The sequence below is a fragment of the Mycolicibacterium komossense genome, assembly GCF_025822605.1.
In the GTDB taxonomy this organism is placed as follows: domain Bacteria; phylum Actinomycetota; class Actinomycetes; order Mycobacteriales; family Mycobacteriaceae; genus Mycobacterium; species Mycobacterium komossense.
Map to the genome: position 1 here is coordinate 1 of NZ_JACKTY010000041.1, position 115,343 is coordinate 115,343.

General features: G+C 66.2%; 109 protein-coding genes, 1 pseudogene and 2 riboswitches (1 of these 112 running past the window's edge). Of the genes and pseudogenes, 43 read left to right on the plus strand and 67 right to left on the minus strand.

Annotation, left to right across the window (positions count from 1 at the left end; all coding sequences use genetic code 11):
• A partial coding sequence (locus tag H7J73_RS25325; protein ID WP_435405580.1) for an LLM class flavin-dependent oxidoreductase occupies positions 1 to 432 on the plus strand: 432 nt, incomplete at its 5' end.
• A gap of 129 nt (positions 433 to 561) precedes the next feature.
• Positions 562 to 1,947 carry a type II NADH:quinone oxidoreductase Ndh gene (locus H7J73_RS25330; protein WP_264070506.1) on the plus strand — a complete coding sequence of 462 codons (1,386 nt, stop codon included), beginning with the start codon at positions 562 to 564 and terminating at the stop codon, positions 1,945 to 1,947.
• A 3-nt stretch (positions 1,948 to 1,950) separates the two neighbouring features.
• Here the strand turns inward: H7J73_RS25330 and H7J73_RS25335 are convergent, their stop codons facing one another.
• The 8 genes from H7J73_RS25335 to H7J73_RS25370 all read right to left on the minus strand — a co-directional run bounded on the left by H7J73_RS25335 (position 1,951) and on the right by H7J73_RS25370 (position 7,729).
• Entirely contained in the window at positions 1,951 to 2,598 is a 648-nt protein-coding gene (locus tag H7J73_RS25335; RefSeq protein WP_264070507.1) for an urease accessory protein UreD, read from the minus strand.
• A complete protein-coding gene (gene ureG / locus H7J73_RS25340; RefSeq protein WP_264070508.1) occupies positions 2,598 to 3,290 on the minus strand; it encodes an urease accessory protein UreG in 693 nt (230 codons plus the stop codon). Before ureG ends, H7J73_RS25335 begins: the two co-directional genes overlap by 1 nt.
• A 23-nt stretch (positions 3,291 to 3,313) precedes the next feature.
• The gene (locus H7J73_RS25345; RefSeq protein ID WP_264070665.1) at positions 3,314 to 3,952 is read right to left on the minus strand and encodes an urease accessory protein UreF; all 639 of its coding nucleotides are present in this window, start codon (positions 3,950 to 3,952) and stop codon (positions 3,314 to 3,316) included.
• Positions 3,953 to 3,975: 23 nt separating this feature from the next.
• Positions 3,976 to 5,697, minus strand: a complete 1,722-nt coding sequence (locus H7J73_RS25350; RefSeq protein WP_264070510.1) for an urease subunit alpha — start codon at positions 5,695 to 5,697, stop codon at positions 3,976 to 3,978.
• On the minus strand, positions 5,697 to 6,008 hold the full coding sequence (locus H7J73_RS25355; protein WP_264070511.1) for an urease subunit beta: 312 nt from the start codon (positions 6,006 to 6,008) through the stop codon (positions 5,697 to 5,699). The genes H7J73_RS25350 and H7J73_RS25355 overlap by 1 nt, the downstream gene beginning before the upstream one ends.
• An 11-nt stretch (positions 6,009 to 6,019) precedes the next feature.
• Positions 6,020 to 6,322, minus strand: a complete 303-nt coding sequence (locus tag H7J73_RS25360; RefSeq protein WP_264070666.1) for an urease subunit gamma — start codon at positions 6,320 to 6,322, stop codon at positions 6,020 to 6,022.
• Between the two features lie 41 nt (positions 6,323 to 6,363).
• On the minus strand, positions 6,364 to 6,780 hold the full coding sequence (locus tag H7J73_RS25365; RefSeq protein ID WP_264070512.1) for a PaaI family thioesterase: 417 nt from the start codon (positions 6,778 to 6,780) through the stop codon (positions 6,364 to 6,366).
• 139 nt (positions 6,781 to 6,919) lie between these two features.
• Positions 6,920 to 7,729: an iron reductase gene (locus H7J73_RS25370; RefSeq protein WP_264070513.1), complete on the minus strand. Its 810-nt coding sequence runs from the start codon at positions 7,727 to 7,729 to the stop codon at positions 6,920 to 6,922.
• Between the two features lie 227 nt (positions 7,730 to 7,956).
• On the opposite strand from H7J73_RS25370, the gene H7J73_RS25375 reads away from it, so the two are divergent.
• The 4 genes from H7J73_RS25375 to H7J73_RS25390 are packed head-to-tail and all read left to right on the plus strand — an operon-like array spanning position 7,957 to position 12,304.
• Positions 7,957 to 8,373: a BlaI/MecI/CopY family transcriptional regulator gene (locus H7J73_RS25375; RefSeq protein WP_264070514.1), complete on the plus strand. Its 417-nt coding sequence runs from the start codon at positions 7,957 to 7,959 to the stop codon at positions 8,371 to 8,373.
• Positions 8,374 to 8,387: 14 nt separating this feature from the next.
• The gene (locus tag H7J73_RS25380) at positions 8,388 to 9,338 is read left to right on the plus strand and encodes a M56 family metallopeptidase (protein WP_264070515.1); all 951 of its coding nucleotides are present in this window, start codon (positions 8,388 to 8,390) and stop codon (positions 9,336 to 9,338) included.
• 45 nt (positions 9,339 to 9,383) lie between these two features.
• The gene (gene gnd, locus H7J73_RS25385; RefSeq protein WP_264070516.1) at positions 9,384 to 10,847 is read left to right on the plus strand and encodes an NADP-dependent phosphogluconate dehydrogenase; all 1,464 of its coding nucleotides are present in this window, start codon (positions 9,384 to 9,386) and stop codon (positions 10,845 to 10,847) included.
• A gap of 11 nt (positions 10,848 to 10,858) precedes the next feature.
• On the plus strand, positions 10,859 to 12,304 hold the full coding sequence (locus H7J73_RS25390) for a GuaB1 family IMP dehydrogenase-related protein (protein ID WP_264070517.1): 1,446 nt from the start codon (positions 10,859 to 10,861) through the stop codon (positions 12,302 to 12,304).
• Between the two features lie 349 nt (positions 12,305 to 12,653).
• On the opposite strand, the gene H7J73_RS25395 is transcribed toward H7J73_RS25390, so the two are convergent.
• Positions 12,654 to 12,989, minus strand: a complete 336-nt coding sequence (locus tag H7J73_RS25395; RefSeq protein WP_264070519.1) for a hypothetical protein — start codon at positions 12,987 to 12,989, stop codon at positions 12,654 to 12,656.
• On the opposite strand from H7J73_RS25395, the gene H7J73_RS25400 reads away from it, so the two are divergent.
• The 6 genes from H7J73_RS25400 (at position 12,973) to H7J73_RS25425 (ending at position 21,623) form a co-directional block, all read left to right on the plus strand.
• Positions 12,973 to 13,683, plus strand: coding sequence for a hypothetical protein (locus tag H7J73_RS25400; RefSeq protein WP_264070520.1), 711 nt, complete (start codon positions 12,973 to 12,975; stop codon positions 13,681 to 13,683). The genes H7J73_RS25395 and H7J73_RS25400 overlap by 17 nt on opposite strands.
• A gap of 202 nt (positions 13,684 to 13,885) precedes the next feature.
• On the plus strand, positions 13,886 to 15,280 hold the full coding sequence (locus H7J73_RS25405; RefSeq protein WP_264070522.1) for a hemolysin family protein: 1,395 nt from the start codon (positions 13,886 to 13,888) through the stop codon (positions 15,278 to 15,280).
• Complete coding sequence (locus tag H7J73_RS25410; protein WP_264070523.1) at positions 15,280 to 16,356, plus strand: hemolysin family protein; 1,077 nt, start codon at positions 15,280 to 15,282, stop codon at positions 16,354 to 16,356. Before H7J73_RS25405 ends, H7J73_RS25410 begins: the two co-directional genes overlap by 1 nt.
• Positions 16,349 to 17,236 carry a 3-methyladenine DNA glycosylase gene (locus H7J73_RS25415; RefSeq protein ID WP_435405581.1) on the plus strand — a complete coding sequence of 296 codons (888 nt, stop codon included), beginning with the start codon at positions 16,349 to 16,351 and terminating at the stop codon, positions 17,234 to 17,236. Before H7J73_RS25410 ends, H7J73_RS25415 begins: the two co-directional genes overlap by 8 nt.
• A gap of 55 nt (positions 17,237 to 17,291) precedes the next feature.
• The gene (locus H7J73_RS25420) at positions 17,292 to 19,493 is read left to right on the plus strand and encodes a malate synthase G (protein WP_264070526.1); all 2,202 of its coding nucleotides are present in this window, start codon (positions 17,292 to 17,294) and stop codon (positions 19,491 to 19,493) included.
• A gap of 78 nt (positions 19,494 to 19,571) precedes the next feature.
• The gene (locus H7J73_RS25425; RefSeq protein WP_264070527.1) at positions 19,572 to 21,623 is read left to right on the plus strand and encodes a substrate-binding domain-containing protein; all 2,052 of its coding nucleotides are present in this window, start codon (positions 19,572 to 19,574) and stop codon (positions 21,621 to 21,623) included.
• 145 nt (positions 21,624 to 21,768) lie between these two features.
• Here the strand turns inward: H7J73_RS25425 and gcvP are convergent, their stop codons facing one another.
• From gcvP to secA2, 11 genes are all read right to left on the minus strand, one after another.
• Entirely contained in the window at positions 21,769 to 24,618 is a 2,850-nt protein-coding gene (gcvP, locus tag H7J73_RS25430; protein WP_264070528.1) for an aminomethyl-transferring glycine dehydrogenase, read from the minus strand.
• Positions 24,619 to 24,657: 39 nt separating this feature from the next.
• Positions 24,658 to 24,799, minus strand: a riboswitch (glycine riboswitch).
• Positions 24,800 to 24,897, minus strand: a riboswitch (glycine riboswitch).
• A 27-nt stretch (positions 24,898 to 24,924) separates the two neighbouring features.
• Complete coding sequence (locus tag H7J73_RS25435; RefSeq protein WP_435405582.1) at positions 24,925 to 25,560, minus strand: MerR family transcriptional regulator; 636 nt, start codon at positions 25,558 to 25,560, stop codon at positions 24,925 to 24,927.
• 231 nt (positions 25,561 to 25,791) lie between these two features.
• Positions 25,792 to 26,286, minus strand: a complete 495-nt coding sequence (locus H7J73_RS25440; RefSeq protein ID WP_264070529.1) for a bifunctional nuclease family protein — start codon at positions 26,284 to 26,286, stop codon at positions 25,792 to 25,794.
• 144 nt (positions 26,287 to 26,430) lie between these two features.
• Positions 26,431 to 27,174: a transcriptional regulator FtsR gene (gene ftsR, locus H7J73_RS25445; protein ID WP_264070530.1), complete on the minus strand. Its 744-nt coding sequence runs from the start codon at positions 27,172 to 27,174 to the stop codon at positions 26,431 to 26,433.
• Entirely contained in the window at positions 27,174 to 27,653 is a 480-nt protein-coding gene (garA, locus tag H7J73_RS25450; protein WP_264070531.1) for a glycogen accumulation regulator GarA, read from the minus strand. The genes ftsR and garA overlap by 1 nt, the downstream gene beginning before the upstream one ends.
• Positions 27,654 to 27,797: 144 nt before the next feature.
• Positions 27,798 to 28,193: a glycine cleavage system protein GcvH gene (gene gcvH / locus H7J73_RS25455; RefSeq protein ID WP_264070532.1), complete on the minus strand. Its 396-nt coding sequence runs from the start codon at positions 28,191 to 28,193 to the stop codon at positions 27,798 to 27,800.
• A gap of 64 nt (positions 28,194 to 28,257) precedes the next feature.
• Positions 28,258 to 28,983: a DUF881 domain-containing protein gene (locus tag H7J73_RS25460; RefSeq protein ID WP_264070533.1), complete on the minus strand. Its 726-nt coding sequence runs from the start codon at positions 28,981 to 28,983 to the stop codon at positions 28,258 to 28,260.
• A 10-nt stretch (positions 28,984 to 28,993) separates the two neighbouring features.
• Complete coding sequence (locus tag H7J73_RS25465; RefSeq protein ID WP_264070534.1) at positions 28,994 to 29,326, minus strand: small basic family protein; 333 nt, start codon at positions 29,324 to 29,326, stop codon at positions 28,994 to 28,996.
• A 16-nt stretch (positions 29,327 to 29,342) separates the two neighbouring features.
• Positions 29,343 to 30,266: a DUF881 domain-containing protein gene (locus H7J73_RS25470; protein WP_264070535.1), complete on the minus strand. Its 924-nt coding sequence runs from the start codon at positions 30,264 to 30,266 to the stop codon at positions 29,343 to 29,345.
• Position 30,267: 1 nt separating this feature from the next.
• Positions 30,268 to 30,870 carry a CDP-alcohol phosphatidyltransferase family protein gene (locus H7J73_RS25475; RefSeq protein WP_264070536.1) on the minus strand — a complete coding sequence of 201 codons (603 nt, stop codon included), beginning with the start codon at positions 30,868 to 30,870 and terminating at the stop codon, positions 30,268 to 30,270.
• A 21-nt stretch (positions 30,871 to 30,891) separates the two neighbouring features.
• The gene (secA2, locus tag H7J73_RS25480; RefSeq protein ID WP_264070537.1) at positions 30,892 to 33,264 is read right to left on the minus strand and encodes an accessory Sec system translocase SecA2; all 2,373 of its coding nucleotides are present in this window, start codon (positions 33,262 to 33,264) and stop codon (positions 30,892 to 30,894) included.
• A 135-nt stretch (positions 33,265 to 33,399) separates the two neighbouring features.
• Here secA2 and H7J73_RS25485 point away from each other — a divergent pair, with 135 nt between their 5' ends.
• The 3 genes from H7J73_RS25485 to H7J73_RS25495 all read left to right on the plus strand — a co-directional run bounded on the left by H7J73_RS25485 (position 33,400) and on the right by H7J73_RS25495 (position 39,210).
• Positions 33,400 to 35,316 (plus strand): ABC transporter ATP-binding protein/permease, encoded by a 1,917-nt coding sequence (locus H7J73_RS25485; protein ID WP_264070538.1) that lies wholly within the window; start codon positions 33,400 to 33,402, stop codon positions 35,314 to 35,316.
• A gap of 71 nt (positions 35,317 to 35,387) precedes the next feature.
• On the plus strand, positions 35,388 to 37,292 hold the full coding sequence (locus tag H7J73_RS25490) for an ABC transporter ATP-binding protein/permease (RefSeq protein WP_264070539.1): 1,905 nt from the start codon (positions 35,388 to 35,390) through the stop codon (positions 37,290 to 37,292).
• Positions 37,293 to 37,323: 31 nt separating this feature from the next.
• Positions 37,324 to 39,210, plus strand: coding sequence for an ABC transporter ATP-binding protein/permease (locus tag H7J73_RS25495; RefSeq protein WP_264070540.1), 1,887 nt, complete (start codon positions 37,324 to 37,326; stop codon positions 39,208 to 39,210).
• On the opposite strand, the gene H7J73_RS25500 is transcribed toward H7J73_RS25495, so the two are convergent.
• From H7J73_RS25500 to H7J73_RS25510, 3 genes are read right to left on the minus strand one after another with little or no spacing between them, the layout of a single operon-like run.
• Positions 39,203 to 40,687, minus strand: a complete 1,485-nt coding sequence (locus H7J73_RS25500) for an FAD-binding protein (RefSeq protein ID WP_264070541.1) — start codon at positions 40,685 to 40,687, stop codon at positions 39,203 to 39,205. The genes H7J73_RS25495 and H7J73_RS25500 overlap by 8 nt on opposite strands.
• Positions 40,684 to 41,187 (minus strand): VOC family protein, encoded by a 504-nt coding sequence (locus H7J73_RS25505; protein WP_264070542.1) that lies wholly within the window; start codon positions 41,185 to 41,187, stop codon positions 40,684 to 40,686. Before H7J73_RS25505 ends, H7J73_RS25500 begins: the two co-directional genes overlap by 4 nt.
• Before the next feature lie 44 nt (positions 41,188 to 41,231).
• On the minus strand, positions 41,232 to 41,909 hold the full coding sequence (locus H7J73_RS25510; RefSeq protein WP_264070543.1) for a TetR/AcrR family transcriptional regulator: 678 nt from the start codon (positions 41,907 to 41,909) through the stop codon (positions 41,232 to 41,234).
• 131 nt (positions 41,910 to 42,040) lie between these two features.
• Here H7J73_RS25510 and H7J73_RS25515 point away from each other — a divergent pair, with 131 nt between their 5' ends.
• Complete coding sequence (locus H7J73_RS25515; protein ID WP_264070544.1) at positions 42,041 to 42,481, plus strand: nitroreductase/quinone reductase family protein; 441 nt, start codon at positions 42,041 to 42,043, stop codon at positions 42,479 to 42,481.
• 9 nt (positions 42,482 to 42,490) lie between these two features.
• Here the strand turns inward: H7J73_RS25515 and H7J73_RS25520 are convergent, their stop codons facing one another.
• The 5 genes from H7J73_RS25520 to H7J73_RS25540 form a co-directional block, all read right to left on the minus strand.
• Complete coding sequence (locus H7J73_RS25520) at positions 42,491 to 43,171, minus strand: Rv1815 family serine proteinase (protein WP_435405584.1); 681 nt, start codon at positions 43,169 to 43,171, stop codon at positions 42,491 to 42,493.
• A 253-nt stretch (positions 43,172 to 43,424) separates the two neighbouring features.
• The gene (locus H7J73_RS25525) at positions 43,425 to 44,039 is read right to left on the minus strand and encodes a LysM peptidoglycan-binding domain-containing protein (protein WP_264070546.1); all 615 of its coding nucleotides are present in this window, start codon (positions 44,037 to 44,039) and stop codon (positions 43,425 to 43,427) included.
• Positions 44,040 to 44,155: 116 nt separating this feature from the next.
• Positions 44,156 to 45,562 (minus strand): NAD(P)/FAD-dependent oxidoreductase, encoded by a 1,407-nt coding sequence (locus H7J73_RS25530; protein ID WP_264070547.1) that lies wholly within the window; start codon positions 45,560 to 45,562, stop codon positions 44,156 to 44,158.
• Positions 45,563 to 45,564: 2 nt separating this feature from the next.
• Complete coding sequence (locus tag H7J73_RS25535) at positions 45,565 to 46,434, minus strand: sterol desaturase family protein (RefSeq protein WP_264070668.1); 870 nt, start codon at positions 46,432 to 46,434, stop codon at positions 45,565 to 45,567.
• Positions 46,435 to 46,512: 78 nt separating this feature from the next.
• Positions 46,513 to 48,057: a carboxylesterase/lipase family protein gene (locus H7J73_RS25540; protein WP_264070548.1), complete on the minus strand. Its 1,545-nt coding sequence runs from the start codon at positions 48,055 to 48,057 to the stop codon at positions 46,513 to 46,515.
• Between the two features lie 92 nt (positions 48,058 to 48,149).
• On the opposite strand from H7J73_RS25540, the gene H7J73_RS25545 reads away from it, so the two are divergent.
• Positions 48,150 to 48,779 carry a TetR/AcrR family transcriptional regulator gene (locus H7J73_RS25545; protein ID WP_264070549.1) on the plus strand — a complete coding sequence of 210 codons (630 nt, stop codon included), beginning with the start codon at positions 48,150 to 48,152 and terminating at the stop codon, positions 48,777 to 48,779.
• Here H7J73_RS25545 and H7J73_RS25550 read toward each other — a convergent pair.
• Positions 48,766 to 49,392, minus strand: coding sequence for a GIY-YIG nuclease family protein (locus H7J73_RS25550; protein ID WP_264070550.1), 627 nt, complete (start codon positions 49,390 to 49,392; stop codon positions 48,766 to 48,768). The genes H7J73_RS25545 and H7J73_RS25550 overlap by 14 nt on opposite strands.
• Before the next feature lie 100 nt (positions 49,393 to 49,492).
• Here H7J73_RS25550 and H7J73_RS25555 point away from each other — a divergent pair, with 100 nt between their 5' ends.
• Together H7J73_RS25555 and H7J73_RS25560 are read left to right on the plus strand one after the other, a co-directional pair.
• Positions 49,493 to 49,846: a DMT family transporter gene (locus H7J73_RS25555; protein ID WP_264070551.1), complete on the plus strand. Its 354-nt coding sequence runs from the start codon at positions 49,493 to 49,495 to the stop codon at positions 49,844 to 49,846.
• Positions 49,846 to 50,169, plus strand: coding sequence for a DMT family transporter (locus H7J73_RS25560; protein WP_264070669.1), 324 nt, complete (start codon positions 49,846 to 49,848; stop codon positions 50,167 to 50,169). Before H7J73_RS25555 ends, H7J73_RS25560 begins: the two co-directional genes overlap by 1 nt.
• Here H7J73_RS25560 and H7J73_RS25565 read toward each other — a convergent pair.
• Positions 50,123 to 51,313 carry an MFS transporter gene (locus tag H7J73_RS25565; RefSeq protein ID WP_264070670.1) on the minus strand — a complete coding sequence of 397 codons (1,191 nt, stop codon included), beginning with the start codon at positions 51,311 to 51,313 and terminating at the stop codon, positions 50,123 to 50,125. The two genes, H7J73_RS25560 and H7J73_RS25565, sit on opposite strands and share 47 nt — an antisense overlap.
• Positions 51,314 to 51,456: 143 nt before the next feature.
• Between H7J73_RS25565 and malQ the strand changes: the two genes are divergently transcribed.
• Complete coding sequence (malQ, locus tag H7J73_RS25570) at positions 51,457 to 53,610, plus strand: 4-alpha-glucanotransferase (RefSeq protein ID WP_264070552.1); 2,154 nt, start codon at positions 51,457 to 51,459, stop codon at positions 53,608 to 53,610.
• On the opposite strand, the pseudogene H7J73_RS25575 reads toward malQ, so the two are convergent.
• The 11 genes and pseudogenes from H7J73_RS25575 to H7J73_RS25625 form a co-directional block, all read right to left on the minus strand.
• Positions 53,607 to 54,847 (minus strand): annotated as a pseudogene (locus H7J73_RS25575) (DUF222 domain-containing protein). The gene malQ and the pseudogene H7J73_RS25575 overlap by 4 nt on opposite strands.
• 72 nt (positions 54,848 to 54,919) lie before the next feature.
• Positions 54,920 to 55,570 carry a nitroreductase gene (locus H7J73_RS25580; protein WP_264070553.1) on the minus strand — a complete coding sequence of 217 codons (651 nt, stop codon included), beginning with the start codon at positions 55,568 to 55,570 and terminating at the stop codon, positions 54,920 to 54,922.
• A 98-nt stretch (positions 55,571 to 55,668) separates the two neighbouring features.
• Positions 55,669 to 56,706 (minus strand): isopenicillin N synthase family dioxygenase, encoded by a 1,038-nt coding sequence (locus H7J73_RS25585; protein WP_264070555.1) that lies wholly within the window; start codon positions 56,704 to 56,706, stop codon positions 55,669 to 55,671.
• Positions 56,707 to 56,770: 64 nt separating this feature from the next.
• The gene (gene alc, locus H7J73_RS25590; RefSeq protein ID WP_264070556.1) at positions 56,771 to 57,805 is read right to left on the minus strand and encodes an allantoicase; all 1,035 of its coding nucleotides are present in this window, start codon (positions 57,803 to 57,805) and stop codon (positions 56,771 to 56,773) included.
• A complete protein-coding gene (allB, locus tag H7J73_RS25595; protein ID WP_264070557.1) occupies positions 57,802 to 59,154 on the minus strand; it encodes an allantoinase AllB in 1,353 nt (450 codons plus the stop codon). The genes alc and allB overlap by 4 nt, the downstream gene beginning before the upstream one ends.
• Positions 59,155 to 59,156: 2 nt before the next feature.
• Entirely contained in the window at positions 59,157 to 59,999 is an 843-nt protein-coding gene (locus H7J73_RS25600) for an N-acyl homoserine lactonase family protein (RefSeq protein WP_264070558.1), read from the minus strand.
• An 11-nt stretch (positions 60,000 to 60,010) separates the two neighbouring features.
• On the minus strand, positions 60,011 to 61,600 hold the full coding sequence (locus tag H7J73_RS25605) for an ABC transporter substrate-binding protein (protein ID WP_264070559.1): 1,590 nt from the start codon (positions 61,598 to 61,600) through the stop codon (positions 60,011 to 60,013).
• Positions 61,597 to 62,235 carry a cysteine hydrolase family protein gene (locus H7J73_RS25610; protein ID WP_264070560.1) on the minus strand — a complete coding sequence of 213 codons (639 nt, stop codon included), beginning with the start codon at positions 62,233 to 62,235 and terminating at the stop codon, positions 61,597 to 61,599. Before H7J73_RS25610 ends, H7J73_RS25605 begins: the two co-directional genes overlap by 4 nt.
• A gap of 47 nt (positions 62,236 to 62,282) precedes the next feature.
• Complete coding sequence (locus H7J73_RS25615) at positions 62,283 to 63,281, minus strand: ABC transporter permease (protein WP_264070561.1); 999 nt, start codon at positions 63,279 to 63,281, stop codon at positions 62,283 to 62,285.
• Positions 63,282 to 63,290: 9 nt separating this feature from the next.
• Positions 63,291 to 64,160: an ABC transporter permease gene (locus H7J73_RS25620; RefSeq protein ID WP_264070563.1), complete on the minus strand. Its 870-nt coding sequence runs from the start codon at positions 64,158 to 64,160 to the stop codon at positions 63,291 to 63,293.
• Positions 64,160 to 66,133 (minus strand): dipeptide ABC transporter ATP-binding protein, encoded by a 1,974-nt coding sequence (locus H7J73_RS25625; protein ID WP_264070564.1) that lies wholly within the window; start codon positions 66,131 to 66,133, stop codon positions 64,160 to 64,162. The genes H7J73_RS25620 and H7J73_RS25625 overlap by 1 nt, the downstream gene beginning before the upstream one ends.
• 216 nt (positions 66,134 to 66,349) lie before the next feature.
• On the opposite strand from H7J73_RS25625, the gene H7J73_RS25630 reads away from it, so the two are divergent.
• From H7J73_RS25630 to H7J73_RS25640, 3 genes are all read left to right on the plus strand, one after another.
• Positions 66,350 to 67,033, plus strand: a complete 684-nt coding sequence (locus H7J73_RS25630; RefSeq protein ID WP_264070566.1) for a TetR/AcrR family transcriptional regulator — start codon at positions 66,350 to 66,352, stop codon at positions 67,031 to 67,033.
• A gap of 57 nt (positions 67,034 to 67,090) precedes the next feature.
• The gene (locus H7J73_RS25635) at positions 67,091 to 68,572 is read left to right on the plus strand and encodes a serine/threonine-protein kinase (protein ID WP_264070568.1); all 1,482 of its coding nucleotides are present in this window, start codon (positions 67,091 to 67,093) and stop codon (positions 68,570 to 68,572) included.
• A gap of 99 nt (positions 68,573 to 68,671) precedes the next feature.
• The gene (locus H7J73_RS25640; protein ID WP_264070571.1) at positions 68,672 to 69,127 is read left to right on the plus strand and encodes a hypothetical protein; all 456 of its coding nucleotides are present in this window, start codon (positions 68,672 to 68,674) and stop codon (positions 69,125 to 69,127) included.
• Here H7J73_RS25640 and H7J73_RS25645 read toward each other — a convergent pair.
• Positions 69,099 to 69,989: an SDR family NAD(P)-dependent oxidoreductase gene (locus H7J73_RS25645; protein WP_264070572.1), complete on the minus strand. Its 891-nt coding sequence runs from the start codon at positions 69,987 to 69,989 to the stop codon at positions 69,099 to 69,101. The genes H7J73_RS25640 and H7J73_RS25645 overlap by 29 nt on opposite strands.
• 92 nt (positions 69,990 to 70,081) lie before the next feature.
• Here H7J73_RS25645 and H7J73_RS25650 point away from each other — a divergent pair, with 92 nt between their 5' ends.
• Positions 70,082 to 71,059: an ankyrin repeat domain-containing protein gene (locus H7J73_RS25650; protein ID WP_264070573.1), complete on the plus strand. Its 978-nt coding sequence runs from the start codon at positions 70,082 to 70,084 to the stop codon at positions 71,057 to 71,059.
• On the opposite strand, the gene H7J73_RS25655 is transcribed toward H7J73_RS25650, so the two are convergent.
• From H7J73_RS25655 to H7J73_RS25665, 3 genes are all read right to left on the minus strand, one after another.
• Positions 71,060 to 71,761, minus strand: a complete 702-nt coding sequence (locus tag H7J73_RS25655) for a dienelactone hydrolase family protein (RefSeq protein WP_264070574.1) — start codon at positions 71,759 to 71,761, stop codon at positions 71,060 to 71,062. It abuts the gene before it with no gap.
• Positions 71,762 to 71,953: 192 nt separating this feature from the next.
• On the minus strand, positions 71,954 to 72,418 hold the full coding sequence (locus H7J73_RS25660) for an ATP-binding protein (RefSeq protein WP_264070575.1): 465 nt from the start codon (positions 72,416 to 72,418) through the stop codon (positions 71,954 to 71,956).
• Between the two features lie 33 nt (positions 72,419 to 72,451).
• Entirely contained in the window at positions 72,452 to 72,835 is a 384-nt protein-coding gene (locus tag H7J73_RS25665; RefSeq protein ID WP_276031759.1) for an STAS domain-containing protein, read from the minus strand.
• Between the two features lie 256 nt (positions 72,836 to 73,091).
• Here H7J73_RS25665 and H7J73_RS25670 point away from each other — a divergent pair, with 256 nt between their 5' ends.
• The gene (locus tag H7J73_RS25670) at positions 73,092 to 73,625 is read left to right on the plus strand and encodes a TetR/AcrR family transcriptional regulator (RefSeq protein WP_264070576.1); all 534 of its coding nucleotides are present in this window, start codon (positions 73,092 to 73,094) and stop codon (positions 73,623 to 73,625) included.
• Positions 73,626 to 73,629: 4 nt separating this feature from the next.
• Here the strand turns inward: H7J73_RS25670 and H7J73_RS25675 are convergent, their stop codons facing one another.
• A complete protein-coding gene (locus tag H7J73_RS25675; RefSeq protein WP_264070577.1) occupies positions 73,630 to 74,085 on the minus strand; it encodes an SRPBCC family protein in 456 nt (151 codons plus the stop codon).
• 110 nt (positions 74,086 to 74,195) lie between these two features.
• Here H7J73_RS25675 and H7J73_RS25680 point away from each other — a divergent pair, with 110 nt between their 5' ends.
• Positions 74,196 to 75,143: a CorA family divalent cation transporter gene (locus H7J73_RS25680; protein ID WP_264070578.1), complete on the plus strand. Its 948-nt coding sequence runs from the start codon at positions 74,196 to 74,198 to the stop codon at positions 75,141 to 75,143.
• Here the strand turns inward: H7J73_RS25680 and H7J73_RS25685 are convergent.
• A complete protein-coding gene (locus H7J73_RS25685; RefSeq protein ID WP_264070579.1) occupies positions 75,108 to 75,512 on the minus strand; it encodes a DUF4267 domain-containing protein in 405 nt (134 codons plus the stop codon). The genes H7J73_RS25680 and H7J73_RS25685 overlap by 36 nt on opposite strands.
• A gap of 148 nt (positions 75,513 to 75,660) precedes the next feature.
• On the opposite strand from H7J73_RS25685, the gene H7J73_RS25690 reads away from it, so the two are divergent.
• On the plus strand, positions 75,661 to 76,509 hold the full coding sequence (locus H7J73_RS25690; protein WP_264070580.1) for a PP2C family protein-serine/threonine phosphatase: 849 nt from the start codon (positions 75,661 to 75,663) through the stop codon (positions 76,507 to 76,509).
• Between the two features lie 65 nt (positions 76,510 to 76,574).
• Positions 76,575 to 77,039, plus strand: coding sequence for an FHA domain-containing protein (locus H7J73_RS25695; protein ID WP_264070581.1), 465 nt, complete (start codon positions 76,575 to 76,577; stop codon positions 77,037 to 77,039).
• 313 nt (positions 77,040 to 77,352) lie between these two features.
• On the opposite strand, the gene H7J73_RS25700 is transcribed toward H7J73_RS25695, so the two are convergent.
• From H7J73_RS25700 to H7J73_RS25715, 4 genes are read right to left on the minus strand one after another with little or no spacing between them, the layout of a single operon-like run.
• Positions 77,353 to 78,687 carry a flavin monoamine oxidase family protein gene (locus tag H7J73_RS25700; RefSeq protein ID WP_264070582.1) on the minus strand — a complete coding sequence of 445 codons (1,335 nt, stop codon included), beginning with the start codon at positions 78,685 to 78,687 and terminating at the stop codon, positions 77,353 to 77,355.
• Positions 78,684 to 80,207, minus strand: coding sequence for a purine-cytosine permease family protein (locus tag H7J73_RS25705; RefSeq protein WP_264070584.1), 1,524 nt, complete (start codon positions 80,205 to 80,207; stop codon positions 78,684 to 78,686). The genes H7J73_RS25700 and H7J73_RS25705 overlap by 4 nt, the downstream gene beginning before the upstream one ends.
• Positions 80,208 to 80,256: 49 nt before the next feature.
• Positions 80,257 to 81,612, minus strand: a complete 1,356-nt coding sequence (locus tag H7J73_RS25710) for an NtaA/DmoA family FMN-dependent monooxygenase (protein ID WP_264070586.1) — start codon at positions 81,610 to 81,612, stop codon at positions 80,257 to 80,259.
• Positions 81,609 to 82,592, minus strand: coding sequence for an adenosine deaminase family protein (locus H7J73_RS25715; RefSeq protein WP_264070587.1), 984 nt, complete (start codon positions 82,590 to 82,592; stop codon positions 81,609 to 81,611). The genes H7J73_RS25710 and H7J73_RS25715 overlap by 4 nt, the downstream gene beginning before the upstream one ends.
• A gap of 159 nt (positions 82,593 to 82,751) precedes the next feature.
• On the opposite strand from H7J73_RS25715, the gene H7J73_RS25720 reads away from it, so the two are divergent.
• Both H7J73_RS25720 and H7J73_RS25725 read left to right on the plus strand, forming a co-directional pair.
• Entirely contained in the window at positions 82,752 to 83,642 is an 891-nt protein-coding gene (locus H7J73_RS25720) for a LysR family transcriptional regulator (RefSeq protein ID WP_264070588.1), read from the plus strand.
• A gap of 3 nt (positions 83,643 to 83,645) precedes the next feature.
• Entirely contained in the window at positions 83,646 to 85,082 is a 1,437-nt protein-coding gene (locus tag H7J73_RS25725; protein ID WP_264070589.1) for an FAD-binding oxidoreductase, read from the plus strand.
• Here H7J73_RS25725 and H7J73_RS25730 read toward each other — a convergent pair.
• Positions 85,060 to 85,464 (minus strand): TA system VapC family ribonuclease toxin, encoded by a 405-nt coding sequence (locus H7J73_RS25730; protein ID WP_264070590.1) that lies wholly within the window; start codon positions 85,462 to 85,464, stop codon positions 85,060 to 85,062. The two genes, H7J73_RS25725 and H7J73_RS25730, sit on opposite strands and share 23 nt — an antisense overlap.
• A complete protein-coding gene (locus H7J73_RS25735; protein WP_264070672.1) occupies positions 85,461 to 85,688 on the minus strand; it encodes an antitoxin in 228 nt (75 codons plus the stop codon). Before H7J73_RS25735 ends, H7J73_RS25730 begins: the two co-directional genes overlap by 4 nt.
• 198 nt (positions 85,689 to 85,886) lie before the next feature.
• On the opposite strand from H7J73_RS25735, the gene H7J73_RS25740 reads away from it, so the two are divergent.
• Positions 85,887 to 87,755 (plus strand): fatty acyl-AMP ligase, encoded by a 1,869-nt coding sequence (locus H7J73_RS25740; RefSeq protein WP_264070591.1) that lies wholly within the window; start codon positions 85,887 to 85,889, stop codon positions 87,753 to 87,755.
• A gap of 220 nt (positions 87,756 to 87,975) precedes the next feature.
• The gene (locus H7J73_RS25745; RefSeq protein ID WP_264070673.1) at positions 87,976 to 90,783 is read left to right on the plus strand and encodes an MMPL/RND family transporter; all 2,808 of its coding nucleotides are present in this window, start codon (positions 87,976 to 87,978) and stop codon (positions 90,781 to 90,783) included.
• Between the two features lie 10 nt (positions 90,784 to 90,793).
• On the opposite strand, the gene bla is transcribed toward H7J73_RS25745, so the two are convergent.
• The 7 genes from bla to H7J73_RS25780 all read right to left on the minus strand — a co-directional run bounded on the left by bla (position 90,794) and on the right by H7J73_RS25780 (position 96,918).
• Positions 90,794 to 91,705 carry a class A beta-lactamase gene (gene bla / locus H7J73_RS25750; RefSeq protein WP_264070592.1) on the minus strand — a complete coding sequence of 304 codons (912 nt, stop codon included), beginning with the start codon at positions 91,703 to 91,705 and terminating at the stop codon, positions 90,794 to 90,796.
• Between the two features lie 6 nt (positions 91,706 to 91,711).
• Complete coding sequence (locus H7J73_RS25755; protein WP_264070594.1) at positions 91,712 to 93,580, minus strand: potassium transporter Kup; 1,869 nt, start codon at positions 93,578 to 93,580, stop codon at positions 91,712 to 91,714.
• A gap of 252 nt (positions 93,581 to 93,832) precedes the next feature.
• Positions 93,833 to 94,204, minus strand: coding sequence for a hypothetical protein (locus tag H7J73_RS25760; RefSeq protein WP_264070596.1), 372 nt, complete (start codon positions 94,202 to 94,204; stop codon positions 93,833 to 93,835).
• A complete protein-coding gene (locus H7J73_RS25765) occupies positions 94,201 to 95,136 on the minus strand; it encodes a metallophosphoesterase family protein (protein WP_264070597.1) in 936 nt (311 codons plus the stop codon). Before H7J73_RS25765 ends, H7J73_RS25760 begins: the two co-directional genes overlap by 4 nt.
• Positions 95,133 to 95,579, minus strand: a complete 447-nt coding sequence (locus H7J73_RS25770) for a cupredoxin domain-containing protein (RefSeq protein WP_435405583.1) — start codon at positions 95,577 to 95,579, stop codon at positions 95,133 to 95,135. The genes H7J73_RS25765 and H7J73_RS25770 overlap by 4 nt, the downstream gene beginning before the upstream one ends.
• Positions 95,580 to 95,671: 92 nt before the next feature.
• Entirely contained in the window at positions 95,672 to 96,382 is a 711-nt protein-coding gene (locus H7J73_RS25775) for a Rieske (2Fe-2S) protein (RefSeq protein WP_264070598.1), read from the minus strand.
• Complete coding sequence (locus H7J73_RS25780; RefSeq protein ID WP_264070675.1) at positions 96,379 to 96,918, minus strand: RNA polymerase sigma factor; 540 nt, start codon at positions 96,916 to 96,918, stop codon at positions 96,379 to 96,381. Before H7J73_RS25780 ends, H7J73_RS25775 begins: the two co-directional genes overlap by 4 nt.
• A 189-nt stretch (positions 96,919 to 97,107) precedes the next feature.
• Here H7J73_RS25780 and H7J73_RS25785 point away from each other — a divergent pair, with 189 nt between their 5' ends.
• The 6 genes from H7J73_RS25785 to H7J73_RS25810 all read left to right on the plus strand — a co-directional run bounded on the left by H7J73_RS25785 (position 97,108) and on the right by H7J73_RS25810 (position 102,957).
• A complete protein-coding gene (locus H7J73_RS25785; protein ID WP_264070599.1) occupies positions 97,108 to 98,037 on the plus strand; it encodes a hypothetical protein in 930 nt (309 codons plus the stop codon).
• A 62-nt stretch (positions 98,038 to 98,099) separates the two neighbouring features.
• Positions 98,100 to 98,597, plus strand: a complete 498-nt coding sequence (locus H7J73_RS25790) for a COG4315 family predicted lipoprotein (protein WP_264070600.1) — start codon at positions 98,100 to 98,102, stop codon at positions 98,595 to 98,597.
• Positions 98,597 to 100,264: a thiamine pyrophosphate-binding protein gene (locus H7J73_RS25795; RefSeq protein WP_264070601.1), complete on the plus strand. Its 1,668-nt coding sequence runs from the start codon at positions 98,597 to 98,599 to the stop codon at positions 100,262 to 100,264. The genes H7J73_RS25790 and H7J73_RS25795 overlap by 1 nt, the downstream gene beginning before the upstream one ends.
• Positions 100,245 to 100,898, plus strand: coding sequence for a DUF8713 domain-containing protein (locus H7J73_RS25800; protein ID WP_264070602.1), 654 nt, complete (start codon positions 100,245 to 100,247; stop codon positions 100,896 to 100,898). Before H7J73_RS25795 ends, H7J73_RS25800 begins: the two co-directional genes overlap by 20 nt.
• Positions 100,895 to 101,914 carry a 3-oxoacyl-ACP synthase III family protein gene (locus H7J73_RS25805; protein ID WP_264070603.1) on the plus strand — a complete coding sequence of 340 codons (1,020 nt, stop codon included), beginning with the start codon at positions 100,895 to 100,897 and terminating at the stop codon, positions 101,912 to 101,914. Before H7J73_RS25800 ends, H7J73_RS25805 begins: the two co-directional genes overlap by 4 nt.
• On the plus strand, positions 101,911 to 102,957 hold the full coding sequence (locus H7J73_RS25810) for a pyridoxal phosphate-dependent aminotransferase (protein ID WP_264070604.1): 1,047 nt from the start codon (positions 101,911 to 101,913) through the stop codon (positions 102,955 to 102,957). Before H7J73_RS25805 ends, H7J73_RS25810 begins: the two co-directional genes overlap by 4 nt.
• Positions 102,958 to 102,970: 13 nt before the next feature.
• Here H7J73_RS25810 and H7J73_RS25815 read toward each other — a convergent pair whose 3' ends face one another.
• Both H7J73_RS25815 and H7J73_RS25820 read right to left on the minus strand, forming a co-directional pair.
• The gene (locus H7J73_RS25815; protein WP_264070605.1) at positions 102,971 to 103,198 is read right to left on the minus strand and encodes a hypothetical protein; all 228 of its coding nucleotides are present in this window, start codon (positions 103,196 to 103,198) and stop codon (positions 102,971 to 102,973) included.
• A gap of 76 nt (positions 103,199 to 103,274) precedes the next feature.
• Positions 103,275 to 104,243, minus strand: a complete 969-nt coding sequence (locus H7J73_RS25820) for an alpha/beta fold hydrolase (protein ID WP_264070607.1) — start codon at positions 104,241 to 104,243, stop codon at positions 103,275 to 103,277.
• 80 nt (positions 104,244 to 104,323) lie between these two features.
• Between H7J73_RS25820 and H7J73_RS25825 the strand changes: the two genes are divergently transcribed.
• Positions 104,324 to 105,847, plus strand: coding sequence for a PecA family PE domain-processing aspartic protease (locus tag H7J73_RS25825; protein WP_264070676.1), 1,524 nt, complete (start codon positions 104,324 to 104,326; stop codon positions 105,845 to 105,847).
• On the opposite strand, the gene H7J73_RS25830 is transcribed toward H7J73_RS25825, so the two are convergent.
• Together H7J73_RS25830 and H7J73_RS25835 are read right to left on the minus strand one after the other, a co-directional pair.
• A complete protein-coding gene (locus H7J73_RS25830) occupies positions 105,838 to 107,136 on the minus strand; it encodes an acyltransferase family protein (protein WP_264070608.1) in 1,299 nt (432 codons plus the stop codon). The genes H7J73_RS25825 and H7J73_RS25830 overlap by 10 nt on opposite strands.
• A 60-nt stretch (positions 107,137 to 107,196) precedes the next feature.
• Positions 107,197 to 109,548: a Tex family protein gene (locus H7J73_RS25835; RefSeq protein ID WP_264070609.1), complete on the minus strand. Its 2,352-nt coding sequence runs from the start codon at positions 109,546 to 109,548 to the stop codon at positions 107,197 to 107,199.
• A 124-nt stretch (positions 109,549 to 109,672) separates the two neighbouring features.
• Between H7J73_RS25835 and H7J73_RS25840 the strand changes: the two genes are divergently transcribed.
• Positions 109,673 to 110,326 (plus strand): VldE C-terminal domain-containing protein, encoded by a 654-nt coding sequence (locus tag H7J73_RS25840; RefSeq protein ID WP_264070611.1) that lies wholly within the window; start codon positions 109,673 to 109,675, stop codon positions 110,324 to 110,326.
• A 5-nt stretch (positions 110,327 to 110,331) separates the two neighbouring features.
• Here H7J73_RS25840 and solA read toward each other — a convergent pair whose 3' ends face one another.
• Both solA and H7J73_RS25850 read right to left on the minus strand, forming a co-directional pair.
• Positions 110,332 to 111,462, minus strand: a complete 1,131-nt coding sequence (gene solA, locus H7J73_RS25845; RefSeq protein WP_264070612.1) for an N-methyl-L-tryptophan oxidase — start codon at positions 111,460 to 111,462, stop codon at positions 110,332 to 110,334.
• Positions 111,459 to 112,595: an ornithine cyclodeaminase family protein gene (locus H7J73_RS25850; protein ID WP_264070613.1), complete on the minus strand. Its 1,137-nt coding sequence runs from the start codon at positions 112,593 to 112,595 to the stop codon at positions 111,459 to 111,461. The genes solA and H7J73_RS25850 overlap by 4 nt, the downstream gene beginning before the upstream one ends.
• A 149-nt stretch (positions 112,596 to 112,744) precedes the next feature.
• On the opposite strand from H7J73_RS25850, the gene H7J73_RS25855 reads away from it, so the two are divergent.
• Positions 112,745 to 113,335 carry a TetR/AcrR family transcriptional regulator gene (locus tag H7J73_RS25855; protein ID WP_264070614.1) on the plus strand — a complete coding sequence of 197 codons (591 nt, stop codon included), beginning with the start codon at positions 112,745 to 112,747 and terminating at the stop codon, positions 113,333 to 113,335.
• Positions 113,336 to 113,344: 9 nt separating this feature from the next.
• Here the strand turns inward: H7J73_RS25855 and H7J73_RS25860 are convergent, their stop codons facing one another.
• The gene (locus H7J73_RS25860; RefSeq protein WP_264070615.1) at positions 113,345 to 114,106 is read right to left on the minus strand and encodes a TMEM165/GDT1 family protein; all 762 of its coding nucleotides are present in this window, start codon (positions 114,104 to 114,106) and stop codon (positions 113,345 to 113,347) included.
• Between the two features lie 355 nt (positions 114,107 to 114,461).
• On the opposite strand from H7J73_RS25860, the gene H7J73_RS25865 reads away from it, so the two are divergent.
• Both H7J73_RS25865 and H7J73_RS25870 read left to right on the plus strand, forming a co-directional pair.
• On the plus strand, positions 114,462 to 115,109 hold the full coding sequence (locus tag H7J73_RS25865; RefSeq protein ID WP_264070616.1) for a class I SAM-dependent methyltransferase: 648 nt from the start codon (positions 114,462 to 114,464) through the stop codon (positions 115,107 to 115,109).
• 29 nt (positions 115,110 to 115,138) lie between these two features.
• Positions 115,139 to 115,343, plus strand: partial view of a nitroreductase/quinone reductase family protein gene (locus H7J73_RS25870; RefSeq protein ID WP_264070617.1) — the 5' end (the start) only. It continues 320 nt past the right edge of the window; 205 of the gene's 525 nt are visible here — the first part of the coding sequence; the start codon lies at positions 115,139 to 115,141; its stop codon lies beyond the right edge, outside the window.

Genomic DNA, 115,343 nt, shown 5'->3' on the forward strand with positions numbered 1-115,343 from the left:
ATGGCCGAGCCCCGCTTCCGCGACCACATCCCGCTGATGATCGGCGGCAGCGGCGAGAAGAAGACAATCCCGTTGGCAGCCAAGCACTTCGACCATCTGAATATCATCGCCGGGCTGGACGAACTGCCCCGCAAACTGGCCGTGGTCAAGGAAGCATGCGAGAAGATCGACCGGGATCCGGCGACCTTGGAGACCAGCGTGCTCGTGCTGGCAGTCATCGACGAGAACGTGACAGCGGACATGATCCCGGAGGACTTCCGCCAGCAGGCCATCGTCGGTGGCCCCGAACAAATCGCCGATCAGATCAAGGCCAAGGTGCTCGACGTGGGCATCAGCGGCGTCATCCTCAGCCCGATCACCAACCTCGACGGCTACCACCCGGGCCTGGTCACCGCGGTCGCCGAGAAGGTCAAACCGATGCTTGCCGGGTGAGTTCGCGTCCGCGGCAGCGGCTGGGATGGTGAACAAACGGTGCGGTGGGTCATCTCACCGCGCTGCTGGGATGCGGGCCGACTAATCTATTCGTTGTACTGAGTAGGTTTTCGTTCGCGAGGAGCAGCAATGAGCCACCCCGGAGCTACGGCAACGGATCGGCATAAGGTCGTCATCATCGGTTCGGGTTTCGGCGGTTTGAACGCCGCCAAGACCCTCAAGCGCACCGACGTGGACATCAAGCTGATCGCGAAGACCACCCATCACCTTTTCCAGCCGCTGCTGTACCAGGTGGCGACAGGCATCATCTCCGAGGGCGAGATCGCGCCCCCTACGCGCCTGATCCTGCGCAAGCAGGAGAACGCTCAGGTACTCCTCGGTGAGGTCACGCACGTCGACCTGACGAATCAGACCGTCGACTCGGTTCTGCTCGGGCACACCTACCGCACCCCGTACGACAGCTTGATCATCGCCGCAGGCGCTGGACAGTCGTACTTCGGCAATGACCACTTCGCCGAGTTCGCCCCCGGGATGAAATCCATCGACGACGCGCTGGAGCTGCGGGGCCGCATCCTCGGCGCCTTCGAGCAGGCCGAGCGGTCCAGCGACCCAGAGCGCCGCAAGAAGCTGCTGACGTTCGTGGTCGTCGGCGCCGGCCCGACCGGTGTCGAGATGGCCGGCCAAATCCAGGAGCTGGCAGACCAGACTCTCAAGGGCAGCTTCCGGCACATCGACCCCACCGAGGCGCACGTCATCCTGCTCGACGCCGCGCCCGCGGTGTTGCCGCCGATGGGCGAGAAGCTCGGGCTGAAGGCCAAGGCCCGGCTGGAGAAGATGGGTGTCGAGATCCAGCTGAACGCCATGGTCACCGACGTCGACCGCAACGGCATCACCGTCAAGGACAAGGACGGCAGCATCCGGCGCATCGAGTCGGCATGCAAGGTTTGGTCAGCGGGTGTGCAGGCCAGCCCGCTCGGGCATGACCTGGCCGCGCAATCCGAGACCGAGGTCGACCGGGCCGGCCGGGTGAAAGTGAACCCGGACCTGTCCATCCCCGGTCATCCCAACGTTTTTGTCGTCGGGGATATGGCCTTCGTGCCCGGTGTCCCCGGGATGGCCCAGGGCGCCATCCAGGGTGGCAAATATGTTGCGAAGATCATTCAGAACGAGGTCGCAGCGCGGGCGCACGGCAACATGCCGAAACCCCGTGAGCCGTTCAAGTACTTCGACAAGGGCTCGATGGCAACGGTGTCGAAGTACAACGCCGTCGCGCAGGTCGGCAAGCTGGAGTTCGGCGGCTTCATCGCGTGGCTCGCCTGGCTCGGTCTGCACCTGATCTATCTGGTGGGTTTCCGGACGAAGGTCGCCACCCTGCTGTCGTGGGCGGTGACGTTCCTCGGCCGCGACCGTGGGCAGCTCACCATCACCGAACAGCAGGCCTACGCGCGAACCCGACTCGAACAGTTGGAAGAGATCGCGGCGTCTGCGCAGGAGACGGAAAAGGCGGCCAGCTAACCCCTAGCTGGGCAGGGCGATCAATCGGTCGCCCTGCCAGGTCATTAGCACTCCCCCGGCGGCCAGGTCCAGCAGGACTGCGCCCGGAGGTGCCTCGATTTCCTCAGTCGGATAGCGCAATTCGCTGATACCGGCGCGGGGTGAGGACAGTACGTCGTCGGCGACCGCGCCTGCTCCGAGTTCGACCCGGTGCCGCAACAATGGTCGTCCCTTGGCATCGGCCCGCACCGTCCCGCTCCAGAAGCCGCTGCGCTCGTCGGAACGTCCGATCTGTACGCGTTCACGCAGCCGCAGCGTGCCCGCCCCGTCGATGGTGGTGACGACCGTCGAGTGGTGGGTGGCGCCGGCGGCGACGATCGTCGGCTCCATATCGATATCGAGATCGCCTGCCACCTCCAGATCGAATCGAGCCTGGGACTGCGGCGTTTCCACACTGGGCAGCGCGATGGTCGCGGCCGCACTGCGTAGCGAGAGCCTGGCACCCGCTTCGACGATCACCCGGATGCTGATCGTGTCACCGCCCAGCGGAGTCGCAGCCGCGGAGATCAGGTGTACGGTCTCGGCCAACGTGGCGCGGGCAGCGATACCGCCGCGACATTCGATGCGCGGCAGTCGATCCGGTCTCGCGATGACGAGAACGTCGGAGTCCATCAGGGGCGCACGGGCGTGGCGGCCAGTTGATCACGGACCCAGGCGAGCACCGCTGCCGCGGTTGGGTCCTCGGTGAGGCTGATCAGGACGAACGGTCGGTCGTTGCGGACCGCCCCGGCGTCACGGCGCATGACGTCGAGATCGGCCCCGACCATCGGGGCAAGGTCGGTCTTGTTGATCACCAACAGATCCGAGAAGGTCACCCCGGGGCCGCCCTTGCGGGGCACCTTGTCGCCGCCGGCGACGTCGATGACAAAGATCTGCGCGTCGACCAGTCCGGAGGAGAATGTCGCGGTCAGATTGTCGCCGCCGGATTCCACCAGGATCAGGTCCAGTCGGTCGGGCCCAGAGTGCGTGGCGATCAGGTCGTCGATGGCGTCCAGGTTGGCCGTGATGTCGTCGCGGATGGCGGTGTGCGGGCAGCCACCGGTCTGCACCGCCGCGATCCGGTCGTCGGGCAGCACGGCATTGCGGCGCAGGAAGTCCGCATCCTCGGTGGTGTAGATATCGTTCGTCAGCACGGCCAATGACAATTCGTCACGCAGGGTGCGCGACAGCGCGGCGACGAGCGCGGTCTTACCCGACCCGACGGGGCCGCCGATCCCAATCCGCAGCGGCTCACCGGGCTGACGCACCCGCCGGGGGCGGTCGGCGTGGCCGTGCGGCTGTCCATCGATGAAATGTGGTGGCATGGTTGACCTTTCAGAGGCGAAACTCAGGAGACGAACAACGGTCGGTCGCGGGCAGCATGGTGTTGAGCCAGCACGTCGAGCAGTGGGTCGGACAGATCAGCCGGCCCGTCCATCGCGTGAGCCGCGGTCGTTTCACACAGCCGCGACAGGGTGAACGTCAATGCAGCGACGTCGGCCGGGTCCAGTGCCAGCAGGCGTTGGGCGGCCGTCGCCGATCCGGTCATGGTGGTGTAGACGATCGACAGTGCGGTGTGCTCCGGTGAGATATCGCCGGCCCGACCGACGATTCCGGCCACCACCGGCAGATGCGGCGTCTGGCCGAGGCGGGACCAGTCTTCGGCAGGCCACACCCGTTTGGCCAACCGCAGCAGTCCACGGCCCTGACTGCGGGACGCCTGCCGGGCGGCGGGTGACGGTGTGCGGGCATCGGTCTCGTCCTGTGCCGCGTCGACACCGAGGACACCGGTGTGCACGGCAGCGGCAATCGACGCCGCGACGAGTCCGCTGGTGCGGATCCGGCGGCGCAGGAACGCCTCGAGAGTCGGGACATCGACGACGCGGCCGCTGGTGATCGCCTCCTCCACGCCACCCGAGTGGACGTGCCCACCGGTGGGCAGCCGGGAATCGGCGAGAGTGAGCAGCGTGGCGAGTCCGGTCTGCATCGTGGTCATCGGAACAGGGACGGCTAGAAGAGGAAATACCGCTGTGCCATGGGCAATTCGATGGCGGGTTGTTCCTGCCACACCTCGCCGTCGATGCGCACGGTGAAAGTATCGGGGTCGACTTCGATGGCGGGCAGGGCGTCGTTGAGCGGCATCTGAGCCTTGCCGACTTTCCGGACATCCTTGACGGCGGCCAATCGACGGCGAATGTCGAGCCGGTCGGCCAGACCGTCCTCGATAGCCTGCGGCGCAACGAAATGCACGGAAGTGGCGGCGGCCGCCGCGGGTGACGCACCGAACATGGGGCGCGGTAGCACCGGCTGTGGGGTGGGGATCGATGCGTTGGCATCGCCCATCGCAGCCCACGCGATCATGCCGCCCTTGATCACGGCGTGCGGGCGGACACCGAAGAACGCGGGCTCCCACAGCACCAGGTCGGCAAGCTTGCCGACCTCAACGGAACCGACCTCATGATCGATTCCGTGCGCGACAGCCGGGCAGATCGTGTACTTCGCGACATAGCGGCGCACCCGATTGTTGTCGGCTCCCCAATCGCCCTCCAGCGCTCCGCGCCGCTTCTTCATCACGTGCGCGGTCTGCCAGGTGCGCAGTACCACTTCACCGATGCGCCCCATGGCCTGGGCGTCGCTGCCGATCATCGAGATCGCCCCGATATCATGCAGCAGATCCTCGGCCGCGATGGTCGACGGCCGAATCCTGCTCTCGGCGAACGCCAGATCCTCGGGAACGCTCGGGTTGAGGTGGTGACACACCATCAACATGTCGAGATGTTCATCGAGGGTGTTCACGGTGTGCGGCCGGGTCGGATTGGTCGAACTGGGCAGCACGTTGGCATGCGAGACCACGGTGATGATGTCGGGTGCGTGGCCGCCGCCGGCACCTTCGGTGTGATAGGCGTGGATACCTCGACCGTTGATCGCGGCCAGGGTGTCCTCGACGAAACCGGCTTCGTTGAGGGTGTCCGAGTGCAGGTTCACCTGCACCCCGGCCGCCTCGGCGACGGTCAGGCACGCGTCGATCGCGGCGGGCGTCGTGCCCCAGTCCTCGTGCAGCTTGAAACCCGCTGCACCGGCGCGCAATTGCTCCCACATGGCCTCAGAGCTGACGGTGTTGCCCTTGCCCAGCAGCGCCACGTTCAGCGGCCAGGTGTCGAGGGCCTCCAGCATCCGCGCGAGGTGCCATGAACCCGGCGTGACCGTCGTGGCCTTGCTGCCTTCGGCAGGCCCGGTGCCGCCGGCGACGATCGTGGTGATGCCGCCGCCGAGCGCCTCTTCCATGATCTGCGGACAGATCAGGTGGACGTGGCAGTCGATGGCACCGGCGGTGAGGATGCGTCCGTTGCCCGCGATGATCTCGGTCGACGGCCCGACGACGAGGTCGGGGTGCACACCGGACATGATGTCGGGGTTGCCGGCCTTGCCGATGGCGACAATCCGACCGTCGCGAATGCCGATGTCGGCCTTGACGATTCCCCAATAGTCGATGACCACCGCGCCGGTGATCACGGTATCGGGCGCGCCGTCGGCGCGAGTGGCCCTGGACTGTCCCATCGACTCGCGCAACACCTTGCCTCCGCCGAACACGGCCTCGTCGCCGGCGAGACCGGGTCCCCCACTGCGGTCCTCGGTGATCTCGATCAGCAGATCGGTATCGGCCAGCCGGATCCGGTCACCCGTCGTCGGGCCGAAGAGCGCGGCGTAGCGGGACCGAGACAACTCGCTCATCAGGTATCCAACTTTCCCGGCGGGGTGAGAGACAACCCGTACACCTCGCGCGTCCCGGCCAGCGGAACCAGCGTGACCCGTTGCGGCACACCGGGTTCGAAGCGGACAGCGGTGCCAGCCGGGATATCGAACCGGTGGCCGTGGGCGGCTTCCCGATCGAACGACAGCGCCGCATTCGCCTGCGGCAGGTGCACGTGACTGCCGACCTGTACGGGCCGGTCACCGGTGTTGACGATGTCCATCTCGATCCGGACAGCGCCAGGGTTGATCTCGATATCGCCTTGCCCGAAAAGGATTTCGCCGGGGATCATCTGGCCTCCGACTAGGCGATCGGGTGATGGACGGTGACCAGCTTGGTGCCGTCGGGGAACGTCGCCTCGACCTGGACGTCGTAGAGCATCTCGGGAACTCCGTCCATCACCTCGGCGCGGGTCAGCACCCCTCGACCGCTGATCATCAACTCCGCCACCGTGCGACCGTCCCGCGCGCCCTCGAGTAGGTGATCGGTGATGACCGCAACGGCTTCGGGATGGTTCAGACGCAGCCCACGGGCCTGCCGTCGGCGGGCAAGTTCTGCCGCGTACGAGATCAGGAGCCGGTCCTGTTCATGCGGGGAGAGGCGCATGAACAGCGATCCTGCCACGCCGACTCCTGGTCGGCAGCGCGTCAGTCAGTGGCTTCCAAGTTCTGCAGCCGCACCTGGCCCCGGGCGATCAGCCGGTCCTTGTCGTCCTTGATGGTGACGATCCACAGCTGCTGACGACGACCCCGGTGGATCGGTTCGCACGAGCCGTAGACAGTGCCCTCGCCGATAGCCCGCAGGAAGTCCGTCGAGTTGTTCACCCCGACCACGTTGCCGCCGCCGTTCGCGGCCAGCCACACGTAGGCCGCCGTACTGGCCATGCTCTCCACCATCGAGCACCAGACGCCGCCGTGCACGATCCCCATCGGTTGCAACAGTGTGGGTTTGACATCCAGTCGCGCCGAGGCGCCGTCGGGAGTGATCTCGGTAAAGACGAGACCCAGTTCGTTGTCGAAGGGCGCGGAAAAGTCCAACGGGAGTCCGGACGGTGTAGCTGGCATGGAGATGTGTCTACCACCCGCTGTTTACTCCCAAAGACGAGCGAGCCCCGCGCAGTCAGCGCGGGGCTCGCCCTTTCGAGTGGACCGGGGGTCTCTGCAGCCCTCAGGACTCCGGCACGGTCCGTTCGTCTCGACCCGTTTAGCATAGGCAAGGCTGCCCTAATTTGGCAAGCCCTTCGGTTCGATTGAGCCGCAAGGAATGACGACCGCGTGCCGCCATGACGCGCTGGCCGCGCACCGGCAGGCCGAACCTGACAAGGGCGTCGAGCACAGCCTGGCCACGGCGCATCCCCACGATCTCGCTGGAGCCGGCCAACATCGGTACCTGGGTGGCCGCGACGACGATCGCCGTCCCGACCGTGTGCCACATGGACGCGATGCTGACCGCGCCGCCGCTCGCGTCGTGCAAGGTGGCGAACAGCGGCTCTAACGACCGGTGGCATCGATGGGCGATCCAGGTGGCCAACGCCGCCTCGCTGGGCAGCCCCACCACCCCTTCCGCGGCGCCGCCACCGCCCAGGCAGGGGTCGTCGGGCAGCACTCGAAGAGTCGGATCGACCACCCCCAACCAGTCGATGGCACCGTCGGAGTCGACGTGCACCCAGAGGTTCTCCAGGCCCGTATCCCAGGCGCGGCCTTCCAAGACCACCAGCGCGACGACGCGGCCGATCACCGCATGCGCCACCGTGGCTGCCAGCTGCTGGGCTGCCGCGGTCTTGCTGTCCATCTCCCGCGCGGCGGCGTCGAACATCTCCCGCAGGCGGTCGCCCGTCACGGCGGAGTGCAGCGGCCACCAACGCCGCCGCGATACGTCGGCCATGATCGCCACGCCGTAGACCCTCGGACACTCCGGATACAGCGTCCGCAGCCGTCGACTGGATTCGTGTAGCGGCAGGATCCGCTGTATCGCCATTCCCGCGATCAGCGGATCTTCGACGACGACCGTCATGGCACCTCCTCATATGCTTAGGTAAGCCTAACCATATGAGTTTAGAGTTCGACGGTCGAGGTCTGTGACCGCATTCACAGACAGAGGTAGGAAACGGCCGGATGGATGCACATTCATCGGGTCACGGGAATCGCGGCGGGAGTGCCGCGGTTGATTGGCACACTTAGATACGACGCTCGGTAGTAAACCGGGTAGTCTTGCGGCGACGCTCGGGAGATGAACGGATCATGGCGAAACTTGCTCGTCTTGGGGAACTGGAGCAGGCGGTGATGGACCACCTGTGGTCCGCACCCGAGCCTCAGACTGTCCGCCAGGTGCATGAGGCGCTGTCCACGCACCGAGACCTCGCGTACACGACAGTGATGACCGTCCTTCAGCGGTTAGCGAAAAAGCATCTGGTGGTCCAACACCGCGACGATCGCGCGCATCGGTACGCACCCACTCACGGTCGCGACGAGCTGGTCGCCGGACTCATGGTGGACGCGCTTGACCAGGCATCCGACACCGGAATCCGGCGCGCTGCACTGGTCCACTTCGTGGAACGGGTCGGTGCCGACGAAGCCGATGCGCTGCGACGCGCGCTGATCGAACTGGAAACCAAGCACGGCATTACGCCGTCAGCTGGCGGCGCGACACCCGACTGAGGAAGACTGGCAGCGTGTCCGCGCTGGCCTTCTCCATTCTCGCGCTACTTCTTGTCGGCCCGGTGCCGGCAATGTTGGCGCGGGCGGCGTGGCCGTTGCGGGCACCACGGGCCGCGTTGGTCCTGTGGCAGGCGATCGCCGTCGCCGCGGTGCTGTCCGCGTTCAGTGCCGGTCTCGCGATCGCCAGCAGGCTGTTCGCACCCGGGCCCGATGGACATCCGACGTCGACCGTCGTCCGCGAGATCGCCAAATTGGGCCTGCCACTGTGGCTGGCGTACGTCGGTGTCTTCGCGTTGACCCTGCTGATCGGTGCACGACTGGTGGTCGCCATCGTCCAGGTGGCGATCGCGACCCGGCGGCGTCGGGCCCGTCACCGGATGCTGGTCGATCTGCTCGGCGTCGAACACGCTTCCGCCGCAGCGCAGGCCTGTACCAGGGCCAGCGAGTTGCGCATCCTCGATGTCGAGCAGCCGCTGGCCTACTGCCTGCCAGGAGTGCACAGCCGCGTCGTGGTCAGCGAGGGCACGCTGACCACCCTCGCCGACGCCGAAGTTATGGCCATCCTGACCCACGAGCGGGCCCATCTGCGAGCCCGCCACGATCTCGTCCTCGAAGCCTTCACCGCGGTGCACGCGGCGTTCCCGCGCTACGTCCGCAGCGCCAGCGCACTCGACGCGGTCCGGCTGCTGATCGAACTCCTCGCCGACGACGCCGCTGTGCGCACCGCCGGTCCCACTCCCCTGGCCCGCGCCCTGGTCGCCTGCGCCGCAGCCCGGGCGCCCTCGGGTGCACTGGCCGCAGGCGGCCCCACCACGGTGCTGCGGGTCCAAAGACTCGCGGGGCGACCCAACAGTGCCGCGTTCGCGACGGGTGCCTACCTGTGTGCAGTCGCCGTTCTGGTGGTGCCCACCATCGCGGTCGCGGTGCCGTGGCTGACCGAACTGCACCGGCTGTTCAGTACCTAGCTTCTTCGAATACTGTTGTGCCACAACTAAACCGAAAGGCTCTACATGACTGCCCCGGACTCGACCTCCACTGACGGCACCGCACAGATCGGGGTCACCGGCCTCGCCGTGATGGGCTCGAATCTCGCGCGCAACTTCGCGCACCACGGCTACACCGTCGCGCTGCACAACCGCTCGGTCGCCAAGACCGACGCGCTGCTCAAGGATCACGGCTCGGAGGGCACGTTCGTCCGCAGCGAGACGATCCCGGAATTTCTCGCCGCCCTGGAAAAGCCGCGCCGCGTCATCATCATGGTCAAGGCCGGCGATCCCACCGACGCCGTGATCAACGAACTTGCCGACGCGATGGAGGAAGGCGACATCATCATCGATGGCGGCAACTCCCTCTACACCGACACCATCCGGCGTGAGAAGGCCATCCGCGAACGCGGCCTCCACTTCGTCGGCGCGGGCATCTCCGGCGGTGAAGAGGGCGCGCTCAACGGTCCGTCGATCATGCCCGGCGGCCCCGCCGAGTCCTACAAATCCCTGGGGCCGCTACTGGAGGACATCTCCGCCCACGTCGACGGCGTCCCGTGCTGCACCCACATCGGCCCCGACGGCGCAGGACACTTCGTCAAGATGGTGCACAACGGCATCGAGTACTCCGATATGCAGCTCATCGGCGAGGCGTACCAGCTGCTGCGCGACGGACTCGGTAAAACCGCCCCAGAGATCGCCGACATCTTCGCCGAATGGAACAAGGGCGACCTGGACAGCTACCTGATCGAGATCACCGCAGAGGTGCTCAAGCAGACGGACGCCAAGACCGGCAAGCCGCTGGTCGACGTCATCCTCGACGAAGCCGAGCAGAAGGGCACCGGCCGCTGGACGGTGAAGTCGGCGCTCGATCTCGGGGTTCCGGTCACCGGTATCGCGGAGGCCGTCTTCGCCCGCGCCCTGTCGGGCTCGGTCCCGCAGCGCAAGGCGACGACCGGGCTCGCCTCGGGTGAGCTCGGCACCAAGCCAGCCAACGCAACGCAATTCATCGACGATGTCAGCAAGGCGCTCTACGCGTCGAAGATCATCGCCTACGCCCAGGGCTTCAACCAGATTCAAGCCGGCAGCGCCGAATACGACTGGGACATCACGCTCGGCGATATGGCCACCATCTGGCGTGGCGGCTGCATCATCCGAGCCAAGTTCCTCAACCGCATCAAGGAGGCCTACGACCAGGATCCGGAGCTGGCCACCCTGATCGCCGCGCCGTACTTCCGAGACGCCGTCGAGGCCGGTATCGACAGCTGGCGCCGCGTCGTGGTCACCGCCACCGAACTCGGTATCCCGATCCCAGGCTTCGCCTCGGCACTGTCCTACTACGACGCACTGCGCACCGAGCGGCTGCCCGCAGCGCTGACCCAGGGCCTACGCGATTTCTTCGGCGCCCACACCTACGGGCGCATCGACGCCGACCACGACAAGAAGTTCCACACGCTGTGGAGCGGCGACCGCAGCGAGCACCCGGTTTAGTCTGGACGACCGTGAAGTTCCTGCCGGGCCAGCAGCCGCCCTACGACCTGACCTACGACGACGTCTTCATCGTTCCCAGCCGCAGCGACGTGGCCTCGCGGTTCGACGTCGACCTCTCGACAGCCGACGGCACCGGCACCACGATTCCCGTGGTGGTCGCCAATATGACCGCGGTCGCCGGGCGACGGATGGCCGAGACCATCGCCCGTCGGGGCGGGATCGTCGTATTACCGCAGGATCTTCCCATCGAGGCCGTCCAGCAGACGGTGGAGTTCGTCAAAAGCCGGGATCTGGTTGCCGACACCCCGGTCACCCTGGCCCCGGACGACTCGGTGTCCGACGCCACCGCTCTGATCCACAAACGGGCCCACGGTGCCGCCGTGGTGGTTTTCGAGGGGCGCCCGGTCGGCCTGGTCACCGAGGCGGGGTGTGCCGGGGTGGACCGGTTCGCCAGGGTGCGTGATATCGCGATCAACGACTTCGTCACTGCCCCGGTGGGCACCGACCCGCGCACGGTCTTCGACCTGCTGCAGCACTCATCCCCAAAGAACCCAGACGTCGCCGTCCTGACCGAACCCGACGGCACACTCGCGGGGGTGCTGACCCGGACCGGGGCCATCCGAGCCGGGATCTACACGCCGGCGGTCGATTCCCATGGCCGGCTGCGGATCGCCGCGGCCGTCGGGATCAACGGTGACGTCGGCGCCAAGGCGCAGGCGCTCACCGAGGCCGGCGTCGACGTGCTGGTGATCGACACTGCCCACGGACATCAGATGAAGATGCTCGATGCCCTCAAGGTGGTGGCGTCACTGGATCTGGGTCTGCCGCTGGCAGCGGGCAATGTGGTCGCTGCCGAGGGCACCCGCGACCTGATCAACGCCGGCGCTTCGATCGTCAAGGTCGGCGTGGGTCCCGGCGCCATGTGCACCACCAGGATGATGACCGGCGTTGGGCGGCCGCAGTTCTCCGCGGTGCTTGAATGTTCCTCGGCGGCAAGGGAACTCGGCGGTCATGTGTGGGCCGATGGCGGGGTGCGCCACCCCCGCGACGTGGCGCTGGCCCTAGCCGCGGGTGCCTCGAACGTGATGATCGGATCCTGGTTCGCGGGGACATACGAGTCGCCGGGCGACCTGATGCGTGACCGCGACGGCCACCTCTACAAGGAGAGCTACGGGATGGCCTCCAAACGGGCCGTAGCCGCTCGCACCGCGGCGGACAGTCAATTCGACCGGGCACGCAAAGCCCTCTTCGAGGAGGGCATCTCGACATCGCGGATGAGCCTGGACCCGGCGCGCGGTGGTGTTGAGGACCTGCTCGACCACATCACCTCCGGGGTGCGCAGCACGTGCACCTATGTGGGTGCGTCGACCATTGCCGAGCTCTACGAGAAGGTGATCCTCGGTGTGCAGTCCGCCGCAGGCTTCGCCGAGGGGCATCCACTGCCGACCGGCTGGTAATTGCGTATTAAGAGCAATTCCTGCCCGTTGGAAAATGAATTCAAATTCACCGATAATGAATTGAAATGAATTTGCTGACGCGTTAGGCAAAATTGCTTACATACGGTCGGCCCCCGGTTTAGCGTCGGTTTCTCGCCGTGATTGTTTGCTCTGATTCGGCACGGCGCTGGACTGGGGAGACTTCATGGGTGGGTCGTCGTACGTCGGACGCGTCGGAGCATTGGCAATCTCGTTGGGGGTTGGAGGCGCGATTGCGACAACGTTCGCAGCGGTTGCCCACTGCAGCGCCGTCGAGTTCAGACTCCTCTAACGCAGGCACAGGCGGGGCAGGCACCTCGGTACATTCTGATCAGTCCGGATCGACGGCAAAACCGCCCCAACGGAAAAGTGCGGGGTCCGCCTCAACTTCCGGCGTGAAAGCCGAAAAGGCAGTCTCCGATTTGCCAACCAGCGCAGCGCCGGCAAAGAAGTCGAAACCGAGTCCGCGCGTCGCATCGGTCAGGACTCCGGTAGGCGCCGATACCTTGACCCCTGCGACGGTCACACCGACCGCCCTGGCTGCCGTCAGCGATACCCGCGGCGCTGCCGCTTCCATCAGTGCGACTACTGATACCTCGACCATCATGGTGCCGAATGCTCTTCTGGCGCAGGCTTCTTCACCGTCGATTGTGCCAAACGGATTCACCCTCGGGTTCCTCGCCATCAGTTTCGGCATCCCCAGCACGTCGACAGAAATCTGCGTGGGCCTGTGTAACAACGTGGCGAACGGCCTCGCCGGGGTGAACGGCGGAGCCGGTGGTGCGGCGTACTGCATCGGGCTCTGCCAGAACCTCGCGCTCGGAGGCGCCGGCGGCCGATCCTCTGCAACCGGCTCCGCGGCCAGTGCGCAGGGTGGCGCCGGCGGGCAGGGCGGCATTGTTGCCTGTTTGGGACTGTGCAATAACGAGGCAAATGGCGGAGAGGGCGAATCGGCGGACGCCACCGGAGAAGAGGGAGCAACGGGCAGCGCAGGTTCCCCCGACGGTGTCGACGGCGGCGACGCGACTGCAATCGGCGGCGCAGGAGGTAACGGCGGCACCGGTGTGGTGACCGTCGGCACCCGCTCCACCAACGGCACCACCACCGGCAGCGCCGCTGGATCCGGCGGCCGCGGCGGTGACGCCACCGCATCCGGCGCGGCCGGCGCCCCCGGCTCAGTGCTCAGTGCCAACGGTAACGGCGGCAAGGGCGCCAACGCGAGCGTGCTCCTGAGCGCTTCCCCCGTGGCCGTCACGCCGCGGGTACGGGCCTGTTGGAACCCGGCCAACCGGGGCCAGCCCGGCCAGCCCGGCGTAGTAGTCCACGTGGAGCTCGGCACGGTCCCCGGCAGACTCCCGTAACATGAAGTCCGCATCGACGACCGAACGAAGGGAACCACGTGCCGCAGGCACGCCAGGACGCCACCAACGGGTCCGTGACGGGCGGGGCGCATGGGCCTGTCGACGGCCCGCCGGCGGCACCCGCCGGTACTGAAGCGCCCGACGCCGAGCCATCTAGTAGGCAGCCGGGCTCGTGGCCCGGCTCCCCCACTTCAAAGGCATCATGAGCGTCTGGCTCACGCTGCTCAGCCTGCTTGCATTTGTAGTGCTGACCTTGGGAACGGCGCTGTTCGTCGCCGCCGAGTTCGCGTTGACCGCGCTGGAACGCAGCACTGTCGATGCCAATGCGAAGTCCGGTGATCGCAACGACCTGTTCGTCCAGCGTGCCCACCGCACCCTGTCGTTCCAGCTCTCCGGCGCCCAGCTCGGCATCTCCATCACCACGCTGGCCACCGGTTATCTGGCCGAACCCGTCGTTGCCCGACTGATCGAGCCCGGACTGCATGCGTTAGGCCTCCCGGTCGGCGCGGCCAGCGGTATCGCCCTGGCTTTGGCGCTGCTGATCGCCACATCGGTGTCGATGATCTTCGGTGAGCTGGTCCCGAAAAACCTCGCGGTCGCCCGCCCCGTTCCGACTGCTCGCGCCGTCGCCGGACCTCAGCTGGTGTTCTCGATGCTGATGAAACCGGCCATCATCGCCACCAACGGCACCGCCAACTGGATCCTGCGCCGCATCGGCATCGAACCCGCTGAGGAGCTGCGCTCGGCGCGCTCACCGCAGGAACTGGTGTCGCTGGTTCGCAACTCGGCCCGGCACGGCTCGCTGGACGCGGTGACCGCCACCCTGATAGACCGGTCGCTGCGATTCGGCGAACTCACCGCCGAGGAGCTGATGACCCCGCGCTCGAAGATCGTCGTGCTCCAGGCCGACGAAACCGTCGCCGATCTCGTAGCCGCCGCCACTGAGAGCGGCTTCTCCCGCTTCCCAATCGTCGAGGGCGACCTCGACGAGACCATCGGCATAGTCCATGTGAAACAGGTCTTCGAGATCGCGCCGGCCGACCGGAAGAACACCCTGCTGTCCTCGGTGGCGCAGCCGGTCGCAGTGGTGCCCTCGACACTCGACGGTGATGCCGTGATGACGCAGATCAGAGCCAACGGCCTGCAGACCGCCCTGGTGGTCGACGAATACGGCGGCACGGCGGGCATGGTCACCGTGGAGGACCTGATCGAGGAGATCGTCGGCGACGTCCGCGACGAACACGACGACGAGACCCCCGACGTGATGATCGCCGGTAACGGCTGGCAGGTATCGGGTCTGTTGCGGATCGACGAGGTGGCCGCCGCCACCGGTTACCGCGCGTCAGAAGGCGAATACGACACCATCGGCGGCCTGATCCTGCAGGAGCTCGGCCATATCCCCGACGCCGGCGAGACCGTCGAGCTGACCGCCTTCGACCCCGACGGTTCCGTCGACGATCCGGTGCGCTGGCTGGCCACTGTGGTGGCCATGGACGGCCGCCGCATCGATCTGCTGGAACTGAACTACATCGGCAGGCGCTCGGAACACCAGAATCCGTCCGACGGCGGTAGCGACCACGCGAAGAAGGGGCGCTGATGGGATCGGATATCTTCGGCGTCCTGCTGACGGTGCTGTTGCTGGCCGCCAATGCATTCTTCGTCTGCTCGGAATTCGCGTTGATCTCGGCGCGTCGTGACCGGCTCGAAGCGCTGGCCGAGCAGGGCAAGAAGAGCGCCGTCACCGTCATCCGGGCCGGTGAACAACTCTCGCTGATGTTGGCCGGTGCTCAGCTGGGCATCACCATCTGCTCGATCCTGCTGGGCCGCGTCGGTGAACCCGCCGTCGCGCACCTTCTGGAGAAGCCCTTCGATCTGGTCGGGATCCCCGATGCGCTGCTACACACCGTGTCGTTCGTGGTGGCGCTGCTGCTCGTGGTGATCCTGCACGTGCTGCTCGGCGAGATGGTGCCCAAGAACATCGCCATCGCGGGTCCCGAAGCCGCGGCGATGCTGCTGATCCCGCCGTACCTGCTCTACATCCGGGCGGTCCGGCCGCTGATCGCGTTCTACAACTGGTGCGCCAACATCACCCTGCGTGCCGTCCGCGTCGAGCCGGTCGACGAACTCGACATCACGGTGTCCACCGTCGAGTTGTCGGAGATGATCGCCGAATCGGTGTCTGAGGGTCTGCTCGATCCCGAGGAGCACACCCGGCTGACCCGGGCTCTGCAGATCCGAAATCGGGTCGTCGCCGACGTTGCCGTGCCGCTCGGCGATATCCGCGCCGTCCCGGTGGCCGCGCCCGGCAGTGGTCCGACGGTGCGCGCGGTCGAGCAGGCGCTCGCCGATACCGGGTACTCCCGCTTCCCGGTGGCCGACGCCGACGGCACGTTCATCGGCTATCTGCACATCAAGGACGTGCTCGCCCTCGGCGACGATCCGGACGCGGTCATCGACCTGTCCATCGTGCGACCGCTACCCCGGCTGACCGCGACCCTGCCGCTGCCCGACGCCCTGTCCCGGCTGCGACGCAGCAACAGCCACCTCGCCCTGGTGACCAGCCCCTCGGCCGATCCGGCAGGCAGCGACGGGCCCGTGGTCGCGATGGCCGCGCTGGAAGATCTGGTGGAGGATCTGGTCGGCACTGTGCGCGACGGCACGCACCGTGTCTGACGTGACGTTCGCCGGTCCATGCCTGACGGAGAGCGACTGGCTGACCCGCGCCGAGGCGCACCGCCAGCGAGCCGAGCGTTTCGTCGCCCCGCACCGCCGGCGCGCAGCGATCGGCGAGCCCCATCCGGTCTGGGACTTCCTGTTCTCGTACTACAGCCTGCGGCCGCGGCAGCTGCTGCGGTGGAACCCCGGTTACGGCATCACCCTGTCCGGCGACCAGGCACAGGATTACCTCGGTCGGGCCGGATACATCGCGGTGCCCCACGGGGCGACGGTCGGCCCGGAGTATCTGCGCGACCGACGCGAGGCCGTGGAATTCGTCGCCCGACTGCTTGCCGCCACTGCGGCCAGGACGGCACAGCTGAACTGTTTCGGTTTGCACGAATGGGCGATGGTGTATCGCAGCGACCAGGTCCGCCACTCCCACGTCCCGTTGCGGCTCGGTCAGGCCGGCACCGACCGGGTGGTAGAGACCGCGTCACCGCTGCGGTGCACCCACTACGACGCGTTCCGGTTCTTCACCGCCGATGCCGCCCCCCGAAACAGCATCCCGCTGACCCGCGAGACGCAGGTCGACCGGGAACAACCGGGTTGTTTGCACGCTTCGATGGATCTGTACAAGTGGTCTTACAAGCTGGGTCCGCTGCTCGATACCGACCTGGTGCTGGACTGTCTGGAACTGGCCGCCGACGCTCGCGAACTCGATATGCGGGCCAGCCCGTATGACCTCAGCGCTTACGGCTACAGCCCGATCCGTGTCGAAGAGCCGTCGGGTCGGGCCGAGTATGTGCGTTGCCAGAGCGAGCTGGCGCAACGCGCGGCGCCACTGCGAGCTGCGCTACAGCGCCGGTGTGACCTGCTGCTGCGCGCCGCCGCGTGACGGGGAGGCCCATTACCGGCGGGTACGATGGATGGATTGCCGGTGAGGAGGACAAATGACTGATCGTGTGACCGTGGGCAACCTCAGAGTCGCCAAGGTGCTGCACGACTTCGTGACCAACGAGGCGCTACCCGGGACCGGGATCGACCCGGACAGCTTCTGGGCGGGCGTCGACAAGGTGGTCACCGACCTGACTCCGCAGAACCAGGAACTACTGGCCCGCCGCGACGACCTGCAGGCCCAGCTCGACAAGTACCACCGGTTGCGGGCCATCGAGCCCCACGACCCGGAGGCGTATAAGGCCTTCCTCACCGAAATCGGTTATCTGCAGCCAGAACCCGAGGATTTCACCATCACCACCGCGGGGGTGGACCCGGAGATCACCTCGACGGCGGGACCGCAGCTCGTGGTGCCGGTGCTCAATGCCCGGTTCGCGCTGAACGCGTCGAACGCCCGCTGGGGTTCGCTGTATGACGCGCTTTACGGCACCGACGTCATCCCCGAGACCGACGGCGCCGAAAAGGGCGACAGGTACAACCGGGTGCGCGGCGACAAGGTGATCGCCTATGCGCGCAAGTTCCTCGACGACACGACGCCGTTGACGTCAGGTTCCTGGACCGAGGCCACCGGATTCACCGTCGATGACGGTCAACTGCTGATCACACTCGGTGACGGGCTGTCCGCCGGGCTGGCCACACCGGAGCAGTTCGCCGGTTACCTGGGTGAGCCGACCGCGCTCACCTCGATCTTGTTGGTCAATCACGGCCTGCACATCGAAATCCTCATCGACCCCGACTCCATCGTCGGTTCGACCGATCAGGCCGGCGTCAAAGACGTCGTCCTGGAATCGGCCGTCACGACGATCATGGACTTCGAGGACTCCGTGGCCGCGGTCGACGCCGAGGACAAGGTGCTCGGCTACCGAAACTGGCTCGGCCTCAACCGCGGCGATCTGAGCGAAGAGGTCAGCAAGGGCGGTAAGACCTTCACCCGAGTGCTCAACGCCGACCGCACCTACATCACCCCTGACGGCGGCGAACTGACGCTGCCCGGCCGCAGCCTGCTGTTCGTCCGCAACGTCGGGCACCTGATGACGAATGACGCCATCGTCGATGCCGAAGGAAACGAAATCCCCGAAGGCATTCAGGACGCTCTGTTCACCGGCCTGATCGCCATCCACGGGCTCAGAGACGACTCCGAGAACGATGGAGCCAACGGTCCATTCAAGAACAGCCGCACCGGCTCGGTTTACATCGTCAAGCCCAAGATGCACGGCCCCGACGAAGTGGCCTTCACCTGCGAGCTGTTCAGCCGCGTCGAGGATGTCCTCGGGCTGCCGCAGGCCACCCTCAAGGTCGGCATCATGGACGAAGAGCGCCGGACGACGCTCAACCTCAAGGCCTCCATCAAGGCGGCCGCCGATCGCGTGGTGTTCATCAACACGGGCTTCCTGGACCGCACGGGCGACGAGATTCACACCTCGATGGAGGCCGGGCCGATGGTCCGCAAAGGCACGATGAAGTCCCAGCCGTGGATCAAGGCCTACGAGGATGCGAACGTCGACGTCGGGCTGGCGGCCGGTTTGTCCGGCAGGGCCCAGATCGGCAAGGGCATGTGGGCGATGCCCGACCTGATGGCCGACATGATCGAGCAGAAGATCAGTCAGCCGAGGGCCGGCGCCACCACGGCGTGGGTGCCGTCCCCGACGGCCGCCACGCTGCACGCACTGCACTATCACGAGGTCGATGTGTTCGCGGTGCAGAAGGAGCTCGAGGGCCAGACCCGCACCACCATCGACGAGTTGCTGACGATCCCGCTGGCCGACTCCTCGCTGAAGTGGTCGTCGGAGGAGATCCATCAGGAGGTGGACAACAACTGTCAGTCCATCCTGGGCTATGTGGTGCGCTGGATCGACGCCGGCGTCGGCTGCTCCAAGGTGCCAGACATCCACGACATCGCGTTGATGGAAGACCGTGCCACACTGCGAATCTCGAGCCAGCTGCTGGCAAACTGGTTGCGGCACGGCGTGATCACGGCCGAGGATGTCCGGGCGAGCCTGGAACGGATGGCCCCGGTTGTCGATCGGCAGAACGAGGGCGACCCCGCATATCGGCCGATGGCGCCGAATTTCGATGCGAGCATCGCGTTCGCTGCTGCGGAGGAGTTGATCCTCTCCGGTGCCGCACAGCCCAACGGTTACACGGAACCGATCCTGCATCGGCGGCGCCGCGAGTTCAAGGCGAGCCTCGCGGACTGACTACACTCGGCGCGGGGTCATAAGCGATGACGGCGCGACGGATCGGGTCGGCGAGAAAAGTCTAGGAGTGAACGAGGCGTGGGTAGACACAGCATTCCCGGGCCTGACGACAGTGGCGACGAGCGCGCCGACCATCCCGGCGATGGCACCGACGGCTACACATCCGGCGAGTACGACGGTGATTACGCCGATGAGTACGACAGTGACTACGAGGATGGCGATGACTACGCCGACGATCGCGAGGGCGCGGAGCACCACGCCGCGGGCGGTTACGACGTCGACGATCCACCGTCCGAAAGCCGTAAGTACACCGACGACTACACGCGCGACTACACCGACGCCTTCGATGACCGCACCGCGGTAATCCCCGCCCAGGGGCCGTCGCCGCAGGCCTCCGGCGGGCATGTCAACACCGGCGAATGGACGGGCAGCCACCGCACCGTGGTTCAGGGCCGTCGCGGTGTCAGCATGGGCGTGATCGCCGCGCTGGTCACCGTCGTCGTGGTGGTGGCCGCGGTGATCCTGTGGCGCTTCTTCGGTGACGCCCTCACCGACCGGTCCAGGCAGGCTGCGGCCACCTGCCTCGATGGCAAATCCAATGTCGCCGTTCTCGCCGATCCGTCGATTGCCGAGCTGATCGGCCAGTCGGCCAAGACCTTCAACGAATCGGCGAAGCCGGTCGGCGACAAATGCCTGACCATCGAGGTCAAGGCGGCCGACTCCGATGCCGTCGTCGGCGGCCTGATCGGTACCTGGCCCGCAGACCTCGGCGAGAAGCCGGCCCTGTGGATACCGGGCAGCTCGGTATCGGTGGCGCGACTACAGACCGCCGTCGATGCCAAGACGATCAGCGCCAGCAAGTCCCTGGTCACCTCGCCGGTGCTGCTGGCCATTCGACCGGAACTGAAAACCGCTCTGGATGCACAGAACTGGTCAACTCTGCCGGGCCTGCAGAACAATCCGACCGGTCTGGACGGGCTGAACCTGCCCGGCTGGGGTGACCTGCGGCTGGCCTTGCCGATGACCGGTGACAGCGATGCCGCCTACCTCGCGGCCGAGGCGGTCGCCGCCGCGTCGGCACCCGCCGGTGCACCTCCGGCGGCCGGCTCCACCGCCGTCAGCCAACTCGTTGCCGGGCAACCGAAGCTGGCGACCAACTCCACCGACGATGCGATGAACGCACTGCTGCAGGCAGACGATCCCGCGACGGCTCCGGTGCACGCAGTCGTGACCACCGAACAGCAGCTATTCAGCCGGGCCGCCACCGTTCCCAACGCGAAGAGTGTCCTTTCCTCCTGGCTTCCGCCCGGGCCGGTCGCCGTCGCAGATTTCCCCGCCGTGTTGTTCGGCGGTGACTGGCTGGGCGAGGAGCAGGTCAGCGCGGCAAGCGAATTCGAGCGGTTCCTGCGTAAACCGGAGCAGCTCGCCACACTGGCCAAGGCCGGCTTCCGCACCGAGGGCGGGGGCGCGCCCCCGGCCAGTGATGTGACCAGCTTCGCTCCCCTGGGTGCGACGCTGTCGGTTGGCGACGACACCACCCGGGCCGCGCTCGCCAACGCCCTGTCCACCCCGGCGACCGGTCCCGCGACGACGATCATGCTGGACCGCTCGCTGAACATGGGGCCCATCGCGACGGCGTTGGACGCCAGGATCGCGGTCCTGCCGACGAATGCGGCGATCGGGCTGACCACGTTCGACGGCAGCTCGAGCACCACCCAGGTGGCACTGGGACCGCTCGGGGACGACATCGACGGCAAGCCCCGCAGCCAGGTACTGACATCGACATTGCAGGGGCTGACCTCCACCGGTGGCGCGGTGTCGTTCACGACGCTGCGCAACGTCTACGCCGAAGCCCTGACGAATTTCCGCCAGGGACAGAACAACTCGGTGCTGGTGATCACCTCGGGGCCCCACACCGACCAATCACTCGACGCGACGGGCCTTCAGGATCTGATCCGCCGGAGCGCCGACCCGGCCCGGCCCGTCGCCGTGGACGTGATCAACGTCGGCAACGATCCGGACCGGTCCACCTGGGAGTCGGTCGCGCAGATCAGCGGCGGCACCTACCAGAACGTGCCGGCCTCGGACTCGCCCGAGCTGGTGGCCGCCGTCAACTCTATGTTGAGCTAGCCCCCCATCGCGCATCGGTCGTCAGGCGCGGCTCTGATTGCCTGACTCCTCAGCCCGGCTCGTCCCTCGCCGCGCATCGGTCGTCAGGCGCGGCTCTGATTGCCTGACTCCTCAGCCCGGCTCGTCCCTCGCCGCGCATCGGTCGTCAGGCGAAGGCCTCCACTGGCGGGCACGAGCACATCAGGTTGCGGTCACCGTAGGCACCGTCGATCCGGCGCACCGACGGCCAGACCTTGGGCCGGAACGCCTTGCCCAGCGGGTAGGCCGCTTCCTCGCGGGTGTAAGGATGGTTCCAGTCGTCGACCAGCAGGCACTCCGCGGTGTGCGGGGCGCCGCGCAGCGGGTTGTCGTCCACCGGCCACTGCCCTGAACCGACCTTGTCGATCTCGGACTTGATCGCGATCATCGCGTCGCAGAACGCGTCGACCTCGGTGATGCTCTCGCTCTCGGTCGGCTCGACCATCAATGTGCCCGCCACCGGGAAACTCATCGTCGGTGCGTGGAAACCGTAGTCCGCCAGCCGTTTCGCGACGTCGTCGACAGTGACACCGGTGTCCTTGGTGATCCCTCGCAGATCGAGGATGCACTCGTGGGCGACCATGCCGTTCTCGCCGGTGTACAGCACCGGGTAGTACTCGTCGAGGCGTCGGGCGATGTAGTTGGCCGACGCGATGGCCGTCAATGTGGCGGCTCGCAGGCCGGCGGCACCCATCATCCGGATATAGGCCCAGGTGATCGGCAGAATCGAGGCCGACCCGTAGGGCGCCGACGACACCGGATGCCCGTGCGGCAGTTCGGCGGCGAGCGGATGCCCCGGCAGGAACGGCGCCAGGTGTGACCGCACCGCGACCGGGCCGACACCGGGGCCCCCGCCTCCGTGCGGGATGCAGAATGTCTTGTGCAGATTCAGGTGGCTGACGTCGCCGCCGAACTTGCCGGGCCGCGCAAGTCCCACCAGCGCGTTGAGGTTGGCACCGTCGACGTAGACCTGGCCGCCCGCATCGTGGACGGCCGCACAGATATCGGCGATGTCGTGCTCGTACACCCCGTGCGTCGACGGGTAGGTGATCATCAACGCCGACAACTTCTCCGCGTGCTCGGACACCTTGGCGCGCAGGTCGTCCAGATCGACGTCGCCATTTTCACGGCAGCCCACCACGACCACCCGCATACCCGCCAGGGCCGCCGACGCCGCGTTGGTGCCGTGCGCACTGGACGGGATCAGACAGACGTCGCGATGGGATTCGCCGCGCGCGGCGTGGTAGTCGGCGATCGCCAGCAGCCCCGCGTACTCACCCTGGGATCCGGCATTGGGCTGCAACGAGACTGCGTCGTAGCCGGTGAGCCCGACCAGCCAGCCCTCGACATCGGCGATCAGCTTGCGTAGCCCCGGGGTGTCCGCGGCGGGCGCGAACGGATGTTGACGGGAGAACTCCGGCCACGTCACCGATTCCATCTCGGCGACCGCGTTGAGCTTCATCGTGCACGAACCCAACGGGATCATCGTGCGATCGAGGGCCAAGTCCTTGTCGGACAGCATCCGCAGATACCTCATCATCGCTGTTTCGGTGCGATATGTGGTGAAGGCGGGGTGGGTCAGGAAGGCGGAGCGCCGTGTCGCGATGTCGCAGCGTTCGGAGCTGACCGGCTCAGCAGCTCTCACCCCGAAGGCGTCCAGCACGGCCGCGACATGCGCGTCGGTGGTGGCCTCGTCACAGGCCACCGAGACGTGGTCGTCGTCCACACGCCACAGGTTGATGCCCTTGGCTTTGGCCGCGGCGATCACCTCGGCGGCGCGGCCGGGCACCCGGGCGAGCACGGTGTCGAAGTACGTGTCGTGGACCAGCGCATCGCCGAGTGCCGCAGCGATCTCCTCAGCCTGGCTGTGCACCCGGCGGGCGATCGCGGTAAGCCCTTGCGCGCCATGGTAACTCGCGTACATCGCGGCCATCACCGCCAGCAGCACCTGCGCGGTGCAGATATTGCTGGTCGCCTTGTCGCGACGGATGTGCTGTTCACGGGTCTGCAGCGAGAGCCGGTAGGCGGGCGAGCCGTCGCTGTCGACCGAGACTCCGACGAGACGGCCCGGCAACTGCCGCGCCTGCTTGCTGTGCACAGCCAGGTAGCCGGCGTGCGGTCCGCCGAATCCCATTGGCACACCGAACCGTTGGGCGGTCCCGAAGGCGACGTCGGCGCCGATCTCCCCCGGCGGGGTGATCACCGTCAATGCCAGCAGATCCGCACCGACGGCCACCAGCGCACCGCGCTCGTGCGCCTGCTCGATCAGCGCCGACCAGTCGGTGACCCGTCCGCTGGCGCCGGGCAGCTGGGTGATGACGCCGAAGAAATCGCCTTCGGGCAGTCCGTCCCGCAGGTCCGCAGTGACGATCTCGATACCGAGCGGCTCGGCGCGAGTGGCCAGGACGGCCGCCGTCTGGGCGAACACGTCGGCATCCACCGCCAGCCGGTTCGCCGGGCCGCGCACTGCGCGGTGCATCAGCGTCATCGCCTCGGCGGCCGCGGTACCCTCGTCGAGCATCGACGCGTTGGCGATATCCAGGCCGGTCAGGTCGGCGATCATCGTCTGGAAGTTCAGCAGCGCCTCGAGCCTGCCCTGGCTGATCTCGGGCTGATACGGCGTGTAGGCGGTGTACCAGGCCGGGTTCTCCAGCACATTGCGCAGGATCACCGGCGGCGTAAGGGTGTCGTAGTAGCCCTGCCCGATCATCGATACCGCAATGGTGTTGGTATCAGCCATCGCTCGTAGCTCGGCCAGCGCCTCGTGTTCGGTGGCGGCCGGCAGCAGCTCGTCCAGACCTGGGGCGATACCGTCGGCGTCGACGGCGTCGAGGATGCCTGCGGGAAGCGCCTTGGCGGCCAGTTCGTCAAGTGACGCGACACCGATGACGTCGAGCATCGTGGCGACGTCATCCGAGTCGGGACCGATGTGGCGGTCAGCGAAAGTGGAAACAGCGGCACTACGAGCTTCAGGCACTTGAGGACTCCTCGGCACGGCGGGGGCGGAACGTCTCGTTCCTCTCCCTCTGTCGTCCACCCGAAGAACCGGGCGCCTGAGAGATTCGGCGATCCGACGGCTAGTTGTCGGAGCTGCCTTTCCCCATGGGCGGGTGGACCCGGCGTTGAAAAATCCGAGCCACCGCTTTCCAGAGGCATCGTGGCCTGGCGCGGTCCGGGGGCCTGAGAGGTTGACGGAGAGGTGTTGCTCCTTCGGCGTCCGTGACTGGCGGTCACGGAACTCTCCCGCGGTAGGGCGATACCCCTACAGCATAGCTTCTGGCGGTTAACCGATCTTGCGGTCGCGGTGCTTGCGGCGGGAGGCCAGTTCGTCTTCCGGAGTGGCGATCGACTCGCCGCCGTCGGCCCGCTCACCCGGGAAGTCCGCGATCGTTCCGGTCAGCTCACGCATGGCGCCGCTGACGGCGATGCCGAAGACGCCCTGACCGCCCTGCAGGAGGTCGACGACCTCTTCGGCAGACGTGCACTCGTAGACGGTGGTGCCATCCGAGAAGAGCGTGATGTTCGCGAGGTCCGAAACACCGCGGTGCCGGAGGTGATCGACCGCGACGCGGATGTTGTGCAGCGAGATCCCCGTGTCGAGGAGTCGCTTGACGATCTTGAGGACGAGGATGTCCTTGAAGGAGTACAGCCGCTGGCTGCCTGAGCCGGCGGCGCCGCGGATGGACGGCACGACCAGCGAGGTGCGCGCCCAGTAATCGAGCTGACGGTAGGTGATACCGGCGATCTGGCAGGCGCTCGGCCCGCGGTAACCGACCAGTTCGTCGGGAACGGAATCATCGGGGAACAGTCCGCCCTGCACGGGCTCCGTCACGGCCGCCTCCGAGTGTGAACTTCCCAGGGAACCTTCGTCACCTGTTGCGTCAAGTTCGAGCTGTTCTTGACGTGGCTGGTCACCCACCCTGAATCCTCTCGCCGATCGGTCTGGTCACGGCGACCGTCACACAGCCGCCATGCCTGCCCGAGTGTCCCGAGCATACGCTTCCTGAGGGGCTCCTGATGCAAACCTGAGCCCCGTCTTCGTCCGCCAAGTATGGCCGCTTCGACGGCTCGTCACCGTAAACACCCGGGCGTGTCGAACGCTGACTACCAGTTGAGACGTATCCGTGATGTTCCGCGATAACGGTGAGTTCTAGGTCGCCTTGAAATCGTCCGGGGACACGCTGTCGAGAAATTCCTTGAACTTCTCGACCTCGTCCTCGCGGACGGCGCCGGTGGCTTCCTCGTCGTTCTCGTCGGGGATCAGCAGGCCCGCCTCGGCCAGCACGGCCTCTTCCACATAGATGGGCACGCCGACGCGCAATGCCACGGCCACGGAATCGGACGGCCGTGCGGAAACCTTGATATCCCGGTCGAACACCAGGTCGGCATAGAACGTGCCTTCCTGCAGATCGACGATCCGGACTTCCTTGAGCGAATGCCCAAGGGCGGCAATCAGATCACGAATCAGGTCGTGAGTGAGCGGTCGAGCCGGTTCGTGGCCCTGCTGCTCGAGGGCGATCGCCGATGCCTCGGACTGCCCGATCCAGATCGGCAGGTAGCGATCGCCGTCGGACTCCCGAAGCAGTAGTACTGGTTGATTCTGAGGCTGCTCGATGCGAATGCCGACCACACGAACTTCACCCATCTGTGTCTGCCCTCCGCACCACCGCGCTGCTGGAAAGGGCCGGTGGTGCGGATGCGAACATCCCCTCGACATGTTCGCGCCGAACACCAACCCGTGCAACGGAGTCTAGCCCTGCCCGGGTTCCGCTGCCGAGGTCCTCCCCGGCTAGGGACGCAACATGTCCCGCACGGCCGACTTCACCAGCGACGTGTGCAAGGTGATGGCCAGGGCCGCGACTTCACGCGCCAGGTCGTCGGCACGGTCACGGGCGCCCGTCTTGTCGGCCCGAACCAGCGGGCCGGCGATCTGGGCGATCAGGTCCGACTGCCGGTCGGCCGCCGACCGGAACGCCCGTAGATGGCGTGGTTCGACGCCGTATTCGGCCAGTGCGCGGGCGCACTGCAGGATCACCACGGAGTGCTCGTCGAAAAAGCCACCGGGACCCGAACTGATGACGCCGGCCTTGATCATCCCGCTCAGCAGCGCTTCTGCTTCCGGTTGGGGGACACCGGACTGCTCGAGCACGTCTTCGCGGCGTAGCCGGACCCGCGCCGGCGCCACCACCGCACCCGAAGCGTGGGCACTGTCCGTGTCGGGAACCAACTTCGGGACACCGTAGGTGGTACCGAACTGGGGCAGCTCGCCGTCGGGTTGGGCGTCGAGCTGCGCTTTGATGACCTTCAGCGGTAGGTACTGATCGCGCTGAGCGGTCAGGATGAACCGCAGCCGCGCACAGTCGTAGGCAGTGAATCTCCGATACCCCGAACCGGAGCGCTGTGGCGTGACCAGACCCTCGGCCTCCAAGAAACGAATCTTGGAGATGGTGACATCCGGGAAATCGGGTCGTAGCAGGTCGAGCACAGCTCCGATCGACATCCCGGCGAGTGCGGGAGTATCGGGTGCGGTCACTAGTTGCCCGGTCCCCCATCGTCGTCGGTCTTCGGTCCGGTCAGGAAAACCAGACGGAATTTCCCGATCTGCACCTCGTCGCCGTTGGCCAGCACCGCCGAGTCGACGGGCTCCCGGTTGACGTAGGTGCCGTTGAGGCTGCCGACGTCGACGACCTGGAATTCGCCCCCCTCCAACCGGAACTCGGCATGGCGCCGACTGACCGTCACGTCGTCGAGGAAGATGTCGCTATCGGGGTGCCGACCAGCCGACGTGGTGGCCTGATCCAACAGGAACCGGGATCCCGCGTTGGGCCCTCGTTTCACGACGAGAAGCGCCGATCCCACGGGGAGTCCTTCTACCCCGGAGACCGAGCCTTCACCGCCAGCGGTGGCCGGGGCGTCCAATTCGTTCAGGAAGTCCGCGCGGAAGACAGATGTCGTTTCCACGGTGACTTCCTCAGACGTCTCCGACCCCGAGTTAAAGTCCTTGTCCGTCACTCGCTGCTCCTCACAGGCTGCTTGTGGCGATATCGCCGGTGGAACCGTGTCGCCCTACCCGTCGCGCACTCGACGTTACCGTGCGGTGAGCGTCATTGTGCCCAGCACGGTAGGAAAGACGGCTGGCAGGCACCCTAACAACATTCATTCGGTCAGTGTGGCCCGGTACGCCTCAGGATCGAGGAGTCCCTCCAGAGCGCTGTCGAGTGCGGCCGGGTCGGCCTGCAGTTCCAGCAACCACCCGGCGCCGTACGGATCGGAGTTCACCAGGTCCGGGCTGCCTTCCAGATCACCGTTGACCGCAACCACTTTCGCTGAAACCGGCGCGTAGAGGTCAGAGACCGATTTGGTGGATTCCACCTCGCCGAAGGCCTCCCCCGAGGTCACGTCGCTGTCGGCGTCCGGCAGCTGCACGAAGACGACATCGCCGAGAGCCGATTGCGCGAAGTCGGTGATGCCGACGCGGACGGTGTCCTCGCCGGTACGGCGAATCCATTCGTGTTCGACGGTGTAGTGCAGATCGGATGGGATCTCGGTCACTGTTCTCCCTCGTGATGCGGCTGGGCCGGGATTGGGTCTTGCGGGGGTGGGGCGGTACTGCTGCTCACTTGACGGGCTGAGCGTATTGGCGCGGTTTCGGTTGCCGCAAGGTGGTGATGTCGAGGTGATCAGTCTGCTGGACAGTCATTGTGCCGCCGACCCGTTCCACGCTGTCGACGGCGCCGCCGGGGATGTTCATCGCGGCGGCCAGTGTCGGCGGATCGCCAATCGCCAGAACAGAATACGGTGGAGCCAAAATGAGGTTGTCGATGGCGAGGGCGCCGGGGCGGCCGATGACCCAAGTGTCGACACCCACCCGCACCGCCTGGTTGGCCGCCGCGATCTCCATCGCTTCGGCACCCGCGGCGCGTAGTTCGTTGATGACGTCGAGCATCGTCTCTGGTGCCACCCCGCCCGCCGGGTCGTTGATGGTGATGATCACACCGGGACCGGTGGCTCCGACCGTGCCGATCAGAATCGACAGCGCGGCCAGCCGCGACCTGGCGTTGTCGATCGCCGCCTGATCGGAGCTGCCGGCGGCCTGCAGCGACGCCAGGGTGCGCTGCAGTTCGGCCACTTCGGTGTTCAGGGCGGCCTCCCGCTGTTGCAGCGAATCCAGCAGCACCAACAGATCGGCCGGGCGCGCCGTGTCCAGCGCATCGCCGGATTCGGTCTGTCTGACCTGGGTGGCGATCGCGACTCCCAGCACCAGGCACAGCAACGCCGCCAGCGCCCCGAAGGTCAGCTGGGAGCGGGTGCGTCGCGGCTTCGCGGGAATCTCGTGGCTCATCTGGGCGGTCTCATGCTCCGAACAGCCGGCGCCGCAGGGCGGCGGCGTTGCCGAAGATGCGGATTCCGAGGACGACGATGATCGCGGTGGACAACTGGGTGCCGACACCGAGCTGGTCTCCGACGTAGACGATCAGCGCGGCCACCAGGACGTTGAAGACGAACGACACCACGAACACCTTGGCGTCGAAGATGTGTTCCAGGTAGGCGCGCAGACCACCGAAGACGGCGTCGAGGGCGGCCACGACGGCAATCGGAAGGTAGGGCTGAATGGCTTCGGGCACGCTGGGGTGAAACACCAGACCCAGCACAATGCCGACGACGAGAGCGGCAATTCCGATCATCGGGCTCCGATCATGTTTAGGGGCCGATCCGCTTGGCGAACTTGATATCTCGCGCGGCGCCTGCCGGCACTGTGAGGCCGTCGCCGGCACTCACGTTGACTCCGACACCGTAGGAGGTCTCCAGCAGCCGCATGCGAACCAGCCCGGAGCTGTGCTCGAAGTCTTCCCGCATCGAGTTCGGCGGACCGATCGCGACGATGGAGTACGGACTGCTGATCGGGTGATTGTCGACGAGGATCGCGCCGCCCGCCTGCCGGATGGTCACGTTCGGCCCGATTCGGATACCGCCGACCGAGACCGCCTCGGCACCGCAGGCCCACAACGAGTTCACCACCAGCTGCAGGTCGCGGTCGAGGATCACCTGTCTGCTGCCGGGCACCCGCTGTTTGGACACGTCCGACAGATCGACGCCGACGTTGGGGTCGGCGACCGTCACCGTCAGGCCGGGCCCGATCACCGCGGTGGTCGCGCCCGCCAGGGTGAGGGCGTCCAGAGCGCCGAGCAGTTGCCTGCCTTCGGCGCCGTCGCGCAGCTGGCGGCGCTGGATGTCGTCGACCTGGCCGGCCAGGTCGTCGCGGCGGCGGTTCAGGTCGTCGGTGGCGCCCTCGGCCGACCGCACGCTGCCGGCCAGGACGTGCTGGGCCGCGCTGACACCGGGCGCGACGGATCTGGCCTGCGCGACGGCGGCAGCAAACACGGCCGCGATCAGCAGCGCCGCGAAGGCCTGCCAGAGCCACCCCGCCGCGCGCAACCGGTTGCCGTTGCCCGGCGGGGCGGCAGCCTTGGCGGCGGCCGCGGCGGCATAGCCGGGGTCGAGGTGTTCGGACAGTAGTGAACGCAGCAGCGACGGCACCGGCAGTTTGTGGACGGCGGCGGCCTGCCGGGGACTCAGCCCGGCTTCGGGGTCGTAACCGCCGAGCGAGCGGTCCTGATCGGACACGTCATCTCGCCTTCGGAATCTTGGGCATCTGCCGCACGACCAGGACGAGCTGGATGACGTAGAGCACGAATGCCCACAGGTACATGCCGATACCCCAGATCAGGAACGCCCAGCCGCAGGCGCCGATCACGCGGCTCCACAGCGCCTCCCACTGGCCGAGCAAGATCAGCGGGAACGCCGACATCAACGCGAACGTCGCCGCCTTGCCGAGGTAGGTGACGGGCAGCGCCGACAGTCCCCGGCTGCGCAGTACCGGCAACATGGCGGCCAGCAGGCCGTCGCGAACGATCAGCACCACGATGATCCACCAGGGCACGATCCCGGCGATAGCGAACGAGATCGGGACGATCACCATGAAGAGGCGGTCGACGGCCGGGTCGAGGAGCTCGCCGACGCGCGAATACTGGTCGAGCAGCCGGGCCAGCTTGCCGTCGAGCCAGTCCGAGGCGCCGCAGATCATCAGGATCGCGACGGCCCAACCGTAGGCGTGCGTACCGAGCAGCAGGTAGACGAAGACACCGATCAGGATCAGCCGCAGCACGCTGAGCACGTTCGGCACGGTCAGCACCCGGTCGCTACTGCCAGCCCCCGCAGGCGCGTTCATGCGGGTAAACCTATCTCGGTTCTAGCGGAACACCCCGGGCAGGCTCAGCGCAGACAGCGTGTCGTCCTGCAGCGGGTTGTCGTGCACCACATAGGTCCACGTCGAGGTGGGCCGCGCCAGCTTGGAAAGATCCAAGCCGACCTCGCCGTCGACCAGGTCCGCCGTCTCGAACGTCTGCTGGCCCGCTTCGATGGCGTCGGCGGCCAGCGAGGCGAACGCGTCGACCGCCATCCGGTGAAATTCGTCGAGCGGGTTCTGCCGCCCGAGAGCCCGAAGGTGAATGCTCTCGCGGATATCCGCCAGGTAGGCCTGGTGATCGGCCCAGCCTCGGTCGAGGTGATACAGCATGATCAGCCGGCAGATCCGCTCGAGCTGCTCCTCGGAGAGCGGGCCGTCCGGCTCGGCCAGCTCCGCGTAGCGGTCCGGCGCGAGGTCTTTGAGTTCGTCGCGCGCGGCCGTGGTGGACAGCAAGGTGTTGCGGCGTTCCACGATGATGGCGCGCTGCTGGGCGACGAGCTGGTTGTAGCGCCAGGTGTTGGCGTGCACTTCCAGCATCTTGCCCTCGGCGATGCGCTGGGCGTGGTCGAGCAGGGTGGCGGCCTTCGGGCTGGAGATCCGGCCGTCGTCGTCATCGGTCTCGGTCGGAAGTTTCTCGGCGTCGAGGTATCCGATGACGACCTCGTCCTCCCAGCTGGCGAAGAAGATCGACGAGCCGGGGTCGCCCTGGCGGCCGGCGCGGCCACGCAGCTGGTTGTCCAGGCGTTCGGTGTTGTGCCGGCCGGTGCCGACCACGTGCAGGCCGCCGAGTTCGACGACCTCGTCATGGGTGTCTTCCGAGGATCCGCCGAGCCGGATATCGGTACCGCGGCCGGCCATCTGGGTGGACACCGTGACGGCGTTGAGCGCGCCGGCCTCGGCGATGACGGCGGCTTCCTCGGCGTCGTTCTTGGCGTTGAGAACTACCGCGGGGACCCCCCGGCGCAGCAGCCGGTCGTGCAGTTCCTCGGATTCGGCGACGTCGTGGGTGCCGACGAGCACCGGGCGGCCGGTGGCGTGGATCTCGGTGATGTGCTCGATCACCGCTTCGATCTTGGCGGCCGCGGTGATGTAGACGCGGTCGGTCTCGTCCTCGCGAATGTTCGGCGTGTTCGGCGGGATGGGTGAGACGCCCAGTTTGTAGAACTGGCGTAGCTGTTCGCCGGCGGCCAGCGCGGTGCCGGTCATCCCGCAGACCGTCGGATAGCGGTTGATCAGCGCCTGCACGGTGATGGTGTCGAGCACTTCACCGGTCTCGGTGGTCTCGATGCCTTCCTTGGCCTCGACTGCGGCCTGCAACCCGTCGGGCCAGCGCTGCAGCGCGGCGATCCGGCCACGCGAGGCGTTGATCAGGTGCACGGCGCCGTCGCGCACGATGTAGTGCACGTCGCGGACCAGCAGCTCGTGGGCGTGCAGGGCGACGTTGATCTCCGTCAGCGTGGTCCCGACGTGCTCCTCGGAGTACAGGTCGATACCGCCGAAGGCGGCCTCGACCTTCTGGGCACCTTCCTCGGTCAGGTGCACATTGCGCCGGTCGGGGTCGACGGAGTAGTCCACGTCGGGGGTCATGGTGCCGACCAGGGCCACGATCTCCAGCCGCGGCGTCTCGCGGTGGGTGGTCCCGGCGAGCACCAGCGGCACCAGCGCCTCGTCGACCAGCACCGAGTCGGCCTCGTCGATCAGTGCCACCACCGGGTTCGGGGAAACCAGGTCGGCGGCGTCGGTGACCAATTGGTCGCGCAGCACGTCGAACCCGATCTCGTTGACCGATGCGTATGTCACGTCGCACTGGTAGGCGGCGCGCCGCTCGTCGGCGGTGGAATCCGCGGTGATCCAGCCGACGGTCAGCCCCATTGCTTCCAGCAGCGGGCCCATCCACTCGGCGTCGCGGCGGGCCAGGTAGTCGTTGACCGAAATGACATGCACGCTGCGGCCGCCGATGGCGTAGCCCGCGGCGGCGATCGCACCAGCCAGGGTCTTGCCCTCACCGGTGGCCATCTCGACGATGTCGCCGGCAAGCATCCGCAGCGCGCCTTGCAGCTGCACATCGAAAGGACGCAGACCCGTTGCTCTCTCGGCGGCTTCGCGGGCGATCGCGAGGAACTGCGGGATGTCGGTGGCCTGCGCCAAGTCCTCGAGGTTGAGCAGCTGTGCGGCTTTACGGAGCTGGTCGTCGTCGAGTTCGGCGGCCTTCTCGTCGAATGCTGCAGAGTCCCGCACTTCGGTCATCGATCGCGTCTGGTCTTTGTCGGTGCTGGCACCGAGGAGCTTCCAGAAGCGACCACTGAGGCGGCCAGTTTTCGCGCCGGCGGTCTGCTTGGTCTTACCCGAGGTCTGGGTGGTAGAAGGCTTAGCCACACGTTTACGGTACGCGGCGCGCAGCGTTGCAATAATCACCCGGTGTCTGACACCGAGGTCCCCGTCGCCGGAGCCGGTCCTGTCGGTCTCACCGCTGCCCTGATGACACATCTGCGCCTGAAGTTCGCCTAGCGGATGGGCACCGCGACGTTCGCACCGGCGATCGACTGGAGCCACGAGTGGTTCGACTCGACGGTGTGGGTGCTGGAGACATTCGTCGTCACCGCGTCGTGCCTGCTTGTCGTCCTCGTATTGCTGACGCGGACCACCGGATGGGGCCGTCAGTTCTGGCGGATCACCGGGGACTATTTTCGGGGCCGCCCCAGCCTGCCGGTGTGGGCATTGCTCGCGGTGTTGCTGGTGTCGGCCATCGTCTCGGTACGCATCAGCGTGTTGCTGAGCTACTACACCAATGACCTGTTCACGGCGTTGCAGGTCGCGTTCTCCGCAAACGGGGCGGACGCCGACGTGCAGCGGGCCAGCGGCGTCGCCGGATTCTGGTCGACGTTGCTGGTGTTCGCCGTGCTGGCCGGCTGCTTCGTCGTGCGCCTGCTGCTCGACATGTACCTCACCCAGCGGTTCATCATGCGGTGGCGAATCTGGTTGAGCGCCAACCTCATCGACGGCTGGCTCGGTGACTTTGCTTACTTTCGGTCACAGTTTTCCGGCCAGCCGATCGACAATCCGGACCAGCGCATCCAGCAGGACATCGACATCTTCACCACGGGCGTGGGCGGCGAACCGAACAACCCGGCCTTCAACTCCGGTCACACCCTGCTGTTCGGCGCCGTCGAGGCTGTGTTGTCGGTGTTCTCGTTCGGCGCGATCCTGTGGCGGCTGTCCGAGCCCCTGACGGTCGGTGGCGTCACCGTGGCACACGCGCTGTTCTGGATCGTCATCGTCTACGTGGCGGTGGCCACGGTCGTCGCGTTCGTCATCGGCCGGCCGCTGATCCGGCTGAGTTACCTCAACGAGCTGCGCAATGCCGGGTTCCGGTATGCGCTGGTGCGGCTACGGGAGGCCGGTGCTGCCGTCGGTATGTACCGCGGCGAGCACTCCGAACGCCGGCTGCTGACCGGGCGCCTGGATTCGGTGATGGTCAACTACCGCCGCTGGCTCAACCGCATGATGGTGTTCACCACTTGGAATCTGTCGGTGAGTCAGGCCATCAATCCGCTGCCCTGGATCGTGCAGGCGCAAGGGCTGTTCGCCCAGCGGATCTCCTTCGGCGGTGTCTGGCAGTCTTCGACGGCGTTCAGCGCCATCCACGATTCGCTGTCGTTTTTCCGCAATGCCTACGACCAGTTCGCCAGCTATCGTGCGGCGATCATCAGGTTGGACGGCCTGGTCGACGAGAACATCCGCGCGCGCGCTTTCGGCCAGGTGGTGAGCAGCGAGTCCCTCGACGACACCCTGACGGTCGACCGCGTCGACGTCCACACCCCCGGTGGCCGGACGCTGATTCGCGATCTCGACTTTCATCTTGGCGCCGGTGAGTCACTGCTGGTCAGCGGACCGTCCGGGATCGGTAAGACCGTCCTGCTGCAGAGCTTGGCCGGTCTATGGCCGTACGCATCGGGTGACATCCGGCTGCCGGGCGGCCGCAGCCAGGCGATGTTCGTCCCGCAGCTGCCCTACCTACCGCTGGGCGACCTGCGGGCCGTGGCGTCCTACCCATTGGATCCGGCGACTTCCGGCGCCGTCACCGACCGCGACATCCAGCGGGCGCTGGCGAAGGTGGCGCTCACACACCTGGTGATCCGCCTCGGCGAGGTCCGGGACTGGGCCAAGATGCTCTCGGTCGGCGAGCAGCAGCGAATCGGCTTCGCGCGGATTCTGTTGACCAGGCCCAGGACGCTGTTTCTCGACGAGTCGACGTCGGCGATGGACGAGGGTCTGGAGCTGATGCTCTATGAGCTCATCCGCACCGAGCTGCCGGACACAATTGTGGTCAGCGTGAGTCATCGGAGCACGGTGCATCAGTTCCACGGCCGCCACCTGGAACTCACCGGTGATGGCCAGTGGCGACTGGGCAGTTTGGCCGTGCCGTGACGGCTACGCGGTCATAGCGACGTAAGACCTCCGGAACACAAGGTCAAACTATTTCGGGGTACCTTGCCCGCATGGACGACAACAAGTTCACCCCCACTCTGGACTGGGGGCATGAACTTCTGCCTTCTCTGATCTGGATCGCCAAGGGCTGGGCGATCGCGGCGGTAGCCACGATGATCATCCTGTTTCTGCTTGCCCGGTTCACCGTGTGGGGCAGTCAGTTCTGGCGCATCACCAGCGCCTACTTCACCGGCCGCGCCAGCATCAAGGTGTGGGTGTGGCTTGGGGCCCTGTTGCTCTCGGTCATCATCGGGGTCCGGATCGACGTCCTGATGAGCTATTACGGCAACGACATGATGACCAGCTTCCAGGTGATCGCCGCGGGTCTCGGCAACGGCGACGCGGCGGTCAAGGAGTCCGGTAAGCACGGCTTCTGGCTGTCCATGGTCGTCTTCGCCGTGTTGGCGAGTATCTATGTCGCCCACACCATGATCGACCTGTTCCTGATGCAGCGCTTCATTCTCAGGTGGCGAGCCTGGCTGACTGACCGACTCACCGGCGACTGGCTCGACGGGAAGGCGTACTACCGCTCCCGTTTCATCGACGACACGATCGACAATCCGGACCAGCGCATCCAGTACGACGTCGATATCTTCACCGCCGGGGTCGGGCCACTGCCGAATACGCCCAACAACACCTCAGGTGCCACGCTGCTGTTCGGCGCTGTGTCCGCGGTCGCCTCGATGGTCTCCTTCACGGCGATCCTGTGGAATCTGTCCGGTCCGCTGACACTGTTCGGCTTCACCCTGCCCAAGGCGATGTTCTGGATCGGCCTCGGTTACGTGGTGCTGGCGTCGATCATCGCGTTCTGGATCGGTCGGCCGATCATCTGGTTCACCTTCAACAACGAGAAATTCAACGCTGCCTTCCGGTACGCCCTGGTCCGGTTACGCGACGCCTCCGAGGCGGTGGCCTTCTACCGCGGTGAGATCGCCGAACGGACAGGATTGCGTCGGCGGTTCTCTTTTGTCGTCGACAACTACCGACGGCTGATCAACCGGATGATGGGGTTCTACGGCTGGAACCTGTCGCTGTCGCAGATCATCGTCCCGCTGCCGTATGTGCTGCAGTTCCCGCGGTTCTTCGCCGGTGAGATCACCCTCGGCGCCATGAGCCAGTCGTCGTCGGCCTTCAGCAATATCCAGGGTGGGCTGTCCTTCTTCCGTAACGCCTATGACCAATTCGCCGGGTACCGCGCCTCCATCATCCGTCTGCACGGTCTCGTCATCGCCAACGAGGAGGGCCGGGCGCTGCCCACGGTGACCACCGCAGCCTGTGTCGACGGCACCGTCGAGCTCTCCGAAGTCGAAGTCCGCACCCCCGACGGCAAGCAGCTGGTCAAACCACTGGACATGCGGCTGGAGATCGGTGACACCCTGGTGGTCAAGGGTCGGTCCGGCAGCGGCAAGACCACACTGTTGCGCAGCCTGGCTGAACTGTGGCCGTTTACCTCGGGCACCCTGACCCGTCCCTGCGGGCCCAACGAGACGCTGTTCCTGTCGCAGATGCCGTATGTGCCGCTGGGCGACCTGCGCGCCGTCGTGTCCTACCCGTGCGAAGAGGGCACCGTCGAGGATGACGAGATCCGCGCGGTGCTGGGCAAGGTGGCACTACCGCACCTCGTCGACCGCCTCGATGAGGTCGAGGACTGGGCCAAGGTGCTCTCCCCCGGCGAGCAGCAGCGCATCGCATTCGCCCGCATCCTGATCACCAAACCGAAGGCGGTCTTCCTCGACGAGTCGACGTCAGCGCTCGACGAAGGCCTGGAGATGCTGGTGTATCAGCTCGTGCGCACCGAGCTGCCGAACACCATCCTCGTCAGCGTCAGCCATCGCCGCACCGTCGACCAGCACCACAACAAGGAACTGACCCTCCTCGGCGACGGTGAGTGGAGCCTGGCCAACGTGTCGGTCTAGGGCTCGGGCCGCGTGGGTGTAGCTTCCCCGGGTGGAGTTGTACAAGCCGTCGCTGGACTGGAGCAACGAGATCGTCGCCTCGTTGTGGTGGGTGCTCAAGGCCTGGGCGATCGCCGCGGTCTGCGTCCTGATCATTCTGGTCCTGTTGGCCAGGTTCACTGGCTGGGGCCGTAAGTACTGGCGCATCACCGGGCCGTATTTCGTTGGCCGTCAGAGCATTCCGGTATGGGGATTGCTGGCGCTGCTGCTGCTGTCGGTGATGCTCTCGGTCCGGACCAACGTCCTGGTCAGCTATTTCTACAACGATCAGGGCTCGTCGCTGCAGACCGCGATCGCCGGGGCGGGGGCAGGGAACGACGCCGTCCGGGATTCCGGCATCCGCGGCTTCTGGGTGGCGATCTTGACCTTCGCGGCGCTGGCCACCTTCTACATCGCGCGGTCGCTGCTCGACATCTATCTGATGCAGCGCTTCATCATCCGCTGGCGCATCTGGCTGACCGACCGGCTCACCGGCGACTGGCTCGACGACCTGGCCTACTACAAGGGGCGGTTCGTCGACGACATCATCGACAACCCCGACCAGCGCATCCAGCAGGACATCGACATCTTCACCACCGGTACCGGGCCGGATACCAACACCCCGACCGTCGGGACATCGAACACGCTGCTGTTCGGGGCGGTGAACTCCGTCGTGTCGGCGGTGGCCTTCGCCCCGATCCTGTGGAACCTGTCCGGGCCGTTGACGCTGTTCGGCGTCACGCTCCCCAAGGCGCTGTTCTGGTGCGTCCTGCTCTATGTGGTCTTCGCGACCGTGATCGCGTTCTGGATCGGCCGCCCGTTGATCCGGCTCAGTTTCCGCAACGAGTTGACCAACGCCGCGTTCCGGTACGCACTGGTCCGGTTGCGCGACGCCGCCGAAGCGGTGGGTTTCTACCGAGGCGAAAAAGCCGAGCGCGGCATGCTGGCCACCCGGTTCGCCGAGATCATCACGAACTACCGGGCGTTTGTCCGCCGGACCCTGGCCTTCTACGGCTGGAACCAGACGTTGAGCCAGATCATCAATCCGCTCCCCTTGATCATCCAGGCGCCGCGCCTGTTCGCCGGCCAGATCTCGTATGGCGACGTGACACAGTCTTCGAGCGCCTTTGGTCAGGTACATGATTCGTTGTCGTTCTTCCGCACTGTGTACGACTCGTTCGCCAGCTACCGGGCGACCATCGACCGCCTCGACGGGCTGATGACGTCCAACGAGGAGGCGTGTGATCTGCCTACCGTGACCACGATCGAAAGCCGTGACGGCACAGTGGAATTCGATAACGTGGAGGTGCGAACACCGGCCGGCGTGCAGCTGGTCGATCCGCTCGACGTGCGGCTCGACCCCGGGGATGCGCTGGTGATCACCGGCCGTTCCGGCGCCGGCAAGACGACGCTGCTGCGCAGCCTGGCGCAGTTGTGGCCGTTCGCCTCCGGCACGCTGCGGTGCCCCGGCCCGGCGAACGAGACCATGTTCCTGTCGCAGGTTCCCTATGTTCCCCTGGGTGATCTGCGGGCTGTGGTGTCCTATCCACTGGCGTCGGGCAGCCGCGACGACACCGCGCTGAAGACCGCGCTGAGCAAGGTCGCCCTTGAACACCTGGAGGGCCGCCTGGACGACGTGAAGGACTGGGCCAAGGTGCTGTCCCCTGGTGAGCAACAGCGCATTGCATTCGCCCGGCTGCTGCTGGTCAGGCCCAAGGCAGTGTTCCTCGACGAGGCCACCTCGGCGCTCGACGAAGGCCAGGAATTCGCGCTGTACCGGCTACTGCGCACGGAGCTGCCGGAGTGCGTCGTGGTCAGCGTCAGTCACCGCAGCACCGTCGAGCAACACCACAACCGCCAGCTCGAGCTCCTCGGCGGCGGTCAGTGGCGCCTCAGTTAGTACGTCGGGCGGCGTGCATTCCCGCGCGCCGGCCGAAGAACGAACCCTCGCCCAACTGGGTCCCACTCGCGTAGCCCTTGCCGTCCTGGGCGATGTTCGACGCGCAGGCCCCGGCCGCGTACAGGCCCGGGATGGCGCTGCCGTCCCCGCGGAGCACCTCACCGTCGAGGGAGACAGCCAGCCCGCCCATCGTGAAACCGGAGTACATCGCCACCCCGAGGGACAGGTCGAAGGCCGCCCACGGTCCGTTGTCCTGAGGAGCGAGGTAATCCGGCTGCTTGTGAAAGTCGGGGTCGACGCCCTCGGCGGCATTCGCGTTGTAGCGATCCAGCGTCTGCGCCAGGTTGCCTTCCGGAATGCCCAGTGCCGCTTCGGCTTCCGCGACGGTCTCGTAGCCATCGATGAACTTGATCAACGGCATTTCGGGCATCTGCAGATGCGCCTCGTCGACAATCAGATACGCGGCCTGCTCGGGCTGCTCCAGCACGAACGCCGAGGTCCGCGAGTGGTAGGAGTCCTCGGCGACGAATCTCTTGCCGTCCTTGTTCACGATGACGCCGGTGAGCAGGATTTCCGGCGGGTAGGCGGCGGCGGTGATGAACAACTGGTCCAGGTTCTTGGCGACACCGCCCGCGGAAACACCGAGCCGGATCGCCAGGCCGTCGTCGTGGGGATTGCCCAGGATGTAGGGCGCCACCAGGCCGTGGCTGCTCTTGCGCTCCACGCCCAGTGCCGGCGTGTGTTCGGCGACCATCTCCGGGTTCATCGCGAAGCCGCCGGCGGCGATGACCACCGCTTTGGCCTTGATCGCACCGGTGTCGGTGAAGTGCTTCCACCTCACGCCGACGACGGTTCCGGCGTCGTCGACGACGAGGTTGGTCGCACCGGTCTCGTAGCGGAACTCGATACCGAGATCGGCGGCCCGTTTGAGCAGCAGGTCGATGACCATCGACGCGCCACCCAATTCGCCGGGCACCGGCACCGAATGCCCGCGCGGAGCCGGCTTGGCCTGGTCGATGAACGGCCACACCTTTTCGTTGCCGGTGTAGGACAGCCCCTCGGTGCCCGGCGGGACGACGACCTTGCCGGGGTAGTAGCTGCGCTCGAACTGGAAGCCCAGATCCTCAAGCCAGTTGAAGTGTTCGACGCTGCCGTCGCAGTAGGCGCGGATCTTGTCGTGCTCGGGTTCGCGGGACTGCGATACCAGGTACTTGTACATCTCTTCGGCGGTGTCGGAATGGCCGGTCGCCTCTTGCACCGCGGTGCCGCCGCCGAGATAGAAATGGCCGCCGGCCATCGCCGAGGTTCCACCCGCCGCCGCCGCGCGTTCGAGGACCAGTACTTTCGCGCCCGCCGCTGCGGCAGTGACGGCTGCACAGCCGCCGGCGATGCCGAAGCCGACGACCAGGACGTCAACCTCCTCGGACCACGAAGGCACGTCGGCCGCACGGGTGGTGGTCGGGATCTCGGTGCTCATTGCTGCTCCTGCTTGATGTAGGCGAAGAAGGATTTGATGTCGTCGGGGATGTGGGCGATCTCCAGATACGGCACGGCGGCGTCCGGGCTCGATACATACGCGAACCGCATGCCGCCCGGCATCACGCCCTGGCCGACGATGTCGGCGCCACGCGCAGTCGCGTCGGCCAGCGCCGCATCGAATCCGGCCACGTCGGGCGCCTCGGTGCAGATGTGGTGCAGTCCCCCGGCGCCCTGTGCGCTCAGGAACTCGCTGTAGACGCTCTCTCCGCGGACGGGTTCGATCAGTTCCAGCTGCAGATCACCCAGGTAGGCCAGCGAGATGCTGGCGACGAAATCCGCGGGCCTGCCGCGATAGGTGCAGGTATCGGGAGCGAAGTGCACCTCGGGCATCCTGACCCATTTCTTGACGCCCAACAGCCCGGTCAGCGCAGCCTCGGTGGCGTCGAGACTGGGCGTCACCCAGGCGATCTGGACAGCAGTCTGGACAGGCGGACTCATCGCTTCGCAGAATAGCCCAGCCAGGCAGCGAATTGAAACAGGTTCTAGTTCTGCATCATGGCGAGCAGCAGCTCGATCTGCAGGTCGAACACGGCGCCGGGTTCGGTCAGCGTGTCGGCCCCGTACTGCCCGAACACCTCCAGGCTGATCGCACCGACGAGACCAGCCCACAGGGCGAAGCCTTTCGCGACGGTATGGTCGTCGCCGGTGAAGGCGAACTCGTCGCGCAGCTTGTCGAAGTCGCCCGAAAGAGGCTGGGATACAGGCGAATCGGAGATGGGGATAGCGCCGGCCGAGATACCGCGCGCAATCGCGCCGAATAACGCGCCGACCACCCGGGTGCCGGGGCCGACGGTGCGCTCGGCCGGGGCCCGGTAACCGGGTACCGGGCTGCCGTAGAGCAGCGCCCAACTCGCCGGTTGTCGCACCGCCCACCGGCGGGCCGCCCCCGCCATGGCAATGACCTCGTCGCGCCAGCTGTCCGCCTCGTCGCGGGCAGCGTCGACGGCGTCCGCGAGGTCCGAGTAGGCGTCGATCAACAACAGAGTGAGCAGGTCATCCCGGCTGGCGACGTAGCGGTAGACCGCCGAGGACACCATGCCAAGGTCACGGGCGATGGCGCGCAACGACAGCCCGGCAGCCCCTTCGGTGACCAGTTGCCTGCGGCCCAGCTCGACGATCTGCGCCTCCACCCGGTCTCGGGAATCCTGCCGTTTACCCATCGGGCCAGTGTCGCATAAAAGAGAGCACTGCTCTTGCATTCCATCGGCGATCGTGTCATCGTAGAAATAGAGAGCACCGCTCTCATTGCTTCGAATCCACCAACGGACTCGAATCCACCGAAGGAGTTGTCATGACCGCGCGTTACGACGAGCCGAATCTGATCGCCAAGGCAGGAAACGCTGTCATCCGCCGGCTGGCCGAAGCCGGGGTGAGCATCATGGGCAGCCGCGCCCTGCGGGTCCGGGGCCGCACGAGCGGCCAGATGCGTGGCGTTGTCATCAACCTGATGACTATCGACGGAGTGGACTACCTGGTGTCACCACGCGGCAACACCCAGTGGGCCAGAAATGCCAGGGCGGCGGGTGAAGTCGAGATCGGCCCGCGCCGGCGGGCCCGTCGCGTCGCTATCACCGAGGTGCCCGACGACCGTAAGGCCCCGCTGCTGAAGAAATACCTGGATCGGTGGTTCTGGGAGGTCAAGGGCCACGTGGGCGGCCTAACCCCGAGCTCAACTCCCGAGGAAATCGCCCTGGCGGCGCCGTCGATCCCGGTTTTTGCCCTGGCCCGTTAGGACTGCGCGTCAGTGGGCTCCGAGCAATTGCGCCTTGTAGTTGACGGCCACATTGCTCACGACGTCGCTGCTGCCGGTGTTGACGTCCTCGCGGATCTGGTCACCGGTGGCCTGCCAGGACACTGCCGCCGGGAAGGTCCCCCAGGTGCAGTTGAACAAGCCGACGACGACCGCCCGGTTGCCGTCCTTGACGTACACGGGCCCGCCGGAATCACCCTTCTGACTGACCACACCATTGGTCATCGTGAACCAGCCGTTGTTGACCCGTTCGACGGTGCCGCAGCTCTCACCCGTCACGATTCCGAAGTGGCAGATCGGTTCGCCGAGTTGCGCGACGCGTCCCTGTTGCGATTCCAGCGGCTGGCCGCCGGGCAGGATGTTGTTCACCGAGACGTTATCGGCCAGCACGATGGCCTCATAGTCGGCGATCACCTGATCGGTGGTCACAGTGGCGCCGTCGGGGGTGTTGTCCCGGAAAACCGCCATGTTGCCGATGACGTTGCCGTGGGTGTCGGTAACCGGTCCCCCGCCGCGGCAATGGCCCGCCGTGAAGGCGACCCGCAGCGTCGGGTCCACATAACCCAGGGTGCAGATGTTGCTGTCCTGCAGGATTTCCATGCCCGGTGAGACCACGACGCCGGGATCGGCGCCGGCCGGAGCAGCGAGTACGGGTCCCGAGATGGCCAGCATCGAGGTGACAACCGCGAGGGTCGCAGTGACAACCCGCAGGAACGGACGGCGCATCGACAGCTCCGATCAGTGGTGGCCGGATCGTGATCCAGCCGCAGTAACGGTGTAATTGAGTTATCGGCGTGTCGTGCCCGGATCGTTACCAAACTCAGTTATAAGCCATTACCCACTCATCGCGCGCCCTACGCGGTGACGGCCGACCTGACAAAAAAACGGCCCGGTCGTCTCGACCGGGCCGCTGTTCACTGCACGATCAGTCGGGAATCGTCAACACCTGACCGGGCTGAATCAGGTCCGGGTTCGCCACCCCACTGGCGTCAGCGATCCGTTGGTACTTGCTGCCGTCGCCGTAGAACCGCTCGGAGATCGCCCACAGCGTGTCGCCGGAGGCCACGGTGTAGGTGCGCGGCGCGGGCGGCGGCGGAGGTGGGGCCTCCGGTTCCGGTGCGGCCGGTGCTTCGGCCGCAGCCGGGGCCGCCTCTTCTTCGGGAGCCGCCTCAGGTGCCGCAGCGGCCGGTTCCGGCGGCGGCGGGCCGTCGGTCTCGGTCTTCGAAGACCACGCGGGACCGTCTGCCGCGTACAACACGAGGTTGCGATCGTCCTGGAGCACCAACTTCACGTTCGTCTTGCCTTTGGTGTCGGTATGCCATACCGGCTTGTCGGCGGTGTACAGGACGAAGTTGCCGTCCTGCTGCACCTCGGCACGCTGGACGTCTTGTCCATTCGTCGAGGTCGCCCAGACCGCCTGACCGCGCGCGGCGAGCACCAGGTTGCCGTCGTCCTGCAGCGTCAGGGTGTAGGCCCCGTTGCTGGACACCAGGGATCCTCCCTTGACGAGTTTCTGTCCTTCGGTGAGCGTGTCTGACACGTCGACCTCTTCTCATCGGGCGCCTCTACCCTGCGGATCAAGACGTCGCTTGGATGGGCACGAGCATCATCGAGCCTACTCAGCGCACGGGTGCGTAGGTGGCTTTCCGACGAACGTCACGAGTCGAAACCGAGCCCGAGCCTATCCAGGGTTTTCAGCAGCACATTGCGCCGCCCGGCGGTGTGATCGGAGCGATCCAGCGACCATCTGGTGGCCTGGATTCCTATGCTGGCCAACGGCTCTGGCGGAAATGGCAACGGCTTCTTGCGCACCATCTCCAGCTGTGTCCGCTGGGTCGGCTTGCCGTCGAGCAGGTCTAGACAGACGTCGGCAGCGAAGCGGGTCGCGCCGACTCCCAGCCCGGTGAAACCGTTGACGTAGACGACCCGGCCGTCGTGGGCCTTACCCCAGTGCGCGCAGAAACGGGTGTTGGTGTCGATAGCGCCGGCCCAGCGGTGGCTGAACCGCACGTCTCGCAGCTGGGGGAAGGTCAGGAAAAAGTGCGCGGCGAGGCGACGGTAGGTGGCCGGGCGGTCCTCGTAGGCCGGGTTGACCTTGCGGCCGAAGTGGTAGACCGCGTCGTAGCCGCCCCAGACGATCCGGTTGTCCGTCGAGAGCCGGTAGTAGTGGAACTGGTTGGCGGAGTCACCGACCCCCTGGCGTGCGCGCCAGCCGATGCGGCCGAGCTGGTCCTCGGTCAGCGGGTCGGTGGCCAGCACATAGTCGTAGACCGGCACCGTGTACAGGCTGTTGCGTTTGAGCAGGCTCGGGAAGACGTTGGTGGCTAGCACAACCCGGTCGGCGGTGATTCCGCCGCCGGGGGTGCTGACGTGGATGGTCACCGCGCCGGCAGAGATCTCGGTGGCTTTGGTGTGTTCGTAGATGTCGACGCCCGCGTCGCGGCACGCGCGAGCGAGTTCCAGTGCCAGCTTCGCCGGGTGCACGATCGCGCAGGTGTCCGGGCTGAACAGCCCGCCGAGGTAGGTCGGTGAGTCGACCTCGGCGCGCACCTGCGCCGAGTCGAGGAAGCGGCCCTCCCCCGAATCGGCGGCTTCGGCGAGCCATGACACCTGATGCGGTTCGGTCGCAACCGCCAGCATGCCGGTGCGCTCCCACTCCGCGTCGAGCCCGAGACGTTCGATATCGGCTTGCATGCCGTCGAGGTTGGCCAGCCCGAGGGCGTCCAGTTCGGCGAGCTCGCCGGGCCAGCGGGCCTGCCCGTTCGATTCCCCGTGGGTGAGGCTGGCTTCGACGAAACCGCCGTTGCGGCCGGAAGCGGCCCAGCCGACGCGTTCGGCGTCGATCAGGGTGATCCGCGAGCCGGGGTTGCGCTGCGCGGCATGCAGGGCGGCCCACAACCCCGCGTATCCCGCGCCCACCACCAACAGATCGCACCGCACCGGCGCGGACAGCCGCGGGTACTCGGGGCGTGGAATGTCCAACCACATCGAACCGAAGGCGGTATTCGCCAAAGACCGTTCGATGAGGTCGGGATCGACGTGCCGGTCGAAGACTGTTTCCACAGCTAACGAGAGTACGTGGACGCCGGCCGACTCGCGGGCTCCGCCTGCCGTGGTGCCCAGCCGGGCGGTCCGAAGATGAAGCCGAGCCGGTCACGCAGCCGGCTCGCGGTCCGCACGTCGCGGGCGATGGCGACGTATTCGTGGGTTTGCAGCGTCCAGATGTTGAACGTTCCCACCTGTTTCGTCAACCCGTAGTGCGGCCGGAACAGCTCGTCCTGATAGGAGCCGAACACCCGGTCCCAGACGATGAAGATGCCACCGTAGTTCTTGTCCAGGTACTCCGGGTCCATGCCGTGGTGCACCCGGTGGTGCGACGGCGTGTTGAACACGAATTCGACTGGTGCCCAAAGCTTGTCGATGCGCTCGGTGTGCACCCAGAACTGGTAGATCAGGTTGATCGAGAATGCCAGGAACACCATCCATGGCGGAATGCCCAACAACGGCAACGGAATCCACATCAGAATCTCGCCGCTGTTGTTCCATTTCTGCCGTAGCGCGGTAGCGAAGTTGAAGTACTGGCTGGAGTGGTGCGCCTGGTGCGTCGCCCAGATCAGCCGGACGCGGTGGGCAAGGCGGTGATAGAGGTAGAACAGCAGGTCGACCCCGACGATCGCGATCACCCACGTGTACCACCGCGTGGCGGACAGATGCCAAGGCGCGACGTAGGCGTAGAGGGCCGCGTACCCGAGCAGCGCCAGGAACTTCCAGCCTGCGGTGGTCGCCACCGAGACCAGGCCCATCGAGATGCTGGCCCACGCGTCACGACGCTGGTAGCTGGCAGGCTCAAGATCTTCGAGCCTGCGTGCAGCCGTCCACTCCAGAATCAGCAGTAAGAGGAAGAACGGCACGGCGAACAACACCGGATCCCGCATCTGCGCCGGCAACACCGACAGAAAGTCGAACACGAGAAACACCTCCGGCCGACCAGCTTAATCGTGGGGTACTGGCCCCTAACGGAAGCTCAGGATCTCACTACCCCAAGCGGCGCGGATTCCGTCGTCGAGATCGTCGACCACCCGGTCGTCTTTGTCGATCACCAGCGTCGCGCGCTGGTCGGTGGTGTACGCAGCCCAGGGGGACTCCCCCTTCGCAAAGGCGATCCAGCGGTCCTGCATCCGCTCACTGACCGCGGTGCCCGGCTTGAGGCCGCCCAGTTTGAAGGTGATGTCCTTGGCTCCCATCACGAGATTTCCCCATACATAGGGCAATTCGGTGGCGTGGGCGGCTCCGAGTCGAAGCAGCCGCAACATCGGAGTGGTCCAGTCGAACCGGTACAGATACACAGGGGCGACTTCCGAATGCCCTTCGGCCAGCCACACGGTGGGCATCCGGAAGCCCACGTCGCGCGCGACGTGCAATCCGAGTGCCCTGGTTCGGATGCCCGAGTAGGCCGACCCGATCTCGGCTTCCGACGGCAGCTGCAGCCCGGGCTGCTCGGCGGCGATCTCCTCGAACATCGCGCGGATGGTCTTGGGGGCGATCGGCATCAGCGGCGATTTCATCCACCGGAACAGTGCGGCTTCATCCTTGTTGGTGCCGATGATCAACGGCACGGGGTGCGATTTGCCCTCGCGGGCGAGCTTGACCGGGTAGTCGGGAACCAGGTCGCCGTCGACCGTGGGCGCAAACGCCAGCGTGCCGGGCGTGCTGGTGGGGACATGGTCGAAGACGTGCATCGATGCGTCGACAAGTGCTTGCACCGGAACGGATCTGGCCTCGGCAGCACCGACTCCGAGTCGTTCCAGCACCAGCTCGGCCACGGTCTGCGCCCGGGCACTGTCGTAGACCGAGGTCGCCGGCGAACTCTGCACGATAGCCCGGGCGAACAGGCCTGCCGCGGCCGGCGCGGTGAGCAGTGTGGTGATGATGCCGCCGCCCGCCGATTCGCCGAACAGTGTGACCTGGTCGGGGTCACCGCCGAAGGCCGCGATGTTGTCGCGGACCCAGTGCAGGGCGAACAAGATGTCGCGCAGGCCCAGGTTGGTGTCGAACCGCTGGCCGTCGGATTCGATCCCGCTGAGGTCGAGGAAGCCGAAAGCGCCCATCCGGTAGTTCAGGGTGACCACGATGAGGTCGCCTCGGGTGGCCAGGGCGCGGCCGTCGTACAGCGGTTGGCTGCCGGCGCCGAAGATGTAGGCGCCGCCGTGCACCCAGACCATGACCGGTTTCGCCGCCCCTTTTTTCGCGGCCTCGTCCACCGACGGCGCCCACACGTTCAGGAAGAGGCAGTCCTCGTCGGTGCGCGTGCCGGCGCCGAGCGGGATGGGACTCTTGGGCTGAGGGCTGATGGGCCCGAAGTCGACGGCGTCGACGATCTCGGTCCACGATTCGGGCGCGACGGGAGCGCGCCAGCGTAGGTCTCCGACCGGCGGGGCGGCGTAGCGGATTCCGCGCCACACCGTGACCTGGCCGTCGTCGACGCCGCGGACGGGACCGGAGGCGGTCTCCACGACGGGGTGGTCGATGGTGATGTTCGAGTGGGCGTCTGTCGTCACATATCAACGTTACCCATCGGCAGCGCAGCGCATGCCGAAAAATGGTAGAAATAATGCGAATAGTGTCACATTCGTATCGCCGGGAGGTGACCATGACCACAATCTCCAACCTGATGGCGCTGGTGACCGCCGCAACGAGCGGCACCGAGACAGCGAAGTCGGCGGACCGCGCCACGGGGCGGCTGCTGGACGCGGCGGTACTGGAGGCGGCGCACGTCGGACTGGCCCGAATCACCGTCGAGGACGTCGTGCGTCGCGCCGGCGTGTCCCGGATGACGGCCTATCGGCGATACCCACGCCGCGACGACCTGGTCGCAGCGCTGGTGCAGCGCGAAACCGACCGATTCCTGGCTGCCGTTGCCGATGGCATCGCCGCCGCGACCGATCCACGCGCGAGAGTGACGGAGGCGTTCATCGCCGCGGTCAGATTCTCCCGCATCCACCCGATGCTGCGCCGCGCCGGGCAGACGGGCTCGTCGTTGTCCGCCGACGACACCGCGATGCTGCTGGAGGCCGGCTCGGCATTCGTCGCCACGCAGATAGCGGGGGCAGGAAATCAACCGAGCCAACAGGTTCGGTGGGTAGCCGATGTCTGCGCCCGGCTGATCCTGACCTATATTTCGGCGCCGCCGACCGATCCCGATTTCGGTGATGACGCCGAGTTACGACGATTCGCCGAGGAGATCCTCACGCCGATGGTGGCGCGGGCTACCACTCCTTGAGTACCCGTTGCTTGGTGGCGCTGACGGCCGCTTCGCGGCGAAGTCGCTTCAACTCGGGCAGGAATGGGTTGTGGTCGTTGCCCTGAATGTTCAGCGGTAAATCGAGGCTGTGGATCAAGGTGTCCTCGAACAGCCACGGCTCGGGGTGCAGCACCCAGGACACCTGCGTGTTCTCCGCCATCCAGCGGGTGAGCACCGCCTCCCCGCCGGCGAAGGTCTGTCGCTCACCCGAGCCGATACGGCGCAGGTGGATGTCGAGCTCGTCTTTGAGAAGCACGCCAAGCGATTTACGTAGGGTCGAACCCTCGGCACTCGCACCGCTACCGCCGAAGTGGTACTTGATGCGCTTGCGCAGATCCTGACTGATCGGCCGCTTGCCGTTGGCCGGCGGCGGAGTAGGGGCGATGCCGACGTAGAGCAGCGTCAACCCGTCCCGTCGCTGACATCCCGCGGTGACCTCGTCATCCAACGCCGCGGGCAGCGTGCGGGCCCACCAGCCGAAAACGCCGGGTTCGGCAGGCACCGGGCACGGCTCACTGAATACCTCGTCGTGCGAAAATAACCGGGCCGCAACGAATCCCGCAACCTTGGTCGCTCTGTGCCCCTTGGACATACATGCCTCCGATATCGCATAGGGCAGCCCGGGAACGGAGCGCCTGAATGAGGAGCCTAGACGCCACCGGATAGTCTGACCGCCGAGCGAAGGAGTGGTCGTGCGGAAGTGGGGGCTACTGGCCGGAGCGATCCTGACCGAGGTGACGGGAATCCTGTCTCTTCGCGCGTTTCAGGATCACCCGGCCTGGCTCGTTCTGGTGGTCGTCGGGTACCTGCTGTCGTTCGTGTTCCTCACGCTGGTGATGCGGGCAGGCATGCCGATCGGGATCGCCTATGGCATCTGGGGTGCCTGCGGGACGGCGCTGACCGCGGTGCTGGCAGCGGTCATCTTCGGTGACCCGTTCACGCTCCCGATCGTGTTGGGTATCGGGCTGATCATCATCGGCGTGCTGCTCGTCGAGTTCGGTTCACAGCGCGCGGCCACTGCCCACCCCGAACACCCCGCGTCATGATGTGGTTGCTGCTGGCGGGTGCGATCGTTGTCGAGGTGGCCGCCACTCTGTCACTACGGGCCTCCGACGGCTTCCGCAAGAAGATCTGGCTGATCCCGGTCGTCCTCGGCTACCTCGTGTCGTTCGCACTGTTGTCGACGTCGCTGTCGCTGGGCATGCCGGTCGGTATCGCCTACGGCGTGTGGTCGGCCTGCGGCGTGGCGCTGGTCGCGGTCCTGGGGAAATACCTGTTCGCCGAACCCCTGACGTGGTTGATGGGCCTCGGAATCGGGTTCATCATCGCTGGGGTGCTGACCATCGAACTCGTCGGTTCCGTGCACTGAGTGCGCGCCGGCGCCCGCTGAGCACCATCGCGAATAGGACGATGAGCACCCCGGATACCGGCACGATAAGTAGGCCGACCCGCAGGCTCGTCGCGTCGGCGACGGCTCCCACGAGCGGCGCCGCCAGCAGGAAGCCCACCCGCATCAGCCACGTCACCACCGTCAGTCCCGTACCGGGGCGCAGTCCGGGCACGTTGTCCGCGGCGTGGAACGCCGCGGGTGCGACGGTGGCCACGCCGAGTCCGGCAGCGGCGAAGCCGCAGACGGTGCCCGCCGTCGTCGGGAATGCCAAGGCCGCGCCCATCCCAACGGTGATCAGCACCCCGCCCGCCGCGGCGACGATCCGCACACCGAATCGGTCCACCAGGCGATCGCCCGCCAATCGCCCGACGAACATGAAGCTGACCATCGCGATGTAGCCGAACGCGGCGATCGCGGCCGGCGCTCCGAGGCTGTCCCGCAGATAGATGGTGGCCCAGGAATTTCCGGCGTCCTCGACGGCCGAGCCCGCGATGGAGAAGATCGCCAGGGCCGCCACCAGTGCATAGGCGGTCAGCAGTGCCGGCGTCCGGCCATCGGAGTGGGGTCGCGGCACGTGGGGTTCGTCGTGGTCGGGACCATGGAGCAGAAAGCGATAGCTGGCCAGGCAGATGGCGGAGAACAGCAGACCGGATGCCGTGAGCTGGAGGGTTCGGGAGATATGCAGTGCGATGGCCGCCGCACCCATCAGACCTCCGAGCACCGCACCGATCGACCACAGTGCATGCAGCGAGTTGAGGATCGACCGGCCGTACCGGTACTGGACCCGCAGACCATGCGCATTCTGCGCGACGTCGGTGATCGCGTCGGCCGCACCGGCCACGAACAGCGCCCCGCCGAAGACGATGGGGGTCGGCGCCACCGCCGCAGCGACGACGAAAGCCGCGATGAACACGGTGCTGGCCACCGCGACCGATGCCGAACCGAATCGCCGGATCAACACTCCCGCGGTCAATCCGGACAGCAGTGCGCCCGCGGAAAAGGCCGCGACCGCCAACCCGAAGCCCGTGTTCGACATGCTCAGGTCGGTTTTGATCTCCGGATACCGTGGCAGCATGTTGGCGAACATCGCGCCGTTCGTCAGGAAGAGGGCCCCGACCGCCATCCGGGCTCGGCGATCGCTGGTGGACGGCACCGCGTCACAGTAAGGGAGACGACGACCGTCGATGGGGTTGGCCGGACCCGCCGCACCTGGGCGGACCTGATGTCACGCGACGTAACGGCGCCAAACAAAGCAAGATTGCCACCATGACCGACCTGGATCAGACCCTGGCCGAACTCGCGCACCGCTGTGGCGTGTCCACCGAGTACTACGACTGGACCGGACGCAGCGTGCCGGTGCCCGAGCACACGCTGACCGCGGTGCTCGGCGCGCTCGGTATCGCAGCCGGAACCGCGGACGAGCGGGCGACGGCCCTGGTGGAGCACGACCGCCGGCACTGGGCCAAGGCGCTGCCTTCGACGATCGTGGGCCGGGCGGGGACGGACACCTCGTTCTGGGTGCACGTCACCCACGGCGACGCCGCCCACATCTGGGTGCGACTCGAGGACGGAACAGTGCGCTCCGGCGTCCGTCAGCTCGACAACTTCACTCCCCCTTACGATTTGGATGGCCGACTGGTCGGCGAGGCAACCTTCGCGCTGCCCGCCGATCTGCCCGTGGGCTATCACCGCATCCATCTGCGCAGCGGCGCCCTGGAGACCAGTACCGCGTTGATCGTGACCCCCGCGTGGCTGGGCTTACCGGCCAACATGGGCAACCGCCGGACCTGGGGAATGGCGACCCAGCTCTACAGCGTCCGCTCGAAGCGATCGTGGGGCGTCGGTGACCTGACCGATCTCACCGACCTCGCGGTGTGGTCGGCAGCCACACACGGAGCCGGTTATGTACTGGTCAACCCGTTGCATGCCGCGGCACCGACGAAACCCATGGAGCCGTCGCCGTATCTGCCGACCTCGCGCCGCTTCGTCAATCCCCTGTATCTGCGGGTCGAGGCCATCCCCGAATACGCCGATCTGAGAGGGCGAAGCCGCATAGGTGCGCTGCGCGACGACGTCCGCAAGCACGCCCGCAAACTCGACTCGATCGACCGGGACGCAGCCTGGGCGGCCAAGCGCAGGGCCCTGCGAATGGTTCATCGAGTGGAGCGATCCGCGGGACGCGAACTGGCCTATGCGGCCTACCGAGCGCGCGAAGGAGCCGCTCTCGACAACTTCGCGACGTGGTGCGCGCTGGCGGAACGCTATGGCAGCGATTGGCACCAGTGGCCGGCCGACCTGCAACACCCGACCGGCGACGGGGTCGCCCAATTCGTCGAAAGACGCGCCTCCGCAGTCGATTTCCATCGGTGGCTACAGTGGCTGCTCGACGAACAGCTGGCCGCTGCCCAGTCTGCGGCAGTCCGGGCCGGCATGTCGCTGGGCATCATGCACGACCTGGCGGTCGGCGTGCATCCCAACGGCGCCGACGCGTGGGCATTGCAGGATGTACTGGCGCTCGGCGTCACCGCGGGCGCCCCGCCGGACGAGTTCAACCAGCTCGGGCAGGACTGGTCGCAGCCGCCGTGGCGTCCCGATCAACTCGAGGTGCACGAGTACCTTCCGTTTCGCACCCTCATCCAGGCGGTGCTGCGCCATGCCGGCGGGGTGCGGATCGACCACATCATCGGGTTGTTCCGGTTGTGGTGGATTCCCAAGGGCGCGTTGCCAACCGAGGGCACCTATGTGCAGTACGACCACGAGGCGATGATCGGCATCGTCGCCCTGGAAGCACACCGGGCCGGCGCCGTGATCGTCGGCGAGGACCTGGGCACCGTCGAGCCGTGGGTCCGTGATTACCTGCGGACCCGCGGGATCCTCGGTACCTCGATTCTGTGGTTCGAGCTAGAACGCGACGCCGAGCACCCGTCCGGGGTTCCGATGGATGCGGCCAAGTGGCGCGAGTACTGCCTGTCGTCCGTCACCACCCATGATCTGCCGCCGACCGCCGGATACCTTGCCGGCGAACACGTTCGGCTGCGCGATGCGCTCGGCCTGTTGACCCGACCGGTGGACGAGGAGATGGCCGAGGACCAGGAGGAGCAGGCGCAGTGGCTGGCCGAGCTGCGTCGGGTCGGACTGCTGCCGCCCGGCAGCGAGGCCGCCAGCACCGAGCAGATCATCCTGGCGCTGTACCGCTATCTCGGACGAACTCCGTCCCGGCTGCTGGCCGTCGCGTTGGCTGACGCCGTGGGTGATCGGCGGACGCAGAATCAGCCTGGCACCACCGACGAGTATCCGAACTGGCGTGTGCCGTTGACGGGTCCGGACGGCAAGCCGCTCTCGCTCGAGGACGTCTTCGCCGACCCACGCGCCGCCACTCTGAGCGAGGCGATGCGCGTGATCACCACCCCGGAGGTCTAGGCGGCGACGGTGACGTGCCTGGCCAGCCGAAGTCCGGTGGCGGCTTCGACTTCGCTGATGGTGATGACCATCGGCTTCGGCTGCGGCGGTGCCGTCGACTGATAGCTCGCCCCGGTCGGTGTGGTGACTTGCGCTGTGTGCGTGCCACTTTCGTCGATACAGGTATGCACTGTCCAGCCGGCAGCTTGTTTGGCGTAGTTACATGCTTCGCACAGCCCTTCGCCGTTGGCTGCACTGGTCGGGCCGTGCCGTTCGGCGGGTGCGGCGTGGTCGGTATGCCGGATCGGGGTGTCGGAGTAGGGAGTTCGACACCGGTGGTCTCGGATGCCGATGAAGCGCGCCAGGGCTTTCGGGAAGATCCGCGACCGTGATTCCATCGCCACCAGGGTGCCCGTCGCCGGCGTGGCATACAGCTTGCGCAGCGTGGCCCGGGAGGCGTCGTCGTCAAGCGCGGCTGTGACCAGATCACGGGCGATGCCCGCCGGAATCGGGCCATACCCGTCGACAATCGCCGGCGTGTGGCCGCCAGTCAGGGTGTCATCGGAGATCACGAGGTGCACCGCGACCGGCGTCGCCGACGCGGCGCTACGCCCGGTCAGCCGCTCGACCATCGTGTCGGCCATCACCTGGTTTCGCGAGCGGCCATCACAGGTGACGTCCGCCTCCCGCTTGAGCGCTGCGTACACCGACACCCCTTGGGCCACCGGCAGCAGGGCCGTCACATACGTCATGGCGTCCGGGGCGGGTCGGATCGTCACATACCGCTCGGTCCCGGCTTTGCGGGCGCGGTCGACGACCGCGTGCGGGTCCAAACGGTAGGCGATCTCTTGGCCTCCGCGGCAATCCGGGTATCACCCCACCCCACCACTGTCGACGGATCGCCACCCAGTTCGGCATCCGAGGCACGCCGATCCTCGAGAGCCAGACACGCCGACTCGCGCACGATCAGGGTGGCCCGCCACTCGGTGAGCATCCCGGACTCCAGCGCCGCCAGGGTGTGTGGCATCTCGTAGACCAGGGCGTGGGCGAACCCGACATGCCGGTTTCCCCGATACGGACTGGCTCGCCGCGCCAACGCAACCTCACTGCACACCCCCCGCCCGCGCTTGGCTTCGGGGATCCCGGCCGCCTCCTCGCGCGCCCGCCGCGCCGCGACGAACGCCGCCGTCACCCGAGCCTGCTCCGCTGCCGCGGCAGCCTTGAGCCTCTCCAACTCGCCGAGACGATCTATCAACACCGCCTCCCGACACTTCGAACATACGTTCTATACTATCTCGGGCGCCGACAAAACCTCGGCCCCGGCAGCGCACTACTGGTCAACGAAGATGGCGCACTCGTCGGCCGGCTTACGCGCGACGTCGAGATTGTTGGCCGGAAAGTCCTCGACGGCATAACCGATCGCCACCCCGCACAGGATCTCGTAGCTGTCCGGGATAGCCAGGACCTCGCGCACGACATGCGGGAAACCGGCGATCAGCACCTGTACGCAGCTCCCCAGTCCGCGAGCCGAGAGGCCCAGCAGGAATGTTTGCAGGAACATGCCGACACCGAGGCTGTCGACGTGATGCAACCGGCGGTCCATACAGACGATGCCCGCCAGCGGCGCGTTGTAGAAGCGCCAGTTGAACTCGACGGCCCGCCGACGGCCGAGGGCGTCCTCGCGCGCGATTCCCAGGCTGCCGTAGAGCTGCTCGCCGAGTGCGTATCTGCTGCTGTCGAATTCAGTCGGCAGCGGGGTGTTTTCCGGCTCACGGACCCGCGCCTCGGCCAGCAGCGCAGAGACGAGACGGCCACGAGCGGCGCCAGAGGCGAACACCAGATGCCAAGGTTGAGAGTTCGAGTTCGAGGGCGCCAGCCGGGCCAACTCCAGCGCCGCAACGACGTCGGCGCGCGGCACCGCACGATCTGCGTGGAACAACCGGATCGATCGACGAGCGTGCACCGCGTGCTCAAGCTCCACCGCTCGCCCCTCCTCGCCGACGGCAGCCTACAACGTCGCCGCTTTATCCCGATCGACACCCCGAGCGCCGAGCCACCGCCGAGCGGCAGGCCCCCACGTTACTTACCCGCGTGCAACGCCTGCTGACCGAAGGAGTTGGTCTCCACCGAACCGTCGGGCAATTCCAGCTCGCCCCTGGCCAACCGGTCCCGCAGGTACGCGAACGTCTGCACCGTCTGCGCAAACAGGTGCTCCCCCGCGCGCAACGGCGGCCGGTCCCGTCCGTCGCCGGAAGCGAACTGCGGCAACGGTTTCACCTCGGTGTCATAGTCGACATTGAAGAACAGCGGAAACGAGAACCGCTCTTCCTTGACCTTGCGAACCCGGTGCGACGTCGCGACGAACGCACCGTTGGTCCACAGTTCCAGCATGTCGCCGATGTTGACGACGAAGGTGCCGGGCACTGGCGGGACGTCGACCCACTCGCCCGCTCCGTTCATCACTTCCAGGCCCGGTGCGGTCGGTTTCAGCAAGGTGAAACACTCGTAGTCGGTGTGTGCGCCGATGCCCAGGGCGTCGACGGCATCCGGGTTATACGGATAGTGCACCAGGCGGAGCTGGCTCGGAGTCTTGGTGGCGTGCTTGACGAAGGTATCCGGATCCTCACCCAGCGCCACCGCGAATGCCCACAGCAGTTGGTTACCGACCGCGATGATGGCGTTGTAGTACGCCGTCACCCGCTCGGCGAAGCCGGGAATATCGGGCCACGCGTTGGGGCCGAGCATGGGATTGCCGGCCAGGTAGTCCGGATCATCGGCGGGCAGGTCCAGCGCGGTGTCGAAGGCCTCCTTCAGATCCGGTCTGTCACCGTTGAGGCCTTCTTCTCCATAGGGCACGTAGCCGCGATGACAACGTGAGAACCCGATGTAGGACCGCATCTTCTCGTCGATCGGCAACGCGAAGAACTCTCTGGTCGCGGCCAGCAGGTCGGTGAACAGCGCCTCGTCGATGGCTGCTCCGCGAATGTAGAAGAAACCCACTTCGCGGGCGGCCTTGCCGACTTCGGCGGCCACTCGATGCCGGTCGGCCAGGTCCGGTGAACTCAGATCTGTGATGTCGACGATCGGCACCGAGGTGAACGACGTTGCCTCACTCACAATTTCACTCTTCCTTCGATTTCGTTGATTTCCAGGCGATGGCCGACGACGCCCATCACGTTCCTCACAGCGCGGCATCCCACCGCGATTGCAGTTCGGCGAAGCCCGCGGCGGTGGGCCGCCCCAGCGCACGGAACCGCGCGAGACCACCATCGGGGTGGGCCTGGACCCGCAGCGCGGTGACACCGGAGTTCTCCTGGCTGTCCACCACGAACACGCGGCGGGTGTCGGCGCTCAACGCGGTGCGCGCAAGCACCGGGACGTCGAATGGTACTGACCACCAGGCGGATCCGCCGTCCGGCCGGTCGCGACTACCCAGTACGGACACCTCGCGGGACGCGTTGAACACATAGCACGAGGTGTCGACTTCGATACGCTGCAGATCGCACGGGACCGCCAGGGCGATGGTGACGGCATCGTGGGTATCCGGACCGATATCGCGCCTGCGACGGGTCTCCCACCCGTCGCCCATGTTGCGGGGCCGGTCGGGGGCGATCAGCGCGCGGGCATCGGAGTAGAAGGTGTCGCTGGACCACACCACCCGGCCGCCGTTCTCGGCACCCGAGACCTCCATCGTGACACCGGCCCACAGCCGCGGGTCGGGCACCGCCTCACCGAATGCCCGCAACCGCGCTACGCCCCCGTCGGATTCCAGCCGCAACCGGATATGTGTGATCCGTCGGGTCTCCGATACGCCGATGATGTTGCGCGAGTCGGGTTTCAGGCTGGTCAGCTCGACCAGGGGAAACCAGCGGATTCCCGGCACCAGCGGATCGTCTGACGGCGCGAGCACGGCACCGTCGAGGCGGTAGCCGGTGGGATGGTTGCCGGTGAAGAAACGGGTGTCCACGTCGACGGCACGGACCCGGCCCGGCACTCCGAGCCGGATGACGGCCCAGTCACCGGCGAGGCCGGCATGCCGGCGGGTTTCCCAGCCGTCGACCACCTCACCGCGAAGGTCGTAGGTGCCCGGTACGAAGGTCGGCTCACTCGGGTCGATGAGTCGCTCTTTGATCCCGAACGACTCGTCACTGGCCGCGACCACACTGCCACCGAGGCCTCGGCTGGCCAAGTCGATGCAATCGTGGTGTCCGGTCATGAATCCAATCCCAGTAGGCTCGAAAGTGGCCATAATTCGGCGGATTCGGAGGTCCCGGCGCGGACACGCCGGCCACCGAGCCAGGTGGCCAGTACCGCGCCGCGCAGAGTGGTTCCGTCGTAGGGGGTGATGGCGTGCCGATGGTGCAGCGCATCGGCGTGCGCCACGCTTTCGGCGTCGGGATCGAACACACAGAAATCCGCTCGGGTCCCGACGGCAATGCGGCCCCGGTCGGTCAGGCCGGCCAGCGCAGCGGGCGCCTCGGCCATCCAGCGGCACACGTCGACGAGGGTGAACCCCCGCATCCTGGCCCTGGTCCACACGACCCGCGGGCCGAGCTGCAGCGAGCTGATCCCGCCGAAGACACGGCCGAAGTCACCGTCGCCCTTGGCTTCCGGCGCGCACGGGGAATGGTCGGACACGACCATATCGAGCACGCCATCCGACAGCGCGGTCCAGAGCTGTTGACGATTGTCCCCCCGCCGGATCGGCGGGCAGACGGCGAATTCGGTGGCACCCGCCGGGATATCGTCGGCGGCAAATGTCAAGTAGTGCGGACAGGTTTCGGCCGTCACGGCCACCCCAGCGCGTTTGGCCGCAGCGATTAGCGGCAGCACTTGGGCGCTGGACACGTGCACGATATGCGCCCTGGCCCCGGTCGCCCGGGCTGCGTCGAGCACCAGCGACACGGCGTCTACCTCGGCCGCGTCGGGGCGTGACCGCAGAAACGACGAGTACGAGCACCCCCGGGCGGCCGGGCTCTGGGCAAGCGTGTGGTCACTTTCGGCATGCACCAGCAGAACCGATCCCAGCGCGGCGATCCGACTCATCGCGCGATAGAACTCCGCGGGCCGCAGCGGTGGGAAGTTCGGATTGCCCGAGTCGGCGAGGAAGCATTTGAATCCGAGCACACCGGCCAGCGCCAGCTCTTCGAGGTTGTCGATGTTGTCGGGCACCACACCGCCCCAGTAGCCGACGGTAACTTGGCAGTTGCCCTGTGCCGCCGCCCTTTTGGCGGCCAACGCAGCGGCACTCGTGGTTACCGGATCGGAATCGAGCGGCATGTCCACCAGCGTCGTGATACCGGCGGCCGCCGCCGCGGCGGTGGCCGTGGCGAAGCCTTCCCAGTCGGTGCCCGGCTCGTCGATATGCACGTGACTGTCCACCAGCCCCGGCATCAGTACCGCCGTCGACGGCAACACAACTTCGCTCGCCGCCCGGTACTGTCCGTCCACCCGGCCCACCAGTCTGATGAGGCCGCGCAAGATTCCTATTGCCGCCGAACGTATCTCGCCGCCGATCACCGCGCGTTCGGCGCGGATCACGGTGTCCAGAGCGGGATCATCCACCGTCAATGGTGGTCCGCCTTCGGTGGCACGGGGCCAAACCTGTCGTGGAAATGTTTCGTCATCTCCGGCCACACATGCGGATCGTGACCCGGTATCAGCTGATACCCCTTCTCGGCGGCGAGCCGCTTGAGCTTGCGGATCGGCTCGACGGTCTCGTGCGGGTCGACGTCGATGAAACCGCCGATCGCCAGCTCCTGCTCGATGTTCTCGGTCAGGTCGGCGGCGTCGAACGCGAAGACGAAGCCGCCACCGCCCACCGATTCGTCGAGTTCCACCATGAAGCTCTGATGCCCGACGGTGTGCCCGTAGGTCGGGATCGCGGTGATCCCTGGCGCGATCTCGGCCTCCCCCTCGGCCAGTTGCCAGTCGATGTTGGGATCGTCGAAATCGATCCGCGCAATCGCATGGCGTTCGGGCTCGGGATGATTCGCCAACCCGTATTCGAGTTCGCGGCGTTGGGCGTGCACCGGCACCTTGCCGGCGAACAACTTCAGGCCGCCGGCGTGGTCGTGGTGCAGATGGCTGAGCGCGACGGCGTGGATATCGTCGATGTCCACCCCGATCTCGTGAAGTGATTCCTCGATCGGCTCCCCCGGGCCCGGCAGCACCGGCCGGTACTCCACCGTCGGGTAGAACCGCCGGGCCAGGGCCGGATCTCGCACCAGCGCGGTGTTGAATCCGGTGTCGAGCAACACCCAGCCACCGTCGGTCTGGAGCAGCACCCCGGGCACCGGTTCACGCATCCGGAGCTCGGGGGCCGCACCATAAACGGATACCGATTTCGGCAGTTCCTCCCACCCAAGGGTGAGCAGGATGATCCGCCGGACCTTGCCGTCAGACTGCATCAGGTTCATGGTCAGGCCGACAACTTGAACAGTCGCAGCGAGTTCGGGTTGGTCACCACGTGCGCGTCTTCGACACCCTTGAGCCACGGTTGGGCCACCACGAAGTCGTCGACGTCGGCGAGGTTGTACCAGCAGCCTGTCTTGACCGCCTCTTCTCCGGCGGTCGAGAAGGATTCCGGCGCACCGGTGACCAGTGCTTCGGCCAGCGCGGTGGTGATCGGCGGTGCCGTGCAACCCATGTAGTTCAGGCCGGCGCCCGGATCCCAGGAGATGTGGCCCCAGGTGTATGGCGACGGCGCATCCGGCCAGCCGGTTCCCGTGTAGAGCTCGGGAGCGCTGGAGGCGTCGGTGCCGACCCAGCCGAAGATCTCCGACGTCGGATAGCTCTGTACCTTGGCGGTGAGACCGGCCGAGGCGAGCTGCGTCTGGATCAGGTTGGCGATCAACTGGCTGTCCGGCGCACTCGAGTCGTAGCCGACGGTGATGTTCTTCTGATCGGGCGGCAACGTTGCCGCCAGCGCGGTCAGCTTCGACGGGTCATGCGGGATGTCCTGCTTGGCGTACTGGGGGTCCAGCATGTTGGGCGGATACGCCTGCTCGGCGACCTTGCCGCGCCCGAAGAATGTCTGCTTCACCAGAGCGTCGACGTCGATCGCCTGCAAGACCGCCGTCCGGTTGGTCTGGTCGGTGAACAGTCCCTTGTGCGGGTTGACGTAGAGGAAGTTCGACATCATCGTCGGCAGCGAGTAGTGCGAGTACTTGCTGTCGTTGAGGTAGGACTCCACCGCCGAGGATGGCAGGTCGTGCAGGATCGCCGCGATCTGGCCGTTGTTGAACTGCAGCTGCTGGGCGGACGCGTCGGTGATCACCGGCAGGTCGATGGTCTGGAAGTACGGCTTGTCACCCCAGTAGTCGGGGAACGCGGCCATGCCGTAGTGCGAACCCACCTGGGCATCGGTCAGGGTGTACGGTCCGGTACCCAGATCGTGTGTCGTCAAGTAGTTCTCGGCGTTGTCGGTGCCGGCATTCTTCTTCAACCCCTCGGGGCTGAGCATGCGCGGTCCGTACGGGGCGGCGATGTAGTCCAGGAACGCCGAGTTGGGCTCCTTGAGGGTGACGGTCACGTCCAGCGGACCCTGTGTGGTGATCGAGTCGATGCCCTGCACCATGTAGGCCGGACCCTGGTTGACCGCGAGGCGGCGGTCGAAGGACGCCTTCACCGCGTCCGACGTGAATGGCGTTCCGTCATGGAATTTCACGCCGTCCCGCAACTTGAAGGTGAAGACCTTGTTGTCCGGTGACTTGGTCCACGCGGTGGCCAGCAGCGGCTCGAGCTCCGGCTTGTTGGTGCCGCCCTTGTACTGCAGCAGACCTTCGTAGAGGTTGGTGGTCAGCAGCAGGCCCTGTCCGGCGTAGAAGATGTCGGGGTCTGGCGGCTGGCCCGGGTCCTGCAGGAACGACAGGTGCAGCACCTTGTCGGTAGGTGCCGCGTTGGGGGTGCCGCCGCCGGAATCCGAACCGCCGCAACCGGCGAGTGTCAAGGCGGTGGCGGCGGCCGCGGCGAGCAGCGCGAAACCTCTTCTGCGGGGTGACGTGCTCATCGTGCGGCTCCTTCGAGGACGGGCTGGGACGTTGGGATCAGATCGGCGAACGCGGCGAGGATCTCGTCAGTGGTCCGGTTGGCACCGGTCTGCAGGTACTCCATCGCGTTCAGCGAGGCGTCGTGGCGCGCCTGCGAAGAGCCGCCGACGCAATCGGTGACCACGCGCACGTAGAAGTCACGCTGGTGGGCGTCGGCGAAGGTGTAGTGCACGCAGACGTCGGTCAGCCCACCGATCAGAATCAGGGTCGACGCTTTCAGTCCGCGCAGGATGATCTCGAATTCCGTTCCGATGAAACCGGAATAGCGTCGTTTGACGATGTGGAACTCGTCGGGTCCAGGCAGCAGCGTCGGCTCCAGCGCGGTGCCGGGCTGACCTTCGACGCAGTGCACACCCTCGGTGCCGTCGAGTTCACGGCCGAAGTCCACCCCGCTGGGCCGATGCACCTCCTGGAAGTAGATCACCGGGATCGCGGCGGCACGGGCCGCCGCGACCAGCTTCTCGGCTTTCTTCACCCGCTCGGCGTGACCCGGCATCACCGGGATGCCCATCTCTTCGACGGGCAGTGCCCCGCCTTCCTGCATGTCAACGACGACGAGCACGGGGTTACCCACGATCAAGGGTTGCGCCGGCACCGGGCCTCCTTCTTTGTTGTTCGAGACTTGTTTGGGAACAGGGAAACTCAGGTCGCGGCTATCCGCGGGTCGGCTGCCGCCTGCAGTAGGTCGACGACGGTGTTGATGAACACATAGAGCGCACCGAGCAACAGGGTCACACCGGCGATCGCCGGAAAATCCGCGACCGGGATGCTCTGGGCGATGTACTGGCCGATCCCGGGCCAGCCGAATACCTGCTCGACCACCAGTACACCGGAGAACATCAATCCGACCTGCAAGCCGGTCATCGACAGCGACGCCCCGATACAGTTGCGCAGCACGTGCCGAGCCATGATGTTGCCCTCCGAAAGGCCCTTGGCGCGTGCGGTTCTCGCGTAGTCGCTGTCAGCGTCGGTGAGCAGGCTCGAGCGAAGCACCCGGCCGATCGCCACCGCGGGACCCAGTGCGATCACCAGGGCCGGCAGGATCAGATGGTGAAATGCCGAACCGACGACGTCGAGCCGGCCGTGGATCAGGCCGTCCACCGTGAGCATCCCGGTGGGCCCGGTTGGCGGGTTGGGCACACTGACCCGTCCGTTGGCCGGTACCCAGCCGAGCTTCTGATAGAAGATGATCAACCCGAGAATGCCGAGCAGGAACATCGGCGCGGACGCCCCGGTGAACAGCACCGCGCGCAGCGCCGCCGAACCCCGCCACTTCAGCGTCGTGCTGAACGCCAGCAGGACAGCCAGCAGTAGGGCGACGATGATGCCGTAGATCGCCAATTCGAGTGTCGCCGGGAAGAAGTCGCCCAGATCCGATGCCACCGAGTGCCGGGTGCGATACGAGGTCCCGAGGTTGCCCTGCACCGCGGCGGTCAGATAGTGCCAGAACTGCGTCAGGATCGGGTCGTTGAGACCCAGCGCCTGCCGCCGTTCCGCGACGGCCTGCTGTGACGCCTGAGCGCCCATCTGCGCCTTGACCGGGTCCAAAGGCGAAATATGTTGCAGGAGAAACATCACCGCGGTCAGCGCGATGAGAATGACGACCAGGGCTCCGAGCCGGGAAGCAACGAATCTTTTCATGTCTGCCTCTCAGCTCGTCTTCATCAGGTTGCGCAGGCTGTCGCCCGCGATGTTGCCGACCAGCGCCAGCACCAGCACGCCCAGGCCGGGCATCACCGGAATCCACCACTGCTGCAGGAAATAACTCAGATTCCTGGCGGCGTCCGCACCGAGCTCGGGGGCGGGCGCGGACTGGCCGAGCCCGAGGAAGGACAGCGCCGCCAGGGTCAGGATCAGCGTGCCGATGTCCAGGCTGGCTGCGACCAGGGTGTTGGGCACCGCACCAGGGAGCAGGTGGCGCGCGATCAGTCGCAGCTTGCCGACCCCGGCCAGCTTGGCCGCCTCGATATGGGGCCGGGCCGCCAGTCGGGCCACCTCGCCGCGCACGAGCCTGGCGTAGAACGGCCACCACACGATGGATACCGCGATCAGGGTGTGCAGAAAGCCGGGCCCGAGGGCGGCCACCACGGCGATGGCCAGCACGGGGGCGGGAAGGGACAGGAATCCGTCGGTGATGCGCATCAGCAGACCGTCGACCCAGCCGCCGGTCGCGCCCGCGATCAGACCGACGATGCCACCGATCAGCACACCGACCGCGACGACGACCAGGGCGGCGAACCAGCTGGAGCGAATGCCGTACAGCACCCGGCTGAAGATATCGCGGCCGATGCTGTCGGTGCCGAGCAGAAACCCGTTCTTTCCGGGGGCCTGCAGTGGCATGCCCGCCGGGATCAGTGGGTCGTGCGGCGACAGGATAGGCACCGCAACCGCGATCAGGGTGACGATGATCAACAGCGAGAAACCGGACCAGTTAAGGATATTGGCACGCGATTTCGGTAGCGCCAGCAGTCGACGCTGACGGCTCTGCAGCAGACTCGGTGCAGGGAGTGCGATGGCCATCAGCTCGCCTTCCGTTCAATACAGGCCACCTGGTGGCGGTTTCCTGGCACACCTTCCAGGCGGACGTTCAATTGACTGTCGGCGCAGGTGTCCACCGCGATCGGGCACCGTGGGTTGAAGGCACAGCCTGGCGGTGGCGACAGCGGGCTGGCGGGTTCGCCCGCCAGCACCCGGGATTCACGGCCGAGGTCGGGGATCGAGTCGACCAGCGCCTGCGTGTAGGGGTGGGTCGGGCGGGCGATGACGTCATCGGCGGGCCCGATTTCCACGATGCGGCCCAGGTACATGACGGCCACCCGGTCGGCCACCACGCGAGCCACTGACAGGTCATGGGTGACGAACACGACCGACATGTCCAGGGTGCGGCGCAGATCCCCGATCAGGTTCAGCACCGACGCCGCCAGCGAGACGTCCAGCGCGCTGGTGGGCTCGTCGCACAGCAGGACCGTCGGGGGCACCACAGTGGCCCGCGCCAGCGAAACCCGCTGGCGCTGACCGCCGGAGAGCTGCCCGGCGCGGGACTTGGTGATGTCCAGTGGAAGACCGACCCGCTGCAGCACCTCGGCGACGGCGTCGCTGCGCTGGCTGCGCGACATCGTGGTGCGCCGCAGCCGCTCGGTGATCAGCTCGCCGACCGAGAGCCACGGAGTCAGGGAGGCGCCGGCATCCTGGAACACCATCTGTGGCCCGACCTCACCGGCGAGCGCGACCGAACCCGTTGTGGCCGTTTCCAGCGCGGCGATGACGCGTAGCAGAGTGGACTTGCCCGAGCCGCTCTCACCGACCAGGGCGACCGACTCCCCCTGCGCGACTTGCAGCGAAACACCGCGCAGCGCATGGAGTTTACCGCCGCGACCAACGTTGAACGTCTTGGTGACCTCGCTGACGGAAACGGCGGGCCTTTCCCCCTTTTCGTGCACCGTCGTCGACGGGAACTGCTCGACGGTATTCGTCGAACGCGAACCCAGATCGGCTGCCACCTCGTCGGCGGGCAGGATGCAGGCGCTGACGCGGCCGGGCCCGATCGAGATCGGATCCGGCGGGGACGTCGTGCAGTCCGGGGTGGACAGCAGACAGCGCGGCTCGAAGGCGCAGCCGGGCAGCGGCGAGATCGGGCTCGGCACCACGCCGGCCAGGGCGGCCAACCGATGATCACGTGAGGTTTCCAACGTCAGCCGCGACCGTAGCAGGCCGATTGTGTAGGGGTGCGCGGCAGTGTTGAGAACCGCTGCGGTCGGGCCGATTTCGGCGATGCGCCCCGCATACAGCACGACGATGCGATCCGAGATCTGGGCCGCCACCCCGAGGTCGTGGGTGATCAGCACGATGCTGCAGCCGATTTCGTCGCGCAGCTTGGCCAGCAGCCGCAGCACCTGGGCCTGCACGGTGACATCGAGTGCGGTGGTGGGTTCGTCGGCGATGATCAGTTCCGGATCGCCGGCAATGGCGATGGCGATCATCACCCGCTGCCGCAAGCCGCCGGACAGTTCGTGCGGGTAAGCGCGCAGCCGGCGTTTGGGTTCGGGGATTCCGACAGCGGTGAGCAGGCGCAGTGCAGCCTCCTCGCTGCCCGCCGCCTCGGCGACCTGCTTGCCGATCCGCATCGTCGGGTTCAGTGAGGTCATCGGGTCTTGGAAGATGGCCCCCAGATCGAGGCGTCGAACCTTGCGCAGAGCCTTGGGCTCCCCTTTGACCATGTCGGAACCGGCAACGCGGACAGAGCCGCGGATATCGGTCTTTTTGGGGAGCAGCCCGAGCATGCTGAAGCCGAGAACGCTCTTGCCGGAGCCGGACTCGCCGACCAGCCCGAGGATCTCGCCCTTGGCGATGGACAGCGACACCCCTCGGAGTGCGTGTACGTCCTTACCGTTGCGCTGGAACGTCACATGGAGATCGCCCACGCTCGCCACCGGTTCCCCGGCCCGCGTGGTTGAGGATCGTTGCGGGTCGATTTCGGAGACCGCTGTTCCCATCCACTACTCCCGACTTGTTCGAAGGACAGGTGAGGAGGGCGCGACAACGAGCCATCAGCCTGTCGTTTGACAGTTTTCACATTCGACAGCCGCGGTGGGTGTCGCTGGCGTAACCAAACACTGCGTTGTCGTAACCGATGTGTCTCCCGTGTTTCTGTCATGTGACAGAAACTCGGGAGGCTCCTTTTCTTGCCGCATCTGCGCCACGATGTGAGGGTGGCGACGACTCGGGCCGGCCGGCCGCGGCTGACGACCCGGCGGCGACCGGGCATCAGCGCCCGCGACGAAATCCTGGACGCAGCCGCCGAGCTGTTCACCACCCGCGGCTACACGAGCACCTCAACCAGGTGCATCGCCGAAGCGGTCGGAGTCCGGCAGGCGTCGCTGTACCACTACTTCAAGACCAAAGATGACATCCTCTCGGCGTTGTTGCATCAGACGGTGACGCCCACGCTGGAGTTCGTCGAGCAGCTGGCAGCTACCGAACCGCCGCTGACCCCTGCCGAGAAACTGCACGCTCTGGCGTCATTCGACGGTGCTCAGCTGCTCAACGGTCGCTGGAATCTCGGGGCCCTCTATCTGATGCCGGAGCTCAGAGAAGCCCGGTTGGCCGAATTCTGGGCCGAGCGCGAACGGCTGCGGCTGCACTATCTGGACCTCAGCCGCGCGACGGTCGCCGCGCAGCCCACCGCTTACCCGGTTGGCGAGGAGGCGGCAGACCTGCCGTTCCGATTGGTGGAGTCGCTGGTGAACATCCGCGCGGCCCACCCCGACCGTCAGCGCTCGGCGCTGCCCGGACATATTGCAGACGCCTGTATGCGGGTGCTTGGAGTGCCCGCCGAAGGCATCCCCGCGCTGCGGGCCGCAACGGATCGCCGCCTGGCCGTGCCCGTCGGGTGATCGGGTGCGCCGATCGGATCGCGTTGAGATGAGGCGTGCGCTTGTAGGATTCCCGTCATGCCGCTGGCCGAAGGTGCCACTTTCGCCGGTTACACCATCATCCGGCTCCTGGGTGCAGGAGGAATGGGCGAGGTCTACCTGGCCGCGCACCCGCGCCTGCCCCGTCAGGACGCACTGAAAGTGCTGCCGGTGTCGGTGACGACGGACGAGGAATTCCGGGTTCGCTTCGAACGCGAGGCGGATATGGCGGCCGGCTTGTGGAACCCGCACATCGTCGGCGTGCACGATCGCGGCGAATACGAGGGTCAGCTGTGGATCTCGATGGACTACGTCGACGGCACCGACGCCGCCGAGCTGATGCGCGACCATCCCGGCGGCCTCCCACCGGCAGATGTGATGACCATCGTCAACGCCGTCGCCGATGCGCTGGATTACGCCCACGACCGCCATCTGCTGCACCGCGACGTCAAGCCGGCCAATATCCTGATCGCCAACCCGGATTCCAACGAGCGGCGAATCCTGTTGGCGGACTTCGGCATTGCCCGCCGCGATGATGACACCAGCGGTTTGACTGCGACCAATATGACGGTCGGCACGGTGTCGTATGCGGCGCCCGAACAGCTGATGGGCGCTCCGCTGGACGGCCGGGCCGACCAGTACGCGTTGGCCGCCACCGCCTTTCATCTGTTGACGGGCTCACCGCCGTTCGCCCATTCCAATCCCGCGGTGGTGATCAGCCAGCACCTCAATGCCCAGCCACCGAAGCTGGGCAGGCACCGCCCTGAACTCAGCCATCTCGACCCTGCGCTGACCAAGGCACTGTCGAAGGATCCGGCGGATCGCTTCGCCCGCTGCGCCGACTTCGCCCGCGCCCTGAGCCATCAGGTGGGGGCGCCCGCCGGCGCCGAGCCCCCCGGCGCGATCGACGAGACCCGGCTGGCACCGGTCACCCACCCCACTCACGCTCACCGGGCCGCCCACAACGGCGGCGAACCGAAAACCCGGCACTGGTTGCGGCCCATGATCGTGGCGCCGGTGGTACTGGCGATCCTGCTGGTCGCGGTGGTGGCGTTCGCGATCGGCCAGTTCGCCGGTGACAGGGAGTCCGGCACTGCGACGACTTCGAGATCGACCACCTCGACCACTCCTACCGGCTCGACGACCGCCACCACCGCGCCCGCCCCGCCGCCTCCGGTCACCTCCACGGCGACCACCGACACGGTGACCGAGACGGTCTCCCCGACACCAACGACCACCGCTGCAACGACCACGAGCGCGAATATCGGTGCCGACTGCTCGGAACCCGGCGGCACTGGCGTCACCGCTGACGGGGCGACCGCCTACTGCGCGAATCTGCAGTACACCAACCGCTATCTGTGGTCTCTGACTCCCGGCCAGCTCGCCAACCCGGTGGTCACGTCGTCGCCGTTGGCCCCGCCGCCCATGGAGACCGAGTCACCGGTGCGAATCTGTATGCAGCAGACCGGGCACAGCAGGCTACGGTGCGCTGACGAGGTTTTGCACGGTACCGCGCCGTGACCGGCCGTCCCTGAAAAGCCGTGACCTGTGAATTCGGGTGTGATGTGAAACGTTTTGGAAGGCCGCGGCGATAGGTCAGGAGTTTCACAGGTGTCACATGTGGGATATCTTCACACCGCAGAAACATACGGAGGTCTTGCGTTGAAGAAGCTCGCTCTTATGGTCGGTGGCGGTGCCGCTGCGGTCGCGATGGCCGTGGTCGGTGCAGGCCAGGCCAGCGCGTCCGCTCCAGACGTGACCGGTGAGACGTACGGAAAGGCCGTCGCGATTCTGCATTCGCAGGGCTATTCGGCGGTCTTCGGCGGCTCCGTCGGCAGCGACCTGCCGCAGTCACAGTGCATAGTCTCCCAGCAGAAGTCGATCGGCCCCAGCGCCAAGCAGTCGTTGATGCTGGACTGCACACTGGCTCCCGGCCAGGAAAAGCCCGGCGCCCCCAATACCCATTCGTTGGTGCCGCCAGGTGGCTCGATCCCGACCTCCGGTGCGGCCGCCGATCCGAACCGTCCGACCCCTGGCGCAGGCACCGTCACGGTGACCCCGGTTCCCGTCGGGTAATCATCGCCCGCAGCTCGGACAGGGTCCATGGCGGCGCGTCGTTGTGGTCGCGGTAGCCGAGGAACGCCGGTGTCGGCTTGTCGAAGCGTCCGACGAAACCGCCTGCGCCAATCAGGATTTGACCCGTCACGTGGGCGGCCAGATCACTGGCCAGGAACGCGTACAGCGGCGCGACGTACTCCGGTGGCGCGGCATCGAGCGCACCCTGGGTCGAGACGTCGTCGAGCAGGCCGCGGCGGTTGAGCTCGTTGATCTGTTCCTCGTAGTCGGGTCCCGTCGAGAGCCGGGTTTTCGCGCCGGGGCAGACGACGTTGGCGCGGACATGGTGCTCACGCAGCTCCGCGGCGATCGCCATGGTGAGCCCGTTGACCGCACCTTTGCCGGCGGGATAGCCGGTGCCGCCGTAATCGCCGAGGAACGCGAACGAGCTGGTGTTGATGATGGACCCCGAACCCTGCCGCACCATCAGCGGTGCCGCCGCCCGGCAGGCGTGGAAAGCGGTCCCGAGATGACTGTCGAGCAGCTCCTGGAACTCGGCACTGGTGATCGACAGGATCGACGACCGCGGCGGCTCGGGAATCCCGGCGCAGTTGACCAGGATGTCGACCCGGTCGTAAGCCGCCACGCACGCACCGATCAGGGCGGCTGCCGTCGCGTCGTCGGTGGGTGAGCCGGCGAAGCCGATACTGCGGTGCCCGGCCGCGGCGATCGCCGAGACCGTGTCGCCGACCGCGGCGTCGTCGCGCCCGTTGACCACCACTGCCGCGCCGAGTTCGGCCAGCAGCGTCGCGACCGCGCGCCCGACACCACGGCTGCCGCCGACCACCACAGCCCCGCGACCTGCCAGTAGGCGTTCCGTCACGTCTCTCCCTCACCGTTGCAGTTGGTGTGGAGATACTGCCACGGGGGTCATCCGAGGTCGGCCGGTACGGCCGCGGCGGACACGGTGTCCAGTTGACGACGATTGCCGCTCGGCGACGCGATGATGAAGGGGTGGCCGAGCTCGCGAGGTATCAGGACGGCTGGTCGAGCGTGGTGGTGTCGCGCGATCGGGATGCGCTGGTCTTCCTGACCAGCTACGAGGACGACGGCCGCAGCTTCTCCTCGGAATCCCGGGTCGGCGTCGACGATTTCCTCGCCCGCGGCTCCGGGCCATGGCCCTGGTATGACCTCGGCGACAAGCGGGACGGCGTGCTGCGGGTGCTCGATGCACTGGAGATCACGCCTCCGCAGTGGACGGAGCCGCTTACTCCCGCGGTCCAGGATCTGTTCGACCGGGCGCGTCTGGGCAGCACCTCGCTGGCCGCACTACTCGCGGCGGGGATGAACCCGGACCCGCTGGATCGCTGTGGTGCGTCGCCGTTGTGGTACGCCGTGCGCTCGCTGTCCACGGCCACTGCGGTGACGTTCATCAACGCGGGTGCCGATCCCGGCCGCCGGATCGAATTAAGTGCTCGCGGTGAAACTTTCACGACGATCCTGCATGAGATCGTCCGGCGCGGACGGACCGAGGCGCTGCAGCATGCGCTGAACCGCGGGGTCGATCCGACGCTGCAGGATTCCGACGGGTCCACGCCGTTGCATGTGGCCGGCGAGGACGACGACGATCCGGCGCTGATCCGCATGCTGGTCGCCGCCGGCGCCGCAGTGGATGCGGCCACCCACAGCGGCGCCCAGCCGATCGAGACCGCCGCGAGGCGGGTCCTGCCCGCCACGGTCGCGGCGTTGGTCGAACTGGGCGCCGATCCGGATCGCGGGCTGGACGCGGCGCTGTCGTGGTGGGTGGTCGGTTCGCGCTCGGCCGGCTACCGTTCGGCCGACGTCGCCGCGGTTGCCGAGATCCTGCGGGCAGGTGGGGCCGAGGTCACCGATCACCACCATGAACTGGCGGCCGGTGTCGGTGTCGAAGCAGTGCAGGCGGCACTGCGCTAGCTAATTCAGGTGCTCGCCGAAGAAGGCTTCGATGCGCTGCCAGGCATCTTCGGCTTCCGGCTCCGAATACAGGAAACCGGCTGCGCCGACGACGAATTGCAGCGGCGCCGGAGTACCGAAGTCGTTCATGAACGAGTGCCCGACCTCGGGATACTCCTTCACATCATGCGCGACGTTGCCCTCGGTGAAGACTTTCTCCAGCTTGGCGGCCGCACCGGGCAGGGTGCGGTCTTTGGCGCCGTAGCTCGCGACTGTCGGGCACGCGTCGCGCAGCGCATCGAGGTTCTTGGGGAGGTTGCCGTAATTGGGTGCCGCTGCGTCGAACACTCCGCGCGGTGCCATCTGCAGTGCGAAACCGCCGCCCATGCAGAACCCGACGATGCCGATCTTGCCGGTGCAGCGGGGGTCGGCCGCCAGGTGGTCGCGGGCGGCGACGATATCGTCGATCGCCGCTCCGGAGCCGGTGGCCATCGCGCGCAGGGTGGCGACGACGCACGCGACCCGGTTCCCGCGTCGGAACAGCGCCGGCGCCAGGGTTAGATAGCCCGCGTTGGCCAGCCGATCACAGATGCGCTTCAGATCGCCAGTGAGGCCGAACGCGTCGTGGATTACGACGACCCCGGGCCACGGACCCGGACCCGTCGGCTCGGTCTGATAGCCGGGCAGCGTCCCCGGTGCAGCGTCGAACGTGACATCGGGCATATCGCACGCCTTTCAAAGGAATAGAGCGCCACCGGTCGTGGTTAAATTGGCTTGTCGGTGTCTAGCATGCCCCGGGTACCAACCTCAGTCGCCACGAGCGACCACTTGCCGAGAGGCGCACGCAGGCACCGACACCCAAACCGCCGGCACACTGTGCCGGCGGTTTTGTGGTTTGAGTGCAGAACTGTGTCGTCAGTAGTTGGCCACTGTGGCGCCGTTGCGCGACGCGACTGGCTCGACATCGTGGAAGACCATTCGCACGGTGGTACCACGGGGCGAGCTCTCGACGGTGGCGACGTCGGCCAGTCCCTTGATCAGGGGCAGGCCACGACCGCGGTACCGGCAGCGCTGGGTCGGATCGACCTCTCGCCACCGACCTTCATCGGCCACGATCAGCGTCAATGCGGAACTGGCAGCATCGTGTTCGGCCCGCAGGTTTACACAGCCGGGGGTGGGTGCGGTCAAGTAGGCGAACTCGGCAGCGTTGGCCAGTGCCTCGTAAACGGCGAGCACCATGTCGTTGAGCCGCATCGAATCGAGCTCAAACTTCTGCAGCAGCCAGCGCCCCAACTCTTCACGCACCCGGGCCACGTCGCCCGGCTCGGCGTCGAGAAGGCGATCAAATCGGATTGCTGAGGGGCGCGGGGAGTTCGTCATGGCAAAGTGGGGGTTACCCGCCAGCGGTGAGCTTTATGCACCCAGTTCTGATAACGCGGCATCCAGAGTCGGATGCAGGCTGACGATGTCGGCGATTCCGACCAGTTTGAGCGGCCGACTTGTCACCGGCCCGTCCGCGACAACCGCGAACCCCACCTCGGGGGCGGCTTGGTCATGGGCGGCAACGAGCACACCCATCCCTGCGGACGCGAGGAACTCCACATCGCTGAGATTGATCACCAACGCGGCAGGCGACTTGCCCAGTGCCGTGGTGATGGCATCCTCGAGGGCCGGAGCGGTCAACATGTCGACAACTCCGGAGACGGCCAGCACTACGACACGACCGAACCACTCTTCACCGATCGCACAGGCAGCAGAACCGTTGGCGTCGTTGGCGAGGCCAGGCTGTTCAGTCAAGATTCACCTCACTCTGTGCATGTCACCGGGCCGGCCAGCCACATGCGTCGATCTCGCAAGGGCTGCATTTTGAACCCGGCAAGGACAACTGATTAAACCTTGGCCAGATTATCCCAGATGCCTGCGAGCCTCCGATTCCACCCATGCCTTCGCGCACGCCATTTCCCATTTCGCGAAGCAAATGACACTTATCGGCAAGTCTGTAAAGCTGTCACAGCCCGTGCTGGGACCAGGGAAGAAAACGGAGGACGCCGGCGTGCACCAGTCTGATTCCGAGATCGACAGCTCCACCCGCGGACGCATCCTGGCGGCTACCGCGGAGGTGCTGGGCCGAAACGGGATGACGAAGCTCAGCCTGTCGGAGGTGGCGCTGCAGGCCGGAGTCTCCCGCCCGACGCTGTATCGCTGGTTCGCGTCCAAGGAGGAATTGCTCGACGCGTTCGGCCTCTGGGAGAGTTATATGTTCGACAGCGGGATCAATAAGGTCACCGCCGGCCTGCGCGGCACCGAAAAGCTGGATGCCGCACTGAGATTCATCGTCAGCTACCAGCAGAGCTACTCCGGTGTGCGGATGATCGACATCGAGCCGGGCCACGTGATCGGCCAGATGCCGTCGGTCATTCCGGTCATGCGGGAGCGGCTGGAAAAGCTGCTGCCCGGCGCAAAGGGTGCCGTGGCCGCCGCGACGGCCGTACGGGTCGCGGTCGCGCACTACGTGGTGCGCAGCGACGACGCGGACCAGTTCCTGGCGCAGCTTCGGCACGCGACAGGAATCAAAGACCGCGGCTGACCCCTCAGCTGAACCGGTCGCGGATCCCCGCCAGCATCGTGCGGTGTGCCGCCACCGCCTGGCGCACCGTGGTGCCGAACAATGGCCGCGGCGCACTGATCCGCATCCGCTCGGCGACTTCCGTGCCGGCGCCGACCGGTTCGAACGACACCACGGTGTGTAGCCGTACCTGCGGAAACTGCCGCGAATCGGCAACCACGTCGCCGACGACGGGCACGGTCAACGTCGCCTCATAGCTGATCGGCAGCGTCAGCGGACCGAGCGGAATGCGGTCGCGGACGCGGTAGGTCTGCACGTACCCCTGCGGCGTCTCGGAGCGCGCGACGGTTTCCACGGCCACCACCAACGGATGGACCGCCTTGATGTTGTCTAGGTCGAGGTAGAACGCGCGGACATCGGCAGGTGAGGCAGACACCCGCTCGGTGACGGTTCGTTCGGTGACGGCGATCCACGGGCTCACCGGTTCAACCTAGTACCACCTCCCACAGCCAACAGTTGTACAGTGCACGGCGATTACCAAGCCAGGAGGCTGAATTGGACGTCCGTTTCCTCACTCCCGAAGGAGTCGAGTTGCGTGACGAAAGCGAACTAACCGACCTGCTGACCCGCCCGGACGGCCTGGTCTGGGTCGACATTCCGGTGTGGGACGACGAGGTCGAGGAGATTCTGACCACGGAGTTCGGGTTTCATTCACTCGCGATCCATGACGCGTCGAAGCGCAATCACGTGCCGAAGGTGCACCGTTACGACGACCACTTGTTCCTGGTTCAGTTCGCGCCCCATCCCGGCGAGCGCGGACATGTGCACTACATCGAGTTGGACCAGTTCATCGGCGAGCGCTATCTGGTGACCGTGCACGGTCCGATCAACCCCGCTGTCGACCGGTCCGCGGCGATGATCGAGGTGGAGACCGTCCTGAAACGGCTCACTACGGGAAAGTTTCGGCCCACCAACGGTTTTGAACTCTCCCATGCGATGCTCAAGGCGACGGCGGCCCGCATGCGCGGCTATGTCTCCGACCTGACCAAGGAGGTCTGGCAGCTTGAGCAGGAAGTTTCCCGAGGGCCCATCGGCAACGCCGAGACCTTTCTGGACGAGCTGTTCTGGGTCCGGCACGGGCTGCTGACAATCAGCACGATGGCCGCGTTGAACCGCGAGGTATGCGGCCGGATGGTGACCATCGCCGCCTTCGGCGAGGGAGACCGCCAGGCATTGCTGGAGGACATCGTCGACCGCTTCCACCGCCTGTCGGTGATGGCCGACACCCAGAAGGGCTACCTGCAGGGCGCCATCGAGTTCTACCAGGCGCGGACCACCACCAAGATGACCGTCGCGGCCGAACGGCTGGCGATGATCGCCGCCGTCACCGCCCCGGTCACCGCGGTGTCCTCGGTCCTCGGGATGAACCTGATCGCCAACGACCACACGCAGTGGGCGGCGATCTGGATCGCCGTCGTGCTGATGGTGTTGCTGGCGGTGGTCCTACTGCTCTGGGCGAAGCGTCGCGGCTTCTTTTGACGGGCCCCGCCGGGTTGCGCCCCACAGTCCGACGCCGATCCCGATGGCCGCGCCGCCGAGACCGATGAGCTGCTCCGAGCGTTTGAGCTCGTTATGCGCGCTCAAACCGCCCATCAGATCGGCTGCGTCGGCACCGCCGGAGGCCAGAAACCAGCCACGAGTGTTTTTACCGCGCAGGGCCGCACTGGCCAGCAGCCCACCGATCAACGCGTCGCGGTAACCCATCGAGTACAGCAGCAGGCGGTGGGTGCCCTTGGGCTCCTCCGAGCCGCCCCACACCCGGTTCGCCCGGACGGGGTCGATCAGGAACTGGATGCCGGAGGCCAGACGGATACTGCCCGCGACAAGCGCGGCGCGGTCGATCGACATGCCTCGCAGCCTAGATTCAAGTCGTCGCGCGTGCGCCCAGAATCCCACGCCGCGTTCTTGGCGCGGGAATCACGCGCGGGAGCGCCGATGTATGAAACCGTATCGCGTTGATGGCAAACGTAACCATGATCCGCCTGAGGGCCCGGGTATGACGGACCACGCCGCGATCCCGCGGTCCGCGCCTGAAAGTGCCGACCCCCTGCCCGATCGCGATGAGGCACAGGTTGGAGAGATCGCGCTGATCACCGACCGCGGCCTGGCACACCACCGCAACGAAGACGCGGCCGCGGCGGGCACCGTGACGACCGGTTCCGGCCGGCCCGGGATCGCCATCGCGGTGTGTGACGGTGTCTCCAGCTCCACCGATGCTCACCTGGCGGCCGTTGCCGCGTCGAAAGCCGGTGTGGACGCCATGCTCACCACCCTGGCCTCCGGCGAGGCCGATGATGCGGTGTTCGCCGGACTCACCGCGGCCGCGCGGGCCGCAGCCATGCTGGGAACGAGCGGGCGGCTGGAAATGGCGCCCTCGTGCACCTACACCGCCGCGGCCGTGGTGCCGAATGCTGATGGCGCAGTGGAGATCGTCGTCGGCAATGTCGGTGACAGCCGAGCGTTCTGGTTCCCGGAGTCATCCGAGGCCCCCCGGCAGCTGACGCTGGACGATTCGCTGGCGCGGGAGTTGATCGCCGCAGGCCTGCCCGAAGACTCGGCGGCCGTGCAGCGAGGCGCACACACCCTGACCCGCTGGCTCGGGGCCGACAATGACGCACAACCGTGGGCCGAGTCGAGCGTCTCGACGTTCACCATGACCGGCGCCGGCGTGCTGCTGCTCTGTACCGATGGGCTGTGGAATTATCTGCCCGACGCCGCCGATCTGGTGCCGTTCGTCGATGCTGCCGATCCGGCCGCGACGGCGCGTGCGCTCACCGACTACGCCGTCACCGCTGGCGGTCAGGACAACATCACCGTCGTGGTGACGCCGATCCGCATGCCATGAACTCTGCTGAACCAGCGGATGATTCGGGCGCATCGCCGCGGAGCTGCCCGTCCTGCGATGCACGCATGCCGTTGCGATTCTGCGAATCGTGCGGACACGACTCAGCGCTTCCTACCGGTGAGCCCTCCCGCTGGATCGCGATCGTCGACGCCGACCCGGAGTTCTATCGCCGTGCCGCCGCCCGTAGCGGTAACGGCCGGGTCGAGTTTCCGCGGTCCTTCGAGCCGCGCCGAATCACGTTGCAAGACAGCGTTACCCTGGTCGGTCGACGCAATCGCAGACAGCAAATCGCCCCACGGATCGACCTCGGCATCCCTCCGGTCGATCGGGGCGTCTCGACTCGACACGCCGAGCTGAGGATCCGCGATTCCGGCTTGACCGTCGCCGACCTCGGCTCGACCAACGGAACCAGCCTCAACGGCAGCGACGAACTGCTGCAGGTGAATCATGAGGTGAGGTTGTCGGTTGGCGATCGCATCCACGTGGGTGCGTGGACCACGATCACCATCGGGGAGCTTGACTGGGGGTGATCGTCCCCGGCGCGTCACCCATCCGTCGCATAATTCGTCCCATGGCTGAGCTCCCGGACTGGTCCGACGTTCGATGGAAGAGTTCGAGCGTGAGCTGGAATCTCGCGAGTCTCTCGGACCGGAAGTTCCCGATCCCGTGGTCATCGAACTCTTCACAAACCGCGTAGGCGTGAACTCCATCTCGCCCGCGATGATCTCGATCGTGCACGGGCGCGGTACGAACAAGCCGTGTGCGATGCCCGGGAGGTCGGTTACTCGTGGGGCGAGATCGGCAGCCTGCTCGGCATATCCAGGCAGCAGCTGCACCGTCGCTTCAGTAAGACGATGCCATGACGTCGCGTGCCGCCCGCTCCCCCGACCGAACAGCTCCCTCCATGTAGCCGGTCCACTCGCGCGCGGTTTCGGTGCCGGCCCAGTGGATGGCCCCGACCGGAGCCGTCAGCGCCGACCCGTAGGACGTCCACGCTCCCGGTGGGAAGTGCCCGCTGTAGCAGCCGCGGGTGAATTCGTTCATGCTCCAGTCGTATTCGAGGTATTCGACCGGGTTCGCGGCCTGCTCCCCGAACACCGTCATCGCGGTCTCCACAAAGACTTGCTGCCGTTCCGCGGCACTGCGTAGACCCCACTTCAGCGAGTCGGCGCCCTCGATGAAGCCGACGAGCACGCCACCCGCATAGCCAGGTGGGGTGTTGTCCATGACCACTGGGATGGGCCCGCCCTCGATGACCGCCTCCCCGCTCAGTCCGGCATCCCGCCAGAACGGCCGGGCGTAGACCAGGTAGATCTTGACCACCGCAATGGAATGCAGTCGTTGGCTCAACTGGTCGCGGTCACTGGGCAGAATCGGGTCATACCGGATCCGCGCTGCCATCGGCGGTGCAGTCGTGACGATGGCGTGCCGGGCGGTGTAGCGGGATCCGTCGTCGGTGACTGCTAGCACACCGTCGTTGTGGGCAAGTTTGTGCACCGGCGCGTTCAGGCGGACCACGTCGCCGAGGCCGGCTGCCATCCGGTCGCACAGCGCCGACGGGCCGCCGTCGATGCGCCACTCCTGGGCTTGGCGGTCGATACCGCGCAATGCGCCGATCAGGCCCGTCGAACGGAAGTAGAACGCCGCATGCAGGAGCGACACCTCAGTGGGGTCGGGGACGAACAGCGCCGCACAGGCTGCGGTGAACTGGGCCCGCGCCGCGGCATCCGGCACAACAGTCCGAATCCAGCCGGCGAAGGTCTGCTCGTCCAACACCGCGGCGTCTGGAGTGCGCCACGGCTGTTCCATGTCGACGGCCTCGACCAGCGCCGTGAACTGAGCTGTCGCGGAATCTAATTCGATGTGATTCTGGGCGAGTGCCTGCGCCTCCACCACCCGACCGTCGTGCACATGCACCACCCGTCCCGAGGTGGCCGCGTCCACCAGCTGCAATCCGAATCGGTCCACCAGGGCGCGCAGCGCCGTGTGCTCGTCCGAAACCCACTGCCCGCCGAGTTCCAGCCACTGCCCGTCGGCGGTGAATCCACCCCTCGTCCGCCCGCCGACCCGGTCCGCGGCTTCCAGGACCTGCACCGTCGCCCCGAGGTCGACCAGGGCGTGCGCCGCGGTGAGGCCGGCCAAGCCGGCGCCCACCACGATGACGTCGACGTCGGTCACTCAGTCAGCCCGACCTGTTGGGCTTCGGTGTTGGACATCTCGAATTCCGCTCCGACAGGCAGACTTTCCTGCGCCCGGACGGTTCTACGGCCCAGCAGCAGGTAGCCGCCGAGCCCGATGACGAGGGCGACGATCACGCCGAGATTCGAGAACGCCCAAGCGCCATCTTTGCCACCCAGGCCCAGCGGCCCCAGCAGATAGCCCTGCCACGCCAGCCACGGCGCCATCGAGTTGGTGACCAGACCCCAACCGATGACGGTGGCGATGGCGATCAGCGCGATCGGCATCCACCGGATGTCGCCGTAGCGGCCGCGCGGATCGAACAGATCCCGTTCGGCGTAAGGTCCGCGGCGCAACGCCAGGTCGGCGATGAAGATGCCACACCAGGCGGTGATCGGCACGCCGAGGGTGATCAGGAAGCCCTGGAACGGGCCGATGAAGTTAGGCGAGAAGAAGACCACCGCGATCGCTCCGAGCAGCATGATGAGCGCGTCGACCCCGACCGCCGTCACCCGCGACGTCTTCAGGCCCACGTTCAGCAGAGCCAGACCTGATGAGTAGATGTCCATGATCGCGCCGGCCACCAGACCGACCACCGTCACCACCGCGAACGGGATGAGGAACCAGGTGGGCAGGATCGTGGTCAGGGCCCCGACGGGGTCGCTGGCGATCGCCTCGTTCAGCGTGCTCGACGAACCAGCCAACAACACGCCATAAATGAGCAGCACCGCGGGTGGGAGCGAGCAGCCCAAGGTGGTCCAGCCCACGATCCCCTTGGAGGACGCGGTGCGGGGCAGGTAGCGCGAATAGTCCGCGGCCGCGTTGACCCAGCCCAGTCCGAACCCGGTCATCACGAACAAGATGGCGCCGATGACGATCGGTGTGCCACCTGGCGGTAGCGCAGCCAGAGCGTGCCAGTCGACCTGGTTGATAGTGAACGCGATGTAGAGCGCGGTCAGGACGGCGGTGAGCACCGTCAGCCAGCGCTGCAGCCTCATGATGACGTCGAAGCCGAGCATGCCGCCTGCGACGATCATCGTCACCACCACCAGCAGCGCAACGACTTTCACCACCACCCCGCCGGTCCAGCCGAGCCGTTCGAAGATCGTCGAGGTGGCCAGCACGGCCACCACCACCAGGCTGGTTTCCCACCCGACCGTCAGCATCCAGGACAGCAGTGACGGCAGCCGGTTGCCGCGGACTCCGAAAGCACTGCGGCTCAATGTCATTGTCGGGGCCGAGCCGCGCCGGCCAGCGGTTGCGATGTATCCGCACAGTAGGTTCGACGCGATCACGCCGACCAGGACCACGGCGAGCGCCTGCCAGACCGACATGCCGAACGCCAGTACGAACGAGCCGTAGCTAACCGACAGTACCGACACGTTGGCGGCGAACCACGGCCAGAAGAGATCTCGCGGTTTGCCTTTGCGCTCGTGTTCGGCGATCGGGTTGATGCCGTTGGTCTCGACGGCAAGTGTCTTGCCGCGCGTGGCCGGGCCGGGCGATTCGGTGATACTCATGATTGTCCTCCGCTCGGGTGGTGGATGCTCGACACTGAGCGAGGGAAACTCATCGGGACGTCACCGCGTGACGTACTCGCGCGGCCTGATGGTCGTTGCCGAGGTGCGGGCCGTCCCCGAAGATCCGCTCCCGCAGGGTGCCACGCCGGGGTTCGGCCGGCAGCAGGCCGCGTCGGCGCAGTTGCGGCACAACGTGGTCGATGAAGTCGACGTACGAGCCCGGCGAGACGAACGGGGTGAAGTTGAACCCGTCGAGGCCGGTGTAGTCCACCAGTTCGACAATCTCGTCGGCGACCTCGTCGGGCGTGCCGACGACAATCAGCTCCCGCATGCCGCGGCGCAGGAAGTCGGCGGTGGCCTCGCGGACGGTGTTCTCGCGGTAGCGGTCCACCTGGGTGCGGCCCCCCTCGGTCTGCACGGTGGCGAACGACGCGTTCGGGTCGAGGCTGGCGAGGTCGATGCCGGTCATGCTGGCGTAGTAGGTCCGGGCGGCGTCGGCGTCGACCCAGGACAGGTACTCCTCCAGCCGCTCCTGCGCGTGCGCCCGAGAGGAGCCGGTCACCACAGATAAACCTGAAATGCCTTTGACAGCATTGGATTTGCGACCTGCTGCGACGGCGGCGTCGCGCAGGCCCTGGACCTGGGTGCGAAGCATCGCCGCATCCTTGCCCTGAAGGAACGACATTTCGGCGTTGGCGGCCGCGAACGTGCGGCCCGCGCTGGACGCCCCGGCTTGCAGGATTACCGGGGTCCGCTGCGGCGACGGCTCGCAGTTGAAGTATCCCGACACCGAGAAGTACGGACCGTCATGCTGGATCGGGTGGACCCGTGAAGCGTCGGCATACAACCGGGACGCCTTGTCGGCCACCACGGCGCCGTCCTCCCAGGATGATTCGAGCAGCTGGTAGGTGACATCCAGGAAATCCTGCGCCATGGCGTAGCGCTCGTCGTGCGGAACCGGTGCCCGCCCGAACAGCTCGCAGACCACAGCGCTGCTGGTGGTCACCACGTTCCAAGCGAGCCGGCCTCCGGTGAGGTGGTCCAGGGTGGCCAGCCGACGGGCGTTGGCGTAGGGATGCTCGAAGGTCGTCGAGGTGGTGATCGCGAATGACAGGTTGCTGGTGTGGCTGGCCATTGCCGGGACCAGCAGCATCGGATCGTTCTTGGGGATCTCCACCGCCTGTTCGAAAGCCACGTCGGGTGTGGCGCCGTTCAGCCTCGGATAGCCGTAGGAGTCGGCCAGGAACAGCAGGTCGAAGCCGCCGCGGTCGAGTAGCTGGGCGAGGCTGACCCAGTAGTTCAGGTCTTTGTAGCGGTAGGTCTGGTTCTCGGGGTGCGCCCACAGTCCCTGGCTGGTGAGGTTCACCCCGTTGATCTCGAACGCGGACAAGATGATCGACTTCATCGCGGTTCCTCCTGTAGCCACGCGGCGATGGCGGTGGTCATCTGGTTTCTGGTGCTGGTGCTCATGCCTTGGGCGGACGTTCCGGAGCGGGCGAATCCGGCCAAGGTGTGATCGTCGAGACCCCAGGTTTGCCTGCCTATCTCGTATTGTCCGGTGATGCTGACGCCGAACCAGAGCTGGTCGTCGGCGTTGAGCGTCACCGGAACGCCCGCGGCCAGCAGGGCCGGCGCCGGGTGGACGCCAAGGTCGGCCACCACTCCGAGCGCGACGTTGGAGACCGGGCAGATGTCACAGCAGATCCGCTCGGCCGCCAGGCGGTCCACCAGCTCCGAGCTCTCGACGGAGCGGAAGCCATGCGAAAGACGGCTGGCGCCAACCACATCAAGGGCTTCGGCGACGCTGTCGGGGCCGCCGGTCTGGCCGGCGTGGCTGACGATCGGCAACCCTGCCGCGCGGGCTTTGTCGGCAGCCCCGGTGTACCGATGCAGCCCGGCGGGCTCGACGAAACCCGCTGTGCCCAAGGCGGTCACCCCAGCTCCGGCGAAAGTGGCTGCGACGGAGGCGAGTTCGACAGCGATCTCCTCGTCCGAATCGGTGTTGACGGTCAGGGTAGCCCCGACTTCGATGCCGGTGTCGTCGGCCGCTTCGGCGAAGGCCTTCAGGATGGTGTCGGTGACGTCGGTGAGGGTGCCCAGTGTCGAGTAGAGCTGCGGTTCGATCGCCGGTTCCAGATAGACGACACCCTGCGCGGCCTCCTGGTGGACCAGGGCGCGGCATAGCCCGGCGAGGTCTTCGCGGCTTTCGACCAATGCCGGCACGGTGCCGTAGGCGTCGAAGAAGGACCACACGTCGGGAAACTGATCGGGACGGTCGAAGGGTGTGCGGCGGCGTTGGGCCAACTCCTGGACCGCGGCCAGCGGATAGGAGCCGTCGAGATGGGCGTGCAGGTGAGCTTTGGGCAAGTCGCGCAGGGATCGCATAGGTCCTCCGCAGATTAGGAGTCTGGCGCAGGACCTCTTCGTAACCTGTGCGGTAACGGCAGCTTAAGTTCAGTGCGCGAGCACTGGCGAATAGGCGTTTAATCAGCGCTCATAGGCCTGACCAATCAGGCCAGCTGGCGGCGTTCGGAGGGGCTAGGTGTGTCCGATCTAGATCTTCGGCTGCTGCGCTATTTCGTCGGGTTGGCCGAGGCGCGCAGCTTCACCGACGCTGCGCGGGTATTGCACGTCGCCCAGCCGACGCTGAGCCAGGGCATCGAGCGGCTGGAGAGGGTCGTCGGCACCACGCTGGTCGATCGTGGGCCTCGCGGTTCGACCCGTTCGGTGGCACTGACCGAGGCGGGGCAGGTGTTGTTGCCCGCCGCGACGGACATTCTGCAACGAATCGAGCGGGCGTTGCAGTCGACGCGCAATGTGGCGCGAGAGGCACCGCTGGCCATCGGGTTCGGCAGCAGCACGCCGCGGGACGTGACCAGTCGCCTGCTGGCGACGTGCGACCGGCTCGCGGTGGCGCTGAGTCTGCGGCATGTGCCGTGGGGTGCAGAGCTCGATGCGCTGCGCAACGGGTCACTCGACCTGTGCTTTCTGCAGGTGCCGGAGAATTTCACCGATCCGCAGCTGCGCGTGGTCACCCTGCGCCGGGTGAGCCGGGTGGCGGTGTTCAGCCGCGACCATCCCCTCGCCGGCCGCGACCGCCTCGAGCTGGCCGAACTCGACGCCGAGCCGATCATCGACGCGGCATCCGACCGCGACTTCTGGATTGTCAACCCGCGGCCCAGCCGACGTGAGCCGCACACCGTCGGGCCGCCCGCGACGACCGTCGAGGAGATGCTGGCTTTCGTCACCGCCGGGCGCGGAATGGCCATCACGAGCTTGTCCGTTGCGCAGGCCCACGGCGGCGCGGAGCTGTCGTTCGTGCCGATCATCGACCTCGACGACGTCGTCCTGGTGATCGCGGGCAACGCGCAGGACCGGCGGCTGGCGGTTACGGCGCTGCTGGCGGCACTGGACGCCGCGGAAGTGGTGAAATGAGCCGTGGCGAGCGAGCTCTCCCGACAGACCTTCGTTCGTGGTGCGCTGGGTTCGGCGGCCTTGCTCTTGAGTTCGTGCCGGGCGACCACATCGTCGACTCCCCCGTCACCGGTCAACGCGGCACCTGACTGGGCGTCACTGAGTTCGTCGCTGGACGGCGGCGTCGTCCAACCATCCAGTAGTGATTTCGCCTCGGCGAAGGGGCTTTTCAACACCCGCTTTGCCTCGTCGACCCCGGCGGCCGTCGTTGCGGTGCGCTCGATGTCGGATGTGCAGAAGGCTCTGACTTTTGCTTCGTCCAGTGGCGTGAAGGTGACTGCCCGCAGCGGGGGACATTCGTATGTCGGTGCGTCGGCCGCCGACGGGGCTCTGGTACTAGATCTGCGGCGGCTGCCCGGTGGCGTTGCCTACGATCCAGCGTCCGGGTTGGCGACGGTGCCGGCTGCCGCGAATCTGATGTCGGTACAGACTGCGCTTGCCCCCTATAGCCGGTCGATTCCGACCGGGAGTTGTCCTTCAGTCGGGGTTGCCGGTCTGACGCTGGGCGGCGGTTTGGGCTCCGAGGCGCGACGGCATGGGTTGACGTGTGACGCGCTGGCATCGGTGTCAGTGGTGCTGCCCTCTGGCAACCTGGTGACTGTGTCGGCCGACAGTGAGCCGGACTTGTTCTGGGCGCTGCGCGGCGGTGGCGCGAATATCGGCGTGGCAACCTCGTTTACACTCCGCACGTTCGAGACAGGCGATCGCGATGTGGTCACGCTGACCTTCCCTCAGGCCGCGACTGCGCAGGTAATTCACGGCTGGCATCACTGGCTTCTTGGTGCCGAGCGGTCGGTGTGGAGCATGGTCAATGTGACGGTCGGTTCGGATTGGCGGTGCAGCGTCATCCTGGCGACTTCCCCGGGCTCTGGACCATCTTTGGCTCGCGATCTGACTGCCGCGATAGGTGTTGCTCCGCTGAGTAATTCGGGTCAGATGCTGGACCACATGGCGTTCGTCAACTACTTCGCCGGCGGAACGGACGCGGTGCGGCCACGGGCATTCACGGCGGGATCGGACATCGTTGGCGAGATGACTTCAGACGCTGCGGAGGCGATTGTCGCAGCGATGTCGGCCTGGCCCTCGGCGGCCGGGTCGGCGACTGCCGTGGTGGAGTCATTGGACGGCGCGGTGCAGGATGTGGCCGTCGGCGATTCAGCGTTTCCGTGGCGGCGGCAGGCCGCCTGCCTGCAGTGGTACACGGAGGCTCCGGCGCCTGAGGCGACCGAGTGGTTAAGCACCGCCCACTCAGCACTGGGGACGAATTCAGTTGGTGGGTATGTGAATTACCTTGAGCCGGGTAACTCAGCCACCCGATATTTTGGTTCGAACCTGGCTCGGCTCCGAGGCGTTCGTGCTCAAACCGACCCCGGTGCGGTCATGGTGTCAGATCTGGGATGAGAACAGCCACATCACCATGTAGGTGCGCCAGCCCACCGTCGAACGTCGCCAAATGTCCGCCACGACTGCGTGCAAGCTGAGCAAGATACGCGTCAGTGACCTGCCGATGCCCAATTACTCCGGCGAGCTGCACATCGGCGAAAGATATTTCGTCGGACCAGAATTCGTGACGTGCGGATTCTTCGATACCGCCGACCACCGCCTGAGCAGTCGCCGAGGATTGACCCGATCTCAGCAAGAATCGAACCAGGCTGCCCTGAGTGATCGGACAGGTCGCGAAACCTCCGTCGAAATCGGACAGCCACGCCGCGGCGTGGTCGTGATGTACATGCTCAGCGACAACCAGTGCGATGAGGACATTGCTGTCGAGCAATGCGTTCATTCCTCGTCTTCCAGGGACCGGACGTCTTCGGAAGTGACCACTCGCCCCACACTGACCACGGGTAAACCAGTGCGTGGGTCGGTAGATGTAGGGCGTGCACTGGCGGTGTTCAATCCGCGACGCATCAGATCAGCCACTATCTGACTCATGGTCCGGTGCGTGTCACGGGCTATCGCTTGCGCCTGTTTATGCAGGTCGTCGGGTAAATCAATGGTGGTGCGCACAACCAATTCTAGCATCAGCACATCATGATGCGAAGATGCGAAAATGCGGGTTGCCTCCTATAGGGCACTCAGCCTCGTGGCCGCTCGAAGCATTGACCCAATCTGACAGTGACGTAAATTACACCGGTGCCACAGAGTGCCCATCACCACACCGCCGGCATCCCCGATATCCTTAGACCGTCTACTAGCGTGGACGGGATGGGTCGGGAAGCCTTGATAGCCACCAGCAGTGCCACCGCCATCGCGGTCAGCGAGTACCTCGATGAAGCCGGTGATATCGCGCTGCCCGATGACGCCACGCTCACCAAATATCTCAACCGCAACGCGGCCACCTTCGGCGACACCCCGGCCTACCGCTTTCTGGATTACACCCACGACCGCGACGGCGTCGCCATCACCTTGAGCTGGACCGAGCTCGGCGCCCGGGTGCGGGCCGTCGCTGGCCGATTGCAGCAGGTCACGACCCCTGGTGACCGCGTCGCGGTCCTCGCGCCACAGGGCTTGGACTACGTGGTCGGCTTTTTCGCCGCCATCGAAGCGGGCACCATCGCCGTCCCGCTATTCGCCCCGGAAATGGCTGGGCACATCGAACGCCTCGAGGCTGTCGTGACCGACGCGCAGCCAACCGTCATCCTCACCACCACTCCGGCCGCCGAAGAGGTCCGCAAGATCCAGCGGGCACTCAAGCCCGTCGAGCGCGCCCGGGTGATCGCCGTCGACGCCGTTCCCGACTCGGTCGGTGCCACCTTCACGCCGCACGCCGCGCACACCGATGAGATCGCGTATTTGCAGTACACGTCGGGTTCGACCCGGACCCCGGCCGGCGTCGAGATCAGCCACCGCGCGGTCTGTACGAATGTGTTGCAGATGGTCATCGCCGGCGGCCTGGACCACGACGTGCGCAGCGTCAGCTGGCTGCCGCTCTATCACGACATGGGCCTGATGATGGTCATGATCCCGGCGCTGTGCGGCGGTCAGATCACGCTGATGTCGCCGCTGGCGTTCGTGCGCCGGCCCTACCGCTGGATCCGCCAACTCGCCAATGAATCGGTGTACGGCCGCACGTTCGCCGCCGCCCCGAACTTCGCGTTCGACCTGGCCGCGGAGCGTGGCCTACCGCCCCAGGGCGAGAGCCTCGACCTCAGTAATGTCGCGGGTCTGCTCAACGGTTCCGAACCGGTCACCCTCGGCGCCATCGAACGATTCACGAAAGCGTTCGCGCCGTACGGCTTCCCCGCCACGGCCATCAAACCGTCCTATGGCATGGCCGAGGCCACCCTGTCGGTCGCGACCATCGCCATCGACGCCGCGCCGTCGGCGATTTACCTCGACCGCGACGAGCTCGCGCAGAACCGGGCCCTGCTGGTCGACCCCACCGCCGACTGCGCGGTTCCGCAGGTGTCCTGCGGCCAGGCCATCATCAATCAGTGGGCCGTCATCGCCGACGCCACCGACGGCGCCGAACTCGCCGACGGCCAGATCGGTGAGATCTGGCTGCACGGCGACAACATCGGCTCCGGCTACTGGGGCCGCGAACAAGAGACTGAAGTCGTCTTCAAGAACAAGCTGCAGACCCGCCTCGATCACAGCCACGCCGACGGCGCCCCCCACAATGCGCTCTGGCTGCGTACCGGCGATCTCGGGGTCTACGTCGACGACGAGCTCTACATCACCGGCCGAAGCAAAGACCTCATCATTCTCGACGGCCGCAACCACTACCCCCAGGACATCGAGGCGACGGTCTCGGCCGCGTCGCCCGCCGTGCGGTCCGGGTACGTCACCGCGTTTTCCGTCCGCGCCGACGAGCTGCCGGACGCCGCCCCCGGCGACAACGGCGAAAAGCTGATCGTCATCGCCGAACGCGCGGCCGGCGCCAGCCGTGACGCCCAGGCCGGCGTCGCCTCAGCTGTGCGCGCCGCGGTCTCGCGCTTCCACGCGTTGCCCATTGCCGATGTGCTTCTGGTGGCCGCCGGCACCATCCCCCGCACGACCAGCGGAAAGTTGGCCCGCGGCGCCGCGCGCGAGCGCTATCTGGCCGGCGAGTTCCAACGACGAGTTGTGTTGTAGACCAACCGTCGTATTCTCGTGCGATGGATCGCACACTTAGCGAACCTAATCTGGTATCAAGGGTCGGACATATTTGACCCGTGACGGTAGTAGGGAGCTTCGCCGAAGTGCTCAGTTGGCGCGTTGACATGGCACCTTCGGCAGCGCGAAGGTCGCGTCGGTGACCGCTCCCACCACCGAGCCCCCGCCGAAGCTGCACTCCAAGCACGGCGGTCTGGCGATGTGGATCCGCCGGCTGGCGATCCCCATCATCATCGGCTGGATAGCGATCGTCGCACTGTCCAACGTCGCGGTCCCGCAGCTCGAAGTCGTCGGCCAGGAGCGCTCGGTGTCGATGAGCCCCGAAACCGCGCCGTCGGTGATCGCGATGAAACGCGTCGGGGTGGTCTTCGACGAGTACAAATCCGACAGCTCCGCGATGATCGTGCTGGAAAGCGATCACCCCCTCGGCGACGCCGACCACGAGTTCTACAACCAGATGATCGCCAAGCTGGAGGCGGACAAGACTCACGTCGAGCACGTGCAGGACTTCTGGGGCGACCCGCTGACGAGTCAGGGTGCGCAGAGCCCCGACGGCCGCGCCGCCTACGTCCAGGTCTATCTCGCCGGTAACCAGGGCGAGGCGCTGGCCAACGATTCGGTGAAGGCCGCGCAGGACATCGTCAAGGGCCTGACTCCCCCACCCGGGCTCAAGGTGTTCGTCACCGGCGGGTCGGCGCTGGCTGCTGATCAGCAGATCGCCGGTGACCGCAGCGTCAAGATGATCGAGTACGCCACCTTCGGCGTCATCATCGTCATGCTGCTGCTGGTGTACCGCTCGATCGTCACGGTGCTGATCCAGTTGGCGATGGTGGTGCTGACGCTGTCGGCGTCGCGCGGGATTGTCGCCTTCCTCGGCTACCACGACGTCATCGGGCTCTCGACATTCGCGACCAACCTGCTGGTGACGCTCGCCATCGCCGCATCGACGGATTACGCGATCTTCCTGATCGGCCGATATCAGGAGGCCCGGGCCGTCGGCGAGGACCGAGAACAGGCGTACTACACGATGTTCCACGGCACCGCGCATGTGGTGCTGGCCTCGGGTATGACGATCGCGGGCGCGACGTTCTGCCTGCACTTCACCAATCTGCCGTACTTCACCACCCTGGGCATCCCGCTGGCCTGCGGCATGACGGTGGCGGTGCTGGTGTCGCTGACATTGGGGCCGGCGGTCATCACCGTCGCGAGCCGGTTCGGCCTGTTGGAACCCAAGCGCGCCATGCGCATTCGTGGGTGGCGACGGCTCGGTGCGTTGATCGTCCGCTGGCCGGTGCCGGTGCTGATCGCGACGGTCGCCATCTCGCTGGTCGGGCTGATCACCCTGCCCGGCTACCAGCCCAACTACAACGACCGCAACTACCTGCCGCAGGATCTGCCCGCCAACGAGGGCTTCGCCGCGGCCGAACGGCACTTCTCGTCGTCGAAGATGAACCCGGAACTGCTGCTCATCGAGACCGACCACGATCTGCGCAACTCGGCGGACTTCCTGGTGATTAACAAGATCGCCAAGGCCGTCTTCGCGGTCCCCGGCATCGGCAGCGTGCAGGCCATCACCCGCCCGGACGGTAAACCGCTGGCGTTCAGCACCATTCCCGCCCAGATGAGCATGGGCAACATGAACCAGAAGATGAACCTGCGCTACAACGAGAACATGATCGACAACATGCTCGTGCAGGCCGACGAGATGCAGAAGTCGATCGACACCACCGACCGCATGACGGAAATCATGACCGAGATGAGTGCGGTCACCCATGAGATGGTGACCAGCACCCAGAACATGGCCGTCGACATCGCCCAATTACGGGACCACATCGCCGATTTCGACGACTTTATCCGGCCGCTGCGCAACTACCTCTACTGGGAGCCGCACTGCTTCGACATCCCGATGTGCTGGTCGATCCGCTCGACCTTCGACACCCTCGACGGTATCGACACCACCACTGACGACATCCAGCTGCTCGTCCCGCAGTTGCAGAAGCTCGACGCACTGATGCCGCAGCTGCTGGAGCTGATGCCGCAGATGAACCAGACGATGAAGAACTCCAAAGAGTCGATGCTCAAGATGTACGCGACTCAGAAGGGGCAGCTGGACCGCGGCGCGGCGATGTCCGAGAACTCCGAGGCCATGGGCAAGGCGTTCAACGACGCCAAGAACGACGATTCGTTCTACCTGCCGCCCGAAATCTTCAACAACTCCGACTTCAAGCGCGGCATGAAGAGCTTCATCTCCCCCGACGGCCACGCGGTGCGATTCATCATCTCCCACGACGGTGACCCGTTGAGCGCGGCCGGAATCGAACGCATCGACGCCATCAAACAGGCCGCGAAAGAGGCGATGAAGGGCACGCCGTTGGCGGGCTCGAAGATCTACATCGGCGGCACTGCGTCGGTGTTCAAGGACATGCAGGAGGGCAACAACTACGACCTGCTGATCGCCGGGATCTCGGCACTGATCCTGATCTTCATCATCATGTTGCTGATCACCCGCAGCCTCATCGCCGCGGCGACGATCGTGGGCACAGTGGTGCTTTCCCTCGGTGCGTCGTTTGGTCTGTCGGTCCTGCTGTGGCAACACATCCTGGGCATCGAGCTGCACTTCATGGTGATGGCGATGGCGGTCATCATCCTGTTGGCGGTCGGTGCCGACTACAACCTGCTGTTGATTGCCCGGCTCAAAGAGGAGATCCCGGCCGGCATCAACACCGGCATTATCCGCGCTATGGGCGGTACCGGATCTGTCGTCACCGCAGCAGGTTTGGTGTTCGCGTTCACGATGATGTCCATGGCGGTCAGTGAACTGACGGTGGTCGCGCAGGTGGGCACGACGATCGGCCTTGGCCTGTTGTTCGACACCCTGGTGGTCCGCGCGTTCATGACGCCGGCCATCGCCGCGATATTCGGCAAGTGGTTCTGGTGGCCGCAGATGGTGCGTCCCCGGCCGGTGCCGGCGCCGTGGCCGAAGGTGCCCTCTGACTCGTCAGCCTGAGGGCTGCCTCTCAGAGCATCCCCGGCACCAGCGCCGTCGCCGCAATACCAGCAGCCTGCGCGATGATCGCGTGCGACTGTTCGGTCGCTGGATGCGGATCGGCAGGCGCGGTGTAGACGGCGATGACCAGTGGTGCGCGATCCGGCGGCCACACGACGGCGATGTCGTTACTCTCCCCCTGCGCACCCGAGCCGGTCTTGTCACCGACCACCCAGCCGTGCGGCACTCCGGCTCGAATCGTGTTGTCGCCGGTGGTGTTAGCTTTGAGCAAGCCGACGAGCGTGTCGCGTGGGCCGGGGGCCAGGGCGTCGCCGAGAGCCAACGTCCGCAGATTGTTGGCCATCTGCGCCGGCGTCGACGTATCGCGCAGGTCGCCGGGAGCGGCGACGTTCAGGTCGGGTTCGATCCGGTCGATCCGGGTGACGTTGTCGCCCAGAGATCGCGCAAAGGCAGTCACCGCCGCAGGCCCACCCAGCAGCGCAACCAACAGGTTGGCGGCGGTGTTGTCGCTGACGGTGATCGCGGCGTCGCACAGCGCGGCGACCGTCATGCCCTGGTCCACGTGCAGCGAGGTCACCGGTGCATACGCCAGAACATCCGCCGGCCCGTAGGCGATCACAAGATCCAGCAGACCCGGGTCCGCCTCGGACCGCTGAAGGATCGCAGCGACCGTCAGCGCCTTGCCCGTCGAGCACAACAGGAAGCGTTCGTCGGCGCGATACCCCACCGAGGCGCCGGACGCCGTATCGACTGCATACACCCCGAGCCGGCCGCGGAGCTTCTGCTCGACGGCGGCCAGTTGGTGATGCGGGTCGGGGCTGGCCGGTGCGGCCTGCGCCCGCGGGAGGGCGGATCCCGCCGCCACGGCAGTCAACGCCGTCAACCCGGCGTGCAGTGCGGAGCGGCGAGTCAGAGCTGTCATGACTGCCTAGACTTCGATCCGCTCGCCCATGATCACGGTGCGCTCCTGCGGCAGGCCGAAGTACACGCTGGCATCGGCGCTGAACTTCGAGGTGGCGATGAACAGACGTTTGCGCCAACCCGGCATGGTTTTCTCCTTGCCCCGGGCCAGTTCCAGCTTCGACAGGAAGTACGACGCCTCGTCGACGGCGATCTGGCCTTCGGTCTGCTCCGCATCGAGCAGTCGAAGGATGGCAGCGACGTCCGGTGCTTCCATGTAGCCGATGTGCGCGGTGACGTGAATGATGCCGTCTTCCTCAAAACCGAGGGCGTCGACGTCAAGCCGCTCGGCGTCCGGAACCCGCGGCACCGGGACTGTGACGATGGACAGGATGATCACGTGCTCATGGCGCACGTGGTTGTGCTCGACATTCGCTCGCATCGCCAGCGGCGCAGTTTCCTTGCCGCGGTTGAGAAAGACAGCGGTACCCCGAACTCGAGCCAATGGTGGCTGGCAGTCGGCGATTTGGTCGATGAACTCGCGAAGTGATCCTTCGGCTTCTTCGCGAGCCTTGGTGGTGATGATGCGTCCCCGTTCCCAGGTCCGCATGATCGTGAATGCGACCAAGGCGATCAGCAGCGGAAGCCAGGCCCCGTGCACCAGCTTGGTGAGATTCGCCGCCAGAAACAGCAGGTCGACGACGACGAGCGCGCCGCCGCCGATCAGCACCACCCACAGCGGGGTGTGCCATCGGGTACGTGCGATGTAGAGGAAGAGAATGGTGGAGATGGTGATCGTTCCGGTCACGGCCATGCCGAACGCATAGGCCAGTGCGGCCGAACTCTTGAATGAGAAGACCAGCACCAGGACGCCGACCATCAGAATGCCGTTCATCGACGGCACGTATATCTGGCCGTAGGCCTTCGCCGAGGTATGCACCACCCGCAGCCTCGGCAGGTAGCCAAGCTGAACGGCCTGTGACGCTACCGAGAACGCGCCGGTGATCACCGCTTGGGACGCGATGACGGTCGCAGCGGTGGCCAGCAACACCATCGGCAGGCGCGCCCACTCGGGAGTGAGTAGGAAAAACGGCGCGCTGACTTTGCTTTCGTCGCCCAGCACCAGTGCGCCCTGGCCGAAGTAACTGAGGACGCAGGCCGGCAGCACAAGGAATAGCCAGCCCAGCAGGATCGGCCTTCTGCTGAAGTGTCCCATGTCGGCGTACAGGGCTTCGGCGCCGGTGACCGCGAGCACGACGGCGGCGAGCGCGAAGAAAGCGATGTGGAAGTGCCCGAACATGAACGACAACGCGTACGTCGGCGAGAGCGCCTTGAGGATTTCCGGATGCCCGACGATGCCGGTGATCCCGCAGGCTCCGATGGCAGTGAACCACAGGATCATGACCGGCCCGAAGAAACGCCCGACAGCGGCGGTGCCCTGGCGCTGGACGGCGAACAGCACCACGATGATCACCGCCGTGATCGGGATTATCCATTTCTCCAGGCTCGGCTCGACGGTCTTGAGGCCCTCGACCGCGGACAACACCGAGATCGCCGGGGTGATCATGCTGTCACCGAAGAACAGGGAGGCACCGAACAGACCCAGCGCCGCCAGTATCGTCGCCGACTTGCGGCCACGAGCCACATTCCATCGCCGCAACATCGTGATGAGCGCCATGATGCCGCCCTCACCGTCGTTGTCGGCGCGCATGATCAGAGTGACGTAGGTCAGCGTGACGATGATCATCACTGACCAAAAGATCAGCGACACAATGCCGTACACATTGTCGGTGCTGATGGGGACGGGATGCGGGTCCGTGGGGTCGAAAACAGTCTGGATCGTGTAGATCGGACTGGTCCCGATATCGCCGAAGACGACACCGAGGGCTGCGATCACGACAGCAAGTCGAAGTTTCTGTGGAGCGTGCGACAGGCGAGTGGATGGCGCATCGGTGGCCGTCGGTTGCACTGGCGAACTCCTCGTCCGTTGTCGGCATCTGATACCCGTGGCGGTAGCCGCTCAACCGTACGCCGACCAATCAGAATGCCCGTCTACTGACCGAATGTGCGATTCGCTGAGTAGACGGGCAAAGCGATAACCAGTTTCGGTGACGGGAGTACAGATCATCTACTACATGACGGTGCCCCCTTACTGTGACTGCGTCCCGAACGGCACAAAGGGGTTGGGCCCGAACGGAACGAAGGGGTTGGTGCCGACGGGTGTGGACGGGTCCGGTCCCGTAGCTACGAACGGGCTGGGGCTGAGACCGCCGCCGTAGATCTGCGCGGGGTCGGGTCCGTTTCCGCCGAAGGGGTTGGCGCCGTATATCTGTGCGGCGTCAGCCCCATACGGGACCATCGGGTTGGTGCCTGCAGGCACGTAGGGATCGGCCCCGCCCGACGGCATCGCTGCCGCCGCGGCAGCCACGGGTGCTACCCCCAATGCGAGCCCGGCGGCAACGGCGACGCCGGCAGCAATGCGTAGTGACGATCGGAACTTCATCTTCTTCTCATTTCTCATGTCAGCACCTGCTCTTTCAACGCCAGGGCGTCGGTGCCCTTGGTGTAGCTGATTTCGCGGATACCCAGCGCGTCGTGCAGTTTTCCGGCCGGCAGGGTCAGCGGCTTCGGCGCGGGGCCATCCCCCGGCTTGGGCAGCGGATAGGCCGTGGTCGTTCCACTGTGGAACGTGACGTTGCCTTCGGTCTTGGTAAACAGCTGGTGCACATGCCCGTTCAGACACGTCACCGATGAGAACCGCCGCAGATAGCTCAGCGCCTGGATGGCGTCGTCGGTCCCCCAACCCCAGTCCGGATACATCGCGAACAGCGGGATGTGACTGAACACGACAATCGGAGTGTCACTGGACAGGCTGGCGACATCTTTCTTGATGAACTCCAGCTGATCGGCGCCGAGATGGCCGAGCTTCTTGAGATTCAACGTGTTCACCAACGCAATGACATGCACCCCCGCGGTGTCGAAGCTGTACCACCCGTCACCGAGGGTGCCCGCACCGAAAGCCCTCTGATACGAACCGAAGTCGATGGTGTCGTGCTCCCCCGGAACAGTGAAGATGTGCGGCGTGTTGAGGCCGGTCATCATCTGCTTGACCTGATCGAACTGCTCGGCGGTGGCCAGATGAGTCAGGTCGCCGGTGTGGATGACGAAGTCTGGGGTGTACCCCAGTTTGTTGATCTGGCCGATCGCGTCGGTGAACGTCTCAGTGACATTCGTGTTGGCGGTTCCGGTGAAACCGATATGGCTGTCACTGATTTGGGCGAACCGCAGCGTCGGACGGGCAGCTCCCGCGGCATCCGCCGAACCGGCCGAGCCCGCGACGTGGGAGATCACCTCGCCGCCGGCCACCGTCAGCACAACGGCGGCTCCGAACCAGGCTGAATGCCTCATCAGCTGACGCCGCGTCATGCCCTGCGGATCCTGCTGCTCGCTCATTTGGTCACCACCACAGAGCCGTGCATGAACGGATGGATCGAGCACACATAGTCGAATGTGCCCGCATTCGTGAAGGTGAACGTAAAGGTGCCGTTGATGCCCATTCCAGGCGAGTGGAACGTCGTCCCGTCGTTGCTGACCACCGTGTGCGGTTCCTCATCCTTGTTGGTCCAGGTGACCGTTGTGCCGACCGGAATGGTCAACGTTGCCGGGGCGAACGCAAAGTTGTTGATGTTCAACGCATTTGGGCCCGCTGGCGCAGGAGCATCGGCTGCCGCACCGGACGGCGCCGTCATCTCCGGCATCCCGGTCATCGACGACATGCCCTGCATACCGGGTGTGGCACCGGATTGGGTGACCAGCGTCAGCGACGGCGGTGCGGTCGCGGCGGTGGTGGTTGAACAACCCGCCAGAACCAGCGCCGCCGAAAGTGTTGTGAGCATGAGTATTCGAAACACGGTGCACCCCTTTGATGTGGTCTGCGGGTCCAGAGCTGTGGACCGCTCACCAAGAGATAGGGCGGAGGGTTACACCGTCAGGCCGGTTCGGTCGGCTCCGCCGGGGCGAACACCTGGATCACCCCGTCGGCTTCGCGAACCTCCAACTTCGGCAGTGGCGCAGGCGAAATCGACAACTGATGCGTCAGCACCTGTCCCTCCGGCGAGAACGATGTCGAGTGGCAGGGGCAGCGCAGCCGGTCATCGGGCTTGTCGAACCACAGCTTGCAGCCCTGGTGCGTGCACACTCCGGATACCGCCTCCGGCTTGCCGTCGACGCGACGGACAAAGCCGATTACCGAACCCACCTCGAACGAATGCATCGTCCCGTCATCGACGACCTCGTCGCTCTTGCCGACGACCTGCCAGCTGCCGTCGTTCGGAGTCAGCTCGCCGCCGGCCGTGGCCGGCGCCTCGTCGTTGCGAATGACCAGCCGGTCGACGGCCACCGCGGCGACCGCAGCCGCTGCAGCCGCGGAGGTACCGACCATGACCTGACGGCGGGTGGCCGAGGGCAGCTTCCGGACTTCGGCATCGGGCACCGGGTCGGACTCCCCCATCTGTGCTGCGATCCGGCTCTGCAGATCGGCTAAGAACTCCGGACGTGGCGCGTCAGCACCCGGGCGGGCGGCCTGCAGACCGATGGCCGCGCGGATCTGATCGGCCTCAAAGTCGTCCGGCTCGAACGACTTCGGGCGGCGACCTGCCACGAGGTCGTCAATGTAGCGCCGCATTCCTCGCGCGTTCATCGCTCGCCCTCCTTCGTGACCTGTGCCGCCAAGCGTAAAGCCCGATGCTGTAACACTTTGGCGTTCGCGACGCTGATCCTCATCGACGTCGCCGAATCTTTGATCGAACGGCCATGCAGGAAGCGCAGTTCCAGGATCCGGCGATAGTTGTCGGGCAGCATCTCCAGCACCTCCCCGACTCGCTCGGGCGCGGTGCTGATCGCCTCTTCGGTATCGGGGGCGGCCACGTCGAGCTCGTCGATCGTGGTGATCTCACGCCCCAAGGTCTGGCGCCAGTGCGCCGCGAGCACGGTCCGCGCCGTGGCCCGCAGATACGCGCGAACCTCTGCCATCGATGCGGTGATCTTCAACGGCTTCAGCGCGGCCAGGAACACTTCGGCCGTCAGGTCCTCGGCGTCGGCCTGATTGCCGACGCGCGCGAAGATCGTGCGGTACACCCAGGTCACGTTGTCCTGGTAGACCGCATTCCAATCCGTATACCGCTCGCTGGGCACCGCCTTCAGCACGCGCGGGGCGTCGGGGTCACGGTCCACCACCACAAGATCAGTCCGCCTGTTCACGTGAAATGTCCGTTCGCCTACATCGTGCACTCCGACTATCAATAGGCATCTGGGTTACACCTCGAACTCACAGGAAGGTCGCAGATTGCCGCTCAGAGAGGGGAATTGAACCTCCTGCGGCGGCGCCACGTGTCTTGACAAGCACACGCCGACCAAGGAGGCACCATGCGTGCACTCGCCCGCTCGTCCACCGTCATCGCCGCGACCGGCTTGGTGGTCGCCACGTTGGCCGCGTCACCCCCGGCAAGCGCACCTCCACTGCAGTCCCATGACATCCAACTCACCGCGGCGACTCCACCCGGCGGGCTCATCACGAGCTTTTTGGGCAATCAGCTCCTGTACTGCTCGCTGATCTGCACCTCAGCTGTCCAGGGCGCTGTCACCGTCACTGGCGTAGCGCTGCAGACACCCGCAACGTTCCTCGTCGCACTGCAGTCCGGTGACCTGCTGAAGGCCGTCGGCGTCACCGCGGCGTCGGTGACCGGGCCCGCGGAGGCCGCCGCCGCAGGTGTCATCTTCAAGGACGGCATGGAGGTGGCACCGCGGGCACTGAACGCGTTCGAGGTCGGCGTCGTCGGGTTGCTCAACGTCGTCCCGGCCGCAGCCGGCGGACTCCCAGGAGTGGTCACGGCCCTGGAGACAGCCCGCGACGACACGTTTACCGCTCTCAACCTGCCCGTCGCACCGAATCCGACGCCGACCGTCATGGCGCACGGTGTTCTGCAGGTCGCCGTGATCGGGGCGATCAACGTGGGCGCCGCAGTCATCTTCCCCGCCCTCAACGACGTGCTGCTCGGCGCGTTTCAGGTGCCCGACGCCGTCGCCAGGACGCTCGCCCTGACCGGCGACCCGGTGAAGGCCGTCGGCGCCGGCGTGGCGGTCGCGACGACGGTGGTCCACGATGCGGGCACCGTCATCGCACGGGCAGTCGATACCGCGGTGACCAGCGTCCGCGCCGCCTCGGATCAATCGGTGCCGACCACAGAGCACGCCGTATCGCCGAAAGCCCAGAAGACCGCGCTCAGCGTCACCAAGAATGCGACCGCTCACCCTCATCGCCAACACGTCTCTACGGCAAAGCACCCGGGCCACTGAACCTTTGGCACAGCCACACCGTGTCATTGATGCTCCACTCATCGATCGCGAGGACACCGGCCATGACTCGACATCTGCAGCTCGTTGTGTGTGCATTCGGGGCGCTGCTCGCCAGCGCGTGCGGCTCACCGAGCAGCCCCGGCGGTGATCAGAAGCCGGCGGCGGATACCGTCACCGAGGCCGCGGCGCCCTCGGGTCCGGCGGGCATCGCTACTGCGCAAACTCCGCTGGGCACGATCCTCACCGACAGCCATGGCCGCGCCGTGTATCTGTTCGTCGCCGACAAAGGCGTCACCTCGACGTGCACCGGGACCTGCGCCCAGGAATGGCCGCCGGTGACCTCAACGGGTCCGGCAACTGTTGGAGCCGGTTTGAATTCGGCGTTGATTTCGAGCAGCCCCCGACCCGACGGCACCGCGCAGGTCACCTACAACGGACACCCGCTGTACTACTACGACGACGACAAAGGCCCCGGCACCACCGCCGGTCAAGGCGAAACCAGTTTCGGGGCGAACTGGTATGTGCTGTCCCCGGCGGGCGCCAAGATAGACAACGACTGATGGCGAAGCCGTACCGGGTGGTGGATTACATCGTCGACTACCTTGAGTGCGCCGGCGTGGGACATATCTTCGGAGTCGACGGCGCGAACATAGAAGATCTCTACGACGCCGCGTACTTCAATCCAGGGGTCACCGCGGTACTGGCCAAGCACGAGTTCTCTGCCGCCACGATGGCCGATGGTTACAGTCGAGCCGGCATTGCCGCGGGGTTCGGCGTGGTGGTTGCCACGTCGGGCGGGGGGTCGCTGAATCTCGTTCCCGGACTGGGTGAATCGCTCGCCAGCCGGATCCCGGTCCTGGCCCTGGTGGGCCAGCCGCCGAGCACCATGGACGGCGGCGGCAGTTTCCAGGACACCAGCGGCCGCAACGGATCACTCGACGCGCAGAAGCTGTTCTCCGCCGTGTCGGTGTTCTGCCAGCGCATCACCGAGCCCGCCGACATCGTGACAGCCCTGCCCGCGGCGGTGTCCGCTGCACTGACCGGCGGGCCCGCGGTCCTGCTGCTCCCCAAGAACAGTCAACAGAGTCTGCTCGACCCCGTTGGCGTGTCGGCGCTCAGCACCACACCGAAGGGCGCAGAGCCCGACGACATCCACTTCCTCGCGCGCAGCCTGAGTCTCGTCCGCGAGCGGGTCACGATCATCGCCGGCGAGCAGGTCGCGCTCGACAACGCCCGCGCCGAACTGGAGGAACTCCGCGCCCTGCTCCAGGCGCGGGTGGCGACCGTACCCGAAGCAAAAGACGTCAGCACTGCGGCTCTGGGAGTGACGGGCGTGATGGGACATCCTGGAGTGGCGGTGGCAGTCACGCAGAGCGCGGTGTGCCTCCTGGTCGGGACCCGGCTTTCGCTCACCGCGCGGTCGGGCCTGGAGGCCGCCCTGGGATCGGTTCGAACCGTATCTGTCGGCTCGGCGCAGCCCTTCGTGCCATGCGCGCACGTGCACTCTGACGACCTTCGTATCTCGTTGGCCGAACTGTCCCGCGCATTGTCGAGCCAAGGAAGCCCGGCGGCACCCCGTTCGGTCGACAGCACACCGCGCGCCGCGCTGACGACGCCGCCGTTTCACGGCCCGGGAATCGACTACCGATCGGCAATCGCGGCCCTCGACAGCGCGTTGCCCGACGGCACGGACATCATCGTCGACGCGGGCAATACCGGCGCCGCCGCCGTACACCATCTGCCGGTGCGCCACGACGGCCGATTCGTGGTGGCGCTGGGCATGGGCGGCATGGGGTACAGCTTCGGCGCAGGCATCGGCATGGCCTTCGCGCGTGGACGACGGACGGTGGTAATTGCCGGCGACGGCGCATTCTTCATGCACGGCATGGAGGTGCACACAGCGGTGCAATATGGGCTGCCCGTCACCTTCGTGCTGTTCAACAACAACGCTCACGCCATGTGCGTCGCCCGCGAAAAGCTTTTCTATGACGACCTTTACAGCTACAACCGATTCACGGCCAGCCGCCTCGGTGCCGGTCTGTCGGCGATGTTTCCCGGACTCCTCACAGTCGACGTCGACGTCGCAACGGATCTGCCGGGCGCGCTGCGCCGCGCGCTCGCTGCGGATGGACCTTCGGTGGTCAGCATCGAATGTTCAGCCGACGAAATCCCGCCGTTCGCCGCATTTTTGAAGGAGACACATAACCATGTCACTGCCCGCACTTGAGGACATAGTCGAACCGATCGACGGGGTGATCCGGATCGAGACGTCGCCCCGGCAAGTCGCCACCCCCATCATCATGGAGATGATGCGGTCGGTCTATCCGCACGACAAGGTCTTCGGCGAGTACATCACCGTCAACGCCTACATCGACTGCCCTCCCGATGAGCTCTTCGAATACCTTTCCGACACAAGAAGTCTCGAAGAGTGGACGTACAGCTTGCGGGGTTTCACGCCGACAGATGAGCCAGGACTCTGGCGGGCCTACGACCGACTCGGCGACCAGACCGAGATCTATACCCGCACCGAGGCGAACCCGGTCGCCCGTACCGTCGACTACCACTGCGCCTGGGATCAGGGCAAGCACCTGTGGATGGTTTACCTGATGCGGGTGGTCGACGCGCAACTCGTCCTCGACAAGCCCGGCTCGGTGGTGTTGTGGACGAACTGCCACCACCCGTTCTACGACGACAACCCTTATCCAGAGACCGCACCGTCGAAGCGTCCGGTGTGGGTCGGCGACTTCTGGGACATGTTCGGCGCGGGGCATCAGCTGGAACTGGAGAATCTCAAGGCAATTGCCGAATACCGCCATCGTCACGGACTGCCCGTGACGCCGAGTTGGATGGGAATCCGATGAGCACGCAGACGGTCAGCCTGGTCGATGTCTCGACCTACCTTCCTGGCGAGCCGATCGGCACCGACTATTACGCAGCCTTCGCCGGGTCCGACGAGCTCCGCGACAACCTGATGTTCCGCGCCCCACAGTTCCGGCATCACGTGGCGCCCGATGAGACCGCGGTCGACATGATCGAGCGCGCCGCCACCGGGCTGATCGAGCGGCACGGTCACGACGCGCTGACCGGTGTCGACGTGCTGATCACCCATACCCAGATGCCGGACATGCCCTTCTACGGCGGTGGCGGCGAGATGGCCCGCCGACTGGACATGCGGCCGGGCACCGTGATCGATCTGCACAACGGTGGTTGCGCCGCTTTCCTGTTGGGGCTGAAGCTGGCCCGTCAGCAACTGCTGTCCGGAGAGGGCAGTTCCGCGCTGATCGCGATCGCACAGAACGCGGCCGGGCAGATCTTCGACCAGGAAGGTGTGCGACGTAAGGCACAGGCCGCCGTACCCGGTGACGGCGCGGCAGTCGGACTGGTGACATTGTCGGATTCCTCCCCCATCCTCGACGTCCAGTGCCGGACGTACCCGGAGTTCGCCGGCGACATGACGCTGTCCATCGAGCCGTTCCGCAAGTGGTGGCAGCCGGGCCCCGGCGAGGGTTTCATCGGATTCACCGAATCCAAGATCACCAAGGTGCTGGCTCGCGGCAACCGCCAGGTGCCGGAAATGGCGCTGTTGGTTTGTGAGCGAACCGGACTGTCCCCCAGCACAATCGATCTCCTCGTCACCAACCAGCCGAACCGGGTGTTTCTACGAAACTGGCGCGATGCCCTCGAATTGCCCAAGGAACGTCACCGCGACACCTTCGACGAGTGCGGGAATCTGTTCGCCGCCGGCATCCCCGTCAACCTCGACCGCGCGATATCCGATGGCCAGCTACAGACCGGCGATGTGGTGATGATGGCCGCCTTCGCGCACGCCGGCGACTTCGCCGGTGCGGCCGCCGTTCGATGGGGTGGCCGAAAATGATCAGGGACTTCCGCCGCGCCGCGCCGGACGCTGCCGGCGTCGACGCCTCTCTGCCCAGCGGCCTCGACCCGTTGGCGCTGGCGCTCAACGAAAATCCCCTGCCGCCGCTGCCCGCGGTGCGATCCGCGCTTGTCGAATCCATCAGTGCCGCCAATCGGTACCCGGAGTTCCTCCCCGAACGGCTCCGTAAGGTGATCGCCCGACAGATCGGCGTCGACGATAACCAGGTGATCCCCGGCGCGGGGTCGACCGGTGTGGTGCTACAAATCCTGCACACGGTGACCAGCCCGGGCGATCGAATCGTGTTGAGTGAGCCTACGTTCGACGGGTTCCCGATCATGGCGCGGATGGCACGGCTGCAGCAGGTGACGGTGGCACTGGACGAACACGGTCATCACGACCTGAGAGCAATCGCCGATGCTTCGGTCGACGCCAAGGTGGTCGTGGTGTGCCGGCCGCATAATCCGACGGGCACAGTCGAATCCGCGGATGATATAGACCGTTTCCTGCTGCGGGTGCCGCCGGAAGCCGTGGTGTTGCTGGACGAGGCCTATATCGAATTCGTGGCGCCCCAGTTCCGTCTCGACGCGGTGGCGCTGGTCCGGCGATTCCCCAATGTCGTGGTGTTACGGACGTTCTCGAAAGCCTACGGCTTGGCGGGCTTGCGGATCGGCTACGGGTTCGGCTCACCGGAGCTCGTCGACCCGCTGTGGTCGATGCAGCTGCCGTTCGGAATCAGCTCGATGAGTTCGTTCGCCGTCGCCGCTTCCTATGGTGCGACAGTGCAACTGGGTCAACGTGTCCGGCGAATAGTAGACGAGCGCCGCATATTGACGCGCCGGCTGCGGTCGATGGGCCTCTACACCACCGACGGGCATGCCAACTTCGTGTACCTGCCCAATGGTGTGGCGCACTGGCCGGACAATTTACCCGGCGTTCTGCCGCGCGTCCGCTGCTATCCCGACGGCGCGATGCGGATCACCGTCGGCGGCCCGGAATCGACCCGTGCGGTGCTGGGAGCGATCACCGCGAAGGTCGGTTGAGGCACAACGGTTGCTAAACGGCCATCTCTACTTCGTAGGAGACGGCGAACTGACGGTCGCCCCGCCCTTGTCGGTACAGGCAGCCGCCGTTGGCCGACCAGCCGACGACGCGACGTAGGCGCTTGTCGGCGGGAAGGCGCTTGGCCAGGATTTCTTCGAAGGCCGTGCGTAGTTGGTAACCGTGCCGCGATTCGATCTCGCGTGACACGCGGACGTCCCAGTCTGTTTCCTCTACCGGCATGACCCAACTGTCCGCTCCCCCAGATCAAATCGCGGGAAGCCGAACCCGTGTCGGCCGACGGTTATCGAATCGTGTCCTAGCGCTGCCGCACGGCCGCAACCACTTGCGCGATCGCGTCGATGACCAACTGCGGCTGGTCCTGATGGATGTTGTGTCCGCTCTCGGTGGCCACGACAAGGTGAGCATTGGGAACCACAGTGGTGAGATCCTTCTGCGCGTCGCGCATGATGGCTTCCATCTTGGCGGTGGGCCAGCCGGGAAACGGTGCCGAGAACGGAATGCCATGGGCCAGAACGACTAACGGCATCGGTCGCAATGGCGCCGCAGCCCGCGCCTCGCGGACCTGAACGACGCTGGGCGAATCAGGCAGCGGTGCCGTGAATAATTCCTCGGCCTCCGGGTATGCCGCCTCCAGTTCGGAATGGTCGAGATTGGACGCCTCGAATCTCGCGTACTGCGCCGGTGTCAGGTTCTGCCGGAAGTCGCGCCAGACATTCTCGTTGGTCGAGTCCACCAGCACCATCCCGACCACATCGTCTGGGTAGTTGCTGGCGTAGAGTCGCGCGACCAGTCCGCCGGCCGAATGCGCGGCGAGCACATAGGGGCCGGGAATCCCGGCCGCAGCCAGCAGGGCGTGTAGATCGGCGACCAGGTCCTGCGTCGTGCGTGGCTGCGGTACCGGGTCACTGCGGCTCGGGTAGAACTCAGGCCCGTCGGGATCGAGCGAAGGATTGACCTCGCCGATTGTGCCGGGGCGGTCGTACGCGCAGACGCGGGTGAAAGCAGCGACGCCGGGCTGGACCATCGTCCGCTCGCCGGCGGGTTGTTCGTTGTCCCGACTCCAGACGTCGCCGCGGCTATCGAGGCCCGATTCGAGGATGACCGTCGGTCCGCCCTGGCCGTGACACTCCAGATACAGCGACCGGCCACCGATATCGACCAGGCCCGCGAAGTCACCCGAGGTATCCGGTGCGGCATCAACGGGTGATGACGGCCCGAAAACGACCATGCCCGCCACCGCGAGCACGGCAGCAATGCGGGTCATCCGGGTAACCTACGCCGACCAGATTGCGTGTCCAGCCCCTACGCAAAGACCCCACTGTCTAGTCTTTTCGCGTGTCGGAAATGCGTTTCTGGGTCGGGTCGGTCTTCGCGGGGTCAGCTGTGGCCGCCGGTGTCTGTCTGTGCGGTGCCGCGACGGCGCACGCGGACACCTCCGAGAGCAGCACACACGCCACCAGTAAGACGGTGGCTCACACCTCTGGCCCCAGGACTACTTCGGCCAAGAAGTCGACGACGTCGGCGCCCCCGAACACCGCCAAAGTCACCACCGGGACCATCGTGGCTGCCCGCGCAACAGCCGCAGCGTCGTCCACCACTGTCACCGCGGCAGTCGTCACCACCCAAGCCGCCACAAGCACGACCACGACCACGACCACGACCACGACCACGACCAGCACAAACACCGTCACCCTCGCTGTGCAGCAGCTCTCGGCCGCCCAGACCGCACTGGCGAGCGCAGCGAGCGTCAACCCATTCGCAGGCGTGGCCGCCGTCGTCGCCCAAGCCGTCGTCAACGACGCCAAGACGTCGCTGACGTCCTGGCAGAACGGCAACGCCGCCGCCCAGGCGCAGGTGGCCAACACGGTCGGTACGCCGATCGTGCATGAGATCGCCCTCCTCGGTCTGGTCGTCAACGAGCTGCAGCCGTCGGTGGCGCAGGCACAGATGAGCGGGGCGTCGCTGCTGATCCCACTGGTGGGCGCGCTCGGCGCCTCGGACGCCGCCACTCAGGCGTTGTCGCTGGTATCCGCCGCGGCGCAGAACGGCAGGGTGTACGCCGTCATCCCGATCACCACAATCGCCACCACCGAACCGGTGGTGTACATCTCGGTCAACGGTGGTCCCAGCGTGCCGGTGCTCATCGACTCCGGATCCGAAGGTCTGGTCATCAACCCCAGCTACGTCGGGACCAAACAGTCCCTCGGTACCGCCACCGCGACGGGTTCCAGCGGCTACAGCGGCGGGCTGAGCTATGACTACAGCACTTATACGACGACGGTCGACTTCGGCTACGGCGTCGTCACCGCACCCACCAGCGTGGACATTGTCGACGCGGCCGACGCACAGGCGTTCGCGAACTATTTCCAGAGCGCCGGCGTGGTCGGTGTGCTGGGAGTCGGTCCGAACGCGATCGGTCCCGGCCCGAGCATCGTGGCGACATCACTGCCGGGCCTGCTGGGCGAGGGACTGCTGCTGAACGAGTCGATGGGATACCTGGTTCTCGGTCCCAATCCGCTACCGGTCCGGGTATCGGTGCCCAATGCCCCGAACACCGATCTGGTGGTGCAGATCAACAACGGAGCGCTGACACCTGTTGCCGCGATCATCGATTCCGGTGGCGTGTACGGAACGATGCCGTCCTCGGTGGCCGGCCAATCGTCGGGCTCGCTGCCGGTCGGCACCAAAGTCGCGGTGTACACCGCCGACGGCGCGACGCTGCTGTACACCTACACGACGACGTCCCCGTACACGCCGTCCATCGTCTCGGCGGACAGCCAGATGAACACCGGCTACTACCCGTTCCAGCAGGGGCCGATCTACATCGACTTCGCAGGAACCGGCAGCACGTCGTTCGACTATCTATGAATTACTAAGCGGGACAACACCTTACGGGCAGCACCTAGGGCGGCCAGGAAGCAGCCCAAGGCCGACCAACCTTCGAGACTGCTGAGCCCGAACTTGGCGAGCAGTAACACCGCCACGCCGGCGACGCAGATCAGCGCACCAGCCAGCGCCGACCGGGCGCCGCTACCGCGGGTCGGCGCGTCCCACCACGGCAGCGGCCGATGTTCGAGCGGCGAGAGCAGCCGGAACGCCGCAGCCATCACGATCGCGAACACCACTGCACGCAAGGCCAGTACAGCCCAGAAGCCGGGTGCATGCACGTCGTAGGCGTCCAAGCCGAGTGCATGTAGTGAGAATGCGGCCACCGCGATCGCCGGAATGTGCCAGAGGTACAGCGTCATCGCTCCCCCATTGCCGACCGCCACCACACGCCAGACCGCCGGCCGCTCGGCCCACCGCCGGATCAACCCGGCCACCGCGACGAACACACCGGACATCCACGTGCAGTGCAGCGCCAGCAGCAGCGTCGGCGGTGCGGTATTGGAGATCCGCTCCACCCCGGTGACGACCAGAGAAACGTCGTACACGCCAGTGAGCACCAGCGCTAGCTGCGCGGCGAACGCGACCGCGGCCACGGCAAGGGCCGTGTGCGGCGTGATGAGCCCACGGGCGTAGGCCACCCCGATCATCACGGGGATCAGCCAGACGATGACGAAGTTGACGCCACCCGCCTCCGGCGAGCCGACGGCGAGGCGGATCTGATCGACCGCGGCGGCCGCCGCCAGCAGCACTGCCAGCACGATGGCGACCCCGCGCCCGGACTGCAGCCGAGTCAGCGCCGGTACGAACGCGAGCACCACCAGATACACACCCAGGAACCACAGCAGCGCCACGCATTCACCGCCGAGCCGATCCGCAGACTCCGCACCCAGCAGCAACCGCACGACGACCAGCCCAACCGTCCAGGCCGCCAAATACCAGAACACCGGGCGGCACAGCCGCTGCGCGCGCGTGAAAAGCCAAGTCCCCCAAGATGTCCCGCCGCGCCAGCCGTACGCCCCGGCGGCGCCGCCGGCCAGGAAGAACAACGGCATGACCTGCACGATCCACGTCAGCGGTTGGATCGCGGGTATCTCGCCCAGCAGATTGCCTATCCGCACACCCGAGGCGTCGATGGTGGCCAGCAGCAGCGCGCAGTGCCCGAACATCACCACCAACAGGGCACCGAGGCGGGCGACGTCAATGGCCCGGTCACGGGCCGCAGCAGCAGGCGTATTGCCCGTGGTGGGGTGAGCCTTGATTAGCGTCATGCCAGCAGCTTGCCCAGCCGCGACGTAGAACGGATGAGTAGGACTACCCGATTGCCAGGATCACTTGCCGAACCCGGCGTTGCGCAGCGCCTCGGCCATCGACCCGCTGGGCGGTGTGGACGCCCGCGCGGGCTTGTTCTGCCCGGCAGGCTTGCCGCGGTTGGGGTTTGGCCGCTTACCCTGGTCCGGTCCGCCGGCCGGGCGCTTGGCCGGGCCGCCACCCTTGGCCTCGTCCTTGAGCCGCAGACTCAGTCCGATCCGCTGCCGGTCCACATCGACATCGATGACCTTGACGCGTACCACCTGGCCCGACTTGACGACCGTGTGCGGGTCGGAGACGAAATGATCGGCCATCGCCGAGACGTGCACCAACCCGTCCTGATGCACTCCGACGTCGACGAACGCCCCGAACGCGGCGACGTTGGTGACGACACCTTCGAGCACCATGCCCGGTTTCAGATCGCCGACCTTCTCCACCCCGGCCGCGAACGTGGCCGTGGTGAACGCGGGCCGTGGATCACGCCCGGGCTTCTCCAGTTCGGCGAGGATGTCGGTGATCGTCGGGATGCCGAACCGGTCGTCCGCGAATTCGGCCGGGCGCAGTGACCGCAGCGACCGCTCATTGCCGATCAGCTCGGCGAGCGTCACCCCCGAGCGGTCCAGGATCTTGCGGACCACCGGATATGCCTCGGGGTGCACCCCCGACGAGTCCAGCGGGTCTTCGCCGCCGTTGATCCGCAGGAACCCCGCACATTGTTCGAACGCTTTCGGGCCGAGCCGGGGCACCTTGAGCAGGGCCTGGCGGTTGCGGAACGGGCCCGTCGATTCGCGGTGCGCCACGATGGCCTCGGCCAGCGAATCGGTGACCCCGGACACCCGCGCCAGCAGCGGCACCGACGCCGTGTTCAGGTCGACACCGACCGCGTTCACGGCATCTTCGACGACGGCGTTGAGGCTCCGCGCCAGCGTCCCCGGCGTCACATCGTGCTGGTACTGACCGACGCCGATCGACTTCGGTTCGATCTTGACCAGTTCGGCCAGTGGGTCCTGCAGGCGCCGCGCGATCGAGACGGCCCCACGCAGCGTCACGTCGAGGTCGGGCAACTCGTGGGCGGCATACTCCGAGGCCGAATAGACCGAGGCGCCGGCTTCGCTGACCATCGCCTTCACCGGAGCGTCCGCGCCGGCGGCCTTGATATCGCTGATCAGCTCTGCGGCCAACGCATCGGTCTCCCGGGACGCAGTGCCGTTGCCGATGGCGATCAGCTGCACGCCGTGGCGCGCGACGAGCGCTCCGAGCGTCGCCTTGGCCTCATTCCATTTCTGCTGGGGCTGATGCGGGAAGATTGCACAGGTGTCGACGACCTTGCCCGTGTCGTCGACGACGGCGACCTTCACCCCGGTCCGGAACCCGGGGTCCAGACCAAGGGTGGTCCTGGTGCCGGCGGGCGCGGCCAGCAGCAGGTCTTTGAGGTTCCTGGCGAACACCGCAACGGCATCGAGTTCGGCGCGCTGGCGCAGCCGGACCCTGGCGTCGACGGACGCAGTACTCATCAGCCGCACGCGCCAGGCCAACCGCACCGTGGTCGCCAGCCACGCGGTGGCCGGAGCCTTGGCACCGAGGTTGATGCCGAGGGTCTGCGCGACCATCGCCTGATAGGGCTCGTCCTCGCCGCCGTCCATCGTCAGGGCCAGGATCTGCTCTTTCTCACCGCGCATCACCGCAAGCACGCGATGCGACGGCATGGTCTCCAGCGGCTCGGAGAAGTCGAAGTAGTCGCGGAATTTCTGCCCGGCCGGGCTCTTGGCCACCTCGTCGGATATCGGGGCGGTGCGAACGGCGCCTTCGGACCAGAACTTGGCCCGCACGGCGCCGACCAGCTCGGCGTCTTCACCCGCGCGCTCGATGATGATGTGCCGGGCTCCGTCGAGCGCAGCCGCTGCGTCCGCCACCTCTTCGTTGAGGAAGTCGCCGGCGGCCGCCTCGGGCACGAGCGTCGGGTCGGCCAGCAGCCGGTCTGCCAGTGGCTCCAGGCCGGCTTCCCGAGCTATCTGTGCCTTGGTCCGCCGCTTGGGCTTGTACGGCAGGTAGATGTCCTCGACCCGCGACTTGGTGTCGGCGGTCAGCAGCGCGGTCCGCAGCTCGTCGGTGAGTTTGCCCTGCTCCTCGATGGACGCCAACACCGCCTCACGCCGCTGGTCGAGTTCACGCAGGTAACCCAGCCGTTCCTCCAGCATGCGCAGCTGACCGTCGTCGAGGCTGCCCGTGACTTCCTTACGGTAGCGGGCGATGAATGGCACGGTGGAGCCCTCGTCGAGCAACCGCACGGCGGCGGCCACCCGGGCCTCGTCCACAGCGAGTTCCCCAGCGAGACGGGCATTTACGGATTTCACGGTCGGGCTCGGAGTCACGCGACGACCCTACCCAACGGGCCCGACAGACCCGTGTGAGCGCAGCTGGTGTGTCGCCTGCGGCCGATGTCGTCGGCGACGAAGATTGCCAGACATTTGATAATCAGCCGGTAACATGCCCGGGGTGGGACGGCATCGGTTAGCCAGACCCCGGCCTCGGCACCGCACGGCGACCGCCCTGGCTGTGCTCGTCGTCCCCGCCACCGCATTCCTGACTGCCGGTGCGACCACTGTCGCTCCGGTCAAGCCGATCACCACCGTGTGCTGCCCGGAGATCGTGATGGCCGCCCCGCTGAATCCGGCCGACTCCGCGGCGCGCCACGCCTTCGCGTCGTCGCTGGTCCACACCGAGGCCGCCAGCCGCGCGCAGCGTCGGGCCTTATCCGTCGGCGTCGCCTCGGAGCGGGGCCTACAGGTCAAGACGATTCTCGCGGCCCGTGCTGTCAGCGCGGTGTTCCCCGAGATCCACGAGATCGGCGGGGTTCGGCCCGACTACCTGAAGTGGCATCCCACCGGCCTGGCGATCGACGTGATGATCCCCGACTACAACTCGTCCGAAGGCAAAGCGCTCGGGGATCTCATCGCGCGCTATGCCCTGGCCAACGCCGACCGGTTCGGGCTCAACCACGTCATCTGGCGGCAGGTCTACTACCCGCGCGACGGATCTGCGCACCTGATGTCCGACTTGGGCGACGACAACGCCAACCATTACACCCACGTGCATATCGCCACCGACGGCGGCGGCTACCCGACCGGCCAGGAACTCTACTTCGGCTGAGCCCGCTATCGGTGCCCGTCGACGGTAAAGGCCTGCTCGGCGAACTTCGCCTGACCGGTCGTCACGAGGTCGGCGAGCATCTCCCCCCACACCGGTGCGAACTTGTACCCGTTACCACTGAGCGCGGTGGCGACCACGATCGCCCCGTCGGCGATGGTGTCGATGATCGGCATCTTGTTAGCCGTGAACGATTCCCCGTGCACCGACCACCGCGACGCAGCGGGAATGAGGTCAGGCACCATCTTCTGGATCTGCTCGCCGGCCCAGACCAACTGGTCGCGGGTCAGGGTGGTGCTCTTGTCGTCCCAGTCGTCGACCATCGGGTGGTCCATGTTCGGCACCGCCTTGACGCTGTACCCGTCCAGGGTCGGGATGCCGAACGCGTGCACACCGTGCAGGTCACGCATGAAGCCGGGGAACCGATCCGGGGTGAACATGTCGATGTGACGCGGCATGAACCAGATGAGGTTGTAGGTGACCACCTTCACCAGGTCGGCCAGTTCCGGCAACAGGCGGGTAGTGAACGGACCTGCACCTACCACGACCCGCTGCGCCAGCACGTCGCCGTCGGCAGTCACGATTCGCACTCCGTCGTTGCCCGGTTCGATCGCCGATACCACTGTCTCGTAGCGGACTTCGGCACCATGGGCGACAGCCTGGTCGGTGGCCGCAAAGACGCCCAACTCCGAGCGCATTGCCCCACCGAGGGTGTCCAGCACACCGACGTCCCCGGCCTCGACGTAGAACTGCGGGTAGCGTTTGCGCATCTGCGCCGGGTCGAGGATCTCGTGCGGTAGATCGAACTGCTTGATCGAGCGCAGCGTCGACTGCAAATCGGGATGGTCCTCCGGCGCCAGATGCAGGGCACCGACCGGCAGCAGGATGTCCTGCCCATAGGCCGCGCCGAGTTCCTGCCACAGTTCCCGGGAACGCAGCAATGCCGGGGTGAACACCTGCCCTTCCTTGGCGGCGACGCGGAACAGCCGTGATTCACCGGCGTAGGCACCGTTGGTGTGCACCCGGCCGAACTGCTCGATACCGAGCACGTCGACTCCGCGTTTGGCCAACTGCCACAACGCCATTGAGCCCATGGAGCCGAGGCCGACGACAACTACATCTTTTTTGAGGGCAGTCATGCCAGCGCCGGCCTTTCCCAGAGGTTGAGGGTGGTACCGATGCCGTTGGCAACGGCGTTGCGGTACAGGATGGTTCCCCAGGCGACGTCTTCGACGGGCATCCCGCCGATCGAGAGCAGGATGATCTCGTCCTGGCCGCGGCGGCCCTGCGCTGTTCCGGAGACGACCGCCCCGAGATCGATCAGGTCCTCCTTGGCCATCCGGCCGTCGTGGATCATGTCGACGAACTTGCTGCCCAGCAGTGACACGTGGTTGTGGGTCGGATAGGCGTGTTCGGCCGCCCAGGCTTCGTACATCCGGGTGTTGTCGGCGACCTTGCGGACGTCGGGCGCTTCGAGCCCCTCGTCGATATTGCAGATCGACGGCATGCTCACGTAGGCACCGGGTTTAACCCACTCGCGGTGCAGCGTCGGATACGTCGCGGGGTTACCGCCGGCACCGGTGGTGCAGAACGTGACGATATCGCTGTCACGGACGGCTTCCTCGATAGTGTCGACCTCGGTGACACTGGTGATCTGCGGGCATTCCTGCGCCACCCAGGCGGTGAACGTCTCGATGCTTGCGCGATCGCGACCCTTGAACTTCACCGTGTCGATCTTCGGGCAGGCGGTCACGAACGCCGCCAGCGAACTGCGGCCGATCACACCGGGCCCGACGATGCCGACCGTGGACGAATCCGGTTGCGCCAGATAGCGTGCACCCACTCCGGGCACGGCGCCCGTCCGGTAGGCCGAAAGCAGGTTCGCCGACATCAGCGCCAGCGGCGCACCGGTATCGGTGTCGTTGAGCATGAACGTGAGAATCGAACGGGGCAAACCCTTTTCCTGGTTGTCCAGGTTCGAGCCATACCACTTCACACCCGTGGTGCCGAAATCCCCACCGAGATAGGCGGGCATGGCCATGAACCGCCGGTCGGCAGTGTTCTTCGGCATCGCCGAAAACGGCGACTCGTTGGGAAAATTGATCAGGGCGCCATGCGAGTCCTGGTTGGGCCCGGCCATCCGGTAGTCACCGCTGTGCAGGAGCTTGAACGTCTCCTCCATCGCGTCGACGCAGGCGGCCATATCGGTGACGCCTGCGGCGATCATGTCGGGCTCGGACAGGTAGAGAAAGTCAATTGCGGTGTCAGACAAGGAAGTATCTTTCTGCAAGGCGCATTATGACGAACGCGGCCAACATTACGTCTGTAAAGTTTCGGCCTTACGTTTGTCATGTTTCCAGAACCATCGCCTATGTTCAGAGCAAGTTAACGCGGACGCTGGGAGGGGGCTGGAGACCAGTGGTGCACTCAGACGCCGAACGTCCGGGTTATGGCCGCGGACGCGACGCGCTGATCGACGCGACCATCCGTGTCGTCGCCGCCCAGGGTGTCCGCGGTCTGACCTACCGCGCCGTCGCCACCGAGGCCGGGGTCACCCACGGCACGGTGCAGCACCACTTCGCCAACCTCGACGAGTTGCTCGAGGCGGCACTGGAGAAGTGCATCCAGGTCAGCCTCGCCGGGTCCTCGCAGCCCCCCGAGAGCGGGCGCATCGACGATTACGTCGCCACTCTGGGCGAATCGGTGCGCTCGACACTCGACGAGCAGGTGTTCCAATTCGAATTGGTCCTCGAGTCCCGCCGTCGCCCCGAACTGCGTCCGCACATCGACCGCTACTACGAGAACTACCGTGCGGTGACGCAGGCATCACTGCAGCGGATGGGCCTGCCCCACGACATCCACACCGTCGACATCATCTTCTCCGCCCTTGATGGCCTGGTCTTTCGCGCCGTGACCCTGGGCGGTAGCGATCTGACCAATCTCGACGGCCAACTCGACCGGTTCCGCGAGATGCTGCACGACCTGCACAGAGCCGGTGACGACAGGCTCTGATTGTCAGGTTTACCGGTCCGGCTCGGTGTGTCGGGGCGCCTCGGCGGGGATCGCATCCATCGACTCCGCACCGACCGCAGCCGGAGTCGGCCCTGACCGCAGCACCGCCGGGCGCAACCGCTCGGGCAGGGCGCGCAGGATCGCGGCGAAGGCCGCGACGATCGCGAGTGCGATGGCCGCGATGACGATGATCGGTACGGCCGGGAAGAAGCTCTCCAGCAGCATGTAAGCGCCGAAGAGCAGGAACAGGGCGGCGGCGATGATCTGGATCAGCCGCTCCGGCAGGTGTTTGCCCGCCACCGCTCCGACCACGATGGCCAACCCGTCGGCAACCACCATGCCGATGGTGGATCCGATCCACACGCCCACCCAGTCATGGTCGGCGGCGAGGGTGATGGTCGCCAGCATGGTCTTGTCGCCGAGTTCGGCGAGTAGGAACGCGGAGAACACGACGAAGAAGGCGGGCGCGGTGGCCTTCTCTGTACGGCTGGCTTCCTCGTCAGAAAGCGAGTCGCCACGCAGCGTCCACAGCCCGAAGAAGACGAACATGGCGCCGGCGAGGATCCCGAGCAGATGGGTCGGCAGGGCAGCACCGAGGTAATGACCGATCGCCACCGAGAGCACATGCACCGCGGTGGTGGCGGCCGTGATTGCGAGAAGCACCACCCACCAGCGGTAGCGCAGCGCGAACATCATCGCCACGAGCTGGGTCTTGTCGCCCATTTCGGCGATAAAGATGACGGCGAAGCTCAGCAGTAAGGCGGAAAGCACCCAACACTCCCTGGTCGTTGGCTGCTGCAGGAGGCCTGGAAACGCCTCCGGCCAGCAACCACAATGGTTGTACGGCCGAAGGTCTCGCCCACCGGCTGGTGAACCGGTCCGCACAACCGGGCCATCCGACTCTCGTCGGTGGCCAGTATGTCGATTGTCCGATTGGGGGCTACTCCCCTTCGCTGGCATGAACTTTACGCACAGCCTCCTGGGACACGCAACTCAGTATCATCGAATTACCTATGGCCACAATAACTTTGGGGACTGTCCAAAAACATTCAGGGTGCCCGAATAATTGTGCGTGGGTTGCTGAATTCCTGGCTGCCGACCGCCGCGGTAGAGCAGAATGCCGGTCATGGATCACTGGGACTTTCTGAGCTCGACGCGAGACGGATATGACCGCACCGCCGCCGCGTATGCCGACCGGTTCCATCACCATCTCGACGACAAGCCGGTCGATCTGGCGATGCTGGATGCGTTCGCCGGCCTCGTCGTGAGGACGCCGAACATCCGCGTCGCCGATGTGGGATGCGGCACCGGCGCGACAACCGGGCGGTTCGCCCGCCTGGGCATCGACGCCTTCGGAATTGATCTGTCTGCCAACATGATCGCGCAAGCACGGCGACTGAATCCCGGCCTGGAGTTCCAGGTCGGATCGATGACGGATCTGCACATCGCGGACGGCAGCCTCGGTGGGGTGTGCGCCTGGTATTCGATCATCCACATTCCGGACGAGCTTCTGCCGGGTGTTCTCGCCGAGTTCCATCGTGTGCTGGCGCCCGGCGGTGTGGTGCTGTTGGCATTCCAGGTGGGTTCCGAACCGTTGGTCCTCACCAGCGCCTTCGGCCACGACGTGCACGTGACCTACCGGCGCCGCCAGGCCGACCTGGTCGAAGCGCTTCTGGTGAAGGCCGGGTTCCGCATGTGTGCCCACACGGTGCGGCAATCCGACGGCGACGGGGAATCCACTCCGCAGGCCTATCTGATCGCCCGCAAGGCGTAGCACGCGCCCCGAACTGGTAGGAAAGACCGATGTCAGACGCAGATGCCGAACAGATCAGCTCAGTCCGAGGCAATTGGGCCAAAGAGCACCTGCAGATCTACCTCAGCTCGGGTGGCACCCGGGGCCACATCGTGGACATCAGCTCGGTCGGTGGCCATGCGGTGACGACCCACTGCCTGATCAGGTGCGTCGGCCGCAAGTCCGGCCAGGTCCACATCAAGCCCTTGATCTACG

Coding starts and splice junctions, on each gene's coding strand:
- H7J73_RS25815 (WP_264070605.1), bottom strand. CDS start 103,198: ATGCCGGTAGAGGAAACAGACTGGGACGTCCGCGTGTCACGCGAGATC.
- H7J73_RS25605 (WP_264070559.1), bottom strand. CDS start 61,600: ATGAGCACGTCACCCCGCAGAAGAGGTTTCGCGCTGCTCGCCGCGGCC.
- H7J73_RS25770 (WP_435405583.1), bottom strand. CDS start 95,579: ATGCTCACAACACTTTCGGCGGCGCTGGTTCTGGCGGGTTGTTCAACC.
- H7J73_RS25660 (WP_264070575.1), bottom strand. CDS start 72,418: ATGACGAACTCCCCGCGCCCCTCAGCAATCCGATTTGATCGCCTTCTC.
- H7J73_RS25405 (WP_264070522.1), top strand. CDS start 13,886: ATGAGCGTCTGGCTCACGCTGCTCAGCCTGCTTGCATTTGTAGTGCTG.
- H7J73_RS25510 (WP_264070543.1), bottom strand. CDS start 41,909: ATGGGTAAACGGCAGGATTCCCGAGACCGGGTGGAGGCGCAGATCGTC.
- H7J73_RS25740 (WP_264070591.1), top strand. CDS start 85,887: ATGGGTCGGGAAGCCTTGATAGCCACCAGCAGTGCCACCGCCATCGCG.
- H7J73_RS25715 (WP_264070587.1), bottom strand. CDS start 82,592: ATGCGATCCCTGCGCGACTTGCCCAAAGCTCACCTGCACGCCCATCTC.
- H7J73_RS25710 (WP_264070586.1), bottom strand. CDS start 81,612: ATGAAGTCGATCATCTTGTCCGCGTTCGAGATCAACGGGGTGAACCTC.
- H7J73_RS25865 (WP_264070616.1), top strand. CDS start 114,462: ATGGATCACTGGGACTTTCTGAGCTCGACGCGAGACGGATATGACCGC.
- H7J73_RS25695 (WP_264070581.1), top strand. CDS start 76,575: ATGCCGTTGCGATTCTGCGAATCGTGCGGACACGACTCAGCGCTTCCT.
- H7J73_RS25515 (WP_264070544.1), top strand. CDS start 42,041: ATGACCGCGCGTTACGACGAGCCGAATCTGATCGCCAAGGCAGGAAAC.
- H7J73_RS25685 (WP_264070579.1), bottom strand. CDS start 75,512: ATGTCGATCGACCGCGCCGCGCTTGTCGCGGGCAGTATCCGTCTGGCC.
- H7J73_RS25370 (WP_264070513.1), bottom strand. CDS start 7,729: ATGACGGTCGTCGTCGAAGATCCGCTGATCGCGGGAATGGCGATACAG.
- H7J73_RS25820 (WP_264070607.1), bottom strand. CDS start 104,243: ATGACCCGCATTGCTGCCGTGCTCGCGGTGGCGGGCATGGTCGTTTTC.
- H7J73_RS25620 (WP_264070563.1), bottom strand. CDS start 64,160: ATGGCCATCGCACTCCCTGCACCGAGTCTGCTGCAGAGCCGTCAGCGT.
- H7J73_RS25635 (WP_264070568.1), top strand. CDS start 67,091: ATGCCGCTGGCCGAAGGTGCCACTTTCGCCGGTTACACCATCATCCGG.
- H7J73_RS25465 (WP_264070534.1), bottom strand. CDS start 29,326: ATGATCGGAATTGCCGCTCTCGTCGTCGGCATTGTGCTGGGTCTGGTG.
- H7J73_RS25330 (WP_264070506.1), top strand. CDS start 562: ATGAGCCACCCCGGAGCTACGGCAACGGATCGGCATAAGGTCGTCATC.
- H7J73_RS25825 (WP_264070676.1), top strand. CDS start 104,324: ATGCGTTTCTGGGTCGGGTCGGTCTTCGCGGGGTCAGCTGTGGCCGCC.
- H7J73_RS25490 (WP_264070539.1), top strand. CDS start 35,388: ATGGACGACAACAAGTTCACCCCCACTCTGGACTGGGGGCATGAACTT.
- H7J73_RS25350 (WP_264070510.1), bottom strand. CDS start 5,697: ATGAGCGAGTTGTCTCGGTCCCGCTACGCCGCGCTCTTCGGCCCGACG.
- H7J73_RS25760 (WP_264070596.1), bottom strand. CDS start 94,204: ATGAGAAATGAGAAGAAGATGAAGTTCCGATCGTCACTACGCATTGCT.
- H7J73_RS25775 (WP_264070598.1), bottom strand. CDS start 96,382: ATGAACGCGCGAGGAATGCGGCGCTACATTGACGACCTCGTGGCAGGT.
- H7J73_RS25765 (WP_264070597.1), bottom strand. CDS start 95,136: ATGAGCGAGCAGCAGGATCCGCAGGGCATGACGCGGCGTCAGCTGATG.
- H7J73_RS25560 (WP_264070669.1), top strand. CDS start 49,846: ATGTGGTTGCTGCTGGCGGGTGCGATCGTTGTCGAGGTGGCCGCCACT.
- H7J73_RS25345 (WP_264070665.1), bottom strand. CDS start 3,952: ATGCAGACCGGACTCGCCACGCTGCTCACTCTCGCCGATTCCCGGCTG.
- H7J73_RS25810 (WP_264070604.1), top strand. CDS start 101,911: ATGATCAGGGACTTCCGCCGCGCCGCGCCGGACGCTGCCGGCGTCGAC.
- H7J73_RS25600 (WP_264070558.1), bottom strand. CDS start 59,999: ATGCAGTCTGACGGCAAGGTCCGGCGGATCATCCTGCTCACCCTTGGG.
- H7J73_RS25690 (WP_264070580.1), top strand. CDS start 75,661: ATGACGGACCACGCCGCGATCCCGCGGTCCGCGCCTGAAAGTGCCGAC.
- H7J73_RS25545 (WP_264070549.1), top strand. CDS start 48,150: ATGACCACAATCTCCAACCTGATGGCGCTGGTGACCGCCGCAACGAGC.
- H7J73_RS25500 (WP_264070541.1), bottom strand. CDS start 40,687: ATGAGCACCGAGATCCCGACCACCACCCGTGCGGCCGACGTGCCTTCG.
- H7J73_RS25355 (WP_264070511.1), bottom strand. CDS start 6,008: ATGATCCCCGGCGAAATCCTTTTCGGGCAAGGCGATATCGAGATCAAC.
- solA (WP_264070612.1), bottom strand. CDS start 111,462: ATGACTGCCCTCAAAAAAGATGTAGTTGTCGTCGGCCTCGGCTCCATG.
- H7J73_RS25705 (WP_264070584.1), bottom strand. CDS start 80,207: ATGAGTATCACCGAATCGCCCGGCCCGGCCACGCGCGGCAAGACACTT.
- H7J73_RS25520 (WP_435405584.1), bottom strand. CDS start 43,171: ATGCTGGCCATCTCGGGACCCGTACTCGCTGCTCCGGCCGGCGCCGAT.
- H7J73_RS25655 (WP_264070574.1), bottom strand. CDS start 71,761: ATGCCCGATGTCACGTTCGACGCTGCACCGGGGACGCTGCCCGGCTAT.
- H7J73_RS25785 (WP_264070599.1), top strand. CDS start 97,108: ATGCGTGCACTCGCCCGCTCGTCCACCGTCATCGCCGCGACCGGCTTG.
- H7J73_RS25730 (WP_264070590.1), bottom strand. CDS start 85,464: ATGAACGCATTGCTCGACAGCAATGTCCTCATCGCACTGGTTGTCGCT.
- H7J73_RS25615 (WP_264070561.1), bottom strand. CDS start 63,281: ATGAAAAGATTCGTTGCTTCCCGGCTCGGAGCCCTGGTCGTCATTCTC.
- H7J73_RS25805 (WP_264070603.1), top strand. CDS start 100,895: ATGAGCACGCAGACGGTCAGCCTGGTCGATGTCTCGACCTACCTTCCT.
- H7J73_RS25360 (WP_264070666.1), bottom strand. CDS start 6,322: ATGCGCCTCTCCCCGCATGAACAGGACCGGCTCCTGATCTCGTACGCG.
- H7J73_RS25625 (WP_264070564.1), bottom strand. CDS start 66,133: ATGGGAACAGCGGTCTCCGAAATCGACCCGCAACGATCCTCAACCACG.
- H7J73_RS25335 (WP_264070507.1), bottom strand. CDS start 2,598: ATGGACTCCGACGTTCTCGTCATCGCGAGACCGGATCGACTGCCGCGC.
- H7J73_RS25830 (WP_264070608.1), bottom strand. CDS start 107,136: ATGACGCTAATCAAGGCTCACCCCACCACGGGCAATACGCCTGCTGCT.
- H7J73_RS25420 (WP_264070526.1), top strand. CDS start 17,292: ATGACTGATCGTGTGACCGTGGGCAACCTCAGAGTCGCCAAGGTGCTG.
- gnd (WP_264070516.1), top strand. CDS start 9,384: ATGACTGCCCCGGACTCGACCTCCACTGACGGCACCGCACAGATCGGG.
- H7J73_RS25550 (WP_264070550.1), bottom strand. CDS start 49,392: ATGTCCAAGGGGCACAGAGCGACCAAGGTTGCGGGATTCGTTGCGGCC.
- H7J73_RS25535 (WP_264070668.1), bottom strand. CDS start 46,434: ATGCGGGATCCGGTGTTGTTCGCCGTGCCGTTCTTCCTCTTACTGCTG.
- malQ (WP_264070552.1), top strand. CDS start 51,457: ATGACCGACCTGGATCAGACCCTGGCCGAACTCGCGCACCGCTGTGGC.
- H7J73_RS25460 (WP_264070533.1), bottom strand. CDS start 28,983: ATGAGCCACGAGATTCCCGCGAAGCCGCGACGCACCCGCTCCCAGCTG.
- bla (WP_264070592.1), bottom strand. CDS start 91,705: ATGACAGCTCTGACTCGCCGCTCCGCACTGCACGCCGGGTTGACGGCG.
- H7J73_RS25505 (WP_264070542.1), bottom strand. CDS start 41,187: ATGAGTCCGCCTGTCCAGACTGCTGTCCAGATCGCCTGGGTGACGCCC.
- H7J73_RS25410 (WP_264070523.1), top strand. CDS start 15,280: ATGGGATCGGATATCTTCGGCGTCCTGCTGACGGTGCTGTTGCTGGCC.
- H7J73_RS25440 (WP_264070529.1), bottom strand. CDS start 26,286: ATGGGTGAAGTTCGTGTGGTCGGCATTCGCATCGAGCAGCCTCAGAAT.
- H7J73_RS25565 (WP_264070670.1), bottom strand. CDS start 51,313: ATGGCGGTCGGGGCCCTCTTCCTGACGAACGGCGCGATGTTCGCCAAC.
- ureG (WP_264070508.1), bottom strand. CDS start 3,290: ATGCCACCACATTTCATCGATGGACAGCCGCACGGCCACGCCGACCGC.
- H7J73_RS25790 (WP_264070600.1), top strand. CDS start 98,100: ATGACTCGACATCTGCAGCTCGTTGTGTGTGCATTCGGGGCGCTGCTC.
- alc (WP_264070556.1), bottom strand. CDS start 57,805: ATGACCGGACACCACGATTGCATCGACTTGGCCAGCCGAGGCCTCGGT.
- H7J73_RS25800 (WP_264070602.1), top strand. CDS start 100,245: ATGTCACTGCCCGCACTTGAGGACATAGTCGAACCGATCGACGGGGTG.
- H7J73_RS25365 (WP_264070512.1), bottom strand. CDS start 6,780: ATGCCAGCTACACCGTCCGGACTCCCGTTGGACTTTTCCGCGCCCTTC.
- H7J73_RS25745 (WP_264070673.1), top strand. CDS start 87,976: ATGTGGATCCGCCGGCTGGCGATCCCCATCATCATCGGCTGGATAGCG.
- H7J73_RS25475 (WP_264070536.1), bottom strand. CDS start 30,870: ATGAACGCGCCTGCGGGGGCTGGCAGTAGCGACCGGGTGCTGACCGTG.
- H7J73_RS25375 (WP_264070514.1), top strand. CDS start 7,957: ATGGCGAAACTTGCTCGTCTTGGGGAACTGGAGCAGGCGGTGATGGAC.
- H7J73_RS25795 (WP_264070601.1), top strand. CDS start 98,597: ATGGCGAAGCCGTACCGGGTGGTGGATTACATCGTCGACTACCTTGAG.
- H7J73_RS25485 (WP_264070538.1), top strand. CDS start 33,400: ATGGGCACCGCGACGTTCGCACCGGCGATCGACTGGAGCCACGAGTGG.